Origin of the sequence: Pseudomonas cerasi (assembly GCF_027983475.1) — a bacterium.
GTDB lineage: Bacteria > Pseudomonadota > Gammaproteobacteria > Pseudomonadales > Pseudomonadaceae > Aquipseudomonas > Aquipseudomonas cerasi.
Genome location: NZ_JAQJVM010000001.1, coordinates 1,949,435 through 2,064,777 on the forward strand (window position 1 = coordinate 1,949,435; position 115,343 = coordinate 2,064,777).

96 protein-coding genes, 2 tRNA genes, 1 pseudogene and 1 riboswitch (2 of these 100 running past the window's edge) are annotated in these 115,343 nt (G+C 59.7%); of the genes and pseudogenes, 65 read left to right on the plus strand and 34 right to left on the minus strand.

Going from position 1 to position 115,343, the window contains the following annotated elements:
• On the minus strand, window positions 1-79 hold the start of the coding sequence (locus PI739_RS08395) for a BUD32 family EKC/KEOPS complex subunit (protein WP_003366239.1). 560 nt of this gene lie to the left of the window's left edge; the window shows 79 of its 639 coding nt (coding positions 1-79); it begins with the start codon at window positions 77-79; its stop codon lies off the left edge, out of view.
• A 178-nt stretch (window positions 80-257) separates the two neighbouring features.
• Here PI739_RS08395 and msbA point away from each other — a divergent pair, with 178 nt between their 5' ends.
• Both msbA and hldE read left to right on the plus strand, forming a co-directional pair.
• Window positions 258-2,060 carry a lipid A export permease/ATP-binding protein MsbA gene (gene msbA, locus PI739_RS08400; protein WP_003431965.1) on the plus strand — a complete coding sequence of 601 codons (1,803 nt, stop codon included), beginning with the start codon at window positions 258-260 and terminating at the stop codon, window positions 2,058-2,060.
• Window positions 2,061-2,188: 128 nt separating this feature from the next.
• Window positions 2,189-3,610, plus strand: coding sequence for a bifunctional D-glycero-beta-D-manno-heptose-7-phosphate kinase/D-glycero-beta-D-manno-heptose 1-phosphate adenylyltransferase HldE (gene hldE / locus PI739_RS08405; protein WP_003431964.1), 1,422 nt, complete (start codon window positions 2,189-2,191; stop codon window positions 3,608-3,610).
• A 65-nt stretch (window positions 3,611-3,675) separates the two neighbouring features.
• Here hldE and PI739_RS08410 read toward each other — a convergent pair whose 3' ends face one another.
• The 4 genes from PI739_RS08410 to PI739_RS08425 are packed head-to-tail and all read right to left on the minus strand — an operon-like array spanning window position 3,676 to window position 7,043.
• Window positions 3,676-4,638: a hypothetical protein gene (locus PI739_RS08410; protein WP_003366246.1), complete on the minus strand. Its 963-nt coding sequence runs from the start codon at window positions 4,636-4,638 to the stop codon at window positions 3,676-3,678.
• Window positions 4,639-4,674: 36 nt separating this feature from the next.
• A complete protein-coding gene (locus PI739_RS08415) occupies window positions 4,675-5,490 on the minus strand; it encodes an aldo/keto reductase (protein ID WP_003431963.1) in 816 nt (271 codons plus the stop codon).
• Window positions 5,487-6,662 carry an NAD(P)/FAD-dependent oxidoreductase gene (locus PI739_RS08420; RefSeq protein ID WP_003431962.1) on the minus strand — a complete coding sequence of 392 codons (1,176 nt, stop codon included), beginning with the start codon at window positions 6,660-6,662 and terminating at the stop codon, window positions 5,487-5,489. Before PI739_RS08420 ends, PI739_RS08415 begins: the two co-directional genes overlap by 4 nt.
• 48 nt (window positions 6,663-6,710) lie before the next feature.
• The gene (locus tag PI739_RS08425) at window positions 6,711-7,043 is read right to left on the minus strand and encodes an SMR family transporter (RefSeq protein ID WP_003431961.1); all 333 of its coding nucleotides are present in this window, start codon (window positions 7,041-7,043) and stop codon (window positions 6,711-6,713) included.
• 69 nt (window positions 7,044-7,112) lie between these two features.
• On the opposite strand from PI739_RS08425, the gene waaA reads away from it, so the two are divergent.
• Window positions 7,113-8,393 (plus strand): lipid IV(A) 3-deoxy-D-manno-octulosonic acid transferase, encoded by a 1,281-nt coding sequence (gene waaA / locus PI739_RS08430; RefSeq protein WP_054081301.1) that lies wholly within the window; start codon window positions 7,113-7,115, stop codon window positions 8,391-8,393.
• Between the two features lie 193 nt (window positions 8,394-8,586).
• Here the strand turns inward: waaA and PI739_RS08435 are convergent, their stop codons facing one another.
• Window positions 8,587-10,026, minus strand: coding sequence for a TolC family outer membrane protein (locus PI739_RS08435; protein WP_003366255.1), 1,440 nt, complete (start codon window positions 10,024-10,026; stop codon window positions 8,587-8,589).
• Between the two features lie 167 nt (window positions 10,027-10,193).
• Window positions 10,194-10,298: riboswitch (TPP riboswitch) on the plus strand.
• A gap of 154 nt (window positions 10,299-10,452) precedes the next feature.
• On the opposite strand from PI739_RS08435, the gene thiC reads away from it, so the two are divergent.
• Together thiC and cytX are read left to right on the plus strand one after the other, a co-directional pair.
• Complete coding sequence (gene thiC / locus PI739_RS08440) at window positions 10,453-12,342, plus strand: phosphomethylpyrimidine synthase ThiC (RefSeq protein ID WP_054081302.1); 1,890 nt, start codon at window positions 10,453-10,455, stop codon at window positions 12,340-12,342.
• Window positions 12,343-12,523: 181 nt separating this feature from the next.
• Window positions 12,524-13,813, plus strand: coding sequence for a putative hydroxymethylpyrimidine transporter CytX (gene cytX / locus PI739_RS08445; RefSeq protein ID WP_096137199.1), 1,290 nt, complete (start codon window positions 12,524-12,526; stop codon window positions 13,811-13,813).
• On the opposite strand, the gene PI739_RS08450 is transcribed toward cytX, so the two are convergent.
• Window positions 13,782-14,528: an RsiV family protein gene (locus PI739_RS08450; RefSeq protein WP_004654549.1), complete on the minus strand. Its 747-nt coding sequence runs from the start codon at window positions 14,526-14,528 to the stop codon at window positions 13,782-13,784. The genes cytX and PI739_RS08450 overlap by 32 nt on opposite strands.
• Window positions 14,529-14,735: 207 nt before the next feature.
• On the opposite strand from PI739_RS08450, the gene PI739_RS08455 reads away from it, so the two are divergent.
• From PI739_RS08455 to PI739_RS08505, 11 genes are all read left to right on the plus strand, one after another.
• The gene (locus tag PI739_RS08455) at window positions 14,736-15,353 is read left to right on the plus strand and encodes an NUDIX domain-containing protein (RefSeq protein ID WP_003366260.1); all 618 of its coding nucleotides are present in this window, start codon (window positions 14,736-14,738) and stop codon (window positions 15,351-15,353) included.
• Window positions 15,344-15,796 (plus strand): DUF1249 domain-containing protein, encoded by a 453-nt coding sequence (locus PI739_RS08460; RefSeq protein ID WP_003431956.1) that lies wholly within the window; start codon window positions 15,344-15,346, stop codon window positions 15,794-15,796. Before PI739_RS08455 ends, PI739_RS08460 begins: the two co-directional genes overlap by 10 nt.
• Window positions 15,797-15,992: 196 nt before the next feature.
• Entirely contained in the window at window positions 15,993-16,400 is a 408-nt protein-coding gene (locus PI739_RS08465; protein WP_271351695.1) for a hypothetical protein, read from the plus strand.
• A complete protein-coding gene (locus PI739_RS08470; protein ID WP_096120575.1) occupies window positions 16,397-16,762 on the plus strand; it encodes a hypothetical protein in 366 nt (121 codons plus the stop codon). The genes PI739_RS08465 and PI739_RS08470 overlap by 4 nt, the downstream gene beginning before the upstream one ends.
• Before the next feature lie 87 nt (window positions 16,763-16,849).
• A complete protein-coding gene (gene cpdA / locus PI739_RS08475; RefSeq protein WP_080377345.1) occupies window positions 16,850-17,656 on the plus strand; it encodes a 3',5'-cyclic-AMP phosphodiesterase in 807 nt (268 codons plus the stop codon).
• 88 nt (window positions 17,657-17,744) lie between these two features.
• Window positions 17,745-18,362, plus strand: a complete 618-nt coding sequence (locus tag PI739_RS08480; protein WP_054081305.1) for a YqiA/YcfP family alpha/beta fold hydrolase — start codon at window positions 17,745-17,747, stop codon at window positions 18,360-18,362.
• A gap of 85 nt (window positions 18,363-18,447) precedes the next feature.
• Window positions 18,448-20,352 (plus strand): DNA topoisomerase IV subunit B, encoded by a 1,905-nt coding sequence (gene parE, locus PI739_RS08485; protein ID WP_003431952.1) that lies wholly within the window; start codon window positions 18,448-18,450, stop codon window positions 20,350-20,352.
• A complete protein-coding gene (locus tag PI739_RS08490; RefSeq protein WP_003366272.1) occupies window positions 20,349-21,326 on the plus strand; it encodes an esterase-like activity of phytase family protein in 978 nt (325 codons plus the stop codon). The genes parE and PI739_RS08490 overlap by 4 nt, the downstream gene beginning before the upstream one ends.
• Window positions 21,323-21,844 carry a retropepsin-like aspartic protease family protein gene (locus PI739_RS08495; protein WP_054081306.1) on the plus strand — a complete coding sequence of 174 codons (522 nt, stop codon included), beginning with the start codon at window positions 21,323-21,325 and terminating at the stop codon, window positions 21,842-21,844. The genes PI739_RS08490 and PI739_RS08495 overlap by 4 nt, the downstream gene beginning before the upstream one ends.
• Window positions 21,845-21,854: 10 nt before the next feature.
• Window positions 21,855-24,110 (plus strand): DNA topoisomerase IV subunit A, encoded by a 2,256-nt coding sequence (parC, locus tag PI739_RS08500; protein WP_271351697.1) that lies wholly within the window; start codon window positions 21,855-21,857, stop codon window positions 24,108-24,110.
• Window positions 24,111-24,293: 183 nt separating this feature from the next.
• Window positions 24,294-24,989: a PqiC family protein gene (locus PI739_RS08505; RefSeq protein ID WP_024641182.1), complete on the plus strand. Its 696-nt coding sequence runs from the start codon at window positions 24,294-24,296 to the stop codon at window positions 24,987-24,989.
• Between the two features lie 394 nt (window positions 24,990-25,383).
• On the opposite strand, the gene PI739_RS08510 is transcribed toward PI739_RS08505, so the two are convergent.
• Window positions 25,384-26,928 carry a HAMP domain-containing protein gene (locus PI739_RS08510; RefSeq protein WP_003431947.1) on the minus strand — a complete coding sequence of 515 codons (1,545 nt, stop codon included), beginning with the start codon at window positions 26,926-26,928 and terminating at the stop codon, window positions 25,384-25,386.
• Window positions 26,929-27,058: 130 nt separating this feature from the next.
• Here PI739_RS08510 and serB point away from each other — a divergent pair, with 130 nt between their 5' ends.
• A complete protein-coding gene (gene serB, locus PI739_RS08515; RefSeq protein ID WP_003431946.1) occupies window positions 27,059-28,273 on the plus strand; it encodes a phosphoserine phosphatase SerB in 1,215 nt (404 codons plus the stop codon).
• Between the two features lie 66 nt (window positions 28,274-28,339).
• On the opposite strand, the gene PI739_RS08520 is transcribed toward serB, so the two are convergent.
• From PI739_RS08520 to PI739_RS08535, 4 genes and pseudogenes are all read right to left on the minus strand, one after another.
• Window positions 28,340-30,124, minus strand: a complete 1,785-nt coding sequence (locus PI739_RS08520) for a cyclic-di-GMP receptor FimW-related protein (RefSeq protein ID WP_024661604.1) — start codon at window positions 30,122-30,124, stop codon at window positions 28,340-28,342.
• Between the two features lie 256 nt (window positions 30,125-30,380).
• Entirely contained in the window at window positions 30,381-31,244 is an 864-nt protein-coding gene (gene asd, locus PI739_RS08525) for an archaetidylserine decarboxylase (protein WP_032634688.1), read from the minus strand.
• Between the two features lie 156 nt (window positions 31,245-31,400).
• Window positions 31,401-32,213, minus strand: a pseudogene (locus tag PI739_RS08530) (rhodanese-like domain-containing protein); the annotation flags it as partial.
• Window positions 32,214-32,258: 45 nt separating this feature from the next.
• Window positions 32,259-33,794, minus strand: coding sequence for an HDOD domain-containing protein (locus PI739_RS08535; RefSeq protein WP_003431943.1), 1,536 nt, complete (start codon window positions 33,792-33,794; stop codon window positions 32,259-32,261).
• A 207-nt stretch (window positions 33,795-34,001) separates the two neighbouring features.
• On the opposite strand from PI739_RS08535, the gene motA reads away from it, so the two are divergent.
• Both motA and motB read left to right on the plus strand, forming a co-directional pair.
• Window positions 34,002-34,853 carry a flagellar motor stator protein MotA gene (gene motA, locus PI739_RS08540; protein ID WP_003342993.1) on the plus strand — a complete coding sequence of 284 codons (852 nt, stop codon included), beginning with the start codon at window positions 34,002-34,004 and terminating at the stop codon, window positions 34,851-34,853.
• Window positions 34,854-34,856: 3 nt separating this feature from the next.
• Window positions 34,857-35,903, plus strand: a complete 1,047-nt coding sequence (gene motB / locus PI739_RS08545) for a flagellar motor protein MotB (RefSeq protein ID WP_161429191.1) — start codon at window positions 34,857-34,859, stop codon at window positions 35,901-35,903.
• Between the two features lie 61 nt (window positions 35,904-35,964).
• Here motB and rsgA read toward each other — a convergent pair whose 3' ends face one another.
• Window positions 35,965-36,996: a small ribosomal subunit biogenesis GTPase RsgA gene (gene rsgA, locus PI739_RS08550; RefSeq protein ID WP_003366295.1), complete on the minus strand. Its 1,032-nt coding sequence runs from the start codon at window positions 36,994-36,996 to the stop codon at window positions 35,965-35,967.
• A gap of 108 nt (window positions 36,997-37,104) precedes the next feature.
• On the opposite strand from rsgA, the gene orn reads away from it, so the two are divergent.
• Entirely contained in the window at window positions 37,105-37,641 is a 537-nt protein-coding gene (orn, locus tag PI739_RS08555; protein WP_187599487.1) for an oligoribonuclease, read from the plus strand.
• A gap of 94 nt (window positions 37,642-37,735) precedes the next feature.
• Window positions 37,736-38,347: a trimeric intracellular cation channel family protein gene (locus PI739_RS08560; protein ID WP_003343002.1), complete on the plus strand. Its 612-nt coding sequence runs from the start codon at window positions 37,736-37,738 to the stop codon at window positions 38,345-38,347.
• A gap of 111 nt (window positions 38,348-38,458) precedes the next feature.
• Here the strand turns inward: PI739_RS08560 and queG are convergent, their stop codons facing one another.
• The gene (gene queG, locus PI739_RS08565; protein ID WP_024663643.1) at window positions 38,459-39,547 is read right to left on the minus strand and encodes a tRNA epoxyqueuosine(34) reductase QueG; all 1,089 of its coding nucleotides are present in this window, start codon (window positions 39,545-39,547) and stop codon (window positions 38,459-38,461) included.
• Between the two features lie 63 nt (window positions 39,548-39,610).
• Between queG and PI739_RS08570 the strand changes: the two genes are divergently transcribed.
• From PI739_RS08570 to PI739_RS08630, 13 genes are all read left to right on the plus strand, one after another.
• A complete protein-coding gene (locus tag PI739_RS08570; RefSeq protein WP_271351699.1) occupies window positions 39,611-41,101 on the plus strand; it encodes an NAD(P)H-hydrate dehydratase in 1,491 nt (496 codons plus the stop codon).
• Complete coding sequence (tsaE, locus tag PI739_RS08575; protein ID WP_003317192.1) at window positions 41,089-41,559, plus strand: tRNA (adenosine(37)-N6)-threonylcarbamoyltransferase complex ATPase subunit type 1 TsaE; 471 nt, start codon at window positions 41,089-41,091, stop codon at window positions 41,557-41,559. Before PI739_RS08570 ends, tsaE begins: the two co-directional genes overlap by 13 nt.
• A 2-nt stretch (window positions 41,560-41,561) precedes the next feature.
• Window positions 41,562-42,989, plus strand: a complete 1,428-nt coding sequence (locus tag PI739_RS08580; RefSeq protein ID WP_197676929.1) for an N-acetylmuramoyl-L-alanine amidase — start codon at window positions 41,562-41,564, stop codon at window positions 42,987-42,989.
• The gene (mutL, locus tag PI739_RS08585; RefSeq protein WP_003366307.1) at window positions 42,989-44,935 is read left to right on the plus strand and encodes a DNA mismatch repair endonuclease MutL; all 1,947 of its coding nucleotides are present in this window, start codon (window positions 42,989-42,991) and stop codon (window positions 44,933-44,935) included. The genes PI739_RS08580 and mutL overlap by 1 nt, the downstream gene beginning before the upstream one ends.
• Window positions 44,936-45,907 (plus strand): tRNA (adenosine(37)-N6)-dimethylallyltransferase MiaA, encoded by a 972-nt coding sequence (gene miaA, locus PI739_RS08590; protein WP_271351700.1) that lies wholly within the window; start codon window positions 44,936-44,938, stop codon window positions 45,905-45,907.
• A 92-nt stretch (window positions 45,908-45,999) separates the two neighbouring features.
• Complete coding sequence (gene hfq / locus PI739_RS08595) at window positions 46,000-46,260, plus strand: RNA chaperone Hfq (protein WP_002551819.1); 261 nt, start codon at window positions 46,000-46,002, stop codon at window positions 46,258-46,260.
• 12 nt (window positions 46,261-46,272) lie between these two features.
• Entirely contained in the window at window positions 46,273-47,574 is a 1,302-nt protein-coding gene (gene hflX / locus PI739_RS08600) for a ribosome rescue GTPase HflX (RefSeq protein WP_002551820.1), read from the plus strand.
• 96 nt (window positions 47,575-47,670) lie between these two features.
• Complete coding sequence (gene hflK / locus PI739_RS08605; RefSeq protein ID WP_003366313.1) at window positions 47,671-48,876, plus strand: FtsH protease activity modulator HflK; 1,206 nt, start codon at window positions 47,671-47,673, stop codon at window positions 48,874-48,876.
• Window positions 48,876-49,745 (plus strand): protease modulator HflC, encoded by an 870-nt coding sequence (gene hflC, locus PI739_RS08610; protein WP_003366315.1) that lies wholly within the window; start codon window positions 48,876-48,878, stop codon window positions 49,743-49,745. Before hflK ends, hflC begins: the two co-directional genes overlap by 1 nt.
• Window positions 49,746-50,015: 270 nt before the next feature.
• The gene (locus PI739_RS08615; protein ID WP_058397724.1) at window positions 50,016-51,203 is read left to right on the plus strand and encodes an ATP phosphoribosyltransferase regulatory subunit; all 1,188 of its coding nucleotides are present in this window, start codon (window positions 50,016-50,018) and stop codon (window positions 51,201-51,203) included.
• Between the two features lie 54 nt (window positions 51,204-51,257).
• Window positions 51,258-52,550 carry an adenylosuccinate synthase gene (locus tag PI739_RS08620; protein WP_271351705.1) on the plus strand — a complete coding sequence of 431 codons (1,293 nt, stop codon included), beginning with the start codon at window positions 51,258-51,260 and terminating at the stop codon, window positions 52,548-52,550.
• A 171-nt stretch (window positions 52,551-52,721) separates the two neighbouring features.
• A complete protein-coding gene (locus PI739_RS08625) occupies window positions 52,722-54,656 on the plus strand; it encodes a methyl-accepting chemotaxis protein (RefSeq protein WP_271351706.1) in 1,935 nt (644 codons plus the stop codon).
• A gap of 311 nt (window positions 54,657-54,967) precedes the next feature.
• On the plus strand, window positions 54,968-57,796 hold the full coding sequence (locus PI739_RS08630; protein WP_271351740.1) for an Ig-like domain-containing protein: 2,829 nt from the start codon (window positions 54,968-54,970) through the stop codon (window positions 57,794-57,796).
• An 83-nt stretch (window positions 57,797-57,879) separates the two neighbouring features.
• On the opposite strand, the gene PI739_RS08635 is transcribed toward PI739_RS08630, so the two are convergent.
• Together PI739_RS08635 and PI739_RS08640 are read right to left on the minus strand one after the other, a co-directional pair.
• Window positions 57,880-57,966: transfer RNA gene (locus PI739_RS08635), tRNA-Leu, on the minus strand.
• Window positions 57,967-58,126: 160 nt separating this feature from the next.
• A tRNA-Leu gene (locus tag PI739_RS08640) sits at window positions 58,127-58,213 on the minus strand.
• A gap of 225 nt (window positions 58,214-58,438) precedes the next feature.
• Between PI739_RS08640 and rnr the strand changes: the two genes are divergently transcribed.
• The 12 genes from rnr (at window position 58,439) to azu (ending at window position 75,916) form a co-directional block, all read left to right on the plus strand.
• On the plus strand, window positions 58,439-61,072 hold the full coding sequence (gene rnr, locus PI739_RS08645) for a ribonuclease R (RefSeq protein WP_271351707.1): 2,634 nt from the start codon (window positions 58,439-58,441) through the stop codon (window positions 61,070-61,072).
• Window positions 61,069-61,830, plus strand: a complete 762-nt coding sequence (gene rlmB, locus PI739_RS08650) for a 23S rRNA (guanosine(2251)-2'-O)-methyltransferase RlmB (RefSeq protein ID WP_003317206.1) — start codon at window positions 61,069-61,071, stop codon at window positions 61,828-61,830. The genes rnr and rlmB overlap by 4 nt, the downstream gene beginning before the upstream one ends.
• Window positions 61,831-62,044: 214 nt before the next feature.
• Window positions 62,045-62,470, plus strand: coding sequence for a 30S ribosomal protein S6 (gene rpsF / locus PI739_RS08655; RefSeq protein WP_002551828.1), 426 nt, complete (start codon window positions 62,045-62,047; stop codon window positions 62,468-62,470).
• A 28-nt stretch (window positions 62,471-62,498) separates the two neighbouring features.
• Window positions 62,499-62,729: a 30S ribosomal protein S18 gene (rpsR, locus tag PI739_RS08660; RefSeq protein ID WP_002551829.1), complete on the plus strand. Its 231-nt coding sequence runs from the start codon at window positions 62,499-62,501 to the stop codon at window positions 62,727-62,729.
• Between the two features lie 39 nt (window positions 62,730-62,768).
• Window positions 62,769-63,665, plus strand: coding sequence for a YybS family protein (locus tag PI739_RS08665; RefSeq protein ID WP_003366336.1), 897 nt, complete (start codon window positions 62,769-62,771; stop codon window positions 63,663-63,665).
• Between the two features lie 19 nt (window positions 63,666-63,684).
• The gene (rplI, locus tag PI739_RS08670; RefSeq protein ID WP_003317208.1) at window positions 63,685-64,131 is read left to right on the plus strand and encodes a 50S ribosomal protein L9; all 447 of its coding nucleotides are present in this window, start codon (window positions 63,685-63,687) and stop codon (window positions 64,129-64,131) included.
• 123 nt (window positions 64,132-64,254) lie between these two features.
• On the plus strand, window positions 64,255-65,649 hold the full coding sequence (dnaB, locus tag PI739_RS08675) for a replicative DNA helicase (RefSeq protein WP_003366338.1): 1,395 nt from the start codon (window positions 64,255-64,257) through the stop codon (window positions 65,647-65,649).
• Window positions 65,650-65,756: 107 nt separating this feature from the next.
• Complete coding sequence (locus tag PI739_RS08680) at window positions 65,757-68,066, plus strand: YgiQ family radical SAM protein (protein ID WP_003431932.1); 2,310 nt, start codon at window positions 65,757-65,759, stop codon at window positions 68,064-68,066.
• A 494-nt stretch (window positions 68,067-68,560) separates the two neighbouring features.
• Window positions 68,561-71,839 carry a transglutaminase family protein gene (locus tag PI739_RS08685; protein ID WP_024663740.1) on the plus strand — a complete coding sequence of 1,093 codons (3,279 nt, stop codon included), beginning with the start codon at window positions 68,561-68,563 and terminating at the stop codon, window positions 71,837-71,839.
• 89 nt (window positions 71,840-71,928) lie between these two features.
• Window positions 71,929-74,424 carry a circularly permuted type 2 ATP-grasp protein gene (locus tag PI739_RS08690; RefSeq protein WP_003366346.1) on the plus strand — a complete coding sequence of 832 codons (2,496 nt, stop codon included), beginning with the start codon at window positions 71,929-71,931 and terminating at the stop codon, window positions 74,422-74,424.
• Window positions 74,424-75,317, plus strand: a complete 894-nt coding sequence (locus PI739_RS08695) for a transglutaminase family protein (protein ID WP_003431929.1) — start codon at window positions 74,424-74,426, stop codon at window positions 75,315-75,317. Before PI739_RS08690 ends, PI739_RS08695 begins: the two co-directional genes overlap by 1 nt.
• A gap of 152 nt (window positions 75,318-75,469) precedes the next feature.
• Window positions 75,470-75,916 (plus strand): azurin, encoded by a 447-nt coding sequence (azu, locus tag PI739_RS08700; RefSeq protein WP_003366351.1) that lies wholly within the window; start codon window positions 75,470-75,472, stop codon window positions 75,914-75,916.
• A 207-nt stretch (window positions 75,917-76,123) separates the two neighbouring features.
• Here the strand turns inward: azu and nadE are convergent, their stop codons facing one another.
• From nadE to PI739_RS08715, 3 genes are all read right to left on the minus strand, one after another.
• Window positions 76,124-76,951, minus strand: a complete 828-nt coding sequence (gene nadE, locus PI739_RS08705; protein ID WP_096106178.1) for an NAD(+) synthase — start codon at window positions 76,949-76,951, stop codon at window positions 76,124-76,126.
• 26 nt (window positions 76,952-76,977) lie between these two features.
• Window positions 76,978-78,201, minus strand: a complete 1,224-nt coding sequence (pncB, locus tag PI739_RS08710; RefSeq protein WP_024662694.1) for a nicotinate phosphoribosyltransferase — start codon at window positions 78,199-78,201, stop codon at window positions 76,978-76,980.
• A gap of 99 nt (window positions 78,202-78,300) precedes the next feature.
• A complete protein-coding gene (locus PI739_RS08715; protein WP_003366356.1) occupies window positions 78,301-79,206 on the minus strand; it encodes a LysR substrate-binding domain-containing protein in 906 nt (301 codons plus the stop codon).
• Window positions 79,207-79,706: 500 nt separating this feature from the next.
• Here PI739_RS08715 and PI739_RS08720 point away from each other — a divergent pair, with 500 nt between their 5' ends.
• The 6 genes from PI739_RS08720 to PI739_RS08745 all read left to right on the plus strand — a co-directional run bounded on the left by PI739_RS08720 (window position 79,707) and on the right by PI739_RS08745 (window position 86,305).
• A complete protein-coding gene (locus PI739_RS08720; RefSeq protein ID WP_024662692.1) occupies window positions 79,707-80,843 on the plus strand; it encodes a branched-chain amino acid ABC transporter substrate-binding protein in 1,137 nt (378 codons plus the stop codon).
• 161 nt (window positions 80,844-81,004) lie between these two features.
• Window positions 81,005-81,919, plus strand: coding sequence for an ABC transporter permease subunit (locus PI739_RS08725; RefSeq protein ID WP_003366358.1), 915 nt, complete (start codon window positions 81,005-81,007; stop codon window positions 81,917-81,919).
• A gap of 2 nt (window positions 81,920-81,921) precedes the next feature.
• Window positions 81,922-83,235, plus strand: a complete 1,314-nt coding sequence (livM, locus tag PI739_RS08730) for a high-affinity branched-chain amino acid ABC transporter permease LivM (protein WP_271351713.1) — start codon at window positions 81,922-81,924, stop codon at window positions 83,233-83,235.
• Entirely contained in the window at window positions 83,232-84,107 is an 876-nt protein-coding gene (locus PI739_RS08735; RefSeq protein ID WP_003366362.1) for an ABC transporter ATP-binding protein, read from the plus strand. Before livM ends, PI739_RS08735 begins: the two co-directional genes overlap by 4 nt.
• Window positions 84,104-84,820 (plus strand): ABC transporter ATP-binding protein, encoded by a 717-nt coding sequence (locus PI739_RS08740; RefSeq protein ID WP_004407872.1) that lies wholly within the window; start codon window positions 84,104-84,106, stop codon window positions 84,818-84,820. Before PI739_RS08735 ends, PI739_RS08740 begins: the two co-directional genes overlap by 4 nt.
• Before the next feature lie 720 nt (window positions 84,821-85,540).
• A complete protein-coding gene (locus tag PI739_RS08745) occupies window positions 85,541-86,305 on the plus strand; it encodes an SDR family oxidoreductase (RefSeq protein WP_003431917.1) in 765 nt (254 codons plus the stop codon).
• Between the two features lie 36 nt (window positions 86,306-86,341).
• Here the strand turns inward: PI739_RS08745 and PI739_RS08750 are convergent, their stop codons facing one another.
• The 7 genes from PI739_RS08750 to yghU all read right to left on the minus strand — a co-directional run bounded on the left by PI739_RS08750 (window position 86,342) and on the right by yghU (window position 94,222).
• Entirely contained in the window at window positions 86,342-87,556 is a 1,215-nt protein-coding gene (locus PI739_RS08750) for an AGE family epimerase/isomerase (RefSeq protein WP_271351715.1), read from the minus strand.
• A 72-nt stretch (window positions 87,557-87,628) separates the two neighbouring features.
• Complete coding sequence (gene dxs / locus PI739_RS08755) at window positions 87,629-89,521, minus strand: 1-deoxy-D-xylulose-5-phosphate synthase (RefSeq protein ID WP_096107310.1); 1,893 nt, start codon at window positions 89,519-89,521, stop codon at window positions 87,629-87,631.
• Window positions 89,522-89,683: 162 nt separating this feature from the next.
• On the minus strand, window positions 89,684-90,571 hold the full coding sequence (locus tag PI739_RS08760) for a polyprenyl synthetase family protein (RefSeq protein ID WP_010407759.1): 888 nt from the start codon (window positions 90,569-90,571) through the stop codon (window positions 89,684-89,686).
• Entirely contained in the window at window positions 90,568-90,813 is a 246-nt protein-coding gene (locus PI739_RS08765; RefSeq protein ID WP_054986038.1) for an exodeoxyribonuclease VII small subunit, read from the minus strand. Before PI739_RS08765 ends, PI739_RS08760 begins: the two co-directional genes overlap by 4 nt.
• A 102-nt stretch (window positions 90,814-90,915) precedes the next feature.
• Window positions 90,916-92,082: a cystathionine beta-lyase gene (gene metC, locus PI739_RS08770; protein WP_271351716.1), complete on the minus strand. Its 1,167-nt coding sequence runs from the start codon at window positions 92,080-92,082 to the stop codon at window positions 90,916-90,918.
• 78 nt (window positions 92,083-92,160) lie between these two features.
• On the minus strand, window positions 92,161-93,177 hold the full coding sequence (locus PI739_RS08775) for a PDDEXK nuclease domain-containing protein (protein ID WP_054081315.1): 1,017 nt from the start codon (window positions 93,175-93,177) through the stop codon (window positions 92,161-92,163).
• A 202-nt stretch (window positions 93,178-93,379) separates the two neighbouring features.
• Window positions 93,380-94,222, minus strand: a complete 843-nt coding sequence (gene yghU / locus PI739_RS08780) for a glutathione-dependent disulfide-bond oxidoreductase (protein ID WP_003431904.1) — start codon at window positions 94,220-94,222, stop codon at window positions 93,380-93,382.
• A gap of 306 nt (window positions 94,223-94,528) precedes the next feature.
• Between yghU and PI739_RS08785 the strand changes: the two genes are divergently transcribed.
• The 12 genes from PI739_RS08785 to PI739_RS08840 all read left to right on the plus strand — a co-directional run bounded on the left by PI739_RS08785 (window position 94,529) and on the right by PI739_RS08840 (window position 105,942).
• Window positions 94,529-95,305: an ABC transporter permease gene (locus PI739_RS08785; RefSeq protein ID WP_003366380.1), complete on the plus strand. Its 777-nt coding sequence runs from the start codon at window positions 94,529-94,531 to the stop codon at window positions 95,303-95,305.
• Window positions 95,302-96,006, plus strand: coding sequence for an ABC transporter ATP-binding protein (locus PI739_RS08790; protein ID WP_271351717.1), 705 nt, complete (start codon window positions 95,302-95,304; stop codon window positions 96,004-96,006). The genes PI739_RS08785 and PI739_RS08790 overlap by 4 nt, the downstream gene beginning before the upstream one ends.
• Before the next feature lie 66 nt (window positions 96,007-96,072).
• Window positions 96,073-96,834 (plus strand): glycosyltransferase family 2 protein, encoded by a 762-nt coding sequence (locus PI739_RS08795; RefSeq protein WP_003431902.1) that lies wholly within the window; start codon window positions 96,073-96,075, stop codon window positions 96,832-96,834.
• Between the two features lies 1 nt (window position 96,835).
• Window positions 96,836-97,450, plus strand: a complete 615-nt coding sequence (locus PI739_RS08800) for a PI-PLC domain-containing protein (RefSeq protein ID WP_003431900.1) — start codon at window positions 96,836-96,838, stop codon at window positions 97,448-97,450.
• Window positions 97,451-97,457: 7 nt separating this feature from the next.
• On the plus strand, window positions 97,458-98,096 hold the full coding sequence (locus PI739_RS08805; RefSeq protein WP_003366391.1) for an HAD family hydrolase: 639 nt from the start codon (window positions 97,458-97,460) through the stop codon (window positions 98,094-98,096).
• Window positions 98,093-98,824 carry a glycosyltransferase family 2 protein gene (locus tag PI739_RS08810; protein WP_003431897.1) on the plus strand — a complete coding sequence of 244 codons (732 nt, stop codon included), beginning with the start codon at window positions 98,093-98,095 and terminating at the stop codon, window positions 98,822-98,824. Before PI739_RS08805 ends, PI739_RS08810 begins: the two co-directional genes overlap by 4 nt.
• On the plus strand, window positions 98,821-99,141 hold the full coding sequence (locus PI739_RS08815; protein ID WP_003431896.1) for a hypothetical protein: 321 nt from the start codon (window positions 98,821-98,823) through the stop codon (window positions 99,139-99,141). The genes PI739_RS08810 and PI739_RS08815 overlap by 4 nt, the downstream gene beginning before the upstream one ends.
• 2 nt (window positions 99,142-99,143) lie before the next feature.
• Window positions 99,144-100,919, plus strand: a complete 1,776-nt coding sequence (locus PI739_RS08820) for a hypothetical protein (protein WP_054081316.1) — start codon at window positions 99,144-99,146, stop codon at window positions 100,917-100,919.
• On the plus strand, window positions 100,916-101,521 hold the full coding sequence (locus tag PI739_RS08825; protein WP_054081317.1) for a hypothetical protein: 606 nt from the start codon (window positions 100,916-100,918) through the stop codon (window positions 101,519-101,521). Before PI739_RS08820 ends, PI739_RS08825 begins: the two co-directional genes overlap by 4 nt.
• 54 nt (window positions 101,522-101,575) lie before the next feature.
• Entirely contained in the window at window positions 101,576-102,619 is a 1,044-nt protein-coding gene (locus tag PI739_RS08830) for a WavE lipopolysaccharide synthesis family protein (protein WP_054081318.1), read from the plus strand.
• A 192-nt stretch (window positions 102,620-102,811) separates the two neighbouring features.
• A complete protein-coding gene (locus PI739_RS08835) occupies window positions 102,812-105,091 on the plus strand; it encodes an autotransporter family protein (RefSeq protein WP_003431887.1) in 2,280 nt (759 codons plus the stop codon).
• On the plus strand, window positions 105,091-105,942 hold the full coding sequence (locus PI739_RS08840) for an alpha/beta hydrolase (protein WP_054081319.1): 852 nt from the start codon (window positions 105,091-105,093) through the stop codon (window positions 105,940-105,942). Before PI739_RS08835 ends, PI739_RS08840 begins: the two co-directional genes overlap by 1 nt.
• Window positions 105,943-106,034: 92 nt before the next feature.
• On the opposite strand, the gene PI739_RS08845 is transcribed toward PI739_RS08840, so the two are convergent.
• The 8 genes from PI739_RS08845 to exaC form a co-directional block, all read right to left on the minus strand.
• On the minus strand, window positions 106,035-106,277 hold the full coding sequence (locus tag PI739_RS08845; protein ID WP_003366400.1) for a helix-turn-helix domain-containing protein: 243 nt from the start codon (window positions 106,275-106,277) through the stop codon (window positions 106,035-106,037).
• A gap of 407 nt (window positions 106,278-106,684) precedes the next feature.
• The gene (locus PI739_RS08850) at window positions 106,685-107,416 is read right to left on the minus strand and encodes a LexA family transcriptional regulator (RefSeq protein ID WP_042930418.1); all 732 of its coding nucleotides are present in this window, start codon (window positions 107,414-107,416) and stop codon (window positions 106,685-106,687) included.
• A 354-nt stretch (window positions 107,417-107,770) separates the two neighbouring features.
• Entirely contained in the window at window positions 107,771-108,298 is a 528-nt protein-coding gene (gene ppa / locus PI739_RS08855) for an inorganic diphosphatase (protein ID WP_003366402.1), read from the minus strand.
• Window positions 108,299-108,408: 110 nt separating this feature from the next.
• On the minus strand, window positions 108,409-109,218 hold the full coding sequence (locus PI739_RS08860; protein ID WP_054081320.1) for a M90 family metallopeptidase: 810 nt from the start codon (window positions 109,216-109,218) through the stop codon (window positions 108,409-108,411).
• A 3-nt stretch (window positions 109,219-109,221) separates the two neighbouring features.
• Complete coding sequence (locus PI739_RS08865) at window positions 109,222-109,869, minus strand: DedA family protein (protein WP_003366404.1); 648 nt, start codon at window positions 109,867-109,869, stop codon at window positions 109,222-109,224.
• Window positions 109,870-110,118: 249 nt separating this feature from the next.
• A complete protein-coding gene (gene eutC / locus PI739_RS08870) occupies window positions 110,119-110,982 on the minus strand; it encodes an ethanolamine ammonia-lyase subunit EutC (RefSeq protein ID WP_032609234.1) in 864 nt (287 codons plus the stop codon).
• Window positions 110,979-112,373: an ethanolamine ammonia-lyase subunit EutB gene (locus PI739_RS08875; RefSeq protein ID WP_054081321.1), complete on the minus strand. Its 1,395-nt coding sequence runs from the start codon at window positions 112,371-112,373 to the stop codon at window positions 110,979-110,981. Before PI739_RS08875 ends, eutC begins: the two co-directional genes overlap by 4 nt.
• Window positions 112,374-112,710: 337 nt before the next feature.
• Window positions 112,711-114,231 (minus strand): acetaldehyde dehydrogenase ExaC, encoded by a 1,521-nt coding sequence (exaC, locus tag PI739_RS08880; protein ID WP_044310536.1) that lies wholly within the window; start codon window positions 114,229-114,231, stop codon window positions 112,711-112,713.
• 225 nt (window positions 114,232-114,456) lie between these two features.
• Here exaC and mpl point away from each other — a divergent pair, with 225 nt between their 5' ends.
• Window positions 114,457-115,343, plus strand: the 5' portion of a protein-coding gene (gene mpl, locus PI739_RS08885) for a UDP-N-acetylmuramate:L-alanyl-gamma-D-glutamyl-meso-diaminopimelate ligase (protein WP_003431874.1). 463 nt of this gene lie beyond the right edge of the window; the window shows 887 of its 1,350 coding nt (coding positions 1-887); its start codon is at window positions 114,457-114,459; the stop codon falls past the right edge of the window.

The window sequence follows — 115,343 nt, forward strand, 5'->3', positions numbered from 1 at the left end:
TGTCGCCCGTGCCGTCGGCTTCAAGCACTTCGGCACCTTGAACCAGTTCAAGGTAATGGGCGTGGTCAAACGCTTGCATCGATACTCCGGTTTTTACGCCCCAGGGGTTCCTGGTCGTCATACAGAAGCCAGACGTGCAGGCTTCAGGCAGCGATCAGAATCCCCGGGGAATGGACGAGCCGCCTATGTTACCGCAGCAGGCAGCCGCGAAAACTGCTGTGATACAATTCGGCCTCTTTTTAACACGACGGATTCTCATGACAACCTCCGAATCGTCCACAACCTCCAGCGTGAAAATCTATTTCCGCCTGTTGTCTTATGTGCGTCCGTATGTGGGCATTTTCCTGCTCAGCATCATTGGTTTCGTGATCTTCGCCTCGACCCAGCCGATGCTCGCCGGCATCCTGAAATATTTCGTCGACGGCCTGACCAATCCCGAAGCGGTGCTGTTTCCCAATGTCCCTTATCTGCGCGAGTTGCAGCTGTTGCAGGCCGTGCCGCTGCTGATCGTGCTGATCGCCGCATGGCAGGGACTGGGCTCGTTTCTGGGCAACTATTTCCTGGCCAAGGTTTCCCTCGGGCTGGTGCATGATTTGCGCGTAGAACTGTTCAACAAGCTGCTGGTGCTGCCCAATCGCTACTTCGACACGACCAATTCCGGCCATCTGATCTCGCGCATCACCTTCAACGTCACGATGGTGACCGGCGCTGCCACCGATGCCATCAAGGTGGTGATTCGCGAAGGCCTGACCGTGGTGTTCCTGTTCATCTATCTGCTGATGATGAACTGGAAGCTGACGCTGGTGATGCTTGCAATTCTGCCGTTGATTGCCGTCATGGTCGGCACCGCGAGCAAGAAATTCCGCAAGCAGAGCAAGAAGATCCAGGTGGCGATGGGCGATGTCACGCATGTTGCCTCGGAAACCATTCAGGGCTATCGCGTAGTCCGCAGCTTCGGTGGCGAGTCCTATGAGCAGGCGCGCTTTGCCCAGGCCAGCAACAGCAACACCAAAAAGCAGCTGCGCATGACCAAGACCGGCGCCATCTACACGCCGATGCTGCAACTGGTGATCTACAGCGCCATGGCGGTGCTGATGTTCCTGGTGCTGTTCCTGCGTGGCGACGCGACTGCGGGTGATCTGGTTGCCTATATCACCGCTGCGGGCCTGCTGCCCAAGCCGATTCGTCAGCTGTCGGAAGTCAGTTCGACGATCCAGAAAGGTGTCGCTGGTGCCGAGAGCATTTTCGAACAGCTGGATGTGGAAGAGGAAGTCGATACCGGCACCATCGAGCGTGATCGCGTGACCGGCCACCTCGAGGTGAAGAACCTCAGCTTCTTCTACCCGCAGACTGCGCGTCAGGTGTTGAACGACATCAGTTTCTCCGCTGCGCCGGGGCAGATGATTGCCCTGGTAGGGCGTTCCGGCAGCGGCAAATCAACCCTGGCCAACCTGATCCCGCGTTTCTACGGGCACGACATGGGCAACATCCTGCTCGATGGCGTTGAAATCAACGATTATCGCTTGCGCAACCTGCGCAGGCACATTGCTCAGGTCAATCAGAACGTCACGCTGTTCAACGACACGATTGCCAACAACATTGCCTACGGCGATCTGGCTGGCGCGCCGCGTGCCGACATCGAAGCGGCTGCCGCTGATGCGTATGCCAAGGAATTCATCGACCAGTTGCCGCAGGGTTTCGATACCCAGGTGGGCGAAAACGGGGTGCTGCTGTCCGGCGGTCAACGCCAGCGTCTGGCCATTGCCCGCGCGCTGCTCAAGAACGCTCCTTTGCTGATTCTCGACGAAGCCACCTCGGCGCTGGACACCGAGTCCGAACGGCACATTCAGGCGGCGCTGGATCACGTCATGAAGGGCCGTACCACGCTGGTCATCGCCCACCGCCTTTCGACCATCGAGAAGGCCGACCTGATTCTGGTCATGGATGCCGGGCAGATCGTCGAGCGCGGTACGCACTCTGAGCTGCTGGCGCAGAACGGCTATTACGCCCGCCTGCATGCCATGGGGCTGGACGAGCCTTCGCCTGTCGGCGCTGTCTGACCTGACGTTCACCGGGCGGACCCAGACGGTCCGCCTGCCTTTTGGGTGGCGTGATTCAACAGCCTGTCGGTTGCAAACCCCTGTGCTAAGATTCCGCCCCTGTCCATTTTTCAAGTACGGGTTGTTCCATGAAGCTATCCATGCCGCGCTTTGATCGGGCCCCTGTCCTGGTGGTTGGCGATGTCATGCTCGACAGATACTGGCATGGTGGTACCTCGCGTATTTCCCCCGAAGCGCCAGTGCCTGTGGTCAAGGTCGATCAGATTGAGGACCGTCCGGGCGGTGCTGCCAACGTGGCTTTGAATATCGCTGCGCTGGGCGCCCCCGCTTCGCTGGTCGGTGTGACGGGGGATGACGAGGCGGCTGAAAGTCTGACCAACAGCCTGAAGGCTGCTGGTGTGCTGGCGCGCTTTCAGCGCATCGCCGATCAGCCGACCATCGTCAAACTGCGTGTCATGAGTCGCCACCAGCAATTGTTGCGCATCGATTTCGAAGAACCGTTCAGGACCGACCCGCTGGCCCTGAGCGCAGAGGTTTACAGCTTGCTGGACGGCATCAAGGTGCTGGTCCTGTCCGACTACGGCAAGGGCGCACTGAAAAACCATCAGGCGCTGATTCAGGCCGCCCGCAAGCGCGGCATTCCGGTGCTGGCCGATCCCAAGGGCAAGGATTTCGCGATCTATCGCGGCGCGAGCCTGATCACGCCGAACCTCAGCGAATTCGAGGCCATCGTCGGTCATTGTGTCGATGAGGCACAACTGGTCACCAAGGGTGCGCAGTTGATGCAAGAGCTCGATCTCGGCGCGCTGCTGGTGACCCGTGGCGAACATGGCATGACCCTGTTGCGTCCTGATCAGCAGGCGCTGCACCTGCCGGCCCGTGCCCGCGAAGTGTTCGATGTGACCGGCGCTGGTGATACGGTGATCTCTACCCTGGCGGCAGCGATTGCTGCCGGCGAGGAGCTGCCACATGCGGTGGCGCTGGCCAATCTGGCGGCGGGCATCGTGGTCGGCAAGCTGGGCACGGCGGCCATCAGCGCCCCGGAGCTGCGCCGCGCGATTCAGCGCGAAGAGGGCTCCGAGCGCGGCGTGCTGGGGCTGGAGCAACTGCTGCTGGCGGTCGATGATGCGCGCGCGCACAAGGAAAAGATCGTCTTCACCAATGGCTGCTTCGACATTCTCCACGCAGGTCATGTGACCTACCTGGAGCAGGCGCGTGCCTTGGGTGATCGCCTGATCGTTGCGGTCAACGACGATGCGTCTGTCAGCCGCCTGAAAGGGCCGGGCCGACCGATCAACAGCGTTGACCGGCGCATGGCGGTGCTGGCAGGTCTGGGGGCCGTGGACTGGGTGATCAGCTTCCCGGAAGGAACCCCGGAAAACCTGCTGACCCACGTCAAGCCCGACGTGCTGGTCAAGGGCGGTGATTACGGTGTCGATCAGGTGGTCGGTGCCGATATCGTTCAGGCTTACGGCGGCGAGGTACGTGTGCTGGGGCTGGTGGAAAACAGCTCCACCACCGCGATTGTCGAGAAGATTCGCGCCCAGTAACCGCAACGTTGCCGTTTGAATGCCGGCGCGCTCAAGGTTTCAGTGCCTTGCAGCCGCTGGCCGACTTACTTGCTCAGGCTGCCACGCGCCATCTGCAGCAGCTCCCGGGCCTTGCCGGTCAGGCGTTTGAGCCCTGACTTCTTCGCCGGTGGGGCCATGCCCTGCTGACGCAGCCAGTCCTTCCAGCGAATCCGCTCTTCACGCACCACCCAGCCATCCTGCGCAGCGAAGCTCTCGGCCAGGTACAGCCCTCTCGTGCCGGCCGGACTCAGCTTGTCACGCTTGAGCGTGTACAGCTCGGGCAGAGGGGCGCCGTTCTCCAGCGGCATCAGGTACAGGTCAGGTTTGCTACGGTTGAGGCGGGCGACCAGTTGATCGTTTTCCAGAGCTTCGTCGACATGGAAAAGGCTGACCGGGCGCGCTTCCTTGGGGATTTCCAGGCGCATGTCGTAAATCAGCTGCAAGGACGCCGTGGGCAAATGCACATAGGCCCGTGGACGTTCCAACAGGGTCAGGCTGCCGGTTCGCACCGGTCTCGCGGCGCCGGAGAGGGGGCTCAGGCGAAAGGGCATGGCCTCGCGATAATGCAGCGCGGCGGCGTAGGGCGCAGGCAGCCAGGTCTCCTTGAACAGCCCGCTGAGCCAGCCCTGCGGTGTTTCGATCAGACACTCTTCGGCCACTTCCTGAATCGCGGTGTGCAGCGGCAGCGTCAGCTCATGGGCCGGGACATAACCCGAGATCAGCTTGAGCACGACGTCGCCGCGATCCTGACGACGCTGGCGGACCAGCACCCAGTAGTCGCGGTTCTGCCAACTGACGGTCAGGCGAACGGAGACCCCCAGATTGGCCAGCTCGGTGGCGAAATGTTCGGTGTCCGGCACGTCGATCTTGCGCCGCCGCTGCAAGGTCTGCGCGAAGTTCATCGGCATGCCGACGCTCTGGTAGCTCAGGCTTTCCGCAGTGGCCTCGACAAACAGCGGCAGGGTCTTGAAGTTGCTGGGATTCTTCCGGATCAGTGTTCGCGGCATAACGGCTCCTTCTTGCGTTGGGGTCGGCCGCCTTAATCAGGCTTGACGGCAAATCACGGCAGCGGCAGTTGCAACGTTGTGTGCCAGGTGCAACGGGTTGATGGTGCCGACAATAGCACTGGCAACCGCCGGATGTTCAAACAGTAGCTGGAAACTGGCGTGGACCGGATCCATGCCGGGTGTCAGGCAGACATGACCACTGGCCAGTGCCTTCTTCACCAGAATGCCTTTGCCATGAGCCTGCGCGTAATCCAGTACCGGCTTTTCATCCTGTTCGTTGAGATTGTAAGTGACCATTGCGCAGTCACCCTCACGCAGCGCCAGCAGGCCGCCTTCGACGGTCTTGCCGGAAAAGCCGAAGCCGCGAATCTTGCCTTCGCGCTTGAGATCAGCGAGTGTCTGGTACACCTCGGCGTCGTTGAGAATCGCCAGATCGTTGCCGTCCGAATGCACCAGGACCAGATCGAGAAAGTCGGTTTCAAGACGTTTCAGGCTGCGCTCGACCGATGTGCGTGTATGGGTGGCGCTGAAGTCATGGCTAGACTGGCCGTTGACGAACTCCTCGCCAACCTTGCTGACGATCACCCAGTCCTGGCGCTGACCGCGCAGCAGCGGTCCCAGGCGCTCTTCGCTGGTGCCATAGGCAGGTGCCGTGTCGATCAGGTTGATGCCCATGTCGCGGGCCATGCGCAGCAGCATCTGCGCCTGCTGGTCATCGGGAATCTTGAAGCCGCTGGGGTATTTGACGCCCTGGTCGCGCCCCAGTTTGACGGTGCCCAGCCCCAGCGGCGATACGTTCAGGCCGGTACTGCCCAGCGGGCGATGCAGATCGTGCAGGGTTTTCAGGCTCATGGCAGCAGCTCATCCCAGACAGGTATGGCCATTGGAGGCCGTGGCACATCGCTCAGCGGAGCTTGCGGGGTCGGGTGGATACCGTCTCTGGACAGCTGCGACAGGACTCGGTCGGCGAAGTCCGGAGCCAGGGCCAGCTTGGTCGGCCAGCCGATCATCAGACGTTGCTGGCTGTCGAGGAAGGCGTTGTCCGGGCGCACCAGTCCTGATTGAGCAGGCTCGGCACGATCAACACGCAGGGTCGCCCACTGCGCCTGACTCAGATCGACCCACGGCAGCAGCGCCTCGAGCTCTTTGCGCGCAACGGCGATCTGCTCGTCCGGTTGGCGCGCCACGCCATCGGCTTCGGCCAGGTCGCCGCCCAGATACCACACCCACTGGCCATCTGCTGCCGGGTGCGTGGTCACGGTGATGCGTGGCTTGGGCCCGCCGCCCAGGCAGTGAGCGAACAGCGGCTTCAGGGTCGGCCCCTTGACCAGCACCATGTGCAACGGGCGGCGCTGCATCTGCGGTTGCGATACGCCAAGTGCGTTCAGCAGGTCGGCATTACCGCCGCCGGCACTGAGTACGATGCGCTGCGCATGGATATCGCGACCGTCGACGCGCAGACCGATCAGTTCATCGCCCTCGAAGAGCGGCTCGATGTGCTGACCGGCCAGCAGGCTGTCACCGGCCAGTTCGGCGAGACGCCCGATCAGACTGGGTACATCGACCACCAGCTCGGCAAGCCGATAGACCTTGCCTTTGAATTTGGGGTTTTGCAGGGCTGGCGGCAGTTGCTCGCCCTTGACCTGATCCACGCGACCGCGCACGGCCTTGCTGGCGAAGAAACTGGTGAGATTGCCGGCGATGGTGCCTGGCGACCACAGGTAATGGGCCTCGGACAGCAGGCGTACCCCGGAAAGATCCAGCTCGCCCTTGCCATCGAGGGCCTCACGCCAGCGACGCGGCATGTCGGCAATGGCTTCGGAGGCGCCGGACAGCGCGCCGTGCAGCGCGTACTTGGCGCCGCCGTGGATGATCCCCTGAGACTTGAGGCTTTGCCCGCCACCCAGGCTGGCGCTTTCTACCAGCACTGTCGAGAACCCTTGACGACGCAACCGGGCATTGAGCCAGAGACCGGCGACGCCAGCCCCGACAATCAGCACGTCAGTGGAAATAACCGATGGCATGAGCACCTCAGTGAGCGAAAAGTACGAGCATTATAAAGGATCGGGTTTTCAATGCCCGGCGGTTTTCGAGAACAGCTGAATGACCGCCACGCCTGCCACGATCATGCCCATGCCCAGCAGCGCGGGCAGGTCGAGTTTCTGGCCGTAGATGAAGAACGCGGCGATGCTGACCATGACGATGCCCATGCCCGACCAGATGGCGTAAGTGATGCCCACCGGGATCGTGCGCATTACCAGAATCAGCATCCAGAACGCGATCGCATAGCCGGTAATCAGCAGCAACAGGGGCAGCGGGGTGCTCAATCCCTTCACGGCTTTCATGGACGTGGTAGCGATGACTTCCGCGCAAACGGCGATAGCCAGTAGGTAATAAGCGTTCATGGTGCATTCCTTTTCGTCAGGCTGCGCATTCTAGCGGCTTGTGATGGCGGGCTGATAAACTCCGCGCCCATGAATAGAACTCTTTATACCGTACTGTTTCATCTCGGCCTGCCGCTGGTTGCCCTGCGTCTGTGGTTGCGTGCGCGCAAGGCTCCGGCGTATCGCCAGCGCATCGGCGAGCGCTTCGCCCGCGGCTTGCCGGTCATGCAGCGGGGCGGTATCTGGGTGCATGCGGTGTCGGTGGGTGAAAGCATCGCCGCAGCGCCCATGATTCGGTCGCTGCTGGTGCAATATCCGCAGTTGCCGATCACTGTGACTTGCATGACGCCCACAGGTTCGGAGCGAATCAAGGCGCTGTTCGCCAGTGAGCCACGCATTCAGCATTGCTACCTGCCCTACGACCTGCCGTGGGCGGCTGCTGGTTTTCTCGATCAGGTACAGCCACGGCTGGGGATCATCATGGAAACCGAGCTGTGGCCCAACCACATCCATCAGTGTTCCCTGCGCGGGATTCCTGTGGTGCTTGCCAACGCCCGGCTGTCGGAGCGTTCGGCGCGGGGTTACGCACGCTTTGCCGGGCTGACGCGACCGATGCTGGCGGAAATGGCCTGGTTTGCGGTGCAGACTGAAGCTGAGGCGCAGCGCTTTCGTGATCTGGGCGCACGTCCCGAGTACGTGGCGGTGACCGGCTCGATCAAGTTCGACCTGAGCATCGACCCGCAGCTTCTGCAGCGTGCCGCCCACCAGCGCGAACAATGGCAGACCACGCAGCGGCCTGTCTGGATCGCGGCCAGCACACATGCGGGCGAGGATGAAAGCGTGCTGGCGGCTCATCGCACGTTACTGACCAGTCACCCCGATGCGCTGCTGATTCTGGTGCCGCGTCACCCCGAGCGTTTCGACAGTGTGCATGCGTTGTGTCAGCAGCAGGGCTTTGCGACGGTAAGGCGCTCATCCGCGCAGGCTGTCACGTCTGACGTCTCGGTGCTGATGGGCGATACCATGGGGGAATTGCTGTTTCTCTATGCACTGGCTGACATCGCTTTCGTTGGCGGCAGCCTGGTGCCCAATGGCGGACACAACCTGCTGGAGCCTGCGGCACTGGCCAAGCCGGTGCTCAGCGGCCCGCACCTGTTCAACTTCCTCGAGATCGCCGCCATGCTGCGCAAGGCCGGTGCGTTGCAAGAGGTCAACGATGCAGCAGCGCTGGCCACCGCCGTGCAGGGTCTTTTCGACCAGCCGCAGCAGGCGCGCAACATGGCTGATGCCGGGCTTGAGGTGATGAAGGCCAATCAGGGCGCACTGCAACGCCTGCTCGACGGGATCGGGCGGTTGATGGGCAGGCGCTGAGTCGGGGAGGACGCATAGCGTCCAGAACGGCATACCCACGCGGAGCATGGGTACGATAGTTGAGCTCGTCCAGACGCCTATCGTTCCTCACGCTCCAGCGTGGGAGTGCCTTGGGTGACGCTCCGCGTCACAAATCTGCGTCGCGCTGCATGACTTGAAGTCGGGCGCAGAGCATCCAGATCGGTCAGCAATCTCAGCGCTTTGCAGGTCGCTCGAAGTTCTTCTGCGCGGCAGTCGCCAGGTCCGGCGGCAGGAAGTCCTTGTCCGGGTTGTAGTCGGCCTTCAGGTAGCGCGACAGGTCCTGCAGGTCGCCCGGGTTAAGGGTGCCTGCTGCCTGCTTGAGACGCAGGTTGTCGAGGATGTAGTCGTAACGCGTGTTGTTGTAGTCACGCACCGAGGCATACAGCTGGCGTTGCGCATCCAGCACGTCGACGATGTTGCGGGTGCCGACCTGATAACCGATTTCCGTGGCTTCCAGCGCGCTCTGGTTGGAGATGATCGACTGCTTGCGGGCCTGGACCTGCTCCACATCGGTATTCACCGCGCGATGCAGGTTGCGCGTGTTTTCCACCACCTGACGACGCAGGCTTTCACGGCGTTGCTCGCTCTGGCTCAGGCGCGCATAGGCTTCGCGTACCTGTGAACTGGTCAGGCCGCCGCTGTAGATAGGGATATTCAGCTGCACGCCGATGCTGCGCTGCTCGACGTCGCCGCCGTAGTTGCGGCCGGTGTAGTTGGGGTTGCTGAAACCCAGTGCATCGTTATCGCCACGCTGATAGGTCGCCACGGCATCGAGCGTCGGCGCGTGCCCGGCCTTGCGCTGACGCAGGGTTTCTTCGGCGGCACTGACTGCGTAGTTGCTGGCCAGCAGATTGAGGTTCTGCTGCGCGGCAGTATCGACCCAGGCCTTGGCGTCATTGGGCGTCGGCGCCAGCACCGGCAGGGTATGCACGATGCCTTCGATCGAGTTGTATTCGCGGTTGGTCAGCGTCACCAGCGCCTGAAAGGCGTCGTCGACCTGACGCTGGGCAATCAGTCGGCTGGCGCGTGACGTGTCATAGCTGGCCTGCGCCTGCAGCACATCGGTCTTGTCCGACAGGCCGACATCGAAGCGCTCGTTGGCCTGATCCAGCTGGCGCTTGAAGGCCGCTTCCTCGGCTTTGGTCGAGGCCAGATTGTCCTGTGCACGCAATACGCTGAAATAGCTTTGCGCCGATTGCAGGATCAGATTCTGCTCGGTAGCCGACAGTTCCAGTGCTGCCTGTTCGTTGCTCGCTTCGGCAGCCTGCAACTGGAACCAGCGGTCAGCGCGGAAGATCGGCTGGCTCAGCGTGGCCTGATAGAGGTTGCCGCTGCGGGTGGCCACGGCTCTGGGCTGATCGATGCTGGTGCGGGTGCTGCTGTTCTGGGCGCTGCCGGAAATATTCGGCAGCAAACCGGCGCGGGCCTGCGGCACGGCTTCCTTGCGCGCATCGTAATCGGCGCGTGAGGCTGCGAGGTCGGCGTTGTTGTCCACAGCCTGTTGATAAACGCTCAACAGCCCTGTCTGCGTTGGCATTGGCAATTCGGCTGCCCAGGTCAACCCGCTGGACGCAAACGAAACAGCCACGACCAACGAAAGTTTGCGCAACATGAGGCATTCCCTGTTCATGAAGAAAATAATTACAGTTCGGGTTGAAGAGAAACCGGGCTAGGGAGTGTAGAGCCAGACGCTTTTGGCAACAATCGTCGATTTGCGCCATTTATCGAGCCCCGTGCAAATAGGCTGGCGTTGCGACGGCACCCCGTCATAGACTGGCGGCGTTCTTGTCGGGGTGCCTTGCTATGAGGCTGAGATCGGTTAAACCGGATCCCGTTGAACCTGATCAGGTTAGCGCCTGCGTAGGGAACAAGATTTCTCGTCTCCCGGCGAGTCCTCTTGAGTGCCGTCCGGGGTCGATTGTTCAAATAATGAACAGTTTCGCCTCCTTTCGATACTCAGCACCAGCACTGGTGCACCCGTCCGTCACGTCAGGTCACTCCGACAATAAATCCGCAACTGGATGTCTGGAGAGCCGTGATGAGTATAAAAGCAAAAAACGCAGCCCATTTGAGCGAGTCGGCGCAAGTCGACTCCGGATCGGTACAGCCGTTTACCCGTTCGCAGAAAATCTACGTTCAGGGCTCGCGCCCGGACATCCGCGTGCCCATGCGCGAAATCACCCTGGACGTCACCCCGACCGACTTTGGCGGCGAGATCAACGCCCCGGTCACGGTCTATGACACCTCCGGCCCCTACACCGACCCCAATGTGATCATCGACGTGCGCAAAGGCCTGGCCGACGTGCGTTCGCCATGGATCGACTCGCGCAATGACACCGAGCGTCTGCCGGGCCTGAGTTCCAGCTTCGGCCAGCAACGCCTGAGCGATGCCGAACTCACCGCGTTGCGCTTTGCCCATGTGCGCAACCCGCGCCGGGCCAAGGCCGGCGCCAACGTCAGCCAGATGCACTACGCGCGTCAGGGCATCATCACCGCCGAGATGGAATACGTCGCCATCCGCGAGAACATGAAGCTTCAGGAAGCCCGCGCCGCAGGTCTGCTGACCCAGCAACATGCCGGGCACAGCTTTGGCGCGAGCATCCCGAAGGAAATCACTGCCGAGTTCGTGCGCGAAGAGATTGCCCGGGGCCGCGCGATCATCCCGGCCAACATCAACCACGTCGAGCTTGAGCCGATGATCATTGGCCGCAACTTCCTGGTGAAGATCAACGGCAACATCGGCAACAGCGCATTGGGTTCTTCCATCGAAGAAGAAGTCGCCAAGCTGACCTGGGGTATCCGCTGGGGCTCGGACACGGTCATGGACCTGTCCACTGGCAAGCACATTCACGAAACCCGCGAGTGGATCATCCGCAATTCGCCGGTGCCGATCGGTACGGTGCCGATCTATCAGGCGCTGGAAAAGGTGGGCGGTGCAGCCGAGGACCTGACCTGGGAGCTGTTTCGCGACACGTTGATCGAGCAGGCCGAGCAGGGCGTTGATTACTTCACCATCCACGCCGGTGTGTTGCTGCGTTACGTGCCGCTGACCGCCAAGCGTGTCACCGGTATCGTCAGCCGTGGCGGTTCGATCATGGCCAAATGGTGCCTGGCGCACCACAAGGAAAACTTCCTTTACACCCATTTCGAAGACATCTGCGAAATCATGAAGGCCTACGACGTCAGCTTCTCGCTGGGCGACGGCCTGCGTCCGGGTTCGATTGCCGATGCCAACGATGCGGCGCAGTTCGGTGAGCTGGAAACGCTGGGCGAACTGACCAAGATCGCCTGGAAGCATGATGTGCAGACCATGATCGAAGGCCCCGGCCATGTGCCGATGCAGTTGATCAAGGAGAACATGGACAAGCAACTGGAGTGCTGCGACGAAGCGCCGTTCTACACCCTGGGCCCGCTGACCACCGACATCGCGCCGGGTTACGACCACATCACCTCGGGCATCGGTGCCGCCATGATCGGCTGGTTCGGCTGCGCCATGCTGTGTTACGTCACGCCCAAGGAGCATCTGGGGCTGCCGAACAAGGATGATGTCAAAACCGGGATCATCACCTACAAGATCGCGGCTCATGCGGCGGATCTTGCCAAAGGCCATCCGGGTGCGCAGATCCGCGACAACGCCTTGAGCAAAGCGCGTTTCGAGTTCCGCTGGGAAGACCAGTTCAACCTCGGCCTGGACCCGGACACCGCGCGTTCGTACCACGACGAAACCCTGCCCAAGGATTCGGCCAAGGTCGCGCATTTCTGCTCCATGTGCGGGCCTAAATTCTGCTCGATGAAGATCACTCAGGAAGTCCGCGAGTACGCCGCCAATCAGCGCATCGAGGCGGTAGACGTCGATGTTGCTAAAGGCCTGGCCGAGCAGGCCGAGCGCTTCAAGCAGGAAGGCAGCCAGTTGTACAAGAGGGTGTAGGGGGCGACAGGTGCACGACAGAACACCGCTAGCGGTTATCGCTACGCTCCAGCATTGGGCTTTACGACTCGGAGCGTCGCACGATAATTGCGATGATCCCACGCTCTGCGTGGTGGCGCTGTTCTGGAAGCTCCGCGTCCGATCCCGAATCACCGATCAACACCCCATACGAGACACAAACGTGAACACACCCGGCACCTATTCTCCTGACACCCCTGTACCCGCCAGCCAGCGGGTGTTCGGCGCGCGGGATCTGTTTTCCCTGTGGTTTTCCCTCGGCATCGGTCTGATGGTGTTGCAGACCGGGGCCTTGCTGGCGCCGGGGCTGGGCATGTCCGGCTCGATGCTGGCGATTTTCCTCGGCACGCTGGTGGGCGTCTTGCTGCTCGCCAGCGTTGGTGTGATCGGCAGCGATACCGGCCTGTCGTCCATGGCCGCGCTCAAGCTCAGCCTGGGCAGCAAGGGCGCGTCGCTGCCAGCGGTATTGAACCTGCTGCAACTGATCGGTTGGGGCTCGTTCGAGATCATCGTCATGCGCGACGCAGCCAGTCTGCTCGGCGCGCGGGCTTTTGCAGAGGGCAGCCCGTGGAGCAGTCCGCTGCTCTGGACGCTGTTATTCGGCGCACTGGCCACGCTGCTGGCAGTCAGCGGGCCATTGACCTTCGTGCGCCGTTTTCTGCGCAAGTGGGGCCTGTGGATACTGCTGACGGCGTGTGCATGGCTGACCTGGAATCTGCTGGCCAAGGCTGATCTGACCGCGCTGTGGGCAACCTCCGGCGATGGTTCGTTGCCGTTTGCCTCGGGGTTCGACATTGCCATCGCCATGCCGCTGTCCTGGCTGCCGCTGATTGCCGACTACTCACGTTTCGGGCAACGCGCGAAAAGCGTCTTCGGCGGTACGGCTGCAGGCTTTTTCATCGGCAACTTCTGGTTGATGAGCCTGGGCGTCGCCTACACCCTGGCGTTCGCCCCGAGCGGTGAGGCCAATGCTTTGCTGCTGGCACTGGCCGGCGCAGGTCTGGGGATCCCGCTGCTGCTGATTCTGCTGGACGAAACGGAAAACGCGTTCGCCGATATTCACTCGGCTGCGGTCTCCACTGCTCTGCTGTCACGCATCAAGGTCGAGCATCTGGCGTTGGTGATTGGCGTGATCTGTACGCTGATTGCCTGTCTGGCACCGCTGGCGCAGTATCAGAACTTTCTGTTATTGATCGGCTCGGTATTCGCGCCACTGTTCGGCGTCGTGCTGGTTGACCATTTCATTCTGCGTGGTCGCAGTGGTCAGGCAACGGAGGGCGGTTTGCGCTGGATGAGCCTGCTGGCGTGGCTCGGCGGGCTCAGCACCTATCATCTGCTGGCCAATCTTTATCCCGAAGTGGGCGCAACACTGCCAGCGCTCATTGTCGCTGGCGTGTTGCAGCTGCTGATCGGCGGTGCGATCAGCCGCGGCCGGGGAACAGTTCCGGCTTGAGGATGCCATTGAGCTGAGGATAAGGAATCTTCAGCTCGATGTGGCCCATCGAATACGGCGCGATGGTATCGACCGAGTACTTGAGGATCACTGCGCCGTAGGTCAGCGCAATATGCGGCGTGCGCTTGAACGGCCAGGTCTTCATGAACTCGCTGTCTTCATTCATCTTGGTCGATACCAGCCAGCCCTGGTGGGCCAGTTGGGCTTTCTGCCAGAACTCGCTTTCCTTGCCAGGGATGATCATGTCAGCCAGGGTCAGGACTTTCTGCTGCTGACGCGAATAGTTGATGAACGCCCGGCCAGGGTTGCCGTGGGCACCGCCGGTATCCAGATAGCTGGACAGTTCGACCACTACGATACCGTCATGCTGTTCGCGTACCTTGGCCTGCAGATAGCTGCTGTTGCGACCCTGGGCCTGGCTCAGGAACTGTTCCTGATAGGCTTTGATCGACGCAGGCGGCGATGCGCTGCTGTCGGCAACGGTCAGTTGCAGCAACGTCTTCTGAACGATGGCGTCCAGTCGCGGCTCATCGGGGAAGTGCACGGTATCGATGTTCACCAACGGGCAGTCGGCCGTGGTGCAGCCCGGCTTGATCAGCTCGGAAGCATCGCGCTGGACTTGCAGCGGTGTGCGCATGTTGGGCGTGAAGAGGCTTTGGCAGGCGCCGAGCAACAGGGCCAGGCAAGCCAGTGAAGTGATCCTCAATAACGACATGTTGATCCTTGGCAGTGTCAGTAAAGGCGGTTGCGTTGTACGTATGCAGGCTGGTTGGACTGTAAACAACGTCTTCGGTTCGATCATGGCAGATTAGAATTGTTTTAAGCCCCGGCCGTCTACCCTGCATGTTCAAGGGGGCTGCATCTGACTGCCGATGCGCGTTAGGATGGCCCGATGTCAAAAACGGCGGCAAGCGAGAAACCCATGACCCAGACCACACGATCTGCACCAAGCGCTTTTGAAACCATAAAGCGTGAAAACTGCTTCAAGGGCTTCTATAAGCTGGACAAGCTGCATGTGCGCCACGAATTGTTCGCGGGCGGGATGAGCAAGGAAATCAGCCGCGAACTGTTCGTTCGCCACGACGCCGTCTGCGTGCTGCCTTATGACGCCAAACGTGACGAAGTCGTGCTCATCGAGCAGTTCCGCGTAGGCGCCATGAAAAAGACCAACAACCCCTGGCTGATCGAGCTGGTCGCAGGTCTGATCGACAAGGATGAACAGCCGGAAGAAGTTGCTCATCGCGAGGCAGAAGAGGAAGCTGGGCTGAAGTTCGAGGCATTGTGGCCAATCACCAAATACTTCCCCTCGCCGGGTGGCAGCGACGAGTTCGTTCACCTGTTTCTGGGGCGTTGCAGCAGTGAAGGGGCGGGCGGATTGCACGGGCTCGAGGCCGAAGGTGAAGACATCCGGGTAACAGTCTGGTCATTCGATGACGCATTGCAGGCGATGAAAGACGGAACAATCAAGAACGCATCGACGATCATCGCCTTGCAATGGCTGGCGCTGAATCGTGCAGAGATAAGGGGTTTATGGTCGTGAATCCAGTGCGCGAACGCTACCGTGTCGATCTTGCCGGACTGCAGGCTGCGTGCGAGGCCAACTACGCGCGCCTGATGCGCCTGCTGCCCGACATGCGCAACGAACAGCGCTCACGCCGCGTCGCCGTTACCCAGGGTGATCAGATGCTGGGCGTGCTGGCAGTCGAAGTGTTGCTCGACTGCCCGTACACCACCACCTTGCAGGTCTGCCAGGAGCACAGCCTGCCCTGGCTGCCGGTGCCCAAGCTCGAAGTACAGGTTTACCACGACGCCCGCATGGCCGAAGTCATCGGCGCCGAACATGCGCGGCGCTTCCGGGGCATCTATCCCTACCCCAACGCCGACATGCACCAACCAGACGAAAAGGCCCAGCTCAACCTGTTTCTCGGTGAATGGCTGAGCCACTGCCTGGCGTGTGGGCATGAGTTTGAAGCGGTGCGCTGATCCATTCGCAATTCTGAATTTTTTATCTCAACCGGCCTCATGACTTGTTTATTCAGTTGTAAATGACTTTGGCCGTCAGTGTTTATGCCTCAGGCATGTAGGTCGTGTCTGAATATATTCAAAGCGAGCAGCGTGTCCTTGAATTTGAAATTCCATGGCTTACATTCGTCATCACTTTCATTTACAGGCATAACGAATGAGCTATTTAGGGAGCCATCTGAATCATTGTCGGGCTGTGCCTTTCAACTGGTACGACACATGGCTTGTAGTAGTAAGCGGTGACGGTCCTAATATCTGTGGGCATGCCTTGTTGAAAGCGGGAGAGTTTTATTTTCATATTGCCGGGTTGGCCGAACGGCCGTACTTCATGAGTGAAACTGATTACGGACGTTATCTCAATGAATCCTCGAAAACAGAGCTGTTCCGTCGAAGAGTACTTCTGAACAAACCCGATTTGGCGCAGCGCAAGCTTGAGGAGCTTAGCGCCAAGCCGTGGCACTGGTTTGGCATCCCCAATAATTGTGTTTCTTATGTCGAAGAGATTTTCAATGCTGGCGGCTCTCGGGAATCCATGATTACCAATTGTCCAGTGAGATGGCGATGATTATCTATCGGGCTTTGATTGGTGGTTTCACTGGACTCATCTTCGGCCTTCTCCTATATGTCGGACTGATAACCCTGACAGGCAGCGCTCTGCGTTGGGAACACTTTCTATATACGGCCATTACCGGAGTGGTCATCGGTATTCTGTCTTTGAGGCTCATGCCGTGGATCGTTCATCTGGCTGGATTGGCAGGAATGATTCTTGGCGTTGTACTGGAGTTTTTGTTGGCGGGATATATCTGGCCTGGAATGCCTTATGAGCGGGTGCTGAGCCATCTCTTGGGTGCGGGACTGGCAGGCATGGTGTCGGCCGGACTTATTGCTTCGATTGTGCTCAAGCACCGAGCGAATCAGCAAATGTGACCAAATGCTCGTCTGCACGCACTTTCCCGGTTTACCCGCCCGTTGCCACATCACATAATCGCGCTGAATCCTCTCTGGGAGACGGTCTTGCCGAGCGCAGCCCTTTCATCGTCAGTTTTGCTGGTGCAGATATCCGATAGCCACTTGTTCGCCGAGGCGGACGAGGCGTTGTTGGGCATGAGCACGCGGGACAGTCTGGAAAAAGTCGTTGATCAGGTGCTGGCCGAGCAGCCGCACATTGATCTTGTGGTCGCCAGCGGCGATATCTCGCAGGACGGCAGTGTCGAGTCTTACGAAGCGTTTCGTCGGATAAGCGGGCGGATCGACGCGCCTGCGCGCTGGTTCGCCGGTAATCACGACGAACTGCCGCAGATGGAGCAGGTTGCGCAGCCTAATGGGTTGCTCGACCCGGTGGTGGATATCGGCCAGTGGCGGGTGACGCTGCTGGATTCGGCAGTGCCCGGTTCGGTGCCTGGTTTTCTCGCGGCTACGCAATTGCAGTTGCTGGAGCAGGCGCTGAGTGAAGCGCCTGAGCGGCATCACCTGATCTGCCTGCACCATCACCCGGTGGCAATTGGTTGTGAGTGGATGGCGCCGATCGGCTTGCGCAATGCCGATGCGTTGTTTGACGTGCTCGATCGTTTTTCGCAGGTTCGCGCCATACTGTGGGGCCATGTGCATCAGGAATTCGATCAGATGCGTAACGGCGTGCGTCTGCTGGCGTCGCCTTCGACCTGCATTCAGTTCGCCCCGGGCAGCGTGGATTTCAAGGTCGACACCGCGGCGCCGGGCTATCGCTGGCTACGACTGCATGACGACGGGCGGCTGGAAACGGCTGTTTCCCGAGTGGTCGGCCTGGAGTTCGAGGTCGATTACGGCGGCACCGGTTATTGATTGGGCTGGCGGATACGTTTCCGGTGAGGTGTTGTAGCGTAAGTCCCTGTAAACTACACGGCTTTGCCTTGCACTCGGGAGCGACAGCGTGACGAGCGACATACCTTCACTGCTATACATCCATGGCTTGAACAGCTCGGCCCTGTCGAGAAAGGCCTGTCAGTTGAGTGCGCTGATGAAGTCTCTGGGTCTGGCTGATCGTCTGCAAGTCCCTGAACTGCATCACCATCCGCGCCAGGCCATGCTCCAGCTTGAAGCGGCTATCACGGCGCTGGGACGGCCATTACTGGTCGGCAGCTCCCTCGGCGGCTACTATGCGACTCATTTGGCGCAGCGGCACGGCCTCAAGGCGGTGCTGATCAACCCGGCAGTCAATCCGCATCAGCTGTTCGACGGGTTTCTCGGCGTGCAACAGAACCTGTACACCGGCGAGCAGTGGCAGTTGACCGAAGACCATATTCGGGCGCTGGCCGAGCTGGAAGTACCCGCGCCGCAGGACCCGCAGCAGTTTCAGGTGTGGCTGCAGACCGGTGACGAGACGCTCGATTATCGTCGCGCCGAGAAGTTTTACCGGGCCTGTGCCTTGCGCATTCAGGCGGGCGGCGACCACAGTTTTCAGGGCTTTGCCGAGCGCATGCCGGCACTGCTGACGTTTGCCGGATTTGCTCCCGATCTGTTGCAGAAGATCGACCTGTCGGCGCTGTAAGTGCGGCAGGTGATGGATGCCCGGTCATATGAATGCAAGAACATTGAACCCCCGAAATTCCATGAAAGATTGATAACGAGAACCCATGGCCAATCCCAGCGCTAGCTCTTATAACGCAGACGCCATCGAAGTCCTCTCGGGCCTCGATCCGGTTCGCAAACGTCCGGGCATGTACACCGACACCTCGCGGCCCAACCACCTGGCTCAGGAAGTCATCGACAACAGCGTCGACGAAGCCCTGGCCGGTCACGCGCGTTCGGTACAGGTCATCCTTCATGCCGACAATTCGCTCGAAGTGTCGGACGACGGCCGCGGCATGCCGGTGGACATCCACCCGGAAGAAGGCGTGTCCGGCGTCGAGCTGATCCTCACCAAGCTTCACGCAGGCGGCAAGTTCTCCAACAAGAACTATCAGTTCTCCGGCGGCCTGCACGGCGTGGGCATTTCCGTCGTCAACGCGCTGTCCACCCAGGTTCGGGTGCGGGTCAAGCGTGATGGCAACGAATATGAAATGACCTTCGCTGACGGCTACAAGGCCACCGAACTGGCGGTCGTCGGCACCGTCGGCAAGCGCAACACCGGGACCAGCGTCTATTTCGCCCCCGATCCGAAGTATTTCGATACGCCGAAGTTTTCCGTCAGCCGTCTCAAGCATGTGCTCAAGGCCAAGGCGGTTCTGTGCCCGGGCCTGCTGGTCAGCTTCGAAGACAAATCCAGCGGCGAGAAAGTCGAGTGGCATTACGAAGATGGCCTGCGCTCCTACCTGCAGGACTCGGTCACCGAATTCCTGCGCCTGCCGGACGAGCCGTTCTGCGGCAGCTTCACCGGTAACAAGGAAGCGGTCGACTGGGCGCTGCTCTGGCTGCCCGAAGGGGGCGACAGCGTTCAGGAAAGTTACGTCAACCTTATCCCGACTGCGCAGGGCGGCACCCACGTGAACGGCTTGCGCCAGGGCCTGCTGGATGCCATGCGCGAGTTCTGCGAGTTCCGCAACCTGTTACCGCGGGGCGTGAAGCTGGCCCCGGAAGATGTCTGGGAACGCATTGCCTTCGTCCTGTCGATGAAAATGCAGGAGCCGCAGTTCTCCGGGCAGACCAAAGAACGTCTGTCGTCCCGTGAAGCGGCGGCCTTCGTCTCCGGTGTGGTCAAGGACGCATTCAGCCTGTGGCTCAACACGCACTCCGAACTGGGGTTGCAACTGGCCGATCTGGCGATCAACAACGCCGGTCGGCGCCTCAAGGCGAGCAAAAAGGTCGAGCGCAAGCGCATCACTCAAGGGCCGGCGTTGCCGGGCAAGCTGGCCGACTGTGCCGGGCAGGACCCGGCGCGCTCCGAACTGTTTCTGGTCGAGGGTGATTCTGCCGGTGGTTCCGCCAAACAGGCGCGCGACAAGGAATTCCAGGCGATCCTGCCGCTGCGCGGCAAAATCCTCAACACCTGGGAAGTGGACGGCGGCGAAGTGCTTGCCAGTCAGGAAGTCCACAACATTGCCGTGGCCATCGGGGTTGACCCGGGCGCAGCCGATATCAGCCAGTTGCGTTACGGCAAGATCTGCATCCTGGCTGACGCTGACTCGGACGGTCTGCACATTGCAACGCTGCTGTGTGCGTTGTTTGTGCAGCACTTCCGCCCGCTGGTCGACGCCGGGCATGTGTATGTCGCCATGCCGCCGCTGTACCGGATCGACCTGGGCAAGGAAATCTACTACGCGCTGGACGAAGCCGAGCGTGACGGGATTCTGGACCGTCTGGTCGCTGAAAAGAAACGTGGCAAGCCGCAGGTCACCCGATTCAAGGGCCTGGGTGAGATGAACCCGCCGCAGTTGCGCGAAACCACCATGGACCCGAACACGCGTCGTCTGGTGCAACTCACGCTGGATGATTTCGCGGCCACCTCGGAAATGATGGACATGCTGCTGGCGAAGAAGCGTGCAGGTGATCGCAAGTCCTGGCTCGAGTCGAAGGGCAACCTTGCCGAGGTTCTGACTTGATACGAGCCTGGCTCGCCGCCCTGATCCTGGTTGCCACGCCGGTTGTCGCTGCGCCACTCGAGGCCCTGAAGCTGCAATCCGAGCACCCGGTAGACGACATGGCCGGTGGCAATCTGTCAGGTCTGGCGATGTGCAATGGCCAACTGTGGACCGTGTCCGACCGTGACGATGATGTGCTGTACAGCCTGGATGTGTCGCAAGACACCTGGAAGGCTCAGTCACATCACATTGACGCACCTGCGCCACAAAGCTATCTGCCGTTGAAGTTGCGTTTCATGGCGGGTCTTTCCGCGCTGATACGCGGTGGCAGTCTGGATTTCGAAGGTGTCAGCTGTGACGCCGCTGGCAATCGCTACCTGGTCAGCGAGGCCTACGGCACGGTGCTCAAGGTTCCGGTCAGCGGTAAACCGGTCTGGCTGGATTTGCCGCAAGCGCTGGTGGATCAGGCGCGCGCTCAGGGCATGTTGCAGCGCTTCAACGCGATTTTCGAAGGGATTGCCGTGAGTCCTGCGGGCGACCGTCTCTGGCTGGCGGCCGAACGCGAGAAGCGTGGCTTGCTGGTGGTGCAACGCGACAAGCAGCAGTGGACCTGCGGGCAAAGCTGCGTGCTGCTGTCCGAGTCCGGTCTGGACGCGTTGCCGCCGGAGCAGGGCAGCAAAAAGGTGTCCACGGATTTTTCCGATGTGTCGCTGTACAACGGCAAGCTGTTCACGCTGGAACGCGCGGTGTACCGCATCTGTCGGCGTGATCTTGAGACAGGGCAGGTCGAGCGTTGCTGGTCGTTCGCCAAAGAGGCGATGGTGCCGTCGCGTCGTTACGATCAACCCTACGGCCTGACCGAGGCACTGGTGGTCGACGAGAAGGGCGCATGGATCGGCATCGACAATAACTTCGGTGCACGCGCCGACGGTGAGAAACGCCCGATCGTCTGGCGCTTCGCTGCACCTGAGGCGGGCTGGAGTGCTGGGCAATGAGCGACGTGCAGCCCGGCAAGCGCGCCGGTAAGGTGCTGATGATCGTGGCCTGGGCGGCCGGTCTGTTTCTCGCGACGCGCTTTTTCGGCGATTGGGAAGACCGGCAGCAGAACCCCAACACCGTGGTTACCTCGCAACACGGTGACGGCTATATAGAGGTGCAACTGGCAGGCAATCGTCAGGGGCACTTCGTCACGACCGGCCAGATCAACGGCCGGACAGTGGAATTCATGATCGACACCGGGGCGACCGATGTGGCCGTACCTGGTGACATGGCTGACCGCCTGGGGCTCAAACGTGGCTATCCGGTCACGGTCAGCACGGCCAATGGCAACAGTCAGGGTTTTCGGACCACGCTTGACCGCTTGCAACTGGGCGATATCGTCCTGACCAATGTGCGTGCCCTGGTGGCACCCGGTCTGGACGGTGAGCAGGTGCTGCTCGGTATGAGTGCAATGAAACAACTCGAATTCACACAGCGTGGCGGCAATTTGCTGTTGCGCCAGTCAACGAAATGATGAGGCCCGCATGAGCGACTCCCTTGACCTCAGCCTGGATGGTGTAGAACGCCGATCATTGGCTGACTTCACCGAACAGGCCTACCTCAACTACTCCATGTACGTGATCATGGACCGTGCCTTGCCGCATATCGGTGACGGCCTGAAGCCTGTTCAGCGACGTATCATCTACGCGATGAGCGAACTGGGCCTGGGTGCCGACGCCAAGCACAAGAAGTCGGCGCGTACCGTCGGCGACGTGCTCGGCAAGTTCCACCCGCACGGTGACTCGGCCTGTTACGAGGCGATGGTGCTGATGGCGCAGCCGTTCAGCTACCGCTACACGCTGGTAGACGGGCAGGGCAACTGGGGTGCGCCGGATGATCCCAAATCCTTTGCGGCCATGCGCTACACCGAGGCGCGCCTGTCGCGTTACTCGGAAGTCCTGCTCAGCGAGCTGGGCCAGGGCACTGCTGACTGGGTGCCGAACTTCGACGGCACCCTGGATGAACCTGCGGTGTTGCCGGCACGTTTGCCGAACATCCTGCTCAATGGCACCACCGGCATCGCCGTCGGTATGGCCACCGATGTGCCGCCGCATAACCTGCGCGAAGTCGCCAGTGCCTGCGTTCGTCTGCTGGACGATCCCAAGGCCACGATTCCCGAGCTGTGCGAGCACATTCTGGGGCCGGACTATCCGACCGAAGCGGAAATCATCACGCCGCGTGCCGACCTGCTGAAAATCTACGAGACCGGGCGTGGCTCGGTGCGTATGCGCGCGGTTTACCGCATCGAAGATGGCGACATTATCGTCACTTCACTGCCGCATCAGGTATCCGGTGCCAAGGTGCTGGAACAGATCGCCGCGCAGATGCAGGCCAAGAAGCTGCCGATGGTTGCCGACCTGCGCGATGAGTCGGACCACGAGAACCCTTGCCGTATCGTGATCATCCCGCGCTCCAACCGGGTTGAGCTGGACGAGCTGATGCAGCATCTGTTCGCGACCACCGAGCTGGAATCCAGTTACCGGGTGAACATCAACATCATCGGCCTGGATGGCAAGCCGCAGCTCAAAAACCTCAAGACATTGCTCGGCGAATGGCTGACGTTCCGTATCGGTACGGTACGTCGCCGTCTGCAATTCCGTCTGGACAAGGTCGAGCACCGTCTGCACCTGTTGGACGGTTTGCTCACGGCGTACCTGAACCTCGATGAAGTGATTCACATCATCCGTACCGCCGAGCACCCGAAGGCGGAGCTGATCGCGCGTTTCGATCTGTCGGAAATTCAGGCCGATTACATCCTCGACACCCGTTTGCGTCAGTTGGCGCGTCTGGAAGAGATGAAGCTGCGCAGCGAGCAGGATGCCTTGCGCAAAGAGCAGGCCAAGCTTCTGGCGCTGCTGAGCAGCGAGTCCAAGCTGCGCAAGCTGGTGCGTGCCGAACTGATTGCCGACGCTGAAACCTATGGCGACGACCGTCGTTCGCCCATCGTTGCCCGTGCCGAAGCCAAGGCGCTGTCTGAAAATGAACTAATGCCCACCGAGCCGGTGACTGTCGTCCTGTCGGAAAAAGGCTGGGTACGCTGTGCCAAGGGGCACGACATCGATGCGACCGGGCTTTCCTATAAAGCCGGGGACGGTTTCAAGACCTCGTCCATAGGCCGCTCCAATCAGTTCGCCGTGTTCATCGACTCGACCGGGCGCAGCTATTCGGTTGCCGCCCACACCCTGCCCTCCGCGCGAGGCCAGGGCGAGCCGCTGACGGGCAAGCTGCAACCGCCACCGGGTGCGACCTTCGAGTGCGTATTGTTGCCGGAAGACGATGCGCTGTACGTGATCGCGTCGGATGCCGGTTATGGTTTTGTCGTCAAAGGCGAAGACCTGCAAGCCAAGAACAAGGCGGGCAAGGCGCTGCTGAGCCTGCCGGCCGGGGCGAAAGTCATCCTGCCTCGCCCTGTGCCTGATCGTGAGCAGAACTGGCTGGCAGCCGTAACCACCGAAGGCCGTCTGCTGGTGTTCAAGATCAGCGATCTGCCGCAGTTGGGCAAAGGCAAGGGCAACAAGATCATCGGTATTCCGGGCGAGCGAGTAGCCAGCCGTGAAGAGTATGTGACTGATCTTGCGGTGATCGGGCAAGGCGCTACGCTGGTACTTCAGGCGGGCAAACGAACGCTGTCGCTGAAACCTGAAGACCTCGAACATTACAAGGGCGAGCGTGGCAGACGTGGCAATAAACTGCCAAGGGGCTTCCAGAGGGTCGATGCATTATTGGTGGAAAATAGCTGAAAACATTGATCTGGCACCAAGGTTCTTCGTTTTGCCATGAAGTACGATGCATAATCGCTGGAGTCATGGTGCATATTCACGGATGATATGGGGTCTTGGGGTGCATGCGTGGCTCAGTGCCTGCATGGGTCTTGAAAGTACTAATACTGTGGCCTGTCTCTGGACGGCCACCTGGATGGGATGATGAATTTTCTACGCCTTCCCTTGATCCTGCTGATGACTGGCGTTCTGGGTCTGGCTGGTTGCAGTGTGCGCCAGCCGACCGCGCTTTATCAGCTCGATAGCGGTGAGCCTGGTCAGCCGAAACAGAGTAGTGGTCTGGCAGTATTGCTGGGTCCTGTTTCGGTGGCCGACTATCTGCAACGCGAAACACTGCTGCAACGCCAGCCTGACGGCACCTTGACCGCTTCGTCCGATGGGCGCTGGGCGGGCAACCTGTCTTCGGATATCGACCAGTTGCTCTTGCGTCAGCTGGCCTGGAAGCTGGACAGCCAGCGCGTCGTCATGGCGCCTGCGACGGCCAGCTTCACGCCCGATGTTCAGGTCGTGCTGTCCATCACCCGCCTGGACTCCGGTGCCAAACAGCCCGCGGTACTGGACGCGCAATGGCGACTCCTGGACCGCAAGGGTCACGTCCGGGACAGCCGGCTGGTGCACCTGGAACAAGTCCATGCCGGCAGCTCTGCCGATCAGGTCAAGGCTCAGGGCATGCTGTTGCAGCGCCTGGCTGATCAGGTCAGCACTGCGATCAAACCGATTTCCTGGCAGGCGCTCGACGAGCCGAAAAAAACGCCTGTCGCCAAGGCCAAAGAGCCGGACAAGCCAAGAATTCCACTGGCGTCCCCTATACGCACCGATCTTGAAGTGTTCCGCTTCTAGGGTCGGCCCAACAAAAAGCCCGCAGCGATGCGGGCTTTTTGTTGGGCGCTCATCTGGTTCTCACACCCCGGCGTTCCTGAAGCGCTGCACAGTCAGGATAGGACGCAGAGCGTCCAGAACGGCATTCCCATGCTGGAGCATGGGCACGATGGTGATCTTGCGGACGCCTATCACGCCATACGCTCCGGAACGGCATACCTGCGCTGGCGCAGGGGTACGATGGTGGTCTTGCGGGCACCTATCGTTCCTCACGCTCCGCGTGGGAATGCAGGTCGTGACGCTCTGCGTCACCTGATTGCGCCGGACCAGGTCGGTCAGGATCGGACGTCGAGTGCCCAGAACGGCGTGCCCATGCAGAGCATGGGCACGAGAGAAGAGTGAGCCGAGGAGAAGATCAGGCCTTGTTGGATTCGTGCATGCGCGCCAACTGGCGTTCGAGCATCGAAGGGTAAGGCTCCATCAGGCGTTCTACGCAGCAGGCACCTTCAGGGCTGGCGATCGGGCGGATGCGGGCGCGTTGACGGATCAACGGGTCGTCGTTGATGCGGCGTTCGACCAGCAGCAGGTTGCGGCTGTGCTGAGACAGCGCCAGTGCATCCTGCGCGGTTTCGGTCAGCAACAGATCGATCTGGCTCAGACCGCTCAAGCCTTCGCCCAGCGTCAGGCCCAGTTGCAGTTGCAAGGTGATGCCGCTGTCGGCCACCTCGATCTGCAAGGCATGGCTGAGTGCGCGCAACAGCTCACCGCAGCAGATCGCGTTGGTCAGGTAGTCATCACCGCTTTCGTGGCTGTGGAACAGCATCAGCGTGCTGCCGTCATTCAGCGTGTGCAGCTCGCTTTCATACAGCGAGGCGGCCTGATCGAGGCAGTCGCGGTAGCGTTGCAGCAATTCGGTCAGGCGTGCGCGCGGCAGGCGGCGCAATTGATCCTGCGCGCCCAGTTGCACGGCCAGCACTGCACTGTTGTGCGGTTCGACCGGCGCTACCGAGGCAGCCGCCGGGCGAACGGCTGGCGAGTTGTCCGAGTGGTCGCGCAGATCGGCGAACGGATCCTCCTCATCGTCGTCTTCATCTTCCTCGGCAACGATGCGGCGCTGCACCGGTGGTGCCGGCAGGCGCGGTTTTGCTTCGCTGCTGCGTGCCGAAACCTTTGGTGCGGGCTTCTCTTCCGGCTCCAGATAAGGATCTTCGCTGTCGTCTTCCTCGCCGTCATACTCGGGCTCGGGCAGCGGTTCTGGCTCCGGCACCGGCGGCGCGAACGAGGTGCGCAGCTGGCGCGCCAGATCGCCGATTTCATCCTGGCGATCAGTGGCTGGTGTATACGGGTCAATATCCCGCAGCCAGATACGCATCTGCATCAGTGGCGTGGAGATGTGGCGGCCAAGACGCAGGCTCAGCGCCAGCGCCAGGGCCAGCAGGATACCGGCCAGAATGCCCATGCTCTGCAGGCTGATGGTCATCGGCTGCTGGAACTGCGACATGTCGAGGCTGATGCGCAGATGGCCCGCCATCACGTCCTGGAACGTGATCTTGATTTCATACAGACCCTGAGCTTCCCCCAGCAGACCGTTTTTCGGACGCTGGCCGGCCTCCGCGAGGATGCGGTTATCCACACTGTAGATAGCGGCATGCGCTACCAGCGGGTTCTTGACCAGATTGCCCAGCAGCACGTTGAGACTGAGGATGTCGTTGGACACCAACAGCTCGGTAGCCGAGGTGGCGGTCTGGGTGGTCAGGGCCTGCCCCAGCGCATCGGCCTGTTCATGCATGGCCTGCTTGAACTGCAGGCCCATGACACCGGCGTAGATCACCAGCGCCAAAGCGACCAGGATCACGTTATGGCTGGCAATGCGCAAAGCGATCGGTACACGGCGATGACGCAGGGCACGAAAGATGAGCAGGAAGAAATTATCGGTTTTAACGGGCGTGGGCCGGTTCACAGAGCACGGCTCTTTCGGTGAAGTTGTCGCGCAGTATAACGAGCGACCCAGTGGCGGCAAAGCGCTGCCTGTGCCCGGTGGTCACTGAATGTGGTTAGAATGCGGTTTTTTTCCACTGCGGGGGTGCGCCTTGCGCGAAATCGTCCTGATTAACATCACTGGTGTCGACCGTCCCGGTCTCACTGCAGCCATCACCGGCGTCCTCGCCCAGGGTGGCGTGAACATTCTCGATATTGGTCAGGCGGTGATCCACGACACCCTGTCGTTCGGCATCCTGGTTGAAATTCCGGATACCGTGCAGGGATCCTCGGTGCTCAAGGACATCCTGTTCACCGCCTACGAACTGGATCAGCAAGTCCGTTTCACTGCGGTGTCCGAAACCGACTATCAACACTGGGTCGAAGGCCAGGGCAAGGCGCGTCACATCGTTACGCTGCTGACCCGTAAGGTCACGGCCGAGCAATTGCAGTGCGTCAGCGCCATTACTGCCAAGTACGGGCTGAATATCGATCAGATCGATCGGTTGTCCGGTCGTATGCCGCTCGACACCCCGGCCGACAAAGGCAAGGGCTGCATCGAGTTCACCGTGCGCGGCGAGCCTGCCGACCCGAAAGCCATGCAGGCCGAATTTCTCGCGGTTGCCCAGGATCTCAACGTCGATATCGCGTTTCAGCAGGATTCGCTGTTCCGTCGTAACCGGCGCCTGGCGGTGTTCGACATGGATTCGACCCTCATCGAGGCCGAAGTCATCGATGAACTGGCCAAGGCAGCAGGCGTCGGCGAGCAGGTTTCCGAGATTACCGAGCGTGCCATGCGCGGCGAACTGGATTTCAGCGAAAGCTTCAAAGAGCGTCTGGCCCTGCTCAAGGGGCTCGATGTGAGCGTGCTGGATGAAATCGGCGCGTCTCTGCGCTTGACCGAAGGCGCTGAAACGCTGTTCTCCGAACTCAAGCGGCTGGGTTACAAGACGGCGATTCTGTCGGGTGGCTTCACCTATTTCGCCAAGCAGTTGCAAGCAAAGCTGGGCATCGATTACGTCTTTGCCAATGAACTGGAAGTGGTTGACGGCAAGGTCACCGGCGTAGCAGTCGAGCCGATTGTCAATGCGCAGCGCAAGGCCGACCTGTTGCGCGAACTGGCTCACAAGGAAGGGTTGAGCCTGGAGCAGACCATCGCGGTCGGCGACGGTGCCAATGACCTGCCGATGCTGGCGATTGCCGGGCTGGGTGTAGCGTTCCGTGCCAAGCCACTGGTCAAGCAATCGGCCAAACAGGCCATTTCGACGCTGGGACTCGATGGCGTGCTGTATCTGCTGGGTTTCCGCGACCGCGAAGGAAAGCGCTGACGCTCAGGCCGTGGTGGTTTGCCCCTGATTGCGAGGGGCCAATCGCGACGGCTGTCGCAGTGATCGCTACAGCGTGCCCCACAAGGAATCGAATTCCTGATCCGGCCTGGCCTTTTCGGTTTCGGTCGCTTTCGGGGCGTCGTACATCTGATACTCGAACTGATTGTAACTGGCGCTACTGACCTGCCGGTTGCTCAGTGACGCGCGGCGTTCTTCACCGGCGACGTTGATCATCACCTTGTTGCCCTCCTGAAAAGGCAGACGCGGTGCGAGCACGGTGGGCGGTTTTTCCATGGCGCGTACTTCGGGCAGCATCAGGGTTCGCAGGTACTGGCTGTTCTGCTGTTCGCGAATCAGCTGCATGCCGCATGGCTGGGCAAACGGGGCGATCAGTTCGATGCCCATCTGTGTGCCGCCGCTGCGTACCTGGCGGATCCAGCGCACGATGGCAATGCTCCAGCCCTGGCCGGCGTCATCCTGAATACCCACCAGTTCGCCAGCCTGCAACTGCTGAGGCACGTCCTTCTGCCACGCCAGGCAGTATCCGCCCGGGCTGTGGTTGACAATATTCAGGTCGAAGGTCGGAAACGTATGCTGGTTGTTGGAAAGCGAGTCGCTGTCGCCGTCGTTTTTCGGGTATTCGATCTCTTCGTAGGGCAGCAGAACGGATGAAGTCTTGCCGCGCTGAGTGTCGAAGGCAGACGCCCACGGATCGTCCGCGTCATCATTGGCCATCTTCAACGAAAAGCTCGCTGCACTGGTGGCGCTGTTCAACTGCAACAGCTCGCTGAACGACTTCTGGCCAGCGACATAGAAATGCAGCGCGCTCATGCCGATGCACAGTTTCAGCGTGCCCTGACCGGGGGTGCGTTGAAAGGTGCGTTCGGCCACATCACCCCAGGCGACCGCCAGATGTTGCAGCAGGTCGGTGTTGATACCGGTTGGAATCAGCAACGGCGAAGGGGTGCGCTGGTCATCCGGCAGGGCCAGGTACTGATTGATCGCTTCAGCCAGCGCGTAGGTGTTGATACCCAGCAGCCGAGGAGATTGTTCGTCGCTGAACAGGGTGCGGTACAGCGGCGGTTTGTCGACCGTCGGGTCCAGAGCGAAGAGGCTGCTTTCAGTGACCGGCAATTGCAGCTTTACCAGAGGGCTCCAGGCCTCCAGCGCATCGGCCAGTTTGCCGATGTTTAACTGACGCATCTGGTTGCAGCGTGAGCAACCCATCAGCAGCGCGATCACGTAGGTCTGTTCCACGCTCAGCACTTTGCTGTGATGGGCCAGGGGCTCTTCGACCGGCGTGTTGTGCAACTGGTACTGACGGGCAATCTGGTAGATCTGATGCAGCTCGAGCCACAGGCCGTCCTGAACCGGACAGTAAAGCTGGTTGGCGCGTATCAGTGGCCCGTTGAGACCATGCAGTGCGCGTTGCAGCGCAGTGCTGAACAGCCCGGCCTGGTCTCGGGTATAGCGCGGGGCGACCTGCTGAATGATCTGCTTGTAACCGGTTGCGAGATGGTTTTGCAGCGCCTGGCAGAGGTTGGCCACCTTGCGTGGTCGCTCGTCCAGCACAATGGCCTGATTGAGAAAGTGACGTTCAAGGTGCTTGCAGACGAAGTACACCTCGGGCCGCAGCAATTCAAGCAATTGCAGGCGGTTCTCGCTCGGGGTGATCAACTGGTTGAGCTCGGTCAGCCCTTGATAGAGCTGGCGCGCCATTTCTCCGAGGTTCGCCTTGGGCAATCTGGAGATCCAGCGTTTGAGGTCGCGGGGGTTGGCTTCACTGAATGTCAGGCTCGACTGCGTCGGCGTGGGGGCACGCAATAGCAGAGGGAGGCTAAAATTACTCATGTGACAGGCAAGCTCCAACAACTCACTGGCGCGGACGATGGCTTCAGATGGGGGGCCGAGGTTATCGCGCACCCGCGATGTGCCGAGCATACGCCCATGAAAGTGAGAAGTATCCTACAGCATCGATGTAACGACTTTACCAGTATCGACATCACCCCGCAGCAACTATGGCCTCAGGCCATTACCGTCCGGCGGCACGTTGCATGAGCGCCAATATCCATCATCGGACGCTCATGCAGCGAGGCTCAGACCGCGATCATGCCTGGGCAGGAACAGCCAGTGCCTGTCCCATTTGAACCTTGGAACCCGCCGTCAGTTGTTCGGCCCATTTCACCTGACCTGGACCGAACAGCACGATGGCGGTAGAGCCCAGCTTGAACCGACCCATTTCGGCACCTTTTTCCAGGTGGATCGGCGCGCGCGCCGCTTCGTCGTAGCTGAACGTTTTCAGTTCACGCTTGGGCGGTGTGACCAGCCCGGCCCATACCGTTTCGACAGACGCCACGATCATCGCGCCGACCAGCACCACTGCCATTGGTCCGCGCTCGGTGTCGAACAGGCAGACCACTCGCTCGTTACGGGCGAACAGCTCGGGTACGTTTTCAGCCGTGGTCTGGTTGACCGAGAAGATGCGGCCCGGCACGTAGACCATTTCACGCAGTGTGCCAGCCAGTGGCATGTGGACGCGGTGATAGTCCTTCGGCGACAGGTAGACGGTTGCGAACTCGCCGCCCATGAAGGGCGCAGACAGCTTGGGGTCACCGCCGAGCAGTTCCAGTACGCTGAAGCTGTGGCCCTTGGCCTGGAAGATCCGGCCGTGGTCGATAGGGCCCAACTGGCTGATGGCGCCGTCGGCTGGCGAAAGAATCGCGCCCGGCGTGGTATCGAGCGGGCGGGCGTCGGCTTTCAATGCGCGGGTGAAGAACGCATTGAAGTGCTCGTAGGACGTCAGGTCTTCGACCAGGGCCTGCGACATGTCCACTTGATAACGGCGGGCAAACCACGCGGTGAAAGCGTTTTTGAACCAGCGTACGCGGCATTCGGCAACGCAGCCTGCCAGTCGGGACAGCAGGTGGTGCGGCAGCAGGTACTGGCTGATGATGAACAAGCGGTCTTTCATTGAAGGTCCTGAGGATGAGTGTCCTGAATATTTCTGCGAGGCCTGTCGCGGTTCGCTAGAGCGGACAGGTTCGACGGTTTCGGCTGGTGCTGGCTGCGCAGGCGCGACGGGTTGCGCAACCTCGACTGACTCGGCGGGCACGGTGGCCAATTCCGGAAGTTCTACCGGTGTCTCCGGGTGATTGCCCCATTCACCCCACGAGCCGGCATAGGCCTTGACCCTTGGGTAGCCCAGCGCCTTGGCCACCAGGTAGGTGAAGCCCGAGCGGTGATGGGTCTGGCAATGCGTGATGATTTCCTTGTCGGGCGTGATGCCCAGGTCGCGAAGGATCTCCGGCATGTCCTGGCGAATACGCAGGTTGCGCGCCTTGTCCATGCCCGCCGTCCACTCGAAATTGACGGCGCCGGGTATATGCCCGCCTTTGGCCGCGACCACTTTTTCGCCCGAATACTCGGTCGGTGCACGAGCATCCCAGATCGCCAGATCGGCGGCGCCCAGACGGCTTTGCAGGTACTCGAGTGTGGCGGTAGGTTCGTCGTGCAGCGTCAGCGTTACCGGGGTATCGGCAGCAGGCGGAACGTCGGAGCTCAGTGGCAGCAATTGCGCTTCCCAGGCCAGCAGTCCACCGTCCAGATAGTGATAACGGCTGTGGCCGATAACATCCAGCAACCAGATGAAACGCCCGGCCCAGCCGCCGCCTTCGTCATCGTAGACGACATACACGGCATCGGGGTTGTGGCCCAGTTCGCCGAACAATTGCTCAAGGCTGGCAGTGTCGGGCAGCAGGCCGGGGGCCGGAGGCTTGCCCAGTTGCGTACGTTTCGGATCGACGAAGCGGGCACCGCGAATGTGCCCGGCTTCGTAGCGAGCGCTGCTGGTCAGATCCACGAGGATCAGTTCCGGGGCGTCTAGACGCTCAAGCAGATCGTTGGGTTCGATGACCAGCGACAAGCCAGTGAATGCGGACATTTGCAGCCTCCGATGAAAGGAAAGGGGCGAATTGTACGCCAGGCCTCATGCTTTGCGATGACTAAAGATGCCCAGTGCCCGTTCAATACATTGCGCGGTTTTTCCGAATGCCTGGACGGAAATTTCCGACAAGGCCCCGCCGCCCTGGTCGGCGACCACCAGCAGCATGACTTTGCCGTTGTTGCTCAGCGAGCGAATCAGCCAGTGCTGACCACTGAACAGGGTTTTCAGCGGCGGGGGCAGCAGGGCGGCAAATTGCGCACTGTTGGCGGGTGTCATGCGTAACTGTGTCGGCTGTGTGAGCAGGCGCTGCAGTACGGTGCTTTCCTTGATGAACAACTGCAAGGTTGCGGCGTCCTTCGGCAGTCCGGCAGTCTGATTGACGCGCAGTACCGTTGACGTCTTGTCCAGCATCAGCAGCATGACCCGCTCCATGCCACACGAGATAAATGCATCGCGCGCCGACGTGGTCAGGTGCATGGCGTTGATGAACGGGCTGGGATCCTGCAGCAGCTCGGCACACTGCTTGCGCCACAGTTGCAGGGCGTCTGCCGATGGCGGCGGTGCAGGTTCATTGTCGCGCCTTACGCGGCGTGCGTCCCACGGCCAGATCAGCGATTCGGCCGGGTGCCAGAGGTCTTTTTCCGCATGGATGCGGGCGCTGCTGGCGGCATTCTGGTGCGCCTGTTGTTGTACTTCGCCGATCGACTGTTGCAGGTAAAGGCTGGTCAGCCGTTCCCAGCGCAGGCAGTGCGGGCTGTTCCAGGCATTTTGCGCCGCCAGCGCCAGGCCATTGCCCAGCAACACGGTATTGGCGGGCTGGTTCAGCCAGCGCCGCAGGTTGGGGTCGTCGTCCATGAGTTGTTGCTGGTGCAGCGGGCTGTGTTCTTCGCGGGCGATACGCAGCGCCTTGGCCAGATCGCGTCGCTCGTTGATCAACAGTTTATAGCCGCGCGTGACCCAGATCGGCAGGCGCCAGAACTCGGCGAGTGCCAGGCATAATTCCAGCAGGTTGACGCCGAACAGCTCTTTTTCCACTGCAACGCTGGAATGGCCCTTGTGGATAACCCGCAGCTCCAGTTCTTCGAGCAGCTTCGGATAGGCCAACGCCATCGGCCAGAGCGGTGACAGAAACAGCAGGCTGCCCATGTGGATGTCCTGCCAGAGTCGCGCAAGGCGGCTGGCAAACAGGCCGTTGGCCTGTTGCGTGGCGTGCTGACTGACCAGAATCAGCTGGCGATAGGCCGCAGGAATTTCTTCAGGCGGCTTGGCCGGCAAACGGCCCAGAAGGACTTCGGTGCGCGCCAGACCCAGACGATTGATCGCAATCTCAAGGCTCTCGGCCTGCTCGGTCAAACCGTGCGTGTGGTGATTGGCCTCGCGCATCACGCTCAGCACCAGCGCAGGACTTTCCTGCATCATTTCAGCGATTTCACGCAGTGAGCGACGACTGTCGTTCAAGGCGGAGCGGACGTGTCCATGATTGACGGCAGGGACCGGCAACGCGATACCGTCAAGCAGTTTGACCCAGGCATCCAGCGTCTTCGGAACGAGGTGATGTGCTGCGTGTACTGTCGGCATTCGAGGGCCTGTGCTGCTGATTATCTGAGCTGGAAAACCGCCAGCGTACGGGGCGCTGAGGCCAGTTTCCTCCTTTTATGGAGGCGCATAAATGGGTTTTTCAAAAGAACCGGCTATAGTCTGGCCCAGTTAGGCCGATAAGGAGAAGAAGAGATTCAACAACTTCCGGACTGTCCCTGAACCCGACTCAGTAAAGTATTTTTTCCTATGGCTAAAATCATCGGCATCATTGTCGTTCTCGCAAGTGTCATCGGCGGATATGTGCTGTCCCATGGCAAGGTCATGGCGCTGTTCCAACCGTACGAGGTCTTGATTATCGGCGGTGCTGCACTGGGCGCGTTCCTTCAGGCCAACCCCGGCTACATGTTCATGCACGTGTTCAAGAAGTCGCTGAAGATGTTCGGTTCGCGCTTCACGCATGCCTATTACCTCGAAGTGCTGGGCCTGGTTTATGAAATCCTCAACAAAAGCCGCCGTGAAGGCATGATGGCGATTGAAGGGGATATCGAAGACGCTGCTTCCAGCCCGATCTTCGCCAAATACCCGGGTGTCCTCAAGGATGAACGCATGACTGCGTACATCTGCGACTACCTGCGGATCATGTCGTCCGGCAACATGGCTCCCCACGAGCTGGAAGGTCTGTTCGACATGGAACTGCTGAGCATGAAAGAAGACCTTGAGCATCCATCCCATGCCATTACCGGTATCGCCGACGGTATGCCCGGCTTCGGTATCGTGGCTGCGGTACTGGGTATCGTGGTGACCATGGCGTCGCTGGGTTCCGGCGACAAGGCTGCGATCGGTATGCACGTAGGTGCGGCGCTGGTCGGTACCTTCTTCGGTATTCTCGCGGCTTACGGTTTCTTCGGTCCTCTGGCCACCAGCCTTGCGCATGATGCCAAGGAAGAAATGAACGTTTACGAGGCCATCAAGGCGTCCCTGGTGGCCTCGGCCTCCGGCATGCCGCCTTCGCTGGCTGTCGAGTTCGGCCGCAAGGTTCTCTATCCGCTGCATCGCCCCAGCTTCAGCGAGCTGGAACAAGCGGTTCGCGGTCGCTAAGTCATGGAAAATAATCAGCCGATTATCATCAAGCGCGTAAAGCGCTTTGGTGGCGGACATCATGGCGGTGCCTGGAAAATCGCGTTTGCCGACTTCGCGACGGCGATGATGGCGTTCTTTCTGGTGCTGTGGCTGATGTCGTCCGCCACCCCCGAGCAATTGCTCGCGGTCGCCGGTTATTTCAAGGACCCTGTCGGCTTTTCGGACAGCGGTTCGCCGTATGTGATCGATCTGGGCGGTTCGCCGGAGATGTCGCCGAACCAGACGCTGAACCCCGAGGTAAAGACCACGCCTTCGCCGGACACCGTGCCGCTTGAGGCAGAAACTGCCGAGACCAAGGCTGAAGAGGTAGAGCAGGAGCGTCTGGAGATGCTGCTCCAGGAATTGCAGAACAAGGTCGAGGAAAACCCGCAACTGCAAAAATTCAAGGACCAGATTCTGTTCGAGATCACTCAGGACGGCTTGCGTATCCAGATCATGGATGCGGAAAATCGACCGATGTTCGACTCGGGCAGCGCGCGTCTCAAGCCTTATTTCGAAGACATTCTGCTGGCTCTGGCTGACACCATCAAAAGTGTGCCGAACAAGATCAGCATCAGCGGCCATACCGATGCAACGCCTTTCGTGGGCAGCGGCGGGTTCGGCAACTGGGAGCTGTCGGCCAACCGTGCCAATGCTGCACGCCGCGCACTGGTAGCGGGGACCTATCCGGACTCACAGGTGGCCAGGGTGGTAGGGTACGCGTCGTCTGCTCTTTATGATCACCAGAACCCGACCAACCCGGTCAATCGCCGCATCGATATCGTGGTGCTGACCAAAAAAGCCCAGCAGCGTATCGAGGGCGATCAGAACTCCGGCGGCGCGCCAGCCACGCCTGGCGCGCCGGCAGCACCCGCACCAGCTCCGGCGGCACCGGCCGTGCCCGCTGCTCCGGGGGCTTCGACAGCGGCGCCGCCAGACCCGCAGGCCTACGCCCAGCCGCGCGAGATCCGGCAGAAGCTGAATATCTTTGACGATGGCAAGTTGCGGGTCGAGCCAGCCCAGAACTGAGCGGCAACCGATACAAAAACGCCGCGATCATCGCGGCGTTTTTGCGTGTGGCGTTCGGTGCTCAGTAACTGTCTTGCGGCAGGCTGGCAATGATCGAGCGATAGCTGTTCATGCGCTGCTGTTGCACGCGGCCGTCCTCAAGCCCCTTGAGCAGGGCGCAGCCCGGTTCGCGGTCATGCTTGCAGTCACGAAAGCGGCAGGTGCCGATCAGGTCGTTGAACTCGATGAAGCCTGCCTCTACGTCAGCACGACTGACGTGCCCCAGGCCGAACTCACGGATACCCGGCGAGTCGATCAGATCGCCGCCACGCGGGAAGTGGAACAGGCGTGCGGTGGTCGTGGTATGCGTGCCCTGACCGGAAACTTCGGACAGCGGGCCGACCCGAGTGTCGGTTTCCGGCAACAGGCTGTTGACCAGCGAGGACTTGCCGACGCCGGACTGGCCGACGAACACGCTGATGTGCCCGTCAAGCTGACTTTGCAGGCTCTGCATGCCGTCACCGTGGTGCGCGGACACTTCCAGCACCGGATAACCCAGCGTGCGGTAGACCGCCAGCAGGGCGTTGAGCGCGGGCGCATTCTGTTCGTCGATCAGGTCTGCCTTGTTGAGCAGCAGCAAAGGACGAATCCCGGCATGCTCGGCGGCCACCAGATAACGGTCGATCAGGTTGGCATGCGGCTCGGGCATCGGCGCGAAGACGATCACGATCAGGTCGACGTTGGCAGCCACAGGCTTGAGCTGGCCGCGTGAATCCGGGCGGCGCAGTTCGGTGGTGCGGGGCAGTTGCGCGACGATGACGCCAATGCCCTGATTGCCGGCGCGCCATACGACGCGATCACCGGTCACCAGTGCAGGCAGGTTGGCGCGCAGGTGGCAACGGAAGACCTGACCGGTCACTTCGCCTTCCTGGGCCTCGACTTCGACTTGCACGCCGAAGTGAGCGATGACCAGCCCCGTCTGCTCGGGGCCGAGGTCGCCACCCTCGAGTGTTTCAAGCGTAGCGGACTCGCGTTTTGCCGCGCGGGCAGCACGCTCGCCCTGAATTTTTTCGATGCGCCAGTTTTGACGACGATTGAGTTGGCGTTTGGCCATGGGTGTTCCGATGTGATGTAACCGATGAATTAGGCAGTACGGTGGATCGGCAGGAGTCTAGCACGGCAGGGTGAGCTAAACTGCGCGCCTACGCTGAGGAGTCGACACATGCAGAACAAGCAGAACCTGATCTGGATCGATCTGGAAATGACCGGTCTGGACCCTGATACCGATGTCATTATCGAAATGGCCACGATCATCACCGATAGCGAGCTGAACACCCTGGCTGAAGGCCCGGTGATCGCTGTGCATCAGAGCGACGAGACGTTGGCGAAAATGGATGAGTGGAACACTCGCCAGCACGGCGGTTCGGGCCTGACCCAGCGCGTGCGGGAAAGTACCGTCAGCATGGCTGAAGCCGAGACGCAGACCCTTGATTTCATCAAGCTGTGGGTCCCCGAGCGCAGTTCGCCGATCTGCGGCAACAGCATCTGCCAGGATCGCCGCTTCCTGTACCGCCACATGCCGACGCTGGAAAACTACTTCCACTACCGCAATCTGGATGTCTCGACCCTCAAGGAACTGGCGGCGCGCTGGTCCCCCGAGCTGAAATTCAAGAAAGGCAGCACCCACCTGGCGCTCGATGACATCCGCGAGTCGATTGCCGAGCTGCGCTTTTATCGTGAGCACTTCATCAAGGCCTGATCGAGACGCGCGTGCAGTGAATAATCTTCGCTGCACTCTTTCAGTGCGTTGGTCGGCTGGTTAGACTGCGCGCCTTTGTCGCAGAGTCGCCGCCATGTTGCTGATGCTTTATCTGATCGCTATCACTGCTGAAGCCATGACGGGAGCCCTGTCTGCGGGGCGGCGCGGGATGGACTGGTTCGGCGTGGTGCTGATCGCCTGCGTCACGGCGCTGGGTGGCGGGTCGGTGCGCGACGTGCTGATCGGTCATTACCCGCTGACCTGGGTCAAGCACCCGGAATACCTGGTCCTGACCAGTGTGGCGGCGCTGGTGACGATCTTCATTGCGCCACTGATGCGCCACCTGCGCTCACTGTTTCTGGTGCTCGACGCACTGGGGCTGGTGGCCTTTACCCTGATCGGCTGCATGACCGCGCTCGAGGCCGGGCACGGTCTGCTGATCGCGTCAGTGTGCGGCGTGATCACCGGGGTCTTCGGTGGCATCCTGCGCGACATCTTTTGCAACGACATCCCGCTGATCTTCCGCCGCGAGCTGTACGCCAGCGTGTCTTTTCTGGCTGCATGGTGTTTTCTGCTGTGTCAGTACCTGCAACTGCCCAACGAACAAGCGGTGCTGATCACCCTGTTCGGCGGCCTGCTGCTGCGCCTGCTGGCGATTCGTTTCCGCTGGGAAATGCCCAAGTTTGTCTACAAGGACGAGCCCTGAAGCGTACGCAGGGCGCAGGCACAATAGTTGAAAAATTATCGTTCCTCACGCTCCAGCGTGGGAATGCCTTTCGTGACGCTCCGCGTCACACGCCTGCGCCGCGCGGCAGGTTTAAAGCGGCGCCACGCCATGCCTCTGCAGCGCCCATTCCACATGCTCCCTGACCAGTTCCGAGGGATAGTCGCGCCGTGCGTGCAGGGCTTCGATCACCGGGATGGTGGAGGGCGCGTTGCCCAGCCCCACGGCCAGGTTGCGTAGCCAGCGCTCATAACCCGCCCGGCGCAGTGGTGAACCTTCGGTGCTGCCGAGGAATTTCTCTTCGTCCCACAGGAACAGTTCGGCCAGCCCTGCATTGTCCAGATTGTGGCGCGGCTGAAAGTCGCTCTGCTCGGTTGGCCGGGCGAAGCGGTTCCACGGGCAGACGATCTGGCAATCGTCGCAACCGAACACCCGGTTGCCGATCAGTGGCCGCAGCTCTTCTGGGATCGCGGTCTTCAGCTCGATGGTCAGATAAGAAATGCAGCGTCGCGCGTCCAGCACGTAAGGCCCGATAAACGCCGCCGTCGGACAGATGTCCAGGCAGGCCGTGCAGCGCCCGCAATGCTCGGTTGCATGAGGTGCGTCGACCGGCAACGGGATATCGACAAACAGCTCGCCAAGAAAGAAGAAACTGCCCGCCTTACGGTTGAGCACCAGCGTGTTTTTGCCGATCCAGCCGAGCCCGGCCTGTTCGGCGATGGCTTTTTCCAGCACTGGCGCGCTGTCCACGAAGGCTCGAAAGCCAAACGGCCCTACGGCCTGCTGAATACGCTCGGCCAGTTGCTGCAGGCGCTTGCGGATGAGTTTGTGATAATCACGGCCCAGCGCGTAACGTGAGACGTAGGCTTTTTCCGGCTCGGTCAGGCGCTGCGCCATTTCGGTGTCGCCCGGCAGATAATCCATGCGCAGCGACACCACGCGCAACGTTCCCGGGACCAGCTCATCGGGGTGGGAACGTTTGCTGCCATGGGCTGCCATATAGTCCATTTCCCCGTGATAGCCTGCATCGAGCCAGCGTTGCAGATGCTGTTCGTGCTCTGCCAGGTCCAGGCCGCTGATCCCGACTTCCTGAAAGCCCAGCTCACGCCCCCACGCCTTGATTGAGACGGCAAGGGCGGCGAGATCATCGGAACTAGGAAGTACAGCAGTAATAGCGGACATGCGCAGAGAGAAACCGGGACCAAGGTGCGTATAATTCTGCCAGACATCGGAGCCCATAGACGCATGTTCGACACTAAACCTCATTTACCCGACGCGCTGTACAGTGCTGCGCAGGTCCGCGACCTCGATGCACGGCTGGTTGCTGCAGGCACACCCGGCCTGGAATTGATGCTGCGCGCTGCGCAGGCGTTATGGCATACGATACTTCGGCGCTGGCCGGAGGCGAATGAACTGACCGTATTGACCGGGCGGGGCAACAACGCCGGTGACGGGTATCTGGTGGCTGCCATGGCGCACAAGGCCGGCTGGCAGGTCAGGGTGCTGGCCGTCGGCGATCCGGCCGCACTGACCGGTGATGCTGCTGCGGCGCATGCTGCGGCTTTCGGTATTCATATTCAGGCATGGGCCGGACAGCCGCTGGCCGGTATCGTACTGGATGCCTTGCTGGGCACCGGTCTCGATGGCGAGGTGCGCGAGCCCTACGTCTCGGCCATCAACGCTATCAACGAAAGCGGTCTGCCCGTCGTTGCGGTGGATATTCCATCCGGCTTGAGCGCAGATACTGGCCAGACGCTGGGTGTCGCGGTGCGTGCCGAAGTGACCGTTACGTTCATTGGCCTCAAACTGGGTTTGTTGACGGGCGACGCGGCAGATCTGGTGGGTGAGCTGATGTTCGACGACCTGCGCGCAGCTCCGGTGCTGGTGGCGCAGGCGCCGTTCAGCGCGAAGCGCCTCGATAAGCACAACCTGCCGCAACTGGCAGCACGCCCGCGAACCGCCCATAAAGGCATGTTTGGCCGGGTTCTGGTTATCGGTGGCGATCACGGTTTTGGCGGCGCAGCGTTGCTCAGCGCCGAAAGCGCCCTGCGCAGCGGTGCAGGCATGCTGACGCTGGCAACGCGGCCCGAGCATGTTCCGGCCGCTCTGACGCGTATGCCGGAAATCATGAGCGCGGCGATCCACTCGGCCAACCAACTGATGGGCTTGATCGAGCCGGCCAGCGTGTTGGTGGTCGGCCCCGGCCTGGGGCAGGCGGCCTGGGGGCGCAGCCTGCTGTCGGCGGCCGCCAACGCGGATCGTCCGCAGGTGTGGGACGCCGATGCGCTGAATATGCTGTCCGCCGGGCTGGTCAGCCTGCCCAAAGGCAGTGTCATCACCCCGCATCCGGGCGAAGCGGCACGCTTGCTGGGTGTGGGCATCAAGGAGGTTCAGGCTGACCGGGCCGCTGCGGTGCGGGCGTTGGCGCGTAAATTCGACACGGTTTGTGTGCTCAAGGGCTCTGGCAGTCTGATTGCCGATGCACACGGGCAACTGGCGTTGTGCGACCGCGGCCATCCGGCCATGGCCACCGCAGGACTGGGTGATGTGCTGGCCGGATTGATCGGCGCGTTGATAGCGCAGCACCTCAAACCTTTCGACGCGGCCTGTCTTGCCGTGTGGCTGCATGCAAGCGCCGGTCAGAAAGCCGGTGAGGGCGGTCGCGGGCTGGCTGCCAGCGATATTATTCCTGCCATTCGTCAGTTACTGGAGGAGCTGCAACCGTGTCTGATTTAACGCTGCATGTGGTGGGCGAAGAGGCAATGATGGATTTTGGTGCACGCCTGGCCAAGGTGACAGAAGGCCTTGGTGTCATCTTTCTGGATGGCGATCTGGGCGCTGGAAAAACCACGCTTTCGCGGGGATTGATTCGCGGCTTCGGGCATGTCGGGGCCGTCAAGAGTCCTACTTTCACGCTGGTCGAACCTTACGAAATCGGCGCGATAAAGGTGTTTCACTTTGACCTTTACCGGCTGGTCGATCCGGAAGAGCTCGAGTACATGGGTGTGCGTGATTACTTCGACGGCGACGCACTTTGTCTGATTGAATGGCCCCAGCGTGGTGCAGGCTTTTTGCCAAAGCCCGACCTGACCATTACCATTGGGCCGCACGGAGAAGGTCGTTCCGTGATATTGAGCCCGCTGGGCTCGCGTGGCGAACGTTGGTGTGCCACTTTGGCTTTGGAATTCAAATAGATATGGGGTTAGGTATGCGCATGCGCGCGCTGGTTACTGTAGTTGGTCTGCTGTTGATGGCCCTGGCTGTCGAGGCGGTTGCCGCTACGCAAGTACGAAGTGTCCGCTTATGGCGAGCACCGGACAACACGCGTCTGGTATTCGACCTGTCCGGGCCAGTCCAGCACAGCCTGTTTACCCTGACTTCGCCTGACCGTCTGGTGATCGATATCAATGGTGCGACGCTTGGCGGCCCCTTGAACGTACCAACGGCCAATACGCCGATCAGCAGCATGCGTTCTGCGCAGCGCACGCCTACCGACCTGCGCGTGGTCATCGACCTGAAAAAGGGTGTGACCCCGAAGAGCTTCACGCTGGCGCCGAATCAGCAATACGGCAACCGTCTGGTGGTCGACCTGTACGACAACGCCGCCGATGCCAATCCGACACCGGTCATTCCGGATACCGCCGCCAACACCGCGCCTGCTGTCCCGGTCAGCCCGGCCAAGCCTGAAATCAAGCTGACCCCGGTGCCGAACGGCAAGCGCGACATCGTCGTGGTGATCGATGCCGGGCACGGCGGGGAAGACCCCGGTGCCTCGGGCGGTGCCGGTCAGAAAGAGAAAAACGTGGTGCTGTCGATTGCCAAGGAGCTGCAGCGCCAGGTCAATGCCGAGAAAGGCTACCGCGCCGAACTGACGCGGACCGGCGACTACTTTATTCCGCTGCGCAAACGTACCGAGATCGCCCGTTCCAAGGGCGCCGACCTGTTCGTGTCGATCCACGCCGACGCCGCCCCGTCCTCTGCGGCGTTCGGCGCATCGGTGTTCGCCCTGTCCGATCGCGGTGCCACTTCCGAAACTGCACGCTGGCTGGCGGACAGTGAAAACCGTTCCGACCTTATCGGTGGTGCTGGCGCTGTCAGCCTGGATGACAAGGACCGCATGCTCGCGGGTGTGTTGCTGGACTTGTCCATGACCGCTTCGCTGTCGTCGAGCCTGAACGTTGGCCAGAAGGTATTGAGCAATATTGGCCGCGTCACCTCGCTGCACAAGTCACGTGTCGAGCAGGCGGGCTTCATGGTGCTCAAGTCGCCGGATATCCCGTCGATTCTGGTGGAAACCGGCTTTATCTCCAATGCCAACGAGGCCAACAAGCTCGGTTCGGCGTCGCATCAACAGGCGTTGGCGCGTTCGATCACGTCGGGCGTCAAGCAGTTCTTCCAGCAGAACCCGCCGCAGGGCACTTATATCGCTTGGCTGCGTGACAACGGCAAGCTGGCCCAGGGGCCGCGCAATCATGTCGTTCGTTCCGGCGAAACCCTGGCCATGCTCGCTGCGCGCTATGACATGAGCATCGCCACCTTGCGCAGCGCTAACAATCTGAAGTCGGATGAATTGAAGATCGGCCAGGACCTGCGTATCCCAAGTTCCGAGGTGGCGACTCAGTAATGACCGATCTCCTGCTCGACGGCGCCGAAGCCGAAAACGCTCAGACTGCCCTGAACGCAGCGCGCATTGAACTGCTCAGTCCGCGTCTGGCCAACCAGATTGCGGCGGGCGAAGTCGTCGAGCGCCCGGCTTCGGTGATCAAGGAACTGCTGGAAAACAGCCTCGATTCCGGCGCGCGGCGCATTGATGTCGACGTCGAGCAGGCCGGCATCAAATTGTTGAAAGTGCGTGACGATGGCAGCGGTATCTCTTCGGACGATCTGCCATTGGCGCTGGCACGTCACGCGACCAGCAAGATTCGCGACCTGGAAGACCTCGAGCGGGTCATGAGCCTTGGGTTTCGCGGCGAAGCGCTGGCTTCGATCAGTTCCGTAGCGCGCCTGACGCTGACCTCCCGCACCCGCGACGCCGATCAGGCATGGCAGGTCGAAACCGAAGGTCGGGACATGGCGCCGCGCGTGCAGCCAGCCGCGCATCCGGTAGGCACCTCCGTTGAAGTGCGCGACCTGTTCTTCAACACGCCGGCCCGGCGCAAGTTTCTGAAAGCCGAAAAAACCGAATTCGATCATTTGCAGGAAGTCATCAAGCGCATGGCGCTGGCGCGTTTCGACGTGGCCTTCCACCTGCGTCACAACGGCAAGACCGTGCTGAGCCTGCATGAAGCGCATGACGACACCGCCAGGGCGCGACGTGTCTCGGCAATCTGCGGGCCTGGCTTTCTGGAGCAGGCGCTGCCCATCGAGATCGAGCGCAATGGTCTGCATCTGTGGGGCTGGGTCGGGCTGCCGACCTTTTCGCGCAGCCAGGCCGACCTGCAATATTTCTTCGTGAATGGCCGCGCAGTGCGCGACAAGCTGGTCGCCCACGCAGTGCGTCAAGCGTATCGCGACGTGCTGTTCAATGGCCGTCATCCGACCTTCGTGCTGTTCTTCGAGGTCGATCCGGCCGCTGTGGACGTCAACGTTCACCCGACCAAACACGAAGTGCGCTTCCGCGACGGGCGCATGGTGCACGACTTTCTGTATGGCACCCTCTACCGCGCGCTGGGCGATGTGCGCCCTGAAAATCAGCTGGGTGGCAGCGTGCCGGTTGTCGCCGAGACACGCCCGAGCGGGCCTGAAGCGGGCGAATTCGGGCCGCAGGGTGAAATGCGTCTGGCCAACAATGTGCTGGAGCAGCCCCAGGGCGAGTCGTTTGCCCGGCCTGCTGCCGGTGGCGGCGCTGGCAGCGGTTATCAGTATCAATACACGCCTCGGCCCACCGCTGGCGTGCCGGTGGCCGAAGCGCAAAGTGCTTATCGTGAATTCTTCGCGCCGCTGCCCAGTGCTGCGCCCGCGTCGCTGCCTGAGTCGCCCGGGGATATTCCGCCGCTGGGTTATGCGCTGGCGCAGCTCAAGGGTATCTACATCCTTGCTGAAAACGCTCACGGCCTGGTGCTGGTGGACATGCACGCCGCTCACGAGCGGATCATGTACGAGCGCCTGAAAATAGCCATGGCCAACGAAGGTTTGAGCGGCCAGCCATTGCTGGTGCCCGAGTCCATTGCGGTCAGCCAGCGTGAAGCGGACTGCGCCGAAGAGCATCTTGCGACCTTCCAGCGCCTGGGCTTCGAGCTTCAACGGCTCGGCCCGGAAACCCTGGCGATCCGCCAGATCCCCGCGTTGCTCAAGCAGGCCGAAGCCAACCGGCTGGTCAGCGATGTGCTGGCCGACCTCATGGAATACGGCACCAGCGACCGGGTGCAGGCGCACATGAACGAGTTGCTCGGGACCATGGCCTGCCACGGCGCGATTCGCGCCAATCGGCGTCTGGCCATCCCGGAAATGAACGGCCTGCTGCGTGACATGGAAAACACCGAGCGCAGCGGGCAATGCAACCACGGTCGTCCTACCTGGACCCAGATGGGTCTCAATGATCTGGATAAATTATTCCTGCGCGGTCAATGAATGAACGCTTTACCTCCGGCCATCTTTCTCATGGGGCCTACCGCTGCAGGCAAGACCGACCTTGCGATAGAACTGACCAAAGTGCTGCCCTGCGAGCTGATCAGCGTCGACTCTGCGCTGGTCTATCGCGGCATGGACATCGGTACCGCCAAACCGTCGAAGGCTCAGCTGGCTGAATATCCTCACCGTCTGATCGACATTCTCGACCCGGCGCAAAGCTACTCCGCCGCCGATTTTCGCAGTGATGCCCTGGCGGCCATGGCGGAAATTACTGCGCGCGGAAATATTCCTTTGCTGGTCGGCGGCACTATGTTGTATTTCAAGGCTCTATTGGACGGGCTGGCGGATATGCCGGCGGCCGATGCGCAGGTCAGGGCGCAGCTTGAGGCGGATGCACAGGCCTTCGGCTGGCAGTCATTGCACGATCAACTGGCGGTGGTCGATCCCGTTTCGGCGGCACGTATTCACCCCAATGATCCGCAACGGCTGATCAGGGCACTCGAGGTGTATCGCGTCAGCGGAATGAGCATGACGGCACACCGCGAGCAACAAACTGCGCAAAGTACCGAAGCAGCCGCATCAGGGCGTCAGCAATTGCCCTATACTGTTGCGAACCTTGCCATCGCTCCGGCTGATCGCAAGGTGCTGCACCAACGCATCGCGCTACGTTTCGAGCAAATGCTGGATCAGGGGTTTCTGGACGAAGTACTGGCATTGCGCTCAAGAGGTGATCTGCATTCAGGGTTGCCATCGATAAGAGCTGTCGGTTATCGCCAGGTCTGGGATCACCTGGATGGGAAACTGACGCGGGATGAAATGCAGGAGAGCGGCATCATTGCGACGCGCCAGCTGGCCAAAAGGCAGTTCACCTGGCTACGTAGCTGGGACGACTTGCACTGGCTGGACAGCCTGGCCAGCGACAATCTGTCGCGCGCCTTGAAATACCTGGGATCGGTCTCCATATTGAGCTGAGTCCCTGCAATAGCCGTCTATCCTTGGGGGGTGGCCGGTAAGCCAATCGAATTCGATTTATTATTTTATTGATCCTTAAAGGAGTGCGGCACATGTCAAAAGGGCATTCGCTACAAGACCCTTACCTGAATACCTTGCGTAAAGAGAAGGTCGGGGTATCGATCTATCTGGTCAACGGTATCAAGCTGCAGGGTACGATCGAGTCTTTCGACCAGTTCGTCATTTTGCTGAAGAACACGGTCAGCCAGATGGTCTACAAACACGCTATTTCCACCGTCGTACCGGTTCGCCCGATCCGCCTGCCAAGCGCTACAGACGCTGACGGCGCGGACGCCGAGCCAGGTAACGCCTGATAGGAGTCTGCCTTGTTCTTTGAGCGCCACAGTGGTGGTGAACGTGCAATTCTCGTTCATCTGGATGGTCAGGACCCTGAGGCGCGCGAAGATCCGCAGGAGTTTCAGGAATTGGCCATCTCGGCCGGTGCCGATACCGTTGCGTTTATCAACGTGCCGCGTCATCGGCCTTCGGCCAAGTACCTGATCGGCTCTGGCAAGGTCGAGGAGCTTCGCGATCAGGTCAAGGCCGAGCAGGCCGATCTGGTCATCTTCAATCACACCCTCACGCCCAGTCAGGAACGCAACCTCGAACGCGTTTTCGAGTGTCGTGTGCTTGATCGTACCGGTCTGATTCTCGATATCTTTGCGCAACGGGCGCGTACTCACGAAGGCAAGCTGCAGGTCGAACTGGCCCAGCTTGAGCACATGAGTACCCGTCTGGTCCGTGGCTGGACTCACCTTGAGCGACAGAAAGGTGGTATCGGCCTGCGCGGTCCGGGTGAAACCCAGCTCGAAACCGACCGACGTCTATTGCGGGTTCGCCTGCGGCAGATCAAGGGACGGCTGGAGAAGGTTCGCAGTCAGCGGGATCAGGCCCGTCGCGGGCGTCGTCGCGCGGATATTCCATCGGTTTCACTGGTGGGCTATACCAACGCCGGCAAATCGACCCTGTTCAACTCGGTAACCGATTCGGACGTGTTCGCGGCAGACCAACTGTTCGCCACGCTCGATCCGACCCTGCGTCGTCTGCAGCTCGATGACCTGGGGCCTATCGTGCTGGCCGATACCGTGGGCTTCATTCGCCATCTGCCACACAAGCTGGTCGAGGCCTTCCGCGCGACGCTTGAAGAATCGAGCAACTCCGATTTATTGCTGCATGTGATCGACTCCCACGAGCCGGATCGCATGTCGCAGATCGAGCAGGTCATGGCGGTGCTTGGCGAGATCGGAGCCGAGGGCTTGCCGATCCTTGAGGTCTATAACAAACTCGATCTGCTTGAAGGCGTAGAGCCTCAGATACAGCGCGATGCCGACGGCAAGCCGCAGCGTGTCTGGGTTTCTGCCCGTGATGGTCGGGGGCTTGATCTGCTCAAGCAGGCTATCGCCGAATTGCTCGGCGACGACCTGTTTGTCGGCACGCTGCTTCTGCCTCAAAGTCTCGCCCGGCTGCGTGCCCAGTTCTTTGAGCTGGGTGCGGTGCAGAGCGAAACGCATGACGAGGAAGGTGCCAGCGTGTTGGCCGTACGACTGCCGCGCGTTGAACTCAATCGACTGGTGAGTCGCGAAGGATTGCAGCCGCTGGAGTTCATCGAGCAACACACTTTGCAATAAAAGCACGAGAAAGCCGTTGTACGGCTTTCGCGAGCATTCTGTAGCATTGGTCGGCGCGCCGCGGGCGCGTCTTTGCTTTATCAGATGGAGAGCGCTATGGCTTGGAATGAGCCGGGTGGCAACTCGAATAATCAAGATCCCTGGGGTGGCAAACGCCGTGGCGGCGACCGCAAGGGACCACCTGATCTCGACGAGGCCTTCCGTAAGCTGCAGGAAAGCCTGAAGGGGTTGTTCGGCGGCGGTAACAAACGCGGCAGCGATGGCGGCAGCAGTGGCAGTGGTGGCGGCTCGGGCAAGGGCGGTGGCTTCGGCCTGCTCGGCATCGGGCTTGTCGTACTGGTCGCTTTCTGGCTTTACAGCGCTATCTATGTGGTTGACGAGCAAGAGCAGGCTGTCGTGCTGCGTTTCGGTCAGTACCACGAGACCGTGGGCCCGGGCCTTAACATCTACTTCCCTCCGTTCGATCGCAAGTACATGGAGAACGTGACTCGCGAGCGTGCTTACAGCAAGCAAGGCCAGATGCTCACCGAAGACGAGAACATCGTCGAAGTGCCGCTGACCGTGCAGTACAAGATCAGCGACCTTCAGGCGTTCGTGCTGAACGTCGACCAGCCTGAAATCAGCCTGCAGCACGCGACTGAAAGTGCGTTGCGCCATGTCGTGGGTTCCACGGCCATGGATCAGGTGCTGACTGAAGGCCGTGAACTGATGGCCAGCGAAATCAAGGAGCGTCTGCAACGTTTCCTCGATACCTACCGTACCGGCATCACCGTCACTCAGGTCAACGTACAGAGCGCTGCCGCGCCGCGTGAAGTTCAGGAAGCCTTCGATGACGTGATCCGCGCCCGTGAAGACGAGCAGCGTGCGCGTAACCAGGCTGAAAGCTATGCCAACGGTGTGATCCCGGAAGCCCGTGGTCAGGCTCAGCGTATTCTCGAAGATGCCAACGGTTACCGCGATGAAGTGGTTTCGCGCGCCAAGGGTGAGGCGGATCGCTTTACCAAGCTGGTTGCCGAGTACCGCAAGGCTCCTGAAGTTACCCGCCAGCGTCTGTATCTGGACACCATGCAGGAAGTCTTCAGCAATACCAGCAAGGTTCTCGTGACCGGCGACAAGGGGCAGAACAATCTGCTTTATCTTCCGCTCGACAAGATGATCGAGAGCAGCCGCAGCAGTAACGGCAATGGCTCCAATTCAGGTACGCCATCGCAGTCGGCCAATGATGCTGCCGCTGCTGCCGCCGCTGCCCGGGCGAATGAGGCTCAGCAGCGTGGTGAAGTACGTACCAGGGAGACTCGCTGATGAGTAACAAATCACTGATCACCCTTATTGTCGGCGTGGTACTGGCGGTCATCGCCTGGAACAGCTTTTACATAGTGTCCCAGACCGAGCGCGCGGTTCTGCTGCAATTCGGTCGTGTGGTCCAGGCTGACGTTCAGCCGGGTCTGCATGTGAAGGTTCCTTACGTGAACCAGGTGCGCAAGTTCGACGGTCGTTTGCTGACCCTCGATGCACCGACCCAGCGCTTCCTGACGCTGGAAAAGAAAGCGGTCATGGTCGATGCCTACGCCAAGTGGCGTGTGAAGGATGCGGAGCGTTTTTACACCGCGACTTCCGGCCTCAAGCAGATTGCCGACGAGCGTCTTTCGCGTCGTCTGGAATCCGGCCTGCGTGACCAGTTCGGCAAGCGCACCCTGCACGAAGTCGTGTCGGGCGAGCGGGACGCGCTGATGGCGGACATCACCGGTTCGCTGAACCGCATGGCCGAGAAAGAACTGGGTATCGAAGTGGTCGATGTCCGGGTCAAGGCCATCGATCTGCCGAAGGAAGTGAATCGCAGCGTTTTCGAACGCATGAGCACTGAGCGTGAGCGTGAAGCCCGCGAACACCGTGCCAAGGGTAACGAGCTGGCTGAAGGCATCCGTGCCGACGCCGATCGTCAGCGTCGTGTGCTGCTGGCCGAAGCCTATCGCGAGTCGGAAGAAGCGCGTGGTGATGGTGATGCCCAGGCTGCCGCGATCTACTCCAAGGCGTATGGTCAGGACCAGGAGTTCTATGCGTTCTATCGCAGCCTGCGTGCCTACCGCGAAAGCTTTGCGAACAAGAGCGACGTGATGGTGCTTGATCCGAACAGCGAATTCTTTCGCTACATGGAAAAAGCCAAGCCGTAATTAATCACCCGCCGGGCGGCAAAACCGCCCGGTGGGGTGAACGTACGGTGAAACGTGTGTATCATGCGGCAGCCGGGAAATTCCCGGCTTTTTTGCGTCTGCACGATTGATTGGCCGTATCTGAATCGGAACGCGGCAAGATTTTTCGAGGAAAGTGGTCTGCAAGGCCTGTCTCGGGCATTTGTCGTGCCCGTCATACGGCGCACCACTTTCTGCTTCACTCAAGGTCGGCCTGTAGGCTGGCCGCCTGGATCACAGGGGAATGGCGTAATGGCAACGGTCGACCGCTGGCTGCTACCAGATGGCATCGAAGAAGTACTGCCACCGGAAGCGGCGCGCATTGAAGTAGCGCGCCGTCAGGTGTTGGATCTGTTTCAGAGCTGGGGCTATGAGTTTGTCGTCACCCCGCATATCGAGTATCTCGAGTCGCTGCTGACTGGCGCGGGTTCGGATCTGGATCTGCGTACCTTCAAGGTTATTGACCCGCAATCGGGCCGGCAGATGGGCTTTCGCGCCGACATCACGCCACAGGTTGCACGTATCGATGCTCACACCCTGAAACGTGAAGGCCCGAGCCGTCTGTGCTACGCGGGCAGCGTTCTGCACGCTCAGCCGCGCGCGCTGTCGTCCTCGCGCAGCCCGATACAACTGGGTGCCGAACTTTACGGCGATGCGAGCCCGAGCAGCGATGTTGAAGTCATCAGTCTGATGCTGGCCATGCTGCAACTGGCCGATGTGCCGGATGTGCACATGGACCTCGGGCATGTCGGTATCTATCGCGGTCTGGCGCGGGCCGCCGGCCTGTCGGGTGAAGTCGAGCAGCAGCTGTTCGATGCACTGCAGCGCAAGGCCATCGATGAAGTGATTGCCCTCACCGCCGATCTGCCGCCAGAGCTGGCCGCCATGCTGCGCGCACTGGTTGATCTGTGCGGTGGTCGTGAGGTGCTGGACGCCGCACGCGATCGTCTGGCCGGCGCACCGGTGCCAGTGCTGGCCGCTCTGGACGACCTGCTGTCGATTGCCGAGCGTCTGGCTGCGCGTTTCCCGCAGCTGCCGTTGTACTTTGATCTCGGCGAGCTGCGCGGTTACCACTACCACACCGGTGTGGTATTCGCGGTGTTCGTGCCGGGCGTGGGCCAGTCGATCGCTCAGGGCGGTCGTTACGATGACATCGGTGCCGACTTCGGTCGTGCCCGTCCGGCGACCGGCTTTTCCACCGACCTGAAAACCCTGGTTACCCTGGGGCAGGCAGAAATCGTCTTACCGTCTGGTGGCATCTGGGTGCCGGACAGTACGGATGCGGCACTCTGGCAGATGGTTTGCCAGTTGCGCAGTGAAGGTCAGCGTGTGGTTCAGGCGTTGCCTGGGCAGCAGGCGAGCGCCGCGCGTGAAGCCGACTGTGACCGGCAATTGATTCAGCATGGCGAGCACTGGCAGGTAATGCCGCTGGCTTCTTGAGTATTCCTGCCGGCCGCCGCCGGCACCAAGTTTGCGTGAATGAGGACAAGTGTTATGGGTAAGAATGTCGTAGTCCTGGGCACTCAATGGGGTGATGAGGGCAAAGGCAAGATCGTTGATCTGCTGACCGAACATGCTACCGCCGTAGTTCGCTATCAGGGTGGCCACAACGCCGGCCACACACTGGTGATCGACGGTGAGAAAACCGTATTGCACCTGATTCCGTCCGGTGTGCTGCGCGAAGGCGTGCAGTGCCTGATCGGTAACGGTGTGGTGGTTGCTCCCGACGCGCTCCTGCGCGAAATCGTCAAGCTGGAAGAGAAAGGCATTCCGGTGCGTGAGCGTCTGCGCATTAGCCCGTCCTGCCCGCTGATCCTGTCGTACCACGTGGCACTCGACCAGGCGCGTGAAAAAGCCCGCGGCGAGTTCAAGATCGGCACCACTGGTCGTGGTATCGGCCCGGCCTACGAAGACAAGGTCGCACGTCGCGGTCTGCGTATCGGCGACCTGTTCCATCGTGAGCGCTTCGCCGCCAAGCTGGGCGAACTGCTCGACTACCACAACTTCGTGCTGGTCAATTACTACAAAGAGCCTGCCATCGATTTCCAGAAGACGCTCGACGAGTGCATGGAATACGCCGACATGCTCAAACCGCTGATGCTCGACGTCACCGCTGCGCTGCATGAGATGCGTCGCGACGGCAAGGACATCATGTTCGAAGGTGCCCAGGGTTCGCTGCTGGACATCGACCACGGTACCTACCCGTACGTCACCAGCTCCAACACCACGGCGGGCGGCATTGCCACCGGTTCCGGTTTTGGTCCGATGTACCTGGATTACATCCTGGGCATCACCAAGGCCTACACCACGCGCGTGGGTTCGGGTCCTTTCCCGACTGAGCTGTTCGATGACGTCGGTGCCTTCCTGGCCAAGCGTGGTCATGAGTTCGGTGCCACCACCGGTCGTGCACGCCGTTGCGGCTGGTTCGACGCCGTCATCCTGCGTCGCGCCATCGAAATCAACAGCATCTCGGGCCTGTGCCTGACCAAGCTGGACGTGCTCGACGGTCTGGAAACCATCAACATCTGTGTGGGCTACGAGAACGAAGAGGGTGCCGTCATCGACGCGCCTACCGACGCTGACAGCTATCTGGGCCTGCGTCCGGTCTACGAGGAGATGCCAGGCTGGAGCGAATCCACGCTGGGTGCCAAGACCCTCGAAGAGCTGCCTGCTGCCGCTCGCGCTTACATCAAGCGTGTTGAAGAGCTGGTGGGTGCGCCTATCGACATCATTTCGACCGGTCCTGACCGCAACGAAACCATCGTGCTGCGTCATCCGTTCGGCTGATACGTCACCGGGCTGTGCCAAAAAGGGTCGCATGTGCGGCCCTTTTTTATTGTCGCACCGGCGGCAGGGAAGCTCAGAAAAGTGAGACTTGTGTCACGGCACGGCGCTTGCTACAAAGATGACAGAAAAGTGCCATCATTTTAATGGCGCTGAGGGTGGAGGGATTCTCCTGTGTCTGCTGTCTTATCTCTATTGCAAAGCCGTCTGCTGCGCCCGGTCTTCATTGCGCTGGGTATCGCTCTTTTGGTGCAGGTGGTGGTGGCGGTTGCGCTTACCCGGAGCACAGTCACTGCGCTTGAGGCCGATCTCGCCAACCGCCTGGGGGTAGATTCGCAACATCTGTCCTCAGAGCTGGAGTCGGCGAGTAGCGAAGTGACATCGAGCCTCGATGCATTGTCAGCCAGCACTCGACAGCGCCTGAGCGTCGGGCTCTCTACCCGTCTGAAGGAAGAGCAGGCTCAACTGCGTGCCACGCTGGAGAAAGACCTGCGCGAGTCCGCGACGGACATGGCCGAATTGCTGGCTGCCGTTGCTCCGCGTGCCATGTGGGACAACGACACGCCAACGCTTTCCGAGTTCGCACGCCGTGCCCAGCGCAATCCCAACGTACTGTTCGTCGTTTATGACGACGCCGCAGGTGAGCACCTCACGCGTTACATGAACCGTGACAATCCGCTGGTCAAGGCTCTTTTGGTCAAGGGGGAGGGCGAGCGGGCGATGGACAAGGTCCTCAATGCGGCGAAAAGCGACCCTTCGGTGTATTACGTCGAGGCATCCATCAGCCCTAACGGCGTAGAGATCGGCAAGGTGCGCATGGGCGTGTCCACGGCAACGGTCGAAGAGAATCTTACTGCCCTGGACAAGCGTTTCGCGACCCTGATCACCAGTGGTGAACAGTTGGTGTCTGACAGCCTTGCCAGTGCCTCGAAGGACAGCTCTGCCGCGCTACGCACGCGCCTGCAGTCGGCTCAGGCGGCGGGAGCGGCAATGACCGCCAACACGCGTGTGGCGGTTCAGGAAGCTGCCGAAACGCTGCGCTGGAGAATCGGCATGGGTCTGGCCCTGGTCGGCCTGGGTGTATTGTTGTTACTGGCGGTGGTGCTCGGGCGTCGGGTCGTCAGCAAGCTGCATCTGCTGATCGCGGCACTCAATGATCTGGCGGCGGGCGAGGGCGATCTGACCAAGCGCGTCAAGCTGGACAGCAACGACGAGATTGGCGACATGTCGGCGGCGGTCAACCGCTTCATCGACAAGTTGCAGCCTATCGTTCGTGAGGCGGGCGAGGTGGCGCAGCGCACCGGGCAGGAAATCGGTGTCATGAGCGAGCGTAACGCCGGTGCCGATGCGGCGGCCGAATTGCAGCGGGACCAAGTGGCGGCCAGTCTGAAAGCGCTGGAGCAGATGGCCGACGAGGCGCAGTCGGAAAGCCAGGCGATGCAGGCAGCCTTGCGTCAGGTGATCGATATCAAACAAGCGACCGATGAAAACACCCGCACGTCCAGTCAGGTCGGCGGTTTGATCGAGGCGCTGGCCGGGCAGGTTGAAACCGGTGCGCAGGTCATTGAGCGTCTGGCGCAGCAAAGCCAGCAGATCGAGGTCGTGCTGGAAGTTATCCACGGTATTGCCGAGCAAACCAACTTGCTCGCACTCAACGCAGCCATTGAAGCCGCACGCGCGGGTGAAACGGGCAGGGGCTTTGCCGTGGTGGCTGACGAAGTGCGGGCGCTGGCCAGCAAGACGCAAAGCTCGACGGGCGATATCCAGGAGCACATCATCGCCCTGCAGCGTGGAGCGAAAGAGGCGGTCGCCGCCATCGGCATCGCCGGACGCCAGGCCAAGGAAGGTCTGGAAGTACTGCGAGACAGTGCCAGGCGCCAGCAGACCGTGCAGGTATCTGTCGAGCAGGTACACGCGGCCATTGGTCTGGCGACCAAGGCGGCTGTACATCAGGCTGAAGGCGCGCAGGCCGTTCGCGGTCGGGTAGAGGTGATTCACGCTCAGGCCGAGAAAGCCGCAAAAGCGGTGGTTGAGACGACCGCTAGCGGCAAAGTGCTAAACGGGCTGGCTGCGCAGTTGAAGTCGAGCCTGGGGCAGTTTCGGGCTTGAGGTATAGAACGTTTTCGGGAAAAGGCCTTCGTTTACACCTTAGTCTGTGAGGCACCCAGCACGATGTCTAGCACGTGCTGACAGCGAAGCGAATAATCGAGCGCTAACTTTCAAGGAGGCGAGGTTGGCTGTGTCTGGATAATCGCAGGAAGTTTTTTGAAATGCCTACCTGTCAGTTCTGATAGTAACCCTATGGGCAATGACCCCCTACAGTGAGCAAGAGCTCATGATCGCGAATGAGCACGTTGTACTGTGCTTACCTCAGAGCGCACAGCCAGATATTTAACTTTATTTCTATGGATGGAATGAATATGACTGCCTTATTGGAAAGTCCCCTTGCCCCGGTAGGTGTTGGGGGCGTCTGGAGAACTGATGCGGTTACAGGAGTAAAATATGTTCAGTTAGGCTACCCCGACAAGCCGTCATCGCCCCCCTCGCCGTCGGATATGTCCTACCTTGCAGGGCGGGGGCTCGGAGTCAGGCTGCCGTCGATATGGAACAACTATTACTTGAGTTTTGCTCCTGGCGAGCACGTTCAGATTAATTTCAAGGGTAAGTCTCAGAGTGGAACGCTGATTAGTTGGAGTACGACTTACATAGCGCTATCTGTCGTGGGGGGTGATGTACGCACCGTGACGATTCCGTCTGATATTGTGAAAGCGCTCGCCGGTCAAACGGCGACTGTTCAGTATGTCGTCAGGCCCGCAAGTTCCAACAAGACTGGCAAGGTTCGCACATCGCAATCTCTTGAGTTTCAGATTCGAGGTCTTTATCTGCCGGCGCCCGAACTGTTGGAGGCCGTCAACGACTCTATCGACCCGGATCACATCAGTGCCAAGGCTACAGTCAACTTTGTCACTGTCAGTCTCGATTACCCAGGTATTCAGCTTGGGGACACCGTAAAACTGGTCAGGGAGGGCGTGAACGCCAAGCAGAATGCAATTAACTTTACTGACAAAGACCGCCCCATCAGTGCAAGTAATCTACAGCGGCGTCCAATGAAAATTACCTGGACAGATGCTGATATCAAGCCGCTGGTCAATGGCATCATGAGTATCTACTACAAAGTGTATAGAGAGGGCGTCTGGTATACCTCGCCCAGGCGCAATATCTATGTAGGACCCAGCCTTGCGGGTTTGCCGCCATTTATCAACGAGGTTTCTGATAATCGTCTCGATCCGGACAAAATTGCTGACTCTATCAATGTTCATATTCCTTCCGCTGGAACCTTGGTAAAAGACAAGATCACGCTATTCTGGAGTGACTCGTCAAAACAGAAGACGTTTACCGATGAGGGGCTTGTTACCCAGCAGAATGTCGATGGCGACATGTCATTTGATGTGTATCTGGATAATCCCATTGAATTCAACCGGGGCAAGGTTGTGACGGTTTTTTACCTGCTTGAGCGCGTTCTGCCAGATGGCCGGAAAGTCAGCTTTCGTTCTGCTGACTATCAGTTTTTCGTCGGCAGTCAGAAGGATCAGGAGGCTGCAGATTCCAGGGTTTTGACCGGCGCTGTGGTGGACGGTGTCAAAGATGGCAAGATGGATGCTGCTCTTGCGAGCGTTGGAACAAAACTCACCGTACCTTACGCCGAGACTCAGGTGGGAGACAGTGTTACGGCTTATTGGCAGCCGGTCGAGGGTGGTGGTCCGGTCGCACTGGGTGTTCAGGCTGTTGATGCGGCCAACGTGAATATCGACCTGGTATTCAATGTTCCCGCGGCCTCCGTCAGTACAGCGCTCAACAAAAAGGCCATTGTCTATTACGTTATTGAGCGAAAAGGGCTTGGCGGCAAGACTCAGAAGTTCAGGTCTCAGGAAGAACTGTTTTCGGTAGGCACTCAGGTGGCTGGTCTATTGCTTCCTGCTCCTGAGGTTCCGGCGTCTGTTGACTGGGTTCTTGATCCGATGGCCGTGCAAAATGGCACAACAGTGGTTGTTCAGCCTTACCCCGCCATTGCTGTCGGCGACAAGGTTCGGCTCTTCTGGATTGGTACTGACGGCCCCGGGACGCCAGCGATAGCCGAACAAACTGTCGGCAGTGTGAGCAAGGCATTAGAGTTCGTTATTCCAGCCTCGGCAATTGGTTCCAATACCGGGGCAGAGGTCTGGGTCTATTATCAGGTCACGCGCAACGGGCTGATCAATCCGATAGATTCTGACGACACCATCATTGAGGTCGATACACTTGGTGGGGATAACCTGTCTCTGCCAGTGGTCGGCCAGGCACCCACAGATCTGCTGGATCTGGCCTCGGTAAAAACCGACATCGTGGTGACGCTCAAGAAGTGGCCATTCATGGCAGCCGGTCAACGGGTGTGGTTGCGCCTGGAGGGTACTGCCCAGGATGGTAGTGCGGTGGAGATCAACGTCTGGACAGCCAGAATATTGACCGATGCCGATGCAAAGCAGGACTTGGCTATTACTATCACTCGGGCCCAGTTCGATAATTTGGCAGCGGGCAGTCAGTTGCAGGTATTTGCAAAGGTTACGTTCGATGGTGACTTCAGTGACACCTACGCTGAAGACTTTCCTACGCTGAGTTTGACAATCAAACCGCAAGGCAGCTTGCTGAGTGTCAAGTTTTCAGATGTTTCTTTGAGCGCTGCGTATCCGAAGCCAGGCAGCACTGCTGTAGTGCCGCCCGATTCAAGTCAGTTAATGGTTGTTAGTGGCGGTAAAGGTCCCTATACGTTCGTGTCTGGAGATTCGTCTATCGTCGAGGTCGATGCTAAAGGCCTGCTGATGGCCAGGAAGAACGGATCTGTATATGTTCAGGTGCGAGATTCCCTAGGCCAGGTTGTATACGTAACGGTCACTGTCCAAGGTATTTCCACGTTGGAGTACCTGAATTTCGATACTTACACGGAGTGCAAGAAAATTGCCGACAGCAGAGGTCTTGTCATTCCGGATCTGGCTACTTGGCGCAAGCTCCGTGCCGAGGGTAGCGGAAAGTTGAGTATCGACCTCACGGCAGCGCCTGCGGGGCAGCAGTGGGACAGACGGCTCTGGGCAAGTGATAATGGTAGTCTTCCGTTTACCAGAAAGAGCTATTTCCCGGATGATGACAAGGATAAGGATCTGAGAGACATCGTGATAGGTGGCGATGCAGCCTATGGCTTTGGTTTGAAGATATAAGCTGGATGCGGTCTGCTGAGTTGAAGTAAATGACTTTGCAATTCCCAAAAAAAAACCGAGCCATTGGCTCGGTTTTTTTGAATTGGTGCCCAGAAGAAGACTCGAACTTCCACGACCTTGCGGTCACCAGCACCTGAAGCTGGCGTGTCTACCAATTTCACCATCTGGGCAGCATCAGCAGCGTCTCCGCCGTTGATGGGGCGCACTATACGGCGATCATTTTGCTCTGTAAACCCCTGTTTTGATTTAATAATCAAAACCTGAAAATGCAAAAACCCGCTTTTGCGGGTTTTTGTGAGGCTTGAGACTGTTGTAGTCTGTTGCCTGAATTGGTGCCCAGAAGAAGACTCGAACTTCCACGACCTTGCGGTCACCAGCACCTGAAGCTGGCGTGTCTACCAATTTCACCATCTGGGCAGTATCGGAAGGCATCAACCTGCCGATGGCGCGCACTATACGGAGCGCTTTTTAGGCTGTAAACCCCGGCGATGAAAAAAATTCGAAAAAATTCGCGGGCGGTGTGTTTCGGGTGTTGCAGCGTGGTCAGGGAGGCTTTTTGTCGAGTGGTTTGAGCGTGAAATTTCCCGTTTCATGAGGTCTATGCCAAACTAACCCCTATATATACAAGGTGAAAACTATCTAATGGCCGATTGGCAGTCCCTCGATCCCGAGGCCGCTCGTGAAGCGGAAAAATACGAAAACCCTATTCCCAGCCGCGAGCTGATCTTGCAGCACCTTGCTGAGCGCGGTTCGCCGGCCAGTCGCGAGCAACTGGTCGAAGAGTTCGGCCTGACCACGGAAGATCAATTCGAGGCTCTGCGCCGCCGCCTTCGGGCGATGGAGCGTGACGCCCAGTTGATCTACACCCGTCGCGGCACTTATGCACCGGTAGACAAGCTTGACCTGATCCTGGGTCGCATCTCCGGCCATCGCGACGGCTTCGGCTTTCTGGTGCCGGACGACGGCTCCGATGACCTGTTCATGAGCCCGGCGCAAATGCGTCTGGTATTCGACGGTGACCGGGCGCTGGCGCGTGTTTCCGGCCTTGACCGTCGCGGTCGTCGCGAAGGCGTTATTGTCGAAGTGATCTCGCGTGCTCACGAAACCATCGTTGGTCGCTACTTCGAAGAGAGCGGCATTGGTTTTGTTGTACCCGATAACCCGAAAATCCAGCAGGAAGTGCTGGTGACGCCGGGTCGCAACAACGGCGCCAAGATCGGTCAGTTCGTCGAGGTGAAAATCACCCATTGGCCGACGCCGCGCTTCCAGCCGCAAGGCGACGTGATCGAAGTGGTGGGCAACTACATGGCGCCCGGTATGGAGATCGATGTCGCGCTGCGTACCTACGATATCCCGCATGTTTGGCCCGAAGCAGTGCTCAAAGAGGCTGCCAAGCTCAAGCCGGAAGTCGAAGAGAAGGACAAGGAACACCGCGTCGATCTGCGCCATCTGCCGTTCGTGACCATCGACGGTGAAGATGCTCGCGACTTCGACGATGCGGTCTATTGCGAAGCCAAGCCGGGCAAGCTGCGTCTGTTCTCCGGCGGCTGGAAGCTCTACGTGGCGATTGCCGACGTATCGAGCTACGTGAAGATCGGCTCGGCGCTGGATGCAGAGTCCCAGGTGCGCGGCAACTCGGTGTATTTCCCCGAGCGCGTCGTGCCCATGCTGCCTGAGCAATTGTCCAACGGCCTGTGCTCGTTGAACCCGCACGTCGATCGTCTGGCCATGGTCTGCGAGATGACCATCTCCAAGACCGGCGAGATGACTGACTACGTGTTCTACGAAGGCATCATCCACTCCCACGCTCGCCTGACCTACAACAAGGTCAGCACGATTCTGGAACAGCCGAAAACCGCTGAAGCCAAAAGCCTGCGTGGTGAATACGGCGATGTGGTGCCGCACCTCAAACAGCTTTATGCCATGTACAAGGTATTGCTGGGCGCGCGTCATGTGCGCGGTGCGATCGATTTCGAAACTCAGGAAACCCGGATCATCTTCGGTTCCGAGCGCAAGATTGCCGAAATCCGTCCGACCACTCGCAATGATGCCCATAAGCTGATCGAGGAATGCATGCTGGCCGCCAACGTGGCCACCGCGCAGTTCCTGAAGAAGCACGAAATTCCTGCGTTGTACCGCGTCCACGATGGTCCGCCGCCGGAGCGCCTGGAAAAACTGCGTGCGTTCCTCGGCGAGCTGGGTCTGACGTTGCACAAAGGCAAGGAAGGCCCGACACCGAAGGATTATCAGGCGCTGCTTGAAACCGTTCGTAATCGTCCTGACTACCACCTGATCCAGACCGTGATGCTGCGTTCGTTGAGCCAGGCGGTCTACAGCTCGGACAACAACGGTCACTTCGGTCTGAATTACGAAGCGTACACGCACTTCACATCGCCGATCCGTCGTTATCCGGACCTGCTGACCCATCGTGCGATTCGCAGTGTCATTCGCTCCAAGCAGGATACGCCGCACGTTCGTCGTGCCGGCGCTGCCACGATCCCGAAGGCGCGCATCTACCCATACGACGACGCGCTGCTCGACCAGTTGGGCGAACAATGCTCGATGAGCGAACGCCGTGCCGACGAGGCTACGCGCGACGTGGTCAACTGGCTCAAGTGCGAATACATGAAGGATCGCGTCGGCGAGTCGTTCCCGGGCGTGATCACCGCTGTAACCGGCTTTGGTCTGTTCGTCGAGCTGACCGACATCTATGTCGAGGGCCTGGTCCACGTGACCGCCTTGCCGGGTGACTACTACCACTTCGATCCGCTGCACCACCGCCTTGCCGGCGAGCGTACCGGGCGTAACTTCCGCTTGGGCGACACCGTTGAAGTGCGTGTCATGCGCGTTGATCTGGACGAGCGCAAGATCGATTTCGAGATCTCCGAAGCGGCAGCGGCTGCAAAGCCGACGGCTCGCAAGCGTCGTGGTCATGACACCGCGGCACCTGCTGCCACGACCACGGCTGAGAAGGATAAGGCGCCTGCCAAGTCCGGACGCCGTAGCGCTTCGACCAAGGAAAGCAGCACCGAAGCGTATCGCCCGAGCGATGCCGCCGCGAAAAACGCAGAAGTGCGTAAAAGCCGCGAGCTGAAAAAAGCGCTTCTGGCAGACGCGAAGGGTGGTAGCAAGGCATCGTCGGGAAAGTCTGACCGGTCGGGTTCTGCGCCCTCATCGGGCAAACCGGCCAGCAAACACCGTAAAGGCTCGTCAAAAACGGGCTCCGCGCCAGCTGCGAAAAGCAGCGGCGCTCGTAAACCCAAGGCCAAGTCATGAGTCAGCTGGAAAAAATCTACGGCGTTCACGCCGTAGAAGCGTTACTTCGTCATCATCCGAAACGCGTCAAGCACATCTGGCTGGCCGAGGGTCGTAACGACCCTCGCGTTCAGACCCTGGTCGCACTGGCGGCCGAAAATCGCGTCACCATCGGGCAGGCCGAGCGCCGCGAAATGGATGCCTGGGTCGAAGGCGTGCATCAGGGTGTGGTTGCCGATGTCAGCCCGAGCCAGGTCTGGGGCGAGGCTATGCTCGACGAGCTGCTGGACCGCAGTGAAGGCTCGCCGCTGCTGTTGGTGCTGGACGGCGTGACCGATCCGCACAACCTTGGCGCCTGCCTGCGTACTGCCGATGCGGCAGGTGCGCTGGCGGTCATCGTGCCCAAGGACAAATCCGCAACCCTGACGCCAGCCGTGCGCAAGGTCGCCTGTGGTGCAGCCGAGGTCATTCCGCTCGTGGCAGTGACCAACCTGGCGCGTACCCTGGAAAAACTGCAGCAGCGCGGATTGTGGGTGGTCGGTACTGCGGGCGAGGCCGAGGTCGAGCTGTATCAGCAGGACCTGACCGGGCCGACCATTATCATCATGGGCGCGGAAGGCAAGGGCATGCGTCGCCTGACCCGTGAGCATTGTGATTATCTGGTGCGCCTGCCGATGGCGGGCAGTGTCAGCAGCCTCAACGTGTCGGTCGCGACTGGCGTGTGTCTGTTCGAAGCGCTGCGCCAGCGCAGTGTCAAGGCTGCCGGCAAAAAAGCCTGATTGCGGCTTCTGGCCAGAGTGAGCAGGTCGCGCCATGCGATCTGCTCATTAATTCACCAATTGCCTTGCGCCTCCCCCGACCCTTCTCTACAATTGCGCCCCTTGCTGTCACGGCAGGCGCGCATGTGCCTGTCCCTGAGCAAGACCAACAGTGTCATTCACTCCTTGTCTGACCGCTATTTGAGCGGCAGGCTACAACCCGTAAGGAGCATTCATGCGTCATTACGAAATTATCTTTTTGGTCCACCCGGATCAAAGCGAGCAAGTCGGCGGCATGGTAGAGCGTTACACCAAGCTGATCGAAGAAGACGGCGGCAAAATCCACCGTCTGGAAGATTGGGGCCGTCGTCAACTGGCTTACGCAATCAACAATGTTCACAAGGCTCACTACGTGATGCTGAACGTTGAGTGCACTGGCAAGGCTCTGGCCGAGCTGGAAGACAACTTCCGTTACAACGATGCTGTGATCCGTAACCTGGTCATCCGTCGCGACGAAGCCGTAACCGGCCAGTCCGAGATGCTCAAGGCTGAAGAGAACCGCAGTGAGCGCCGTGAGCGTCGTGACCGTCCTGAGCACTCCGACAGCGCCGATGGCGATGACGGCGACAACAGCGACGTTAGCGATAACGCTGACGAGTAATCCACGGACCTTTTGAGGAGCCAATTACATGGCACGTTTCTTCCGTCGTCGTAAATTCTGCCGCTTCACCGCTGAAGACGTCAAAGAGATCGATTACAAAGATCTCAACACTCTGAAAGCCTACGTATCCGAGACCGGCAAAATCGTTCCAAGCCGTATCACTGGTACCAAAGCACGTTATCAGCGTCAGCTGGCCACCGCTATCAAGCGTGCCCGCTTCCTGGCCCTGCTGGCCTACACCGACAGCCACGGCCGCTGAGACCAGGTAGTCGACAAAACGTAACAAAGGATAGAAAGCATGCGTGCCCTGGCTGAATTCATCATGCGCGGCCGTATGCAGGCCACTCTCGTAGTGGCTGGATGTGCGGCATTGCCGCTGTTGTTCTGGTTGAGTGCTGCCGCAGGGTGCCTTGTGCTCCTGCGACGCGGGTTCAGTGATGCCGTTGGTGTCCTGTCCTGGGCTCTGCTGCCGGCTTTGGTCTGGTGGTATTTCGGTGAACCTCGTACAGCCATGGTGCTGGCGGGATCACTGAGTTTGGCAATGGTTTTGCGTGCCAGCGAGTCCTGGGTCCGTGTGCTGCTGGTCAGCGTGGCGTTGGGTGTGGTGTATGCAGTAATTCTGGGCACGGTTTTTCGCGAACCTCTGGAAGCAATGTCGCAGGAGTTGCAGAAACATCTGCCGACAATGCTGGCCGGGCTCTACGAGCAGTTGAACGTAGAAGAGCGAGCGCGTCTGGGGGCACTGATTGCGCCCGTCCTGAATGGCCTGATAGCGGCTGTGCTGCAAATCGTCAGTGTGCTGTGCCTGATTCTTGGGCGGTACTGGCAAGCGATGTTGTACAACCCTGGTGGTTTCGGGCGCGAATTTCGCGCCGTGAAACTCCCGCTGGTGCCTGCGTTGGTGCTGGTGGTGTGCATGCTGGTGGGGCCGAATTTCGGTCCGCAGATAGCGATGCTTACACCGCTGTGCAGCGTACCGCTGGTCTTTGCGGGCCTGGCCCTGATTCACGGACTGGTCGCTGAAAAGCGTCTGTCCAGGTTCTGGCTGGTGGGGATGTACATCACGCTGCTGGTGTTCATGCAGCTGATTTATCCGTTGCTCGTGGTAATTGCCATTGTCGACAGCCTGATTGATTTTCGCGGTCGCCGGAGCTCGAAAGATCCCGGCAATGGTCCTGCGAACGGTGAAGGTTAAAAGTTAAGAGGATTTCCACATGCAACTGATCCTTCTGGAAAAAGTCGCCAACCTGGGCAACCTGGGCGACAAAGTAAACGTTAAGGCCGGCTACGGTCGTAACTACCTGCTGCCTTACGGCAAAGCAACCGCTGCAACCGCTGCCAACGTGGCTGCGTTTGAAGAGCGTCGTGCCGAGCTGGAAAAACTGGCTGCAGACAAGAAAGCATCTGCCGAAACTCGCGCTGCCCAACTGGCTGAGCTGGAAGTGACCATCACTGCCACTGCTGGTGACGAAGGCAAGCTGTTCGGTTCGATCGGCACCCACGACATCGCTGATGCACTGACCGCCTCTGGCGTTGAAGTTGCAAAAAGCGAAGTTCGTCTGCCGAACGGCACTATCCGCAACGTTGGTGAATTCGACGTAGCCGTGCACCTGCACAGCGACGTAGAAGCGACCGTACGCGTTGTCGTAGTGGCTGCTTAAGCAACACGTAATCGTCTGGCGGCATTGACGTCAGAGGATTAACATCGGGCACGATCCTGTTCACAGGTCGTGCCCTTTGTCTTTGTGCCATCCCCATTCTGCAAACCCCGAATTGAAGTGGCCATGAACGATATTTCCGCCCCCGAACAATACGATCTGCAAACCGCTGCCCTGAAAGTGCCGCCGCATTCCATCGAGGCCGAACAGGCTGTACTCGGTGGCTTGATGCTGGACAACAACGCCTGGGAGCGGGTGCTCGATCAAGTTTCCGATGGTGATTTCTATCGACATGACCACCGCCTGATATTCCGCGCCATCGCCCGCTTGGCCGACCAGAACAGCCCGATTGACGTGGTCACGCTGGCTGAACAGCTGGACAAGGAAGGGCAGACCTCGCAAGTAGGCGGCCTGGGCTACCTCAGTGAGCTGGCGAAAAACACGCCTTCTGTCGCCAACATCAAGGCTTATGCGCAGATCGTCCGGGCCCGGGCCACACTGCGGCAATTGATTGGCATCAGTACCGAAATCGCCGACAGTGCGTTCAACCCCGAAGGCCGGACCGCCGAAGAGATTCTTGACGAGGCTGAACGGCAGATCTTCCAGATCGCCGAAGCGCGCCCCAAGACTGGCGGCCCGGTCAGCGTCAATGACCTGCTGACCAAGGCCATCGACCGTATCGATACCCTGTTCAACAGCGACAACGCCATTACCGGTCTGTCGACCGGGTATACCGATCTCGATGAAAAAACCAGCGGATTACAACCCGCCGACCTGATCATCGTTGCCGGACGTCCGTCGATGGGTAAGACCACCTTCGCCATGAACCTAGTCGAGAACGCGGTGCTGCGCAGTGACAAGGTGGTGCTGGTCTACTCGCTGGAGATGCCAGGCGAATCGCTGATCATGCGTATGTTGTCGTCGCTGGGGCGCATCGACCAGACCAAGGTGCGGGCCGGCCAGCTTGATGACGATGACTGGCCACGCCTGACATCGGCGGTCAATCTGCTCAATGACCGCAAGCTGTTCATCGACGATACGGCCGGTATCAGCCCGTCTGAAATGCGCGCGCGGACGCGGCGGATCGTGCGTGAGCATGGCGACATCGCCATGATCATGATCGACTACCTGCAGCTGATGCAGATCCCTGGTTCCAGCGGTGATAACCGTACCAACGAGATTTCCGAGATCTCGCGCTCGTTGAAAGCGCTGGCCAAGGAATTCAACTGCCCGGTCATTGCCCTGTCGCAGCTCAACCGCTCTCTTGAGCAGCGCCCCAACAAGCGCCCGATCAACTCCGACCTCCGGGAATCCGGAGCGATCGAGCAGGATGCCGACGTCATCATGTTCGTTTACCGGGACGAGGTGTATCACCCGGAAACCGAGCACAAGGGCATTGCCGAGATCATCATCGGCAAGCAGCGTAACGGCCCCATCGGCACCACGCGTCTGGCGTTCATCGGCAAATACACGCGCTTCGAGAACCTGGCGCCGGGCAGTTACAACTTCGACGACGATTGACTTCGGGTCGACTCCATCAAATCCGACCACCGTGGTCGGACTTGATCAAAAAATGTGCTATATTCCGCGCCCGCGATTTTTCCAACGTGCAAACGTAGGTCCTGAACATGCAATCAGCCAAGCCGTTATTTGACTATCCCAAGTACTGGGCCGAATGTTTCGGACCAGCACCTTTCCTGCCCATGAGCCGGGAAGAAATGGATCTGCTTGGCTGGGATTCCTGCGACATCATCATTGTTACCGGTGATGCGTACGTGGATCACCCGTCTTTCGGCATGGCGATCATCGGTCGTCTGCTCGAATCCCAGGGCTTCCGGGTCGGGATCATCGCGCAGCCCAACTGGCAGTCCAAGGACGACTTCATGAAGCTCGGCGAGCCGAATCTGTTTTTCGGTGTCGCTGCCGGCAACATGGACTCGATGATCAACCGCTATACCGCGGACAAGAAGATTCGCTCCGATGACGCCTATACCCCTGGCGGCATGGCTGGCAAGCGGCCGGACCGCGCAAGTCTGGTCTACAGCCAGCGCTGCAAGGAAGCCTACAAGCATGTACCGATCGTGCTGGGCGGCATCGAGGCTTCGCTGCGCCGAATCGCGCACTATGACTATTGGCAGGACAAGGTTCGCAACTCGATCCTGATTGACGCCTGCGCCGACATCCTGCTGTACGGCAATGCCGAACGCGCGATCGTCGAAGTCGCCCAGCGTCTGTCCTACGGCCACAAGATCGAAGACATCACCGACGTGCGCGGTACGGCGTTCATTCGTCGTGACACGCCGCAGGGCTGGTATGAGGTCGACTCCACGCGTATCGACCGTCCGGGCAAGGTCGACAAGATCATCAACCCGTACGTCAACACCCAGGACACGCAGGCCTGCGCCATCGAGCAGGAAAAAGGCAACGTCGAGGACCCCAACGAAGCCAAGGTGGTGCAGATTCTCGCCAGCCCGCGCATGACCCGCGACAAGACGGTCATCCGCCTGCCATCGGTGGAAAAGGTCCGTAACGACGCTGTGCTGTATGCCCACGCCAACCGCGTGTTGCACCTGGAGACCAACCCGGGCAACGCTCGCGCGCTGGTGCAGAAACATGGCGACGTGGACGTCTGGTTCAACCCGCCGCCCATTCCGATGACCACTGAAGAAATGGACTACGTGTTTGGCATGCCTTACGCGCGCGTCCCGCATCCTGCGTACGGCAAGGAAAAGATCCCTGCCTACGACATGATTCGTTTCTCGGTGAACATCATGCGCGGCTGCTTTGGCGGCTGCACCTTCTGCTCGATCACCGAGCACGAAGGGCGGATTATTCAGAACCGCTCCGAAGAGTCGATCATTCGCGAAATCGAAGAAATCCGCGACAAGGTGCCGGGCTTTACCGGGGTCATTTCCGACCTGGGCGGGCCGACCGCGAACATGTATCGCATCGCCTGCAAAAGCCCGGAGATCGAGTCGGCCTGCCGCAAGCCGTCCTGCGTATTCCCGGGCATCTGCCCGAACCTGAATACCGATCACTCGTCGCTGATCCAGCTGTATCGCAGCGCGCGCGCCTTGCCGGGCGTGAAAAAGATCCTGATCGCCTCCGGCCTGCGCTACGACCTCGCGGTCGAGTCGCCGGAGTACGTCAAGGAACTGGTTACTCACCACGTAGGTGGTTACCTGAAGATCGCCCCGGAACACACCGAGGAAGGTCCGCTCAACCAGATGATGAAGCCGGGCATTGGCAGCTATGACAAGTTCAAGCGCATGTTCGAGAAGTACACCAAGGAAGCCGGCAAGGAGCAGTACCTGATTCCTTACTTCATCGCCGCCCACCCGGGCACCACCGATGAAGACATGATGAACCTGGCGCTGTGGCTCAAGGGCAATGGTTTCCGCGCGGACCAGGTGCAGGCGTTCTACCCGTCGCCGATGGCCACGGCCACCGCCATGTACCACTCGGGCAAGAACCCGCTGCGCAAGGTCACCTACAAGAGTGATGCGGTCACCATCGTGAAAAGCGAAGCGCAGCGTCGTTTGCACAAGGCTTTCCTGCGCTATCACGACCCGAAAGGCTGGCCGATGCTGCGTGAGGCACTGGAACGCATGGGCCGTGCCGACCTGATCGGGCCGGGCAAGGATCAACTGATCCCGTTGCATCAGCCGGCTACTGACAGCTACCAGAGTGCGCGTCGCAAGAACTCGACACCGGCGGGCAGCCACAAGGTTGCGAAAAATGCCAAGACCACGCTGATCCAGACCCAGCACACCGGCCTGCCGCCACGCGGGAGCGATGGCAGCAAGCCGTGGGACAAGCGCGAAGAGGCCAAGGCTGCCGCCATGGCGCGCAACAAGCAGGCCGCCAAGGAGCGCATGGATGCAGCCAAGGGCAAAGGCACCAAACCGCCCAAGCGCAAGCCAGTAGTGCCACGCTAAGGCGAGGTATCCGCGCAGACGCAGAGCGTCGCACGATAGTTGGTATTATCGTTCCTCGTTCTGTGGGTGTACCTATCATGTGCTCGTGTGCTGATAGTGCCGGAAATGTAGCGTCGGGCAGTGCTGAAAACCCACCTGCAATCCCTTGTGGGAGCGAGCTTGCTCGCGAAAGCGGTGGTTCAGTGATGACGCCTTCGCGAGCAAGCTCGCTCCCACGGGGTGGGAATGCCTTGGGTGAAGCTGCGCGTCTTACACCTGCAACGCGCCGCATGCGTATCCAAACGCCTTCACAATTCTTCACCCCCCACTCAATCCCTCTGCCACACTGTCTGCCTTATTACTGTGCGACCCTTGCACCGTTGGCTTCGGCCGGCACGATTTTGGTGCTGCGCCTTTTCAGGCGGGGAATGCCACTCTCGTTGGCGCACGACTTTGACCGGATGGCATAAGTCTTGCGCGGCTCAATTACCGTTCAGGCTCGCAGGAGGCACGCCGTGTCGATTCATATTGCCTTGCACCATGTCACGCACTATCGCTACGACCGCGCGGTCGAACTGGGTCCGCAGATCGTTCGCCTGCGTCCGGCCGCTCATAGCCGCACACGCGTGCTGTCTTATTCGCTGAAAGTCCTGCCTGAAAACCATTTCATCAACTGGCAGCAGGACCCTCAAGGCAATTACCTCGCGCGTCTGGTCTTCCCGGAAAAGACCGACGAATTCCGTGTCGAAGTCGATCTGGTCGCCGAGATGGCGGTGTTCAATCCGTTCGACTTCTTCCTGGAGCCCTACGCCGAGAACATTCCGTTCACCTACGCCAGCGAAGAGCAGCGCGAGCTGGCGCCGTACCTCGAAAAACTGCCGCTGACCCCGAGATTTCAGGCGTATCTGGACAGCATCAGTCGCGAGCCGATTCCGGCCATCGACTTCCTGGTCGGCCTCAACCAGCGCCTGAGTCAGGACGTCGCCTACCTGATCCGCATGGAACCCGGCGTTCAGACCCCGGAATTCACCCTGGAAAACGCATCGGGCTCGTGCCGCGACTCAGCATGGCTGCTGGTCCAGCTGTTGCGTCATCTGGGCATGGCGGCGCGCTTTGTGTCGGGCTACCTCATTCAGCTCAAGGCCGATGTCGAGGCGCTCGACGGGCCGTCCGGTACGGATGTCGACTTCACCGACCTGCACGCCTGGTGCGAGGTCTATCTGCCGGGCGCAGGCTGGGTCGGGCTGGACGCCACGTCAGGCCTGTTCGCTGGCGAAGGACACATTCCTCTGGCGTGCAGCCCCGAGCCTTCCTCGGCAGCACCGATCAGTGGTCTGGTCGAGCCGTGCGAAACCGATTTCAGCCACGAAATGTCGGTCGAACGCATCTGGGAGGCGCCGCGCGTCACCAAGCCTTACACCGAAGCGCAATGGCAGGACATTCAGGCGCTTGGTCGACAGATCGACGCCGATCTGCTGCGCGACGATGTGCGTCTGACCATGGGCGGCGAGCCGACCTTCGTGTCCATCGACGACCGCGATGGCGCCGAATGGAACACCGCCGCGCTGGGGCCGCGCAAGCGCGAGCTGTCCGCCGAGCTGTTCCAGCGCATGCGCGGGCATTACGCGCCGCTGGGCATCGTGCATTTCGGGCAAGGCAAATGGTATCCGGGTGAGCAACTGCCGCGCTGGTCGCTGAACTGCTTCTGGCGCAAGGACGGCCAGCCGGTGTGGCGCAATAATGCGCTGATCGCCGATGAAACCCGTGACTATGGTGCTACGGGCGAACTGGCAGGGCGTTTTCTCGCCAGTGTTGCCGAGCGCCTGAAGCTGCCGGCCCGCTTCGTTTTCCCGGCTTACGAAGACAATTTCTACTACTTGTGGCGCGAAGGCGCATTGCCGGTCAACGTCACCGCCGAAGATTCGCGGCTGGGTGACGAGCTGGAGCGTGCCCGTCTGCGCAAGGTCTTCGCTCAGGGGCTGGACAAGATGATCGGTCAGGTTCTGCCGCTGGCTCGCAACGCGGACGGTGACAGCTGGCAGAGTGGCCGCTGGTACTTGCGTGACGAGCATTGCCGTCTGGTGCCGGGGGATTCTGCGCTGGGCTATCGATTGCCGCTGGCGTCGCAGCCTTGGGTCAAGGCGGCGGAATACCCGTTCATTCATCCGACCGACCATAACCAGGACTTCCCCGAACTGGCCGACAGCGACTCGTTGACCTCAGCGCTCAAGTCCACAGACACGGACGCCGAGCGCCCGCCGAAGATCGACGAGTCGGCCGACTGGCTGACCCGCACGGCGCTGTGTGCCGAAGCGCGCGAGGGGCGGCTGTACCTGTTCATGCCGCCGCTGCAAAAGCTTGAGGAATACCTTGAACTGGTGGCGGTGATCGAAGCGACTGCAGAGGAGCTGCAGTGCCCGATCCTGCTGGAAGGCTACGAACCGCCGAGCGATCCGCGGCTGTGCAATTTCCGGATCACGCCGGACCCCGGTGTGATCGAGGTCAACGTGCAGCCTTCGGCGAGCTGGGACGAACTGGTCGAGCGCACCGAGTTTCTCTATGAACAGGCGCGCCTCACGCGTCTGACCACCGAGAAGTTCATGATCGACGGCCGTCATACTGGCACCGGCGGGGGCAACCATTTCGTGCTGGGCGGCGCAACGCCGGCAGATTCGCCGTTTCTGCGGCGTCCGGACCTGCTGCGCAGCCTGATCAGCTACTGGCACAACCATCCTTCGCTGTCGTACCTGTTTTCCGGCCTGTTCATCGGCCCGACGTCTCAGGCACCGCGCATCGACGAAGCGCGCAATGATTCGCTCTACGAGATGGAAATCGCTTTTGCACAGATGCCGAAGCCAGGCGAGCAGGTTGCGCCGTGGGTGGTGGACCGTCTGCTGCGTAACCTGCTGATTGACGTCACCGGCAATACCCACCGTGCCGAGTTCTGCATCGACAAGCTTTACTCGCCCGATGGCGCAACCGGACGCCTGGGGCTGCTCGAGCTGCGCGCCTTCGAGATGCCGCCGCATGCGCGCATGAGCCTGGCGCAACAGTTGCTGCTACGGGCGCTGGTGGCGCGCTTCTGGCGTGAACCCTACGCACCCGCGAAGCTGGCGCGCTGGGGCACGCAACTGCATGACCGCTTCATGCTGCCGCACTTCATCGAGCAGGATTTTGCCGATGTGGTCGCCGATCTCAACGCGGCAGGCTACCCGGTGCAGGCCGACTGGTTCTCTGCGCACCTGGAATTCCGCTTCCCGAAAGTGGGCGATTACGCCGTCAACGGCATCGAGCTGGAGCTGCGTCAGGCGCTGGAGCCCTGGCATGTCCTGGGTGAAGAGGGCTCGGCCGGCGGCGCGGTGCGCTACGTCGATTCATCGCTGGAGCGTCTGCAAGTGCATATCAGCGGGCTGCCACCGCAACGCTACGTGTTGACCTGTAACGGTGTCGCAGTGCCCCTGCAGCCGACCGGACGGGTCGGTGAGTTCGTCGCGGGTGTGCGTTATCGCGCCTGGCAGCCGGCCAATTGCCTGCAACCGACCATTGGCGTGCATGCGCCACTGGTTTTCGATCTGCTCGACACCTGGATGCACCGCTCTCTGGGTGGCTGCGAGTATCATGTCGCCCATCCGGGCGGCCGTAACTACGAAACCTTGCCGGTCAACGCCAACGAAGCGGAAAGCCGTCGCCTGTCACGTTTCTTCCGCATCGGCCACACCCCAGGCAAACTGGACGTTCCGTCGCTCAACATTAACGACGAGCTGCCGATGACGCTGGATATGCGTCTGCATTAAAAAAACAGTGGCTCTGTGCGTCAGATGCACACGGACGTGACATCTGACTGCACTAATCTGAAGTCCTTACGTTGCCTGCCGAGCCTTCCATGCCCGACCTGCTTGACCACTACCCGCTGTCCGAGGGTACTTACCACGAAATGCTCGACGCCGACGGAGCCGTTCGCCCGCACTGGCGTCGTCTGTACGAGCACATGCGGCGCAGCAGCGCGGCGCAACTGATCCAGCGCCAGGCCCTGCTGACCCGGCAGATTCAGGAAAACGGTGTCACCTACAACGTGTATGCCGACCCCAAGGGTGCCGATCGCCCGTGGGAGCTGGACCTGTTGCCGCACATCATTGCGGCGGATGAATGGCAGCACGTGGCGGCAGGGATTGCCCAGCGTGCACGGCTGCTCAACGCAGTGCTCGCGGACCTTTACGGCCCGCAGACGCTGATCGCCAATGGCCTGCTGCCCGCCGAGCTGGTGTTTGGCCACAACAACTTTCTCTGGCCGTGTCAGGGCGTGAAGCCCCCTGAAGGCACGTTCCTGCACATGTACGCCGTCGACCTGGCGCGTACCCCGGACGGACGCTGGTGGGTCACTGCCGACCGTACCCAGGCGCCTTCGGGTGCCGGTTATGCGCTCGAAAACCGCCAAAGCGTCGCGCGCGCCTTGCCGGAGACCTATCGCGACCTGCAGGTCCGGCACCTGTCGGGTTTCTTCGACGCGTTGCAGCAGACGCTGGCCCGTCAGGCGCCCACCAGCAACGAGGCACCGCTGATCGTCCTGCTGACGCCGGGCCGTTTCAACGAAAGCTACTTCGAACATTTGTACCTGGCGCGACAACTGGGCTATCCGCTGGTCGAGGGTGGTGATCTGACGGTGCGCGATGCCACGGTCTACCTGAAAACCCTCAGCGGCTTGCGTCGGGTTCACGCCATCATGCGCCGTCTGGACGATGACTTCTGCGACCCTCTGGAATTGCGTACCGACTCCGCGCTGGGTGTACCGGGGCTGCTTGAGGCCGTGCGTCAGGGCAACGTACTGGTCGCCAATGCGTTGGGCAGTGGTGTGCTGGAGTCTCCGGGGCTGCTGGGCTTTTTGCCGAAAATCAGTCAATACCTGTTCGGCGAGGATCTGATCCTGCCCTCGGTGGCGACCTGGTGGTGCGGAGAGCCGCCGGTGCTGGCCCAGGCGCTGGAAAAACTGCCGGATCTGTTGATCAAGCCGGCGTTCCCCTCGCAACATTTCGCGCCGGTGTTTGGCCGTGATTTGAATGAGGAGCAGCGTCTGGCCCTTGCCCAGCGCATGCAGTCGCGGCCCTATGCCTACGTCGCGCAGGAGCTGGCGCAGTTGTCCCATGCTCCGGTGCTACAGGCCGATGGCACCGGTTTACAGCCGCGCGCCATTGGCATGCGTGTGTATGCAGTGGCCAGCCTTGATGGCTATCGTGTGCTGCCGGGCGGCTTGACCCGAGTGGCCGCTGAAGCCGACGCCGACGTGGTATCGATGCAGCGTGGCGGGGCGAGCAAAGACACCTGGGTGCTGGGTGAACGCTCGCACCTCGGCGAGCCGTGGAAAGGCCAGCGTAAGCTGGGTGTCTACGACCTGATTCGTCGCGACCCTTATCTGCCGTCACGGGTGGTGGAAAACCTGTTCTGGTTCGGACGTTACTGCGAGCGCTGTGACGACAGTGCACGCCTGCTGCGTATCATGCTGACGCGCTACGTCGACGACGATGACCCTCTCGCGCTGCAGGCCGCCGTCGCGCTGGCCGAGAGTCTGGGTATGCTGCCCGAGGCGCAGGAGGGCGAAGAGCTGAAGGATCGCCTGCTTGTCGCGCTGATGGGTGACGAGTGGCCGTTCAGCCTGCGCGCCAATTTGCAGCGTTTGCAGTGGGCCGCTTCGCAAGTGCGTGGCAAGTTATCCAAGGAAAACTGGCAGGCGCTGGTCGAGTTGCAGCGCGAAGCCTTGAGTCTGGAAACCGAAGAGCCGGATTTCGGCGAACTGCTGGATTTTCTCAACCGTCTGGTGATGTCGCTGGCAGCGCTCTCCGGTTTTGCGCTGGACGACATGACCCGCGACGAAGGCTGGAGCTTCCTGATGATCGGGCGACGTATCGAGCGCCTGAAGTTTCTCAGCACCAGCCTGTCGGCGTTTTTGCGCGGGCTGGTGGTTTTCGAACAGGCCGGGCTGGAGTGGTTGCTGGAGCTGGGCAACAGCAGCATCACCTATCGCTCGCGCTACATGGCGGTGCCGCATCTGATTCCGGTGCTGGACCTGTTGCTGCTCGACGAGCAGAACCCGCATGCGGTGCTGTTTCAGCTCAAGCTGGTGCAGCGCTCGTTGCGCCGCCTGAACGACGAGTTCGATGCGCCACGCGACAGCAGCCTGACGGTGTTGGCGCAGCGTCTTGCCGCGTTCGACCTGGGCAGCCTGGAGAATCCTTTGTTTGGCCAGAGCAGTATCGACGCCGTACTCGACGGGCTGGCGGACCTGCTGCAGAGCATTGGCGACAGCAGTGGCCTGGCGTCCGATCGCTTGGCGTTGCGCCATTTTGCCCACGTCGATGATGTCAGCCAACGTACGGTGTCTGTCTGATGAGCGCTTTCTACCAGATTTTCCATGACACACATTACAAGTACGACAGCCCGGTCTCGTTGGCCCAGCAACTGGCGCACCTGTGGCCGCGCAGCAGTCCCTGGCAGCGTTGCACCGAGCAGGCGCTGGAGATTCTTCCTGAACCCACCACGCGTCGCGATGAGCTGGATGTATTCGGCAACCCGCTGACCCGTCTGGCCTTCGAGCGTCCACATGATGAATTGCAGGTCAATGCGCGGTTGCGTATCGAGGTGATGGAGAAGCCGTTTCTGGACTTCAATCTGTCGCCCGAATGGGAAGTGACCCGCAGCGCGCTGACATACAGCGCCAAGCCGATGACCGAAGATATTCTGGAGGCCTGCCGCTATCGTTTCGAATCCCCCTACGTTCACCTCAAGCGCTCATTCGTCGAGTTCTCGCAGGTCTGTTTCCCGCCGGGCCGTCCATTGTTGCTGTGTGTGCAGGCCTTGATGGAAAAGATCTTCGAGGAGTTTACCTTCGATGAAGAGGCCACTCAGGTCGCCACGCCGCTGGTGGAAGTGCTGGAGCGGCGGCGAGGCGTGTGTCAGGACTTCGCCCACTTGATGCTGGCGTGTCTGCGCTCCCGTGGCCTGGCGGCGCGCTATGTGAGCGGCTATCTGCTGACCCAGCCGCCACCGGGCCAGCCCCGGTTGATCGGTGCCGACGCCTCGCACGCCTGGGTCTCGGTATTCTGTCCGGCCTCTGGCTGGGTGGACTTCGACCCTACCAACAATGTGCAGCCTGCACTGGAGCACATCAGCCTGGCCTGGGGGCGCGATTTCTCTGATGTCTCGCCGTTGCGTGGCGTGATTCTGGGCGGCGGCACGCATGATCCTGAGGTGCGGGTGACGGTGATGCCGGTCAGCGCCTAATTACCTGCTCCCGTGAATCGTTCTTCAGAAGGGCGCTCCGTCGCGAGCGTCCGCGGGACCATTTGACGCACGTTCTTGGAACCCCGGCCCTGATCGGGCACTCTCTTCTTACATCAGTTTTACGTTAATCAAGTCCTGCCCTGGAGATTCAAATGATTCGCAAGCTTGTAGCGATTTCGCTGTTGTCATTGGCCAGTGGTCAATTGCTGGCTGCCGAGTGCTCGGTCACAGTCGATTCGACCGATCAAATGATGTACGACACCAAAGCCATTGAGATCGACAAGAGCTGCAAGGAATTCACCGTCAACCTGACTCACTCCGGCAGCCTGCCGAAGAATGTCATGGGCCATAACTGGGTGCTGGGCAAAAAGGCCGACACCCAGGCAATCGTCACCGACGGCATGGCGGCGGGCATCGACAAGGACTATTTGAAGCCGGACGACAGCCGCGTCATCGCCCACACCAAAGTCATCGGCGCTGGCGAAAAGGACGCGGTGACGTTTGACGTGTCGAAGCTCGACCCGGCACAGGAATACCAGTTCTTCTGCACCTTCCCCGGGCACATCAGCATGATGAAAGGCGCTGTGACCCTGAAGTAACGCAGGTCCCTTGAGGCGTGTGAGGAGCGTCGCACGAGTTGAGATTATCGTTCCTCACGCTCCAGCGTGGGAATGCCTTGGGTGACGCTCTGCGTCACAGATCTGCGCCGCGCCGTACATTCCGGATAGGACGTAGAGCGTCCAGAAGGGCGTACCCACGCGGAGCATGGGCACGATAGTGTTGCGGCTCTCTCGTTCCGCACCCTCTCACGGCGCGTACGGCAATTCGCGTTTGTGCTGAGTCTTGGCGTAGGTTTCGCAAATGATCCGGAACGCTTCTTCGCGCACCGGCTCGCCGTGCAGGAAGGCGTCGATCTCGGCGTAGGTCACGCCGTGCGAGGCTTCGTCCGGCTTGCCGGGTGACAGGTCTTCCAGGTCCGCAGTCGGTACTTTCTCGACCAATGATTCCGGTGCGCCGAAATGGCGGGCGATGGCGCGTACCTGGTTTTTCACCAGACCGCTCAACGGTGCCAGGTCGCATGCGCCGTCGCCGAACTTGGTGAAGAAGCCCATCACCGCTTCGGCCGCGTGATCAGTGCCGATCACCAGCCCATGATAGGCCCCGGCGACGGTGTACTGCGCGACCATGCGCATGCGCGCCTTGGTGTTGCCGAGCACGAAATCCACCGAGGTCGCCGGAAGTCCGTCGAACGCCTTCACCTCGGCGGCCAGTGCCTTGACGCTGCTGCCGATATTGATGGTATGGCGCTCGTCCGGCTCGATGAAGTCGACAGAGGCCTGGGCTTCGTGCTCATCGGCCTGCACCACATAAGGCAGGCGCACCGCGATGAAGCGATAAGCGTTGTCGCTCGTGCTTTCACGCAGTTCCTTGACCGCACGCTGAGCGAGCAGGCCTGCCGTCAGTGAGTCGACCCCGCCGCTGATGCCGAGCACCAGGGTCTTGAGCCGTGCGTTCTGCAGGCACTCCTTGATGAAGTTGACGCGGCGGGCGACCTCGGCCTGCAGCGCGTTCTGGTCCGCGAAAGGTGGCTGGACCTTGAGCTGTTCAGCAATCTGGCGCTGTACGGCGTGCATGATTCACTCCTCGTAAATAGGACAATTCAAGCGGGTTTTTCCGGGCTCGGCAAATCCGGCACCTTGAACACATGCCGCAGGTAGGCGACAAAGTTCGGATCCTTGCACTGCGTCTTACCGGGCTCGTCAGAGATTTTCGCCACGGCCTGACCGGCGCAAGCCGTCATTTTCAATACCATGTTCATCGGCGCAATGCCGGGGATGTCGGCCGTCAGGTTGGTGCCGATACCGAAGCTGACATTGATGCGTCCGCGCAATGCGCGAAAGATATCGAGCGCCTTGGGCAGGTTCAGCCCATCGGAAAACACCAGCGTCTTGCTCATCGGGTCGATACCGAGCTTCTGGTAATGCGAGATGCATTTTTCGGCCCACTTCACCGGGTCGCCCGAATCATGGCGCAAACCGTCGAACAGCTTGGCGAAGTACAGATCGAAGTCGTTCAGGAAGGCATCGGTGGTGATGCAGTCGGTCAGCGCGATCCCCAGTAGGCCGCGGTATTCGCGGACCCAGCAATCAAGCGCGGCGATCTGACTGTCGATCAGACGCGGTCCCAGCTGCTGATGGGCCATGATCCATTCGTGAGCCATGGTGCCCAAGGGTTTCAGGTCCAGCTGACGGGCCAGATGAACGTTGCTGGTGCCGACGAACTGACCTGGAAAGTCGTTTTTCAGGACACCAAGCATTTCTTCCTGCACACGATAGGAAAACCGCCTGCGCGTGCCGAAGTCCGCCACTTTCAGCTCGGCCAGTTCATCTGCCGTGGCATGCGTGGTCAGCCATTCGAACTTGTCATACAGACGATCCCGCGCCTGACTGAGCAGGGTATCCGGGTAACGATGCCGGTTGCGCACTTCGCTGACGATGGCCAGCAGCGGCACTTCAAACAAAATGACATGCAGCCACGGCCCATGCAGGCGAATGCACAGTTCGTCATTCTCGATGGTGGTTTTCACGTAGCGGGTATTGAAGCGGAACAGCCCGAGAAAGCGCAGGAAATCCGGTTTGATGAAGGTGATGCGCTCCAGAAAAGCCAAATGTTCAGGGCTCAGCGACAGCTCGCACAACAGCTCGATCTGGTGCTTGATTTCATCCAGATAGGGGCGAAGGTCCTCCCCGTTGCGGCAACGGAACTCCCACTCGACGTCCACGTTCGGGTAGTTATGCAGGACGGCCTGCATCATGGTCAGCTTGTAGAAATCGGTATCGAGCAGGCTTTGCACGATGCGATTGGAAAAGGCGCTCTCGCTCATTGAATCAGGCTCTCCAGAGCAGCCGGATAAAGTGGGGCGCGTGACTTCCTGTCTGTCACCATGGAAGGCTCACGGCCGGATGGGTGTGCATTGTCGCCCTTAAGCGGGGGGTTGATCCAACTGTTCCAGCATCCACTGTAGAAAAACCCGGATTTTGGGCACGTCGGCGGTGTGTTCCGGATAGGACAGGTAGTAGGCGCTGTTAGTGCTGGGCAATGCGTAATCCCAGGCAATCACCAGTTTGCCCTCGGCCAGTTCCTCCTCGACCAGAAAGCGTGGTAGCAGCGCAACGCCGCAGCCAACCTGGGCTGCGCGGATGCACATATAGAAGGTTTCAAAGCGCGGCCCGTGATAGCTGTGGTCGGTGTGATAGCCCTGGCTTTCGAACCATTCATGCCAGGCTTCGGGGCGGAAGGCATTCTGCAGCAGGACCAGCTCGCTCAGTTGCGTCGGGTCGCTGAGCGGCTCGTCCGGCAGGCTTTCGGGGGCGCATACCGCCACCAGTTCCTCGCCGAACAGCTTCACGCTTTCTGCACCGGGCGTGGCGGCCTGGCCGAAATAGAACGACACGTCGCAACGGCCTTTGATCAGATCATCGGATTCCTGCTCGTTGATCAGGTCCAGATGAATGTGCGGGTGACGCAAGCGCCAGCCCTTGAGGCGCGGCACCAGCCAGCGGGCGCCGAATGTCGACGGGGTGGAGACGCGCAGTACTTCGGTTTCTCCGCCGTAGGAGCGCAGGAAGTGGGTGGACATCTCAATCTGGGTCAGGATCTTGCGCACTTCGGCCAGGTACAGCGCCCCGGCCGGCGTCAGTTGCAGACGGCGGCGCACGCGCTGGAACAACAGGTGCTGAACCAGCTCTTCGAGTTGCGCGACCTGCTTGCTGACGGCGCTCTGGGTCAGGTTGAGTTCTTCTGCCGCGCGCGTGAAGCTCAGGTGCCGGGTCACTGCCTCAAAGCATTGCAATGCGGCTATCGAGGGCAGATGACGTTTGTTCAGCATGATGACTTCTCTGTTTGCGGCGCGAAGGGGCTGGCGTAAGCAATATGAATTATCGGAATGATATCTCGCTTAAAGGTCGTTTGTCGGGCGCATGCAGGGAGGTTATTACTGGCGCCGCGTGACGCGCTTTTCAGAATCTGACGATGGCTGCAGCAGGTCCCGTTTAATCCGCTAGCCTCAAATGGTGCGTCTCGTAGCGTTTGCGCACCGGGCGTGTGCAATTCGGTGACGTGTGCTGTTACAGGTGGGTTGCCCATCACGTCATGTGCTGGTTGCTACTCGAGTACGCTTGGGTTGCTCTTTTTTCGTCCGGGGTTGCACCTTGCGTGCTCGAAGCAACCAGAGTGCCCCTGTTGCGCGGCGTTGCATGATGGATCGACACGAAGAACACGACATCTCCCTCAACTAAAAAGCGATGGCACGCGCCTTGCTCTGAGCAACTCTGTATCTGTTTGATCATGAAAGTGCCAACTAAAAAAATATCCTCAGGAGCACCACTTATGTCGCATACGTTTTACAGGAAAGGTTTTCTGGCAATCGCAGTGGCTACTGCATTGGGCGTGTCTTCGTTTGCACAGGCGGACGTGAAAATCGGCGTAGCGGGCCCGATGACCGGCGCGAACGCGTCGTTTGGTCAGCAGTACATGAAGGGCGCGCAGGCAGCAGCCGACGCGATCAATGCGGCAGGTGGTGTCAACGGGGAGAAAATAGTACTGGTCGCGGGCGATGACGCCTGTGAGCCCAAGCAGGCCGTGGCGGTTGCCAACCGTCTGGTGGATCAGGAAAAAGTGATTGGTGTAGTCGGTCACTTCTGCTCGTCGTCGACCATCCCTGCTTCGGAGATCTACGGCGACGCTGGCGTTATTGCCATTACGCCAGGCTCGACCAACCCGGCCGTGACCGAACGTGGCCTGAAAGAGATGTTCCGCATGTGCGGCCGTGACGACCAGCAGGGTGTCGTTGCGGGTGACTACATCGTCGACGTGCTCAAAGGCAAGAAAGTCGCCGTTATCAACGACAAGGACACTTACGGTAAGGGCCTCGCTGACGCAACGGCCAAGCAACTGACCGCGCGGGGCGTCAAGCCGATCCTCGAAGAGGGTCTGACCCGTGGCGAAAAAGATTTCAGTGCGCTGGTCACGAAGATTCGTTCGGTAGGCGCTGACGTCGTGTACTTCGGTGGTCTGCACCCGGAAGCCGGTCCGCTGGTTCGTCAGATGCGCGAGCAGGGCCTCAAGGACGTCAAGTTCATGTCCGATGATGGCGTCGTGACCGACGAGCTGGTGACCACTGCAGGTGGTGCACAGTACGTCGATGGCGTGTACATGACCTTCGGCGCTGACCCGCGCGCATTGCCGGACAGCAAGGCTGTCGTGGACCAGTTCCGCAAGGCCGGTTACGAGCCTGAAGGCTACACCCTCTACGCGTACGCTTCGGTACAGGCCCTGGCGGCCGGTTTCAATGGTGCCAAGTCCAACAAGGGTGACGCAGCCGCCACGTGGCTCAAGGCCAACCCGGTCAAGACCGTCATGGGCGAGAAAGCCTGGGATGCCAAGGGTGACCTGAAAGTCTCCGACTACGTGGTTTACCAGTGGGACGCCGCCGGCAAGTACAAGCAACTCGAAAAACAGAAGTGAGATAGACCTCGCGTCGGCCCTGCGCGTCAGGCGCTGATCCGATGATGGGCTCGCCCAGGAGCGAGCCTGCATCTCTTTTATCGTTTTCGGACCTGTCGGTCATGCCTCACGAGGGCGTGACTGACAGGGTGCTGAGCTGCCTTTTTGTGTGAGCGTGCGTGATGGATGGAATCTTCCTGCAACAAATGGTCAACGGACTCACCCTCGGGTCTGTCTATGGCCTCATCGCCATCGGCTATACGATGGTCTACGGCATCATCGGCATGATTAACTTCGCCCATGGCGACGTGTACATGATTTCCGCCTACCTGGCCGCCATCGGCCTCGCGGTTCTGTCTTTCTTCGGACTGGAATCCTTTCCGTTCCTGATTCTCGGTACGCTGATCTTCACCATCGTGGTGACCGGCGTTTACGGCTTCGTCATCGAGCGCGTGGCGTACAAGCCACTGCGCAACTCGACCCGTCTGGCGCCGCTGATCAGCGCTATCGGCATTTCCCTGATCCTGCAGAACTACGCACAGATCAGCCAGGGTGCGCGCCAGCAAGGCGTGCCTACACTGCTCGAAGGTGCGTGGCGCTTTGAAGTCGGCAGCGGCTTCGTGCAGATCACTTACACCAAGATCTTCATCCTCATTGCCGCCTTCGTCGGCATGGGCGTGCTGACCTACATCATCAAGTACACCAAGCTGGGCCGCATGTGCCGGGCCACCCAGCAAGACCGCAAGATGGCCTCGATTCTCGGCATCAACACCGACCGGGTCATTTCCTATGTGTTCATCATCGGCGCGGCCATGGCGGCGTTGGCCGGTGTGCTGATCACCATGAATTACGGCACGTTCGACTTCTATGCCGGCTTCATCATCGGCATCAAGGCGTTTACTGCCGCCGTGCTGGGCGGGATCGGCTCGTTGCCGGGTGCGATGCTGGGCGGTTTGATCCTGGGGGTTGCCGAGTCGCAGTTCTCCGGTCTGATCAACTCCGATTACAAAGACGTGTTCAGTTTCGGCCTGCTGGTGCTGATCCTGATTTTCCGTCCCCAAGGCCTGCTGGGTCGCCCACTCGTGGCGAAGGTATAAGTATGTCCGTTCCTGTTGCTGTTCCTGTTTCCAAACCTGTCGACATCAAGAAGAGTCTGATCGATGCCGTGGTTGCCGGGTTACTGGCGCTGATTGTGTTCGGCCCCATCGTCGGGATCGTGCTCGATGGCTACAGCTTCAACCTGCAACCGACCCGCGTGGCCTGGCTGGTGGGCGTGGTCATGATCGGTCGCTTCCTGCTCAGTCTGTTTCTGCAGACGCCCAGCGGCCTGCGTGTTTCCCAGAGCTTCGAAAGCTCCGACTCCGGCGTGCATGTGCTCAAACCGGATCATCGATCGCGCCTGTACTGGATCATTCCGCTGCTGATCGTGATTGCCATCGTGTTCCCGATTTTCGCCAACAAGTACATTCTGACCGTGGTCATCCTCGGTCTGATCTACGTGCTGCTGGGCCTGGGGCTGAACATCGTGGTCGGTCTGGCGGGGCTGCTCGATCTTGGCTACGTGGCGTTTTATGCCATCGGAGCCTATGGTCTGGCGCTGGGCTATCAGTATCTGGGGCTGGGCTTCTGGTCGGCGTTACCGCTGGCGGCGATTGCGGCGGCGCTGGCCGGATGCATTCTTGGTTTCCCGGTGTTGCGCATGCATGGTGACTATCTGGCCATCGTGACCCTCGGGTTCGGCGAGATCATTCGTCTGGTGCTGAACAACTGGCTGTCGTTCACCGGCGGCCCGAACGGTGTGCCGGTGCCCGCGCCCACCTTCCTGGGGCTGGAATTCGGCCGACGCGCCAAGGATGGCGGGGTGCCGATCCATGAATATTTCGGCTTCGATTACAACCCTGACCTGAAATTCATCTTCATCTACTCCGTACTGTTTCTGGTCGTGCTGGCGGTGCTGTTCATCAAGCATCGCCTGACCCGCATGCCGATCGGGCGTGCCTGGGAAGCCTTGCGCGAGGATGAGATCGCCTGTCGTTCGATGGGCCTCAATCACGTGCTGGTCAAGCTGTCGGCGTTCACGATTGGCGCATCGACCGCAGGCCTTGCCGGGGTGTTTTTTGCCAGCTATCAGGGCTTCGTCAACCCAACCTCATTCACCTTTTTCGAATCGGCGCTGATTCTGGCGATTGTGGTGCTGGGCGGCATGGGCTCGACCGTCGGTGTGGTGATCGCCGCGTTTGTGCTGACCGTTGCGCCTGAGCTGCTGCGCAGCTTCTCCGAGTACCGCGTGCTGCTGTTCGGGATTCTGATGGTGCTGATGATGATCTGGCGACCACGCGGCTTGATTCGCATCAGCCGCACCGGGGTGAAACCGCGCAAGGGCGCGCTGGTGACTGAGGGGGCTGCGCGATGAGCACTGAAGTGATTCTCTCCGTAGAGCACCTGATGATGCACTTTGGCGGCATCAAGGCCCTCAGCGACGTCAGCCTCAAGGTCCGTCGCAATTCGATTTTCGCCCTGATCGGCCCCAACGGTGCGGGCAAGACTACGGTCTTCAACTGCCTGACCGGTTTCTACAAGGCCACTGGCGGACGCATCGAACTGCACACTCGTGGCAAGACCACCAATGTGATCAAGCTATTGGGCGAGCCGTTCCAGGCGACCGACTTCGTGTCGCCGAAAAGCTTCCTCAGCCGGGTGTACTACAAGATGTTCGGCGGCACCCATCTGGTCAACAGGGCAGGGCTGGCGCGCACGTTTCAGAACATTCGCCTGTTCAAGGAAATGTCGGTGGTCGAAAACCTGCTGGTCGCCCAGCACATGTGGGTCAACCGCAGCCTGATCAGCGGGATCCTGAATACCAGGGGCTATCGCAAGGCCGAAGAGGACGCGCTGAATACCGCGTTCTACTGGCTGGAGGTTGTCGACCTGGTGGACTGCGCCAATCGTCTGGCTGGCGAGTTGTCCTACGGGCAGCAACGCCGTCTGGAGATTGCACGAGCCATGTGCACGCGGCCGCAGGTGATCTGCCTGGATGAGCCGGCTGCCGGCCTCAACCCGCAGGAAACCGCGGCGCTCAGCGGCATGATCCGTCTGCTGCGTGACGAGCACGACATGACCATCGTGCTGATCGAGCATGATATGGGCATGGTCATGGGGATTTCCGACGATATTGTGGTGCTCGACCATGGCAACGTGATTGCGATGGGGGGGCCGGAACAGATCCGTAACGATCCGAAGGTGATCGCCGCGTATCTGGGCGCTGATGAAGAGGAGCTGGTATGAGCAAGCCGATCCTCGAACTGAAAGAGATCGATGTGTTTTACGGGCCGATTCAGGCCCTGAAGAAAGTCTCGCTGCACATCAATGAGGGCGAAACGGTGAGCCTGATCGGCTCCAACGGCGCGGGCAAGTCCACGCTGCTGATGTCGATCTTCGGTCAGCCGCGCGCGGCCAGTGGGCAGATCATCTATCAGGGCACCGATATCACCCAGAAGTCCTCGCATTACATCGCCTCCAACGGTATTGCGCAGTCACCGGAGGGGCGGCGGGTCTTTCCCGACATGTCGGTCGAGGAAAACCTGATGATGGGCACCATTCCGATTGGCGACAAGCATTCGGCCGAAGACATGCAGCGCATGTTCGAGCTGTTCCCCAGGCTCAAGGAGCGCCGCAATCAGCGAGCCATGACCATGTCCGGAGGCGAGCAGCAAATGCTCGCCATCGCCCGCGCGCTGATGAGTCGTCCGAAACTGCTGCTGCTCGATGAGCCAAGCCTGGGGCTGGCCCCGATCATCGTCAAACAGATCTTCTCGACCCTGCGTGAACTGGCAGCCACAGGCATGACGATATTCCTGGTCGAGCAGAACGCCAACCATGCGCTCAAGCTGTCCGACCGGGCTTACGTCATGGTCAATGGCGAGATTCGCCTGTCCGGCACCGGGCAGGAATTGCTGGTAAATGAAGAGGTAAGGAACGCTTATCTGGGCGGGCATTGAGTTCGTCAAAACCCTGCCGTTTTCTTCGCGCGCCCCGGATGCTCAAACATCCGGGGCGCGGTCGTATGCAATTGTGGAAAACAATTTTGGCGCGTCTGATAAGTGCGACATAAAACCGCTGCAAATGGTTGTTTTGTCACCGTTTTGACTTGTTCAGGTTTACTGTGGAACCGGCTGTTAATAACTTGGGAGTATTTGCCTGCAGCCCTTTATGCATAAGGCCTGTAGAAGAGTGGTTAAATTTCGCACAGTGGTTTTCAACCGGCCTGATGGGGCGTTTGTCAACAGCATGGGGGCTGGTCGTTCATACAGGTTTTTCAGGTGAAAAGCCTGTGGATAAGTCTGTTAACAAGCCTTGGAAAGACTGCCCCGGACGTTATAGGGTCTGGGCTACAGGCCATCACCGTTTTCTGACGCTTTCCGGCCTCTTGCCAGTGTCGGGCAAAGTCAAGGAAAAAACTTCGCCTGATACGCTGCAGGCCCCGAAACACGTGATGTCTAGCGCCACTGACTTGCCCCCAGAGATTGTGGGTCTGACTGTGGATAAGGTGGGCAAAAGTACCTGCGAGGCCCGTGGCGCAAGGCTTGCTCCGGGTTGGTTGTTTTTTGTACAAATGCACTCGGTTGTTGCATCGATGTCCCGCTGACGGGCATTCTGCTGCCCTTGCCAGAAACTTATTAACAGGCAGCGCTGTTTTTGCGCCATGTCAGGAGAATGAAATGACTTCCACTGTATTCATCACGGGCGCCACTTCCGGTTTTGGCGAGGCGTGTGCCCGCCGTTTCGCCGAGGCAGGCTGGTCGCTGGTGCTGACCGGTCGACGCAAGGACCGTCTGGATGCCTTGAGCGCCGAGCTGTCGAAGCAGACCAAGGTGCATACGCTGGTGCTGGATGTGCGTGACCGCAAGGCGATGGAGAGCGCCATCGCAGATTTGCCTGAAGAGTTCGGCACCATTCGCGGGCTGATCAATAATGCCGGTCTGGCGCTGGGAATCGATCCTGCACCCAAGTGCGATCTGGATGACTGGGACACCATGATCGACACCAACGTCAAAGGTCTGGTCTACACCACGCGTCTGCTGCTGCCACGCCTGATCGCGCATGGTCGCGGCGCGAGCATCGTCAACCTGGGTTCGGTCGCCGGTAACTACCCTTATCCGGGTGGCAACGTCTACGGTGGCACCAAGGCCTTTGTCGGGCAGTTCTCGCTGAACCTGCGCAACGATCTGATCGGCACGGGCGTGAGAGTCACCAACCTTGAGCCAGGGCTGTGCGAGAGCGAGTTTTCGCTGGTACGTTTCGGCGGTGATCAGGCCAAGTACGATGCGACCTACGCAGGTGCCGAGCCGATTCAGCCTCAGGACATCGCCGACACCATCTTCTGGATCATGAACACGCCAGCGCACGTCAACATCAACAGCCTGGAACTGATGCCAGTCAGCCAGACCTGGGCCGGCTTTGCGATTGATCGCAACCGCGGTTGAGTGATGTGCTGATCGGGCCGCGCAGATGCGGTCTGATCAGCTATCTGCCGGCGTTGGCGGCGGGAATGCGCTGACGAAGCGATTTTCGACGAAATCTGCCAGGCCGATGTAGCAGGTGGCCAAGTGGTAGGGCGTCGTCGACGGCATATCGCTGCGGCTGACCCTGCCATCGGGCTCGACGCACTCGTTCCAGCCCCGGGCATGCAGAAAGCGCTGCTCGAAGGCCGACAGCTGCCGGGTCAAGGCCGCTTCGCAGTCCGGGCGCAGGGCCATCGCCCGCAGGTATTCCGCCTGGGCCCAGATACGCTGGGTGGCATCGCGCACTGTACCATCCAGCGCCAGCATCGCCGTCACAGCCCCGCTGTGAGGATCGACACCTTGCGCCTGAGCGTAGACGAACGCGCGGGTCATGGATTCATGCAGCTCGCGCCCGTGCAGTTCCGGGGACGATTGCAGCAGGAAGAACCATTCGAACTGATGACCTGGCTCGTACCAGTTATCCACAGCGCCCAGAGGCTTCTCCAGCATCACGCCGGTTGCCGTATCGACGAAACGGCGTTGCATGTGGATAACCAGCGCGTCCAGTGCAGCCTGTGTGGCAGGGTCGGCACGCACCGACAGGGTGGCCAGAAAGGCCTCTGCCAGGTGCATCAAGGGGTTTTGCAACGGTCCGGTGCCCAGTATCGACCAGTCTTCATCGAGCTGCGCCTCGTACAGCCCGTCGTTGTCGGCAAAGCGTTCGGCCACAACGTTGAGCGCTGCATTGAGCGCCGACTCTGCCAGCGGGTCCTGAGCTTTCGCCCAGTAGTGTGCACAGGCAAAAATAATGAAGGCGTGGGTGTAGAGGTCCTTGCGGCGATCCAGCGGCTTGCCCTGTGGATCGATGCTGTAGAACCAGCCGCCATGCTCGGCATCGTGGAAGTGCTGTTGCAGGGAGCGGAACAATTCACCGGCCCGCGCCCGTGCATCCGGCACTTGTGCGTGATCGATGAGGCTGGAAAACAGAAACAGCTGACGCGCACAGGCCATGGCGCGATAGCGTTGCGGCGGCAGCGGTTGATCGCCGGCGTCGAGTGCTTCGTAAGGCAATGCCAATTGTGCGTTCCAGCCAGGACCCTGCCACAGCGGAACGACGACCTGCATGAAGTGCTGCTGCAAGGCGGCGAACAACGAGGTCAATTCAGGCGTGGAGGCGGAGCGGGTCACATGAGGCATCGGCTGGCATCGCGGCAGTGTCGAAGTGCGCAGCATGTTATCAGGATTGCTGCACGAGGGCGGGTGATGATCGTTCCTCACGCCAGGCGCGTGAGGAACCTCTGGCAGTCAGCCAATCAGCGCCAGTCGCTCATTGATCGCGGCTTCGATCCCTTGGGCATCCAGGCCGCACTCGGTGAGCATCTGCGCAGGCTTGGCATGCTCGACGTAGACATCCGGCAGACCCAGGTGCAATACCGACTTGAGGATATTGGCGCGCGCCAGGAACTCGCTGACCGCAGCACCTGCACCGCCCATGACGGCGTTTTCTTCCAGTGTGACCAGCAACTCGTGGTTGGCGGCAGCTTCGCTGACCAAGGCTTCGTCCAGTGGCTTGACGAAACGCATGTCGATCACCGTTGCATCGAGCTTCTCGGCCACCACCAGCGCCTCGGCCAGTTGCACGCCGAACGCCAGTATCGCAACGCCCTGGCCCTGACGCCGCACAACGCCCTTGCCGATCTCGACCGGGTCAAGACTGTCCTCGATAACCGCGTTAGGGCCGGTGCCGCGTGGGTAGCGTACTGCCGCGGGGCCGGTATGCAGGTAACCGGTGCTGAGCAGCTTGCGCAGTTCGTTTTCATCGCTCGGCGTCATCACCAGCATGCCGGGGATGCAGCGCAGGTACGAGAGGTCGAAGCTGCCTGCGTGAGTCGGACCGTCTTCGCCCACCAACCCGGCGCGGTCGATGGCGAACAGCACGTCGAGGTTCTGTACCGCGACGTCGTGGATCAGCTGATCGTAACCACGCTGCAGGAAGGTCGAATAGATCGCCACCACCGGCTTGCTGCCTTCACACGCCATACCGGCCGCCAGGGTCACTGCGTGTTGTTCGGCGATGGCCACATCGAAATAGCGCTCGGGGAAGCGTTCGCTGAACGCAACCAGGTCCGAACCTTCCTTCATCGCCGGTGTGATGCCGACCAGCCGTGCGTCAGCGTCGGCCATGTCACAGATCCACTGGCCGAACACACCGGAGTATTTCGGTGCGCTGATCTTTTTCTGCGCGGCAGGCGCATTCAGCGGCTCGAGCTTGGTAATGGCGTGATAGCCGATCGGATCGACTTCGGCCGGCGCAAACCCCTTGCCCTTCTTGGTCACCACATGCAGAAACTGCGGGCCTTTCAGGTCACGCATATTGCGCAGGGTGGCGATCAGGGTCGGCAGGTCGTGGCCGTCGATAGGACCGATGTAATTCCAGCCCAGCTCTTCGAAGAGCGTGCCTGGGACCAGCATACCTTTGGCGTACTCTTCGGTGCGCCGCGCGATTTCCCAGGCACCGGGCAGGCGCGAAAGCACCTTTTTGCTGCCTTCACGCATGCTGCTGTAGGTGCGGCTGGAAAGAATCTTGGCCAGATAATTCGACAGCCCGCCGACATTGCGCGAGATCGACATGTCGTTGTCGTTGAGGATCACCAACATGTCGGCGGCCACTTCCGGCGCGTGGTTCAGCGCTTCGAAGGCCATCCCGGCAGTCAGCGCACCGTCGCCGATCACGGCAATCGATTTGCGCTCGCTGCCCTGCAGGCGCGAGGCAATCGCCATGCCCAGCGCGGCGCTGATCGAGGTGCTGGAGTGCCCGACACCAAAGGTGTCGTACTCGCTTTCGCTGCGACGCGGAAAGGCCGCAACCCCGTCCTTCTGGCGCAGCGTGGACATGCGCGCGCGACGGCCGGTGAGGATCTTGTGCGGATAGGCTTGATGACCCACGTCCCACACCAGACGGTCGTCCGGGGTGTCGAAAACGTAATGCAGCGCGATGGTCAGCTCGATGACCCCGAGGCCGGCACCAAAATGCCCTCCGGTCTGGCCAACGGAGTACAGCAATTCCAGGCGCAGTTCATCGGCCAGGGTTTCCAGCTCGGCTTCGCCCAGACGGCGCAGGCCGTGCGGGGTGTCGGCTCGGTCGAGCAACGGCGTGACCGGGCGCTCGCGTGGGATCTCTTTGAACGTCGTGGGCATCAGGCGAATCGTTATAAGTAAAAGAGGCGGCAGTTTACCTTATGCATCGCACGCTGCCCATGAAGTGAGTCGGCGGATGACCTGCCGACTGACATGTGTACTCACTGAGACCACGGTGACGCGTGGTTGATTCAGCGGATTTTCCGGTTCGGGTGACAGTGATCAGTGGCGACGTTCGACGATGTAGCGTGCCAGCTGGCGCAACGGCTCTGCGGCGGCATCGAACGGGCTCAGTGCCTGCAGCGCCTGATCACGCAGTTCCAGTGCGTAGTGTTTGGCCGCTTCCAGGCCCAGCAGCGCCGGGTAGGTCGGCTTGTCGCGGGCGATGTCGGCGCCCTGGCGCTTGCCGAGGGTCGCGGTATCGCTTTCGACATCGAGAATGTCGTCCTGAACCTGAAACGCCAGACCTATTGCACGCGCGTAGACCTGTAGGGCATCGAGGCGGGGCTGATCGGCGTGACCGCTGGCCAGTGCGCCAAGGCGGACGCTGGCTTCGATCAATGCACCGGTCTTGTGGCGATGCATGTATTCCAGCGCCGCCTGATCGAGCTTCAGCCCCACTGAACCCAGATCGATAGCCTGGCCACCCACCATGCCCGCCGGTCCGGCCGCCGTCGCGAGGGCGGTGACCATCTGCAGACGCGTCTCGGCATCGCGCGACGTCAGGTGAGGGGCGAGCAGGGCGGTGAAGGCCAGGCTTTGCAGGCCGTCACCGGCGAGGATCGCGCAGGCTTCATCGAAGGCCTTGTGTGTGGTTGGCTGGCCGCGACGCAAGTCGTCGTCGTCCATTGCCGGCAAATCGTCATGGACCAGCGAGTAGGCATGAATCAGTTCAACGGCACAGGCGGCGCCGTTGGCATCCTCGGCTACACCGCCCAGTGCTTCGCAGGCGGCATACGCGAGCAGCGGGCGTACGCGCTTGCCGCCGTTCATCACGCTGTAGCGCATGGCTTCGTAGAGGCGTTCGAGCTCAGGGCCCGGGGCCTTGAACAGCCCATCGAGTGCTGCGTTGACGCGAGTCTGGCTTTGCGCTTGATAGCTCGCGATCATTCGGGGAGTTCCGCATCGTCGAACGGCTCTTCGCTGAGCTCGCCATCGCGTTCCAGCAATACCTGAACCTTCTGCTCGGCGTGGGTGAGGGCGCTCTGGCAGTCGCGGGTCAGGCGTACACCTTGCTCGAAGGCGGTCAGGGAGTCTTCCAGCGACAACTCGCCATTTTCCAGCCGCTCTACCAGCGCTTGCAGATCAGCGAGTGACTGTTCGAAATCCAGTGCAGCTTTCTTGCGGGCCATAAGGGCATTTCCGGTAGAGGTTAAACCGCGCGACACTAGCAGAGCGTTGGCGTCTGGGCAAATTGCGGCGACGGACCTGCGCTCTTCAAGCGACTGCAGGGGTCAACCTGCCGCGAATCCGTTGCGCAGATCCGCGATCAGGTCTTCCGGGCTTTCCAGGCCGACCTGCAGCCGCAGCATCGGGCCGCTACCGCGCTCGGGACCGTGTTGTTCGACTTCCGTGATCAAGCTTTCAAAACCACCCCAGGAGTAGCCGACGCCGAACAGTTTCAACGCGCCGGTAAAGCGATCCAGCACCTGCCGGTCAACGGTGTTGAATTCAAAACTGAGCAAGCCGTTGCAGCCATGGAAGTCGCGCTTCCAGATCGAGTGGCCCGGATCGTCCGGCAACGCGGGATACAGCACGCGGGCAACCTGGGGCTGAGTCTGCAGCCATTGTGCGATCTGCAGCGCGTGACGCTCATGCATGGCCATGCGCGCCGCCAGACTGCGGGCGCCACGCAGCACCAGATAGGCATCGTCGGGGCTGACGGTATTGCCCACGGCGGTGCTCATGGTTTTCAGGGTATGCCAGTGCGCTTCGGTGGTGCTGACGCTGCCCATCATCACGTCGGAGTGGCCGGCCACGTACTTGGTCAGGGCCATCAGCGAAATGTCCGCGCCCAGCTCCAGCGGCTTGTACAGCACCCCCGAGCCCCAGGAGTTATCCACAGCCAGCAGCAGATTCCTTGCTTTGCACAGCTGTGACAGGGATGGCAGGTCACACATGTCGAATGTCAGCGAGCCGGGCACCTCGGCATAGATCATCCGGGTGTTGGCCTTGATCAGCGATTCCACGTTACTGCCGTTGGCCGCGTAGAAATCGAACGGGATGTTGAAGGCGGTCAGCATGGTTTTCGCCAGCCGCCGAACAGGACCATAGACCGATTCGGTGATCAGGACATGATCGCCAGGGCGTAGAAACGATTGAAACATCTGCGCCACTGCGGCCAGCCCGGTCGGGTACAGGCAGGTGCCGTGTGCACCTTCGAGCTCGGAGATCAGGTCCTGCAAGGCAAACGCAGTCGGGTTGCCGTTGGCACCGTAAGTCAGCGAGCGCTCCGGTCCTGCGGTGCGAATTTCCGCCTGCCGCAAGCTTTCCAGACTGTCGAACAGCACCGTACTGAGGCGCACGACGGGTGGGTTGACCGCAATCCCCGGCCCGCTGGCAGCACTGCGACCGCGTTGCGACAGGGCGGTGTGGGCACGAGGGTCTTTGTCTTGCGGCATTGGAGGCTCCGGGTGAAAAGGCTTGCAGGCTGCGGCTCAGGTACCCGCAAGCGTAATGCATCGTGCGCCTGGCAGGTATCACTGATCGTTCAACACAGCGCTCGCGTAGAACTCATGCAGTTTCGCTTGCAGTAACTGTCTGTCCGGCAGGCGGGTCTGGTACTCGGCAATCAACGCGGGTGAAAGCGAGCGGTTCAGAGCGTACTCGACGACTTCGTCGTTTTTGCTGGCGCAGAGTAAGACGCCAATGGCCGGGTTTTCATGGGGTTTGCGTTCGTTGCGGTCCAGCGCTTCCAGGTAAAAGTCCAGTTTGCCGAGGTATTCGGGCTCAAAGCGGCCGACCTTGAGCTCAATGGCAACGAGGCAATTGAGGCCTCGATGGAAAAACAGCAGATCCAGAGCAAAGTCCTGGCTGCCGACCTGCAGCGCGTACTCGGAGCCGACAAAACAGAAGTCGCGGCCTAGCTCGATCAGAAAGTCCCTCAGGCGTTTCAACAAACCGCCATGCAGGTCCGCTTCGGCGTGCCCCGGTGGCAGCTCCAGAAACTCCACCATGTAGGCATCACGGAATATATCCAGTGCGGCCGGCCGGGTTTCCTTGAGCATCGCCGAGGCTTTGGCTGGCTGGGTGACAGTTCGCTCGAATAGAGCGTTCTTGAATTGGCGCTCAAGTTCGCGACTGGACCACTTTTCCCTGATTGCCATACGCAGATAAAACTCACGCTCTTCGGGGCGCTTGCTTTGACTGAAGATGATCAGGTGATGGGTCCACGGCAATTGTGTCAGCACCGCTGACACTACCTCATCGTCGCGGTAGACCTCAAAGAATTGGCGCATGCGAAACAGATTACGACGTGTGAAACCACGCAGTCCTGGCTGGGTGGTGGCCAGATGTTCGGCAAGCTGGGTGACCACCGCGTCACCCCATTCAGTGTTTTCAAGCTTGCGACTGATGTAAGCGCCGACTTGCCAGTAAAGCTCGATCAATTGCGTGTTCACCGCCTGTGCGGCCTGCTGTCGAGCGCTCCGGATCATGGCGAGCACTTCATCAAAGCGATCATGTACAGGCGTATGCGGTGTGTTGGGAGTACTCATACTGAAAGTACTCCACTGCGTGGCAACCTGATGGGCGATTGCGAGCGAAAGTCTGGAAGAACGGTTGTTCGGCTCATAAAGGCGCGTCCTTGGGCGGTGGTTAAGGTCGGCTACTTTACGTGCAGATCAGGACGTTCTGTTCCAGAGTTTCCTGTGGGTTTGTAGCATCAGGTTTCTGTCCGCGAAGGACTTGACGTGTGCCTTATTTATCCAGATCGGATGCCTGATGCCGCTCCGGAACCTGATCGGCTTCTTCGCCCCAGGTGCGATTGATCTTCTGGCCTTTGATAACGGACGGGCGTGCGGCGATCTCTTCCGTCCAGCGAATCAGGTTCGGGTATTCGTGTACCGAGAGGAATTCGGCAGCCGAATACACTTTGTTCCGCACCAGCGCGCCATACCATGGCCAGACCGCGATATCGGCAATCGTGTAGGTATCGCCAGCCAGGTAGCGATGCTCGCCCAGGCGGCGGTTGAGCACATCGAGTTGGCGCTTGGCCTCCATCGCGAAACGGTTGATGGGGTATTCGAGTTTCTCGGGCGCGTAGGCATAGAAATGCCCGAAACCGCCACCCAGATAAGGCGCAGCGCCCATCTGCCAGAACAGCCAGTTCAGCGTTTCGGTACGGCCTGCCGGGTCGGCCGGCAGGAAGCTGGAAAACTTCTCAGCCAGGTACAGCAGGATAGAGCCGGACTCGAATACCCGAACAGGTGTTTCATGGCTTCGGTCCAGCAATGCCGGGATCTTGGAATTGGGATTGATCTCGACAAAGCCGCTGGAGAACTGATCGCCCTCGGAGATGCGGATCAGCCAGGCATCGTATTCCGCGCCGCTGTGCCCGAGCGCCAGCAGCTCTTCGAGCATGATCGTGACCTTTACACCGTTGGGTGTGGCCAGTGAATAAAGCTGCAGCGGGTGTTTGCCGACCGGCAGCTCCTTGTCGTGCGTGGGGCCGGCGACGGGCCGGTTGATGCTGGCGAACGTGCCGCCCGCTTTTGTTTCCTGGTGCCAGACCTTCGGCGGAGTGTAGGGCGTTTGCGTCATGAGAAGCCTCGCTTGTTCAAGGGGGATCGCTGGACCGGTCGTGTTGCAAAGGACCGTTGACGTTATAGATCAACGCGCGTGCAGGGAAGTGCCTTGCGATCGTGAACGAGTGTAGCGAGGGGCTCAGTTCGCTGCCGTTGGTAGCTTGTGGAATATTCCCACAGGAACTAAGGCGGCGTCCTATAGCTGTAGCTGGGTAAAAGAAGAGAACATGTGTTCGCAGCGTGAGGCCATAAGGTTATCCATTTATGATCTTGGTTGTCAAAGTCGCTCTCTCTGATTTACCTATTAATAGCTGGATACCGTATGCCGTCTTTCTGCAGTCCGGGCGTGATGAAGTGGCGTGACCTGATCATCAATCTTGTTTCCAAGGAAATAAAAATCCGTTACATGGGTGCAACGTTGGGTTTTGTCTGGTCGTTGGGTAACCCATTGGTTGTCACGCTCACGTATTACACGGTGTTCACTTATATTCTGCCCAGTAGTCAGGACCGCTTTGCGCTGCACCTGGTGACAGGGGTTGTCCATTGGATGCTTCTGGCACAAATTGTTTCGCAAAGCGGAGAGTGGCTGATCAATAACGGCAACCTCATTCGAAAGTTGCGTTTTCCCCGTCTGTTGTTACCCATTTCCGGGGCGCTGGCCATCGTCGTTTTCTGGGCCGGCTGCATGCTCGTCTATGCATCGCTATTTACCATGCTGGGCGGTGTCTTTTCGCGTGCACTGTTGTTTTATCCGATTGTGCTGATCGCATTCATGGCATTGATCATGGGCGTTGGTCTGGCACTCAGCGTCATCCAGGTCACCGTACGGGATGCCAAGCACTTCACCGATGTGTTTCTACCCTTGTTGTTCTGGCTCACACCCATCGTATGGGTGACCTCATCGCTGCCCGACGGTGTCGCCCGCATTGCGGCCTATAACCCGGTAGGCCTGTACTTCAACAGTTTTACCAGCATTCTGCATGCCGGAATCGTTCCCGAGCCCCGTGATTTGCTGCTGTGCGTGTTCATGGGCGCTGCGTCGCTGCTGGTGGGCCTGTTGATGTTCAGGAAGGTGGACCGCGTGGTGGAATATCTATGAGTCGCGTCGTCATCAAGGCAGAGAACCTTACCAAACAGTTTGTTCTGCGCCATAACAGAGGCGGTTTGAAGAAGAAGTTTCTGGGGCTGTTTGACACTCGATATCGTGAGCGTGCCGAAACATTCACGGCAGTCAGTGATGTCTCGTTCACCTTGCACAAAGGTGAGTCGCTTGCACTGGTGGGGCATAACGGTTCAGGTAAAAGTACCTTGTTGCAACTGGTCTCACGCATTCTTGTGCCCACCAGTGGGCGGCTGACCAGTGTGGGGCGAGTAGCACCGCTAATCGAAATAGGAGTGGGTTTTCACCCTGAACTGACCGGCGAGGAAAATATCTACCTCAATGCCAGTCTGTTTGGATTGAGTAACAAGGAAGTGCGTTCGCGCTTCAACGAGATTGTCGATTTTTCCGGGTTGGGAAACTTCATCGATACACCGGTAAAGAACTATTCGTCAGGCATGTACATGAGGCTGGGTTTTTCAGTTGCCGTTCATGTCGAGCCTCAGACATTACTGGCTGACGAAGTTCTTGCGGTAGGGGACGAAGAGTTCAAGCGCAAATGCCACGAACGAATTCGCATGATGCAGGATGACGGGATGACCTTGATTCTTGTTACCCACGCAGTAGAAGAAGGTAAAGAGTTTTGCCAGCGTTACTTGACGCTCGAGCGTGGCCGGATGACCGAGCAGGGTTATTACTGATTCATTGTTTCGTGATGCCATGCTTCCAGTCAACTTGGCCATCACTCAATTCATAAAGGTATTTCCATGTTGCAAATTATCGTTCCGATGGCCGGGGCCGGGAGTCGCTTTGCGGTTGCGGGCTACACCGACCCCAAACCGTTGATCCCTGTACATGGTGTACCGATGATCAAGGTCGTGATCGACAACCTGACGCCGAAGTGCCCGCACAGATTCATCTTTATCTGTCAGTCGGAACAGGTCGCACGTTACGGGCTGAGGGAAAGACTGAATGCCTGGGCGCCCGGCTGCGAGATCGTCGAGCTCGGCGGCCTGACCGGGGGCGCTGCGTGCTCGGTGTATGCAGCGCGGCACCTGCTCGACGACAGCCAGCAAGTGATGATTGCCAACAGCGACCAGTACGTCGATGTGGATATAAACGCCTATCTGCAGGCAATGAGCGAGAGCGATGCAGAGGGTTTGATCATGACCATGAAAGCCAACGATCCGAAATGGTCTTTCGTTGGCTTCAGTGCAGCAGGCCTGATCGACCGTGTGGTGGAAAAGGAGGTTATCTCTGACGAGGCCACTGTCGGCATCTATAACTTTCGCCGCGCAGGTCAACTGATATCGGCCATTGAGGCGATGGTCGCGAAAGATCTTCGCGTCAACGGCGAGTTCTATGTCGCACCGGTTTACAACGAGCTCATCGGGCAGGGCGCCAGGGTCATTCATTACAGCATTGGTGCAGAAGGTCATGGCATGTATGGCCTGGGCATCCCGGCAGACCTCAACCAGTTCCTGTCGTTGCCGCTGAGCAGGCAGGCAGCCTCGGGAAAAGAGGCCTGACATGCAGATCATCAGCCATCGCGGCTATTGGCTGCAAAGGCCGCAGCGCAATCTGCCCGAAGCCTTTCATCGATCATTCGACCTTGGCTTCGGCACCGAAACCGATGTCCGTGATGTGGCTGGCCAGTTGGTCATCTCCCACGACATGCCTGCAGGCGGCGAGCTGACGCTGGACGGCCTGCTCGACATCATGGCGGGCCGCAACCTGCCTCTGGCCATCAACGTCAAGGCGGATGGCCTGGCACAGGCTCTCGCTGCAACCTTCGCCCGTTACGGCCATACCAACTGGTTCGCCTTCGATATGGCGGTGCCGGACATGCGGAGTTACCTCAACGCCAACCTCACCACTTACACCCGTCTCAGCGATGTAGAGCCGTCGCCAGCCTGGCTCAAACAGGCTGCAGGCGTCTGGCTTGACGGTTTTGAGGGTGAGTGGTTTTCCAACCAGATCATTGGCGATCTTCTTTCCCTGGGCAAGCAGGTTTGTGTGGTGTCACCCGAATTGCACGGGCGTGGTCATGGCGCCCTGTGGCAGCAATTGCTCGAGTTCAGGTCGCAGGACCGTTTGATGCTGTGTACTGATCTTCCCGCAGACGCAGCCACTTTCTTCACGTGAGGCAATCATGATCAAGGCAGTGATTTTCGATATGGACGGTGTTCTTATCGACGCCAAGGAATGGCATTACAACGCACTCAACAGAGCGCTCAGCCTGTTCGGTTACAACATCAGTCGCCACGAACACCTCACCGCCTACGACGGTCTGCCCACCTCGCGCAAACTCGACATGCTGAGTGTCGAACGCGACCTGCCGGTTGCGTTGCACGCCTTCATCAACGAGATGAAGCAGCAGTACACCATGGAGATTGTTTACGCCCAGTGCAAACCGACCTTTGTGCATCAGTACGCGTTGTCATCACTGAAAACGCTGGGTTACAAGCTGGCAGTGGCGTCCAACTCCATTCGCAACACCGTGGAGGTCATGATGAACAGGGCGGATCTAGACCGATACCTCGATCTGCGGCTCTCCAACGAAGACGTCAAGCATGCCAAACCAGCGCCGGATATCTACACCAAGGCCATCAGCCAACTGGGTCTTCAGCCTGAAGAATGCCTCATCGTCGAGGACAACGAGAATGGCATCAAGGCCGCCAGAGACTCAGGCGCACATGTTCTGGTCGTGGCTGAAACCTGCGATGTAAACCTCAATAACATTCTTGGCAAAGTTGAACAGATCAACTTCGACAAGGCGGCAGTCCTGTGAGCGCGTTGAATATCATTCTTCTGACCGGCAGGCAGACAGAGGCGCCGCATGATGAGGGCGAGTACCCGCACTACCTGTGCGAACATAAAGGCAAGCCGCTGATTCATACGCTGATAGACAACTGCGCAGTACTTCAGCCGCGCAGGATGATCTGCACATTCTCGAACAACGATATCGCCCGGCTGCACCTTCGCAACATGGTCCCGCAAATGCACCCGTCGGCCAGTGTTCTACCGGTCCACAACATCACCCGTGGTGCGGCTTGCACAGCGCTTCTGGCGAGCGAAGAAATCGACAACGATGACGAACTGCTGATTCTCAGCGTCAGCGACTTTCTGGATATCCAGCTGCTGGATGCAGTGCGTGCGTTTCGGCAACGTCATGAGGATGCCGGAGTGGTCATCTTCAATTCTCTGCACCCTCGTTATTCATTCGCGCGCCTGGACAGCGACTGCCGGGTTATCGAAGCAGCCGAAAAGAACCCGATCAGCTCAAACGCCATTGCCGGTGTGTACTGGTTCAAGTCCGGCTCGCTATTCGTATCGGCGGCCAAGGAGATGATTCGCAAGGACGCCAGGGTCAACGACAACTTCTACATAGCCCCCGCTCTCAATGAGCTGGTGCTGTTGCAGAAGAAGATCGGCGCCTACCGGATCGAACCCAATCAGTACCGGCCACTGAAAACCGACAGTCAGCTCCACGCTTTCGAAGCAGGAGAGATACGATGAAAACGGCAAGACTGGAAGACATGGTCAAAGGCTGGTTCGTGGGTGGATTCGAACCTGCAGTTTTCAGTACCGAGTCCTGTGAGGTCGGGGTCAAGACCTACAAGGCAGGTGAAAAGGAAGTGGCTCATTACCACAAGGTCGCCACCGAGATAACCGTACTCATTGCCGGGTCGGTCAACATGCGCGATCAGGTCTGGCATGCCGGCGACATCATCGTTCTGGAACCGGGCGATATCACGGCGTTCGAAGCGCTCACCGATGCGACCACCGTTGTCGTGAAGGTGCCGGGTGCGCTTGCTGACAAGTACGTCGTCTGACCATGAAAACGACCCATCTCCAGCACCACCCAAGCCTCGGTTACATAGCGGCGGGCAGTCTGCGCAGCCTCCCGGTGGGGCTACTGCTGCCCCATGAGTGCTCCAGCTTCATCTCGTTCCGCGCGCATCCGTTTCGCAAGCCTGAACGGGTGATCAGGAAACTGCATGCCGCACGGCGTCCGTTGTGCTTGTATGGGGCGGGTAGCTACTGTTTTTATGGTGTTCAGAGTGATTCACCGCTGTCTCCGCTGCTGCTGTGGGACGGTGCGCACTTTCTGAATGTTGGCGAAAAGATCACGGTTATCGAAGACACGCCAATCGAGTGTTATCTGGATCGTGATTACTTTGCCGGCTCGCTCAAGGTCATTGCGCGTTCGGCCAACTCGGTCACTTACAGGAAAGTATCCAGGCTGACTGCGGAATCTAACGACGATCTCGACAGCTGGACCTTCGGTATTCCTGTCGGTCCAGGCGACGCCACTGTTCTCAATGCCGTCGTGAAGCGCATTCTGGAAATTGACATCCCGCACAAGGAGATACTGCTGTGCGGCACACCGGGAAGTAATTTCGCCTATTTCGACAAGGTCCGCATCGTGGGGGATGACATCACGGCCCCGCCCGTGCAGATCTGCAAGAAGAAAAACCGTCTCGCACTGGAGGCCAGACACAGCAATCTGGTGATCCTGCACGACCGCGTCTTTCTGCCAAAACACTTCGGGGAAGTTGTCCGCCGCTTTGGCCCGCGCTATCCGTTGATGACCTTGCAAAGCATGTTCTTCGATAACCGAATCAGCATGCACCCGCGTCGCTACTCGGATTACGGCATGGCCATGGACGAGGTCGCTCAGGGGCTGCTGGGGCTGCACCGCACCAGCGGTAATGCTCAGTCCATTGCGCCGTCAATATTCCCGGACGTCGACCGGACCGGGTTCTGTTTCGCCAGCCCGATGCGCTACAACAGTGACGCCAGCTACCCGACAGGCAGCCTCTACATTTGTCGCAAGGATGTCTGGAATGCCTGCCCGCTGGACGAGTCCCTGCACTGGGTGGAGTACGAAGACATCGAGCATGCGTTGCGAGCGTCGCGCGCGGGTATTCCAAACCGTATCAATCCCTTTGGCATCACTCAGTCGGTGACCTCCCGGGCGCTGCTGGGTGGCAATGCTCCGGTCGAATCCGTTGGCGGATGTCTCGGAATATCCGGGCCTTGTTATGTGTCCCTGCTGGAAAAGAAACCTCTTTTGAACCTGTCTGCCGAGACCGCACTGGCCAGATTGCGGCAGTTCGCTGACAAATACCTGGCCAATCCGTCGGCGGTCGTTATTCCAACCGGTCTTGTTCATCTCCCTGTTCGAGCCTGGATCGAACTGATCGATAATGTAGTGCAGCAGTCCACGTTCAAAAACGACAGTGAGACGGTCAGAGCGTTTATCAACGACTTCGAGAGGCTCGTGTTGCTCGACCAGCTACCGAGCATGCGTCAGGAGTTTCTGGTCAATCGCTTCCTCACAGACCCTGTGCTGGCCAAACAGACACTGATCACACAGAGCTGCGAGGTGCGCAATATGTTGCGTCAACGCGGCAGGCAGACCTGGTTTGCTCGCCAGCAGGATGATTACTTTCACCACAACCTTCTGTCGCTCCCCGGCATTTTGATTTCGGCCATTCGGGCTTATCGAAACAACGGGAAAATTTTCTATTTTGAAAGCCTGTGGGCTGCTGTGAAGGCCATCTACAACTCGACTCCCTTTATGTCCTACAGCAAGGGGGCGAAGTGAAGGTATTCGTCGTTTCTCATTTGAGCGCCAGCAACGCCAGCCATCAGTTGATCTGTCAGTTGGCGCGCATTCAGCACGAGCATAGGAAGACCGTTCCCGTCCTTGTGATTGATGACCGTTACAACCTGACCGAACTACCCGCCAGCGATTCATCGACCGAACACGCTTTGTTCAGCCTGGATGATTTTCTTCACTGCAATGCTGTAAGCGGCATCGTGGCAAACAGAGTTGCCCAGCACATGGATAAAGTCGAAAGCGACTGGGTGCTGATCGATTTTGGCCAGCATGACTCTGCTACCTGCATGGACTTCATCCAGAAAATTGCTCGCTACAACTATCTGAGCACCAAGCTGCGAAAGCGAAACCTCGTGATCATGGTGCCCGCCATGCACCTGGGCATTTATTCGCGAACCCTCAATGCGTCGTTCAACAATTTGCCGGCAAGCACAACAGCCTCAGCCCGTTCCGTTCAGATTGGCAGGCTGTTCATGGTCACTCGTCTTGAAAGAGTACTGATAAGTCTTCCATTGCTGGCGGGCATCCTGCGTCGAATGCGGCGTGTTGCTCTGCGCGTCTTTCGGCGTGTTGCAAGATCCCATTGACCGCTCTGCCGCTAGCCGTCGGTAGCAGGCGCTTCTCATTACAAGGTTAAACACATGCCTCATCTTGTGGCCGTCGACTCCAGAAAAATCAGCGTGGTTATTCAGGGGCCCCTGTATCGCAACCTGAGTTCCAAACGAAATATCTTCGCCTGCATCGTATCGATCCGGACGCACCTGCCAGATGCCGAAATCATCGTTTCGACCTGGCGTCATGAAGATACGTCCGATGTGAAGGCGGACCAGATCGTCATGTCGGATGATCCGGGTGCCTTCGTTGATGACGCCGGTAATCAGATCAACATCAATCGCATGCTGCGGTCGACGCTATGCGGTATTCAAAGCGCTTCAAGACCCTATGTCATGAAAATGCGCGCCGATCACAACCTGACCAGCGCTGCACTGGCTGTCATAGGTCAGTCCGATGATACCGAGCCGGGCGAGACACAGCTGTTCGACACGCCCATCACCACCACGACGCTTTATATTCGCGACCCTGAACGGTTGCCGATGTTGTTCCACATATCGGATCTCGTTCAATTCGGCACGCGCGAAGCAATGCTCGCCATGTGGGAGCAACCACTGTTCGAAAGGGACACGCTTTTCAACGACAGGCCGTCTCGCAACCCGTTTGGCAACTTCATTGGCTACACGTCCGCGCGCCTGGTGAGCGAGCAGGCACTGATGCTGGGTGTCATGCGCAGGAAGGGCATCGACGCCCGGCTCGCACGACCCTGCGAGGTAGGGCTGAGCAACCTGAAGTTATGGGACAACGTCTTGAGACGCAACTTCAGAGTCCTCAACCACTGCGAGGCTGGCGTCGACTTCCCGGAACGTTTTCTGACCAGCCCCCGCGTACTGACCACACTCTACAAAGCCTCTGCGATAGAGCAATTGCAAAGGCTCGACCCGAAGGGTTACAGGCTGAGAATAGCGCGCATCTGGCTCAATCAATACCTGCTGACCTGCCTGCGCCCCGGCTGGTGGGTGTCCTTTGCGACCATCGTACTGTTCAGCACCTCGCCGACTCTTGCGAAGCGCGTTCGCTCGTACTGGCGCACGCTGAGGAACGTGGCGCATGCGGAGTCGTATCGGGTCTAGCAATCTGACCCGAGTGCTTAAACGATCTTAACGAAGTGTAACTGTATCGATAATATTTGATGTTATTTCAAGTCGGTTACTTTATTCTCGCCGCGCTCTTCTGTGTGGCCAATCGCCACTTTTTGCTGCGGCATGTTCTCGCTACGCATGGAAGCGCCCCCCCCACATAAGGAATGAATCGTGAACTCTGTGATGTTTCGCAAGACCCTTCTCGCCATGGCTGTAGCTGCAACTGCTGTTCCTGCTTTTGCTGAAACAGTCGAACTGACCAACGCTGGTTATAAAAGCGAGGGTCAGACCCATACCGGCAACCTTGAGATCAACGGTGCCTATACGGGGAGTGCGGTTAAAGATGCGATTCAGCTAAGTGGTTCGACCATTGAAAAGAACCTGATCCTCAACGCGAATATCAGCGGTTCCGGCACCTTTGCCAATGGTGAAGTAGTCAAAGGCATCAGCCTTGAGGGCGGCAAGATTAGCGGCAACGTTATCAACCGAGGTCTGGTTGACGTTACTGGTCAAGGCGCGACGGCCCTGGATGTCGCCACGAGTCTGAGATATTTCGAAAACCATGGCGGCCTCTCCGCTAGCGGCGCGGGATCTCAAGGTCTTCGAATCGACGGGGCCACCATGATAGGCAATAGTGCGGACATAACCAACACCGGGACGATCCGCGGCGAGAGCGCTGCTATTGTGATGGGCACCACTAAGTTCTCTATGATCGGCGCTCAGCCTTGGTACATCGAACGAGGCGACTTCAATATCTATAACGAAGGTTCGATCATTTCTGCTGACAGGGCCATCGACGCTTCTGGAAGCAATCGTCCGATCGAGCTGATCCTGAGAAAGGGCAGCATCGTTGTCGGTAACCTGATCGACGTGAGCAATATCGAGCTGGAAGGGGATACTTCCTTCACGGGTACTGACAGCCGTAAAGATGGCTACAATATTCGCCTGAAGAGCGGCGGATCGGTTTACGTTGGTGGCACCTCCGACAGTCCTACTACCATGACTTTCGAGTCCGCACACAGCAGCATTGGCGGCGATCTGTATGTCGACGGCAATTCGGCGCTCGGTCTGAATCTGAGTAAGGCCACTGATGCTAAAACCGCGGTGCTGAAAGTTACCGGCACTACTCAGTTCGAACCGGGAGCGCAAGTAAAGCTCGCAGCCAAGGGTGACGACTTCAATGCCAACGGCACTGCTTACACGCTTATCGAATCAGGCAAGATCGAACTGCTGACCAAGGATGGAAGCGCGGTCGACCCTGCTGGCAAACTGGATGTAGTCAGTACCTCGGCGCTGCTTAAAATCGACAGCTATACCGTTGACGGCAAAGACGTTGTGGCTGTGGTCACCGCCAAGGGCAAGGAAGAGGTCGCTCAGGTAGTTGCCAACAACGGTGGCTCAGTCAATGAACAGACCACACTGGTCAATCTGACCGGCGACAGCATCATCAGCAAGCTGAACGACAGTGATGCGTTCAAACAGCTTTTGTTGAACGCTGACGGTGGGCAGCTCGCCAAGCTGGCCTCTCAGCTATCGCCGGAGGTCAACGGCGGGGCCAGAAGCGCCGCTACTACCAGCCAGGGCCTGATCAGCAACGTGACTGGCAGCCGCACCAGCTCGATACGCGGTGCTTCTTCTGGTGAGAGCTTCAAAAATGCAGGTGTCTGGGTCCAGTCGCTTTACAGCGACGCCACTCAAGGCCAGCGTGACGGGATTGCGGGCTATAACGCGTACAGCAGCGGAATTGCGGTGGGCGCCGACGGCAAACTCAACGACAACCTGACGCTGGGGCTGGCCTACAGCTTCATCAATACCGACGTGAATGGCAAAAGTGGTAACAAAACCGAAGTCGACAGCCATGCATTCACACTGTACGGCGGCTTCGAACAAGGCAATTACTTTGTCGATACAAGCCTGACTTACGGCCTCAATGACAACCAGGGCAAACGCAGCATTGCAGGTACGCGTGCCAAGGCAGATTACGACAGTGACCTGCTGGGCCTGAATCTGGTGGGTGGTTACACCTATCACGTCAACCCGCAAGTATTGGTCGAACCACGCCTGGCGGCGCGTTACAGCCAAGTGAACATCGACGGCTATCGTGAGAAAGGCTCGTCGGCTGCGTTAAAGGTTGAAGACCAGCGTTATGAAACCATTGAGCTGGGTGCAGGCATGCGCGTGGCTGGCAGTTTCCTCGTGGGCGCAGGAACGCTGGAGCCACAAGCCAAACTGATGGCTTACCACGACTTCGCCGCCGACGAAGCGCAGAGCACGTCCACCTTTCTGCTCGGCAGTACACCGTTTGTTACCAGCGGCGCCAAGGCCGTGCGTGACAGTTACGAAGCGGGTGTGGGTGCCGATTACAAACTGGGGGCCGTCACACTGGGCGTCAACTACGACTACATCGGTAAATCGGGCTTCGATGCCGATGTGTTCTCTGCAAAAGTGCGTTACGACTTTTGATGTGGAGTTACCGCCTTGGTCGAAAACGCTTGGGCGGTACCCTTGCAGTCGTGATGGCGCTGCTGTTGAGCGGAGCCATCGCCGGTTGTCAGTCGCCGCGCGCTGATCTACAGCAATTGGCCGACCAGCATGGCCGACAGATGCAGATTCTGTCGGCACAGCCCTTTCCACTGGCGGCGCTGTTACCGCCAGAGACCTTCAGAGCGAACCGTCTGCGGGTCTATCTGGAAGGCGACGGTCATGCCTGGGCCACCGCCACTCAACCCAGTCTCGACCCGAGCCCACGTAAGCTCCTCGTGCCGCAGCTGGCAGTCAACGACCCGACGCCCAGCGCCTATCTGGCACGACCATGCCAATTCATCACGGCCCCGGCCTGCAACGCTGCCCTCTGGACCAATCGCCGTTTCTCCCAGGCAGTGGTCACCAGCCTCAGCAGTGCGCTGGACCAGATGAAACAACGTTACGGTAATAACGAGTTCGAGCTGATTGGTTATTCAGGCGGCGCAACCCTCGCGTTGCTACTGGCTGGACAACGAAACGACATCACCCGGATCCAGACCATCGCTGGCAATCTGGCCCCGAATCAGTGGACAGCACTAAAAGGACTTTCGCCTCTCAATGGATCGTTGGACCCACTCGATTACATTCAGCGCCTGGCATTGATACCTCAGCGTCACTTGTCGGGCACGCGTGACGAAATGATCCCGACTGAACTGGCAAAGGGTTACAGCAGGCAACTGGGCAACGGTGCGTGCAGCCAACTGATTATCGTCTCGGGGCCGAGTCACGAAGACGGTTGGGAACAGGTCTGGAAGCTGTGGAGAGGGCGGGACGTAGTAGGCTGTCCGTGATCGTCCTATATCTGACCAGAACGGACTGCATTGAATCGCTATGAGTCATTCCTCTCGCAAGCGCTCATCCAGCAAAGCTTCGCGATTGTCGATCATGGGCGAGTCATCGAGTCCAGCTTGCTGAGCAACATGTACGGATCAGTCCCGATCCCCCGACAGACATCCATGAACTCAATGACATCGAGCCTGCGCTCGGCATTCTCTGTCTTTGAGACAAACGAATGCGGTCGCCCTAGCCGGACCGCTAATTCTTTTTGCGTCATACCGGCTGCGTTGCACGCTTCCAGCAAAAGATCAAGCAACACCTGATAGCGAGCGTTATGGATGGTTTTCACTTGGCAAACCCTCTAATAGTCCGGTTACCTGAATAAACCTGACTTGGGATTATCCTAAAGTGGGTTTCGACCGGGACAACCAGCAAGGTGCTGCCAGCGGCTGATTTGGCGGGAAGCTTCTCAAGCAGATGATATCCACTGCCCAGCCGCAGGAAGAAAGCAGTAGGCATTAAAAAGCCGGCTTGTGGCCGGCTTCTCGTAGGCGGTTCTGATCTATTTTTGATAGACCGCAATCGCCTTCAACAGGTACGCCTCTTGAAGAAGCGCGAATAGACAACAGGGCAAACGGATCACATGCCCCGTTCAAACACCGCATCGCATGACTGCGTCAGGTGCTCTGGATGGCGAACAGGATACTGAACTTCGCCTCCCATGCCCAGCCCGAATGCCTTTCAGCCGTAAACACCTCATAACAGCAGCATGGCATTGCGTCGGCTGTTCAGGGTCGACCACCAGAATATCCAGCCCAGAATCCGTATTTTCTCCCGGTCGATGTCTTCGGCGCTGAACAGTTCGTCCGGGTATTCGGCGTCGTTGTGGCTGCGCAGGCGCAGGCCGCCGTTGGGCAGGCGGTAGAGGTAGCGGACGCGCAGGATGCCGCCGTGTTCCAAGGCGTAGATTTCGCCGTCGATGACCTGGGTCAGCTCGCGGTCGACGCCGAGGATCGAGCCGTCCTGGATCTTGTCGGCCATGCTGTTGCCGACCATGGCGACGCACATGCAGTTTTTCGGGTCGATGCCCATGTTCTGCAGGACTTGCAGGGGCAGGCGGATTTTCTGTCCGGGGGCTTCGGCGAGGACGGTCTTGCCGAGGCCTTGGGTGGATTCCGCTTCCATGAAAATCTGGATTTCCACGTCGCCGCGCGACACGTTTCTGGCCTGATGAATGATGACGCGGGTATCGCCGCCGGTGTTTTCATTGGCGCATTCGTTAGGGTGTTTGGGGCCTTCGCCGGTGCGCAGCCAGCGGGCGTTAACGGTCAACAGTTCAGCCACCTCGTCAATCCGCGCCATGGGCACGCCACGCTTGAACCAGTTATTGACGTGTTGCGGCGTGATTTTGCGGTTGGCGGCAAAATCAGTCGCTGTGAGATGGCACTCCCGAAGGAGGATGCGGAGTCGATCACCTGATGTATTCATAGTGGCGAAGTCTACGGGCGTCGTCTGGGCGTTTAAATGAACGAGGTGTTGACGTCGACGTTATCCCAGGGTGGGCGTGGCTATCCGGACTACGGATGGAATGAATGTCGTGTAGGTGGATTCCGTAATAGCGCTTTTGGCGCTAAACGAGGTATTGCGCGTTTACCCCCGCTATACGGGCATTAACGAACTGTTCATTGAATGTCTAAAAGGCGGGCGCATTTTTAAACGTGCGTGCTGCAAAAAAACGGGTGATTTCGTTTCAGCAAGAGAGGTGTGCGGGGAGGTGCAGCGAGGAGGGGGGAGCGTGTTTCAGGGCACGGGTGTTCGCGCCCTGAAACGCCAGATCGGTGATCAGCCTTTGAAGGCCGCAACCGATTTGGTGATCTCGGCGCGGGCAGCGTCAGCGTTGCCCCAACCTTCGATCTTCACCCATTTGCCTTTTTCGAGATCCTTGTAGTTCTCGAAGAAGTGCTTGATTTGCTCCAGCAGCAGCGGCGGCAGATCGGTGTACTCTTTCACGTCGACGTACAGCTGGGACAGCTTGTCGTGTGGCACCGCGATAACTTTGGCATCGCCGCCGCCGTCGTCAGTCATGTGCAGGATGCCTACCGGGCGTGCGCGGATAACCGAGCCTGGAGTAACCGGGTATGGGGTTACCACCAGCACGTCCAGCGGGTCGCCGTCGTCAGCCAGGGTGTTGGGAATGAAACCGTAGTTGGCCGGGTAGAACATTGGGGTGGCCATGAAACGGTCAACGAACAGGCAATCGGAATCTTTGTCGATTTCGTATTTGATCGGCGCGTGGTTTGCCGGGATTTCGATCGCGACGTAGATGTCGTTCGGCAGGTCTTTACCCGCCGGAATCTTGCTGTAGCTCATTGGGCATTGCCCCCCTAGTTGACCAGACAGATTGTGGCGCGAACCGCCATAAAGTGGTCCGGATTATAGGCATATTCTGTTTTGGTTGCCACGCATGGCCTTGGCGGCCGTCAGCTGTCCCGGTAAGCCGGGTCCTGTTGACGCAGCAGGTCGAGCCGCGCCAGGGTGTCCTGGCGGTAGAACGCTTTCAGTTGTTCGTAGACTGCCGGGTAACTGCTGTGCAGCAGATCGGGTGCGCTGAAGAAGTATTCGCTGGTCACGGCGAAGAATTCGGCGGGGTCTTCGGCGGCATAGGGATCGATGGCGGGCTCGGCGTCGGGGTTGTGGTCCAGTTGCCGGTTGAGATCATCGAACGCGCTTTGCATGACGCGAGCCCATTCGGTCACCTGCATATCGCTGTGCAGCGGCGGCAGGCCATTGGCGTCGCCGTTGAGCATGTCGAGCTTGTGCGCCAGTTCATGGATCACCAGGTTGTAGCCATCCCAGTCGCCGCTGCTCAATACGCCGGGCCAGGCCAGAATCACCGGGCCCTGTAGCCAGGCCTCGCCACTGTGCTCGCCATCCCACTCGTGTTCGACGCCGCTGGCATCGCGATGGCGCTGCGGGCTGACGAAGTCGTCGGGGTACAACACGATTTCATGAAAACCCTGATACCAGTTCAGTTCGCCCAGGTTCAGCAGCGGCAGTTGCGCCTGGGCGGCGAGGAACAGCCGTTGTTCGTCATCCAGATCAACGCCCGGCAGTGCGCTGAGGTGTTTGTCATGCAGAAAAAGCACGCAGGCGTCACGCAGTTGCGCGTGTTGCTCACTGCTCAGGCCATCAAGGATCGGCAGACGTGCGCAGACGTTCTGCCATAGTTCTTCAGCAACCGGGTGTCGGGCCAGCGTGCGCTGCCTGCGCCAGTGGCTGAATGACCACATGGTTCAGCGCGCGTCGACCGGACGCGCGGTGCGGCTGCGCACCACGCCGATGACCATCGGCACCAGTGACAGCAGGATGATTGCCAGTACCAGGAAGGTCAGGTTGTGCTTGATGAATGGCACGTTGCCGAAGAAGAAGCCCAGGGTCACCAGACTGCCGACCCACAGCACCGAACCCAGCACGCTGAAGCCCACGAAGCGCGGATAGGACATCCTGCCCACACCGGCTACAAACGGCGCGAAGGTGCGGATAATCGGCAGGAAGCGCGCCAGCGTGACGGTCTTGCCGCCGTGGCGTGCGTAAAAATCCTGGGTGCGCAGCAGGTAGTCGCGGCGGAAGATGCGCGATGACGAATTGCTGAACAGTTTTTCGCCAACCGTGCGGCCAATCACGTAGTTGGTGCTGTCGCCCAGAATCGCTGCGAGCATCAGCAACCCGGCCAGCAGGACCGGGTCCATGCCGCCACCGGCAGCCACGGCGCCAGCGATGAACAGCAGCGAGTCGCCCGGCAGGAAGGGCATGATCACCAGCCCGGTCTCGCAGAAAATCACCAGAAACAGAATCGCGTAAACCCATGTGCCGTAGTTGGTCACCAACAGGTCAAGGTAAACGTCGAGATGCAGAATAAGGTCGAGCGGGTTGAATTCCATTAAAGCACCTGAGGCGAGAACCCTGTCCGGGGTCGCATGCGGAAGAAACGACTGTGCGTATGCGCGGCATTATAGAAGCAGAATGCGCAGAAGGGGCTTCGGAATAAGCGGCGGGGTTGAATGGGGGGTGAGCGGTACGTCTTCAGAAGGGATGAACAGGCCGCAACGTTCATCCGGGCTGATGCCATACGCCGGGCTGATTACGCGAATCGCCCCGGCGGCTTGGAATGGCATAAGCCTGCATGGGGCCTAATGCGACGCTGCAGGACCGTCGAGCAGGAAGTTGCCGATGGGTTTGTCTGAATGATCATCAGTGCCGTCTGATTCCAGAATCTGCAGCTCAGCTTCGTCCTTCAGATTGACCCCGGAAATCTGCCGCCTGCAGGCCTCGCGCATCAGGTACAGCAGCCGATGAGCGGCCATGCCGTAGCTCAAGCCTTCCAGGCGCACATTGGAAATACAGTTGCGGTGCGCGTCGTTCAGCCCGACCTTCGGCGCGTAGGTGAAGTACAGGCCCAGACTGTCCGGGGAGCTGAGACCGGGGCGCTCGCCGATCAGAATGACCACCATCTTCGCACCGAGCAGTTCGCCGACCTCATCGGCCACCGCGACGCGGCCCTGTTCGACCATGATCACTGGCGACAGCGACCAGCCCTCTGCACTGGCCTGTTCTTCCAGGCGAATGAGGAAAGGCACCGCATGCCGATGCACCGCCAGGGCGGACAGACCGTCGGCGACCACGACCGCCAGATCGAGACCGCCCGGATGAGCCGCAGCATAGTCACGCAACGTTTGCGCTGATTCGTCATTCAGGCGACGGCCCAGGTCCGGGCGCTGCAGGTAGCTGTCCCGGTCGGTCGCGGCGCTGTGCAGCAACAGGGTTTCACGACCTTTTTCGGTCAGTTGTGCGCTGATCGCGGCATGGTCGAAGGCCAGATGCACCGCGTCGCGTGCCTGCGCATGAGCGGCTTGAAAGTCCAGTTGCGCAGAGGTCGGCAGGCTGGTGCCGGTACGACCCAGCGCAATACGCGCGGGGGTCAGGCGGCGCAGTTCCAGCCAGGGATTGGTGGGAGCGGCGCTGTCTTGTAGTTCGTTCATCGGCTCGTCACTCATGCTAGATGCGCCAGCGCCTGACGGAAGGCAGGCGGCAGGCTGTCGCCGAAGCGCACACGACCGTCGGCCTGGGTGAAGATGCCCATTTTCTCCAGCCAGGCTTCGTATTCCGGTGCAGGACGCAGGCCCAGGCTTTGCCTGGCGTACAGCGCGTCGTGGAACGAGGTGGTCTGGTAGTTGAGCATGATGTCGTCGGAGCCGGGAATGCCCATGATGAAGTTGATCCCCGCGACGCCCAGCAATGTCAGCAGAGTGTCCATGTCGTCCTGATCGGCCTCTGCGTGGTTGGTGTAGCAGATGTCACAGCCCATCGGTACGCCCAGCAGTTTGCCGCAGAGGTGATCCTCCAGACCGGCGCGGATGATCTGTTTGCCGTTGTACAGGTACTCGGGGCCGATGAAACCGACCACGGTGTTGACCAGAAACGGATTGAAATGCCGGGCGACGGCATAGGCGCGGGTCTCGCAGGTCTGCTGGTCGATGCCATGGTGCGCGTTGGCCGACAGCGCGCTGCCTTGCCCGGTCTCGAAATACATCAGGTTTTGCCCGAGGGTGCCGCGGTTCAGGCTCAGGCCCGCTTCATAGCCTTCCTGCAACAGCTTGAGACTGATGCCGAAGCTGGCGTTGGCGGCTTCGGTGCCGGTGATCGACTGAAACACCAGATCGACCGGTACGCCACGGTTGATCACTTCAATCGAGGTGGTGACGTGGGTCAGCACGCAGGATTGCGTGGGGATTTCATAGCGCTGGACAATGGCGTCGAGCATTTCCAGCAGAGCAACGATGGACGAGGTGCTGTCAGTGGCCGGGTTGATGCCGATCATGGCATCGCCGTTACCGTACAGCAGGCCGTCGAGCACGCTGGCGGCAATGCCGGACGGGTCGTCGGTGGGGTGATTGGGTTGCAGGCGTGTCGACAGCCGGCCGCGCAGGCCCATGGTGTTGCGGAAGCGCGTGACCACGCGGATTTTCTGCGCCACCAGCACCAGATCCTGCACGCGCATGATCTTTGAAACGGCAGCGGCCATTTCCGGGGTCAGGCCGGGGGCCAGCGCGCGCAGACTGGTTTCGTCGGCCTTGTCGCTGAGCAGCCAGTCGCGAAAGCCGCCGACTGTCAGATGACTGACCGGGGCAAACGCCAGTTTGTCGTGGGTGTCGATGATCAGCCGGGTGACTTCGTCCTGTTCGTAAGGGATCAGGGCTTCTTCAAGAAAGTGCTTGAGCGGAATGTTCGCCAGCGCCATCTGCGCGGCGACTCGCTCGCCGTCGTTCTGCGCCGCGACTTCGGCCAGATAGTCGCCGGAGCGCGCAGGACTGGCCTTGGCCATAACTTCTTTGAGGCTGTCGAAGCGGTACGTCTGCGCACCGACAGAATGGGAAAAGCTCGCCATACAGATTCTCCATGACGTCGCGCTGCTTGCGTCGGACGTAGTCTTTCGCTGAAACGGATACGTCCCGGTTCAAACGACTGTGGGAAGCGATGCAAGCAATTAATACTCCATCCTGACCGGGAGTGCGAGTTTGCAACCATGAACGGAGGATTCAGAGCAAAGATGCATCACGCCAGGGCGGTGGGCCAAGGCGCGATGCACAGGGTTGGTGCGCGATGTTTTTGAGATGACTATCGCGCAGTGCGCGGGAGCGATAAACATCTTGAGACGACTATCGTGCCAATGCTCCGCGTTGGCATGCAGTTCGTGACGCTTTGCGTCATATCGCGGGCGGGTGCTAGAAGAAACCCAGCGGGTTGGTGTCGTAGCTCACCAGCAGGTTTTTGGTCTGTTGATAATGCTCAAGCGCGATTTTGTGGGTTTCGCGGCCGACGCCGGATTTCTTGTAGCCACCGAACGCGGCGTGTGCCGGGTACAGGTGGTAGCAGTTGGTCCACACGCGTCCGGCCTTGATCGCCCGGCCCACGCGGTAGGCGCGGTTGATGTCGCGGGTCCACAGGCCTGCGCCCAGACCGAACTCGGTATCGTTGGCGATGGCCACGGCTTCTGCTTCGTCCTTGAAGGTCGTGACGCTGACCACTGGGCCGAAGATCTCTTCCTGGAACACGCGCATTTTATTGTTGCCTTTGAGCAGCGTCGGCTGAATGTAGTAGCCAGTGGACAGGTTGCCCTCCAGCTTCTCCACTTTGCCGCCGGTCAACAGTTCGGCACCTTCGCCCTTGGCGATGTCCAGGTACGAAAGAATCTTGTCGAATTGTTGCTCGGATGCCTGCGCGCCGACCATGGTGTCGGTGTCCAGCGGGTCGCCGCGTTTGATCTTCTCGACCTTGCGCATCACCGCTTCCATGAACTGCGGATAGATCGACTCCTGCACCAGCGCGCGAGACGGGCAGGTGCAGACTTCGCCCTGATTGAAGAACGCCAGCACCAGGCCTTCGGCGGCCTTGTCGATGAACTCCGGCTCGGCGCTCATGATGTCTTCGAAGAAGATGTTCGGCGACTTGCCGCCCAGTTCCACGGTGGACGGGATGATGTTGTCCGCCGCCAGTTTCATGATGTGTGAGCCGACCGGTGTCGAGCCGGTAAAGGCGATTTTGGCGATGCGTTTGCTGCTGGCCAGCGCTTCACCCGCTTCGCGGCCATAACCCTGCACGATGTTCAGCACGCCGGGAGGCAGCAGGTCGCCGATCAGTTCGATCAGCACGCTGATGCCCAGCGGCGTCTGCTCGGCAGGTTTGAGCACGATACAATTACCGGCAGCCAGCGCAGGGGCGAGTTTCCAGGCGGCCATCAGGAGCGGGAAGTTCCACGGGATGATCTGCCCGACCACGCCCAGCGGCTCATGAATGTGATAGGCCACGGTATTGCCGTCGATTTCGGCGGCGCTGCCTTCCTGCGCACGCAGCACGCCGGCGAAGTAGCGGAAATGGTCGGCGGCCAGCGGAATATCGGCGTTGAGGGTTTCGCGGATTGCCTTGCCGTTGTCCCAGGTTTCGGTGATGGCCAGGACTTCCAGATTGGCTTCGATGCGATCGGCAATCTTCAGCAGGACCAGCGAGCGTGCCTGCACCGAGGTCGAGCCCCAGGCCGCAGCGGCGGCGTGCGCAGCGTCGAGTGCCTTGTCGATGTCTTCGGCGGTGGAGCGCGGAAATTCTGCAATGGCCTTGCCGGTGACCGGCGAGGTGTTGGTGAAATACTGGCCTTTCACCGGTGCGACGAACTCGCCGCCGATGTAGTTACCGTAGCGTTCCTTGAAGTTGACGATAGCGCCTTCGGTACCGGGATGAGCGTAACGCATGGTATGTCTCCTGGTTCTTGTTGTGAGGGAGTCTGTGTCGATTCTGCTTTCGGGTATCTGGCAATAAGCGTTCAAGAATAGGCCATTTGCATTCGGCCGTGGCTAGGACTTTAGGCTTATCTGCCTGGCATTGAAATGGCTTGCGCGCGCGAGACGACGGACAAACTCAGGGTGCCATTTCACCGTCCCTACGTTAACCTGCGCAGATGTTCTGAGAGGTTGGTCATGCATATTCATATCCTTGGTATCTGCGGCACGTTCATGGGGTCTCTGGCGGTGCTCGCCAAAGAGTTGGGGCACCGGGTCACGGGCTCCGACGCCAATGTCTATCCACCGATGAGCACCCAGCTCCAGGCGCAGGGCATCGAGCTGACCCAAGGCTATGATCCCGTGCAACTGATTCCCGCGCCGGACCTGGTAGTGGTCGGCAACGCGCTGTCGCGTGGCAACCCTGCGGTTGAATATGTGCTCAACACCGGTTTGCCGTATGTGTCTGGCCCGCAGTGGCTGGCGGACCATGTGCTGCAAGGCCGCTGGGTACTGGCCGTGGCCGGCACGCACGGCAAGACCACCACCAGCAGCATGCTGGCCTGGGTGCTGGAACACGCGGGCATGAGCCCCGGCTTCCTGATCGGCGGCATCCCGCAGAACTTCGCCGTGTCGGCGCGTCTGGGCGAGACCCCGTTCTTTGTGGTCGAGGCCGATGAGTACGACAGCGCGTTCTTCGACAAACGCTCCAAGTTCGTTCACTACCGCCCACGGACAGCGATCCTCAACAATCTTGAGTTCGATCATGCCGACATCTTCCCCGATCTGCCGGCCATCGAACGCCAGTTTCACCATCTGGTGCGTACTATCCCGAGCGAAGGCCTGGTGATCCATCCGACTACCGAGCCGGCGTTGTCGCGGGTCATCGAGATGGGCTGCTGGACGCCGGTACAGACCACAGGCCAGAACGGTCAGTGGCAGGCACGACTGTTGAGCGAAGACGGCTCGCGCTTTGAAGTGCTGTTCGAAGGCGAGCTTCAAGGCACCGTCGACTGGGACATGACCGGTCAGCACAACGTAGCAAACGCCCTGGCGACGCTGGCAGCCGCTCGCCATGTTGGCGT

Coding starts and splice junctions, on each gene's coding strand:
- msbA (WP_003431965.1), top strand. CDS start 258: ATGACAACCTCCGAATCGTCCACAACCTCCAGCGTGAAAATCTATTTC.
- hldE (WP_003431964.1), top strand. CDS start 2,189: ATGAAGCTATCCATGCCGCGCTTTGATCGGGCCCCTGTCCTGGTGGTT.
- PI739_RS08410 (WP_003366246.1), bottom strand. CDS start 4,638: ATGCCGCGAACACTGATCCGGAAGAATCCCAGCAACTTCAAGACCCTG.
- PI739_RS08415 (WP_003431963.1), bottom strand. CDS start 5,490: ATGAGCCTGAAAACCCTGCACGATCTGCATCGCCCGCTGGGCAGTACC.
- PI739_RS08420 (WP_003431962.1), bottom strand. CDS start 6,662: ATGCCATCGGTTATTTCCACTGACGTGCTGATTGTCGGGGCTGGCGTC.
- PI739_RS08425 (WP_003431961.1), bottom strand. CDS start 7,043: ATGAACGCTTATTACCTACTGGCTATCGCCGTTTGCGCGGAAGTCATC.
- waaA (WP_054081301.1), top strand. CDS start 7,113: ATGAATAGAACTCTTTATACCGTACTGTTTCATCTCGGCCTGCCGCTG.
- PI739_RS08435 (WP_003366255.1), bottom strand. CDS start 10,026: ATGTTGCGCAAACTTTCGTTGGTCGTGGCTGTTTCGTTTGCGTCCAGC.
- thiC (WP_054081302.1), top strand. CDS start 10,453: ATGAGTATAAAAGCAAAAAACGCAGCCCATTTGAGCGAGTCGGCGCAA.
- PI739_RS08450 (WP_004654549.1), bottom strand. CDS start 14,528: ATGTCGTTATTGAGGATCACTTCACTGGCTTGCCTGGCCCTGTTGCTC.
- PI739_RS08455 (WP_003366260.1), top strand. CDS start 14,736: ATGACCCAGACCACACGATCTGCACCAAGCGCTTTTGAAACCATAAAG.
- PI739_RS08460 (WP_003431956.1), top strand. CDS start 15,344: ATGGTCGTGAATCCAGTGCGCGAACGCTACCGTGTCGATCTTGCCGGA.
- PI739_RS08465 (WP_271351695.1), top strand. CDS start 15,993: ATGAGCTATTTAGGGAGCCATCTGAATCATTGTCGGGCTGTGCCTTTC.
- PI739_RS08470 (WP_096120575.1), top strand. CDS start 16,397: ATGATTATCTATCGGGCTTTGATTGGTGGTTTCACTGGACTCATCTTC.
- parE (WP_003431952.1), top strand. CDS start 18,448: ATGGCCAATCCCAGCGCTAGCTCTTATAACGCAGACGCCATCGAAGTC.
- PI739_RS08495 (WP_054081306.1), top strand. CDS start 21,323: ATGAGCGACGTGCAGCCCGGCAAGCGCGCCGGTAAGGTGCTGATGATC.
- parC (WP_271351697.1), top strand. CDS start 21,855: ATGAGCGACTCCCTTGACCTCAGCCTGGATGGTGTAGAACGCCGATCA.
- PI739_RS08505 (WP_024641182.1), top strand. CDS start 24,294: ATGAATTTTCTACGCCTTCCCTTGATCCTGCTGATGACTGGCGTTCTG.
- PI739_RS08520 (WP_024661604.1), bottom strand. CDS start 30,124: ATGAGTAATTTTAGCCTCCCTCTGCTATTGCGTGCCCCCACGCCGACG.
- asd (WP_032634688.1), bottom strand. CDS start 31,244: ATGAAAGACCGCTTGTTCATCATCAGCCAGTACCTGCTGCCGCACCAC.
- PI739_RS08535 (WP_003431943.1), bottom strand. CDS start 33,794: ATGCCGACAGTACACGCAGCACATCACCTCGTTCCGAAGACGCTGGAT.
- motA (WP_003342993.1), top strand. CDS start 34,002: ATGGCTAAAATCATCGGCATCATTGTCGTTCTCGCAAGTGTCATCGGC.
- motB (WP_161429191.1), top strand. CDS start 34,857: ATGGAAAATAATCAGCCGATTATCATCAAGCGCGTAAAGCGCTTTGGT.
- rsgA (WP_003366295.1), bottom strand. CDS start 36,996: ATGGCCAAACGCCAACTCAATCGTCGTCAAAACTGGCGCATCGAAAAA.
- orn (WP_187599487.1), top strand. CDS start 37,105: ATGCAGAACAAGCAGAACCTGATCTGGATCGATCTGGAAATGACCGGT.
- PI739_RS08560 (WP_003343002.1), top strand. CDS start 37,736: ATGTTGCTGATGCTTTATCTGATCGCTATCACTGCTGAAGCCATGACG.
- queG (WP_024663643.1), bottom strand. CDS start 39,547: ATGTCCGCTATTACTGCTGTACTTCCTAGTTCCGATGATCTCGCCGCC.
- PI739_RS08570 (WP_271351699.1), top strand. CDS start 39,611: ATGTTCGACACTAAACCTCATTTACCCGACGCGCTGTACAGTGCTGCG.
- PI739_RS08580 (WP_197676929.1), top strand. CDS start 41,562: ATGGGGTTAGGTATGCGCATGCGCGCGCTGGTTACTGTAGTTGGTCTG.
- mutL (WP_003366307.1), top strand. CDS start 42,989: ATGACCGATCTCCTGCTCGACGGCGCCGAAGCCGAAAACGCTCAGACT.
- miaA (WP_271351700.1), top strand. CDS start 44,936: ATGAACGCTTTACCTCCGGCCATCTTTCTCATGGGGCCTACCGCTGCA.
- hfq (WP_002551819.1), top strand. CDS start 46,000: ATGTCAAAAGGGCATTCGCTACAAGACCCTTACCTGAATACCTTGCGT.
- hflK (WP_003366313.1), top strand. CDS start 47,671: ATGGCTTGGAATGAGCCGGGTGGCAACTCGAATAATCAAGATCCCTGG.
- hflC (WP_003366315.1), top strand. CDS start 48,876: ATGAGTAACAAATCACTGATCACCCTTATTGTCGGCGTGGTACTGGCG.
- PI739_RS08615 (WP_058397724.1), top strand. CDS start 50,016: ATGGCAACGGTCGACCGCTGGCTGCTACCAGATGGCATCGAAGAAGTA.
- PI739_RS08620 (WP_271351705.1), top strand. CDS start 51,258: ATGGGTAAGAATGTCGTAGTCCTGGGCACTCAATGGGGTGATGAGGGC.
- PI739_RS08630 (WP_271351740.1), top strand. CDS start 54,968: ATGACTGCCTTATTGGAAAGTCCCCTTGCCCCGGTAGGTGTTGGGGGC.
- rnr (WP_271351707.1), top strand. CDS start 58,439: ATGGCCGATTGGCAGTCCCTCGATCCCGAGGCCGCTCGTGAAGCGGAA.
- rlmB (WP_003317206.1), top strand. CDS start 61,069: ATGAGTCAGCTGGAAAAAATCTACGGCGTTCACGCCGTAGAAGCGTTA.
- rpsF (WP_002551828.1), top strand. CDS start 62,045: ATGCGTCATTACGAAATTATCTTTTTGGTCCACCCGGATCAAAGCGAG.
- rpsR (WP_002551829.1), top strand. CDS start 62,499: ATGGCACGTTTCTTCCGTCGTCGTAAATTCTGCCGCTTCACCGCTGAA.
- PI739_RS08665 (WP_003366336.1), top strand. CDS start 62,769: ATGCGTGCCCTGGCTGAATTCATCATGCGCGGCCGTATGCAGGCCACT.
- rplI (WP_003317208.1), top strand. CDS start 63,685: ATGCAACTGATCCTTCTGGAAAAAGTCGCCAACCTGGGCAACCTGGGC.
- dnaB (WP_003366338.1), top strand. CDS start 64,255: ATGAACGATATTTCCGCCCCCGAACAATACGATCTGCAAACCGCTGCC.
- PI739_RS08680 (WP_003431932.1), top strand. CDS start 65,757: ATGCAATCAGCCAAGCCGTTATTTGACTATCCCAAGTACTGGGCCGAA.
- PI739_RS08690 (WP_003366346.1), top strand. CDS start 71,929: ATGCCCGACCTGCTTGACCACTACCCGCTGTCCGAGGGTACTTACCAC.
- PI739_RS08695 (WP_003431929.1), top strand. CDS start 74,424: ATGAGCGCTTTCTACCAGATTTTCCATGACACACATTACAAGTACGAC.
- azu (WP_003366351.1), top strand. CDS start 75,470: ATGATTCGCAAGCTTGTAGCGATTTCGCTGTTGTCATTGGCCAGTGGT.
- nadE (WP_096106178.1), bottom strand. CDS start 76,951: ATGCACGCCGTACAGCGCCAGATTGCTGAACAGCTCAAGGTCCAGCCA.
- pncB (WP_024662694.1), bottom strand. CDS start 78,201: ATGAGCGAGAGCGCCTTTTCCAATCGCATCGTGCAAAGCCTGCTCGAT.
- PI739_RS08715 (WP_003366356.1), bottom strand. CDS start 79,206: ATGCTGAACAAACGTCATCTGCCCTCGATAGCCGCATTGCAATGCTTT.
- PI739_RS08720 (WP_024662692.1), top strand. CDS start 79,707: ATGTCGCATACGTTTTACAGGAAAGGTTTTCTGGCAATCGCAGTGGCT.
- PI739_RS08725 (WP_003366358.1), top strand. CDS start 81,005: ATGGATGGAATCTTCCTGCAACAAATGGTCAACGGACTCACCCTCGGG.
- livM (WP_271351713.1), top strand. CDS start 81,922: ATGTCCGTTCCTGTTGCTGTTCCTGTTTCCAAACCTGTCGACATCAAG.
- PI739_RS08735 (WP_003366362.1), top strand. CDS start 83,232: ATGAGCACTGAAGTGATTCTCTCCGTAGAGCACCTGATGATGCACTTT.
- PI739_RS08740 (WP_004407872.1), top strand. CDS start 84,104: ATGAGCAAGCCGATCCTCGAACTGAAAGAGATCGATGTGTTTTACGGG.
- PI739_RS08745 (WP_003431917.1), top strand. CDS start 85,541: ATGACTTCCACTGTATTCATCACGGGCGCCACTTCCGGTTTTGGCGAG.
- PI739_RS08750 (WP_271351715.1), bottom strand. CDS start 87,556: ATGCTGCGCACTTCGACACTGCCGCGATGCCAGCCGATGCCTCATGTG.
- dxs (WP_096107310.1), bottom strand. CDS start 89,521: ATGCCCACGACGTTCAAAGAGATCCCACGCGAGCGCCCGGTCACGCCG.
- PI739_RS08760 (WP_010407759.1), bottom strand. CDS start 90,571: ATGATCGCGAGCTATCAAGCGCAAAGCCAGACTCGCGTCAACGCAGCA.
- PI739_RS08765 (WP_054986038.1), bottom strand. CDS start 90,813: ATGGCCCGCAAGAAAGCTGCACTGGATTTCGAACAGTCACTCGCTGAT.
- metC (WP_271351716.1), bottom strand. CDS start 92,082: ATGCCGCAAGACAAAGACCCTCGTGCCCACACCGCCCTGTCGCAACGC.
- PI739_RS08775 (WP_054081315.1), bottom strand. CDS start 93,177: ATGAGTACTCCCAACACACCGCATACGCCTGTACATGATCGCTTTGAT.
- yghU (WP_003431904.1), bottom strand. CDS start 94,222: ATGACGCAAACGCCCTACACTCCGCCGAAGGTCTGGCACCAGGAAACA.
- PI739_RS08785 (WP_003366380.1), top strand. CDS start 94,529: ATGCCGTCTTTCTGCAGTCCGGGCGTGATGAAGTGGCGTGACCTGATC.
- PI739_RS08790 (WP_271351717.1), top strand. CDS start 95,302: ATGAGTCGCGTCGTCATCAAGGCAGAGAACCTTACCAAACAGTTTGTT.
- PI739_RS08795 (WP_003431902.1), top strand. CDS start 96,073: ATGTTGCAAATTATCGTTCCGATGGCCGGGGCCGGGAGTCGCTTTGCG.
- PI739_RS08800 (WP_003431900.1), top strand. CDS start 96,836: ATGCAGATCATCAGCCATCGCGGCTATTGGCTGCAAAGGCCGCAGCGC.
- PI739_RS08805 (WP_003366391.1), top strand. CDS start 97,458: ATGATCAAGGCAGTGATTTTCGATATGGACGGTGTTCTTATCGACGCC.
- PI739_RS08815 (WP_003431896.1), top strand. CDS start 98,821: ATGAAAACGGCAAGACTGGAAGACATGGTCAAAGGCTGGTTCGTGGGT.
- PI739_RS08820 (WP_054081316.1), top strand. CDS start 99,144: ATGAAAACGACCCATCTCCAGCACCACCCAAGCCTCGGTTACATAGCG.
- PI739_RS08830 (WP_054081318.1), top strand. CDS start 101,576: ATGCCTCATCTTGTGGCCGTCGACTCCAGAAAAATCAGCGTGGTTATT.
- PI739_RS08835 (WP_003431887.1), top strand. CDS start 102,812: ATGTTTCGCAAGACCCTTCTCGCCATGGCTGTAGCTGCAACTGCTGTT.
- PI739_RS08840 (WP_054081319.1), top strand. CDS start 105,091: ATGTGGAGTTACCGCCTTGGTCGAAAACGCTTGGGCGGTACCCTTGCA.
- PI739_RS08850 (WP_042930418.1), bottom strand. CDS start 107,416: ATGAATACATCAGGTGATCGACTCCGCATCCTCCTTCGGGAGTGCCAT.
- ppa (WP_003366402.1), bottom strand. CDS start 108,298: ATGAGCTACAGCAAGATTCCGGCGGGTAAAGACCTGCCGAACGACATC.
- PI739_RS08860 (WP_054081320.1), bottom strand. CDS start 109,218: ATGTGGTCATTCAGCCACTGGCGCAGGCAGCGCACGCTGGCCCGACAC.
- PI739_RS08865 (WP_003366404.1), bottom strand. CDS start 109,869: ATGGAATTCAACCCGCTCGACCTTATTCTGCATCTCGACGTTTACCTT.
- eutC (WP_032609234.1), bottom strand. CDS start 110,982: ATGAGTGACGAGCCGATGAACGAACTACAAGACAGCGCCGCTCCCACC.
- PI739_RS08875 (WP_054081321.1), bottom strand. CDS start 112,373: ATGGCGAGCTTTTCCCATTCTGTCGGTGCGCAGACGTACCGCTTCGAC.
- exaC (WP_044310536.1), bottom strand. CDS start 114,231: ATGCGTTACGCTCATCCCGGTACCGAAGGCGCTATCGTCAACTTCAAG.